Source organism: Sediminispirochaeta bajacaliforniensis DSM 16054, from assembly GCF_000378205.1.
GTDB lineage: Bacteria > Spirochaetota > Spirochaetia > DSM-16054 > Sediminispirochaetaceae > Sediminispirochaeta > Sediminispirochaeta bajacaliforniensis.
Genome location: NZ_KB899411.1, coordinates 114,262 through 228,215 on the forward strand (window position 1 = coordinate 114,262; position 113,954 = coordinate 228,215).

General features: G+C 49.0%; 94 protein-coding genes and 1 tRNA gene (1 of these 95 running past the window's edge). 34 read left to right on the forward strand and 61 right to left on the reverse strand.

The window, feature by feature from the left end:
• The 6 genes from F459_RS0107315 to kdgR all read right to left on the reverse strand — a co-directional run.
• Positions 1 to 985: the 5' portion of a pyridoxal-phosphate-dependent aminotransferase family protein gene (locus F459_RS0107315; RefSeq protein ID WP_020612079.1), read on the reverse strand. 116 nt of this gene lie to the left of the window's left edge; only the first 985 of its 1,101 coding nucleotides appear in the window; its start codon is at positions 983 to 985; its stop codon lies beyond the left edge, outside the window.
• A 30-nt stretch (positions 986 to 1,015) separates the two neighbouring features.
• Positions 1,016 to 1,756 (reverse strand): amino acid ABC transporter ATP-binding protein, encoded by a 741-nt coding sequence (locus F459_RS0107320; protein WP_020612080.1) that lies wholly within the window; start codon positions 1,754 to 1,756, stop codon positions 1,016 to 1,018.
• 15 nt (positions 1,757 to 1,771) lie between these two features.
• Entirely contained in the window at positions 1,772 to 2,410 is a 639-nt protein-coding gene (locus F459_RS0107325) for an amino acid ABC transporter permease (RefSeq protein ID WP_020612081.1), read from the reverse strand.
• 4 nt (positions 2,411 to 2,414) lie between these two features.
• On the reverse strand, positions 2,415 to 3,068 hold the full coding sequence (locus F459_RS0107330) for an amino acid ABC transporter permease (protein ID WP_020612082.1): 654 nt from the start codon (positions 3,066 to 3,068) through the stop codon (positions 2,415 to 2,417).
• Between the two features lie 110 nt (positions 3,069 to 3,178).
• On the reverse strand, positions 3,179 to 4,036 hold the full coding sequence (locus F459_RS0107335) for a substrate-binding periplasmic protein (RefSeq protein WP_020612083.1): 858 nt from the start codon (positions 4,034 to 4,036) through the stop codon (positions 3,179 to 3,181).
• A 154-nt stretch (positions 4,037 to 4,190) separates the two neighbouring features.
• Positions 4,191 to 4,970 (reverse strand): DNA-binding transcriptional regulator KdgR, encoded by a 780-nt coding sequence (gene kdgR / locus F459_RS0107340; RefSeq protein WP_020612084.1) that lies wholly within the window; start codon positions 4,968 to 4,970, stop codon positions 4,191 to 4,193.
• Between the two features lie 208 nt (positions 4,971 to 5,178).
• Here kdgR and F459_RS0107345 point away from each other — a divergent pair, with 208 nt between their 5' ends.
• The 4 genes from F459_RS0107345 (at position 5,179) to F459_RS0107360 (ending at position 9,610) form a co-directional block, all read left to right on the forward strand.
• Positions 5,179 to 5,829, forward strand: coding sequence for a bifunctional 4-hydroxy-2-oxoglutarate aldolase/2-dehydro-3-deoxy-phosphogluconate aldolase (locus F459_RS0107345; protein ID WP_245540109.1), 651 nt, complete (start codon positions 5,179 to 5,181; stop codon positions 5,827 to 5,829).
• Entirely contained in the window at positions 5,826 to 6,920 is a 1,095-nt protein-coding gene (locus tag F459_RS0107350; RefSeq protein WP_020612086.1) for a sugar kinase, read from the forward strand. The genes F459_RS0107345 and F459_RS0107350 overlap by 4 nt, the downstream gene beginning before the upstream one ends.
• 96 nt (positions 6,921 to 7,016) lie before the next feature.
• The gene (locus F459_RS0107355) at positions 7,017 to 7,556 is read left to right on the forward strand and encodes a TIGR03546 family protein (RefSeq protein ID WP_020612087.1); all 540 of its coding nucleotides are present in this window, start codon (positions 7,017 to 7,019) and stop codon (positions 7,554 to 7,556) included.
• Positions 7,553 to 9,610, forward strand: a complete 2,058-nt coding sequence (locus F459_RS0107360) for a hypothetical protein (RefSeq protein ID WP_020612088.1) — start codon at positions 7,553 to 7,555, stop codon at positions 9,608 to 9,610. Before F459_RS0107355 ends, F459_RS0107360 begins: the two co-directional genes overlap by 4 nt.
• On the opposite strand, the gene gtfA is transcribed toward F459_RS0107360, so the two are convergent.
• Both gtfA and F459_RS0107370 read right to left on the reverse strand, forming a co-directional pair.
• Positions 9,607 to 11,049 (reverse strand): sucrose phosphorylase, encoded by a 1,443-nt coding sequence (gene gtfA / locus F459_RS0107365; RefSeq protein WP_020612089.1) that lies wholly within the window; start codon positions 11,047 to 11,049, stop codon positions 9,607 to 9,609. The two genes, F459_RS0107360 and gtfA, sit on opposite strands and share 4 nt — an antisense overlap.
• 21 nt (positions 11,050 to 11,070) lie before the next feature.
• Complete coding sequence (locus F459_RS0107370) at positions 11,071 to 12,072, reverse strand: LacI family DNA-binding transcriptional regulator (RefSeq protein ID WP_020612090.1); 1,002 nt, start codon at positions 12,070 to 12,072, stop codon at positions 11,071 to 11,073.
• A 121-nt stretch (positions 12,073 to 12,193) separates the two neighbouring features.
• Between F459_RS0107370 and F459_RS0107375 the strand changes: the two genes are divergently transcribed.
• The 4 genes from F459_RS0107375 (at position 12,194) to speB (ending at position 16,122) form a co-directional block, all read left to right on the forward strand.
• On the forward strand, positions 12,194 to 12,823 hold the full coding sequence (locus F459_RS0107375) for an O-methyltransferase (protein ID WP_020612091.1): 630 nt from the start codon (positions 12,194 to 12,196) through the stop codon (positions 12,821 to 12,823).
• Positions 12,824 to 12,899: 76 nt separating this feature from the next.
• Positions 12,900 to 14,081 (forward strand): saccharopine dehydrogenase family protein, encoded by a 1,182-nt coding sequence (locus F459_RS0107380; RefSeq protein WP_020612092.1) that lies wholly within the window; start codon positions 12,900 to 12,902, stop codon positions 14,079 to 14,081.
• Complete coding sequence (gene nspC, locus F459_RS0107385; RefSeq protein ID WP_026294943.1) at positions 14,057 to 15,220, forward strand: carboxynorspermidine decarboxylase; 1,164 nt, start codon at positions 14,057 to 14,059, stop codon at positions 15,218 to 15,220. The genes F459_RS0107380 and nspC overlap by 25 nt, the downstream gene beginning before the upstream one ends.
• On the forward strand, positions 15,217 to 16,122 hold the full coding sequence (gene speB / locus F459_RS0107390) for an agmatinase (protein ID WP_020612094.1): 906 nt from the start codon (positions 15,217 to 15,219) through the stop codon (positions 16,120 to 16,122). Before nspC ends, speB begins: the two co-directional genes overlap by 4 nt.
• 12 nt (positions 16,123 to 16,134) lie before the next feature.
• On the opposite strand, the gene F459_RS0107395 is transcribed toward speB, so the two are convergent.
• The gene (locus F459_RS0107395) at positions 16,135 to 17,046 is read right to left on the reverse strand and encodes a hypothetical protein (protein WP_033301409.1); all 912 of its coding nucleotides are present in this window, start codon (positions 17,044 to 17,046) and stop codon (positions 16,135 to 16,137) included.
• Positions 17,047 to 17,099: 53 nt separating this feature from the next.
• Between F459_RS0107395 and F459_RS0107400 the strand changes: the two genes are divergently transcribed.
• From F459_RS0107400 to F459_RS0107410, 3 genes are all read left to right on the forward strand, one after another.
• Positions 17,100 to 18,002: a phosphatase PAP2 family protein gene (locus tag F459_RS0107400; RefSeq protein WP_020612096.1), complete on the forward strand. Its 903-nt coding sequence runs from the start codon at positions 17,100 to 17,102 to the stop codon at positions 18,000 to 18,002.
• A gap of 153 nt (positions 18,003 to 18,155) precedes the next feature.
• On the forward strand, positions 18,156 to 19,442 hold the full coding sequence (locus F459_RS0107405) for a glycosyltransferase (RefSeq protein WP_020612097.1): 1,287 nt from the start codon (positions 18,156 to 18,158) through the stop codon (positions 19,440 to 19,442).
• Positions 19,439 to 21,523 carry an HAD-IIB family hydrolase gene (locus tag F459_RS0107410; RefSeq protein ID WP_020612098.1) on the forward strand — a complete coding sequence of 695 codons (2,085 nt, stop codon included), beginning with the start codon at positions 19,439 to 19,441 and terminating at the stop codon, positions 21,521 to 21,523. The genes F459_RS0107405 and F459_RS0107410 overlap by 4 nt, the downstream gene beginning before the upstream one ends.
• Before the next feature lie 108 nt (positions 21,524 to 21,631).
• Here the strand turns inward: F459_RS0107410 and F459_RS0107415 are convergent, their stop codons facing one another.
• From F459_RS0107415 to F459_RS0107445, 7 genes are all read right to left on the reverse strand, one after another.
• Positions 21,632 to 21,925, reverse strand: coding sequence for a PG0541 family transporter-associated protein (locus F459_RS0107415; protein ID WP_020612099.1), 294 nt, complete (start codon positions 21,923 to 21,925; stop codon positions 21,632 to 21,634).
• Positions 21,922 to 25,041: an efflux RND transporter permease subunit gene (locus F459_RS0107420; RefSeq protein WP_020612100.1), complete on the reverse strand. Its 3,120-nt coding sequence runs from the start codon at positions 25,039 to 25,041 to the stop codon at positions 21,922 to 21,924. The genes F459_RS0107415 and F459_RS0107420 overlap by 4 nt, the downstream gene beginning before the upstream one ends.
• Complete coding sequence (locus tag F459_RS0107425) at positions 25,042 to 26,043, reverse strand: efflux RND transporter periplasmic adaptor subunit (protein ID WP_020612101.1); 1,002 nt, start codon at positions 26,041 to 26,043, stop codon at positions 25,042 to 25,044.
• A 4-nt stretch (positions 26,044 to 26,047) separates the two neighbouring features.
• The gene (locus tag F459_RS0107430; protein ID WP_020612102.1) at positions 26,048 to 27,376 is read right to left on the reverse strand and encodes a TolC family protein; all 1,329 of its coding nucleotides are present in this window, start codon (positions 27,374 to 27,376) and stop codon (positions 26,048 to 26,050) included.
• 151 nt (positions 27,377 to 27,527) lie between these two features.
• The gene (locus F459_RS0107435) at positions 27,528 to 28,430 is read right to left on the reverse strand and encodes a glycine betaine ABC transporter substrate-binding protein (protein WP_026294940.1); all 903 of its coding nucleotides are present in this window, start codon (positions 28,428 to 28,430) and stop codon (positions 27,528 to 27,530) included.
• Positions 28,431 to 28,464: 34 nt separating this feature from the next.
• Entirely contained in the window at positions 28,465 to 29,319 is an 855-nt protein-coding gene (locus tag F459_RS0107440) for an ABC transporter permease (protein WP_020612104.1), read from the reverse strand.
• On the reverse strand, positions 29,316 to 30,575 hold the full coding sequence (locus F459_RS0107445; RefSeq protein WP_020612105.1) for a quaternary amine ABC transporter ATP-binding protein: 1,260 nt from the start codon (positions 30,573 to 30,575) through the stop codon (positions 29,316 to 29,318). Before F459_RS0107445 ends, F459_RS0107440 begins: the two co-directional genes overlap by 4 nt.
• A gap of 267 nt (positions 30,576 to 30,842) precedes the next feature.
• Here F459_RS0107445 and F459_RS0107450 point away from each other — a divergent pair, with 267 nt between their 5' ends.
• Positions 30,843 to 31,691 (forward strand): alpha/beta hydrolase, encoded by an 849-nt coding sequence (locus F459_RS0107450; RefSeq protein ID WP_020612106.1) that lies wholly within the window; start codon positions 30,843 to 30,845, stop codon positions 31,689 to 31,691.
• 2 nt (positions 31,692 to 31,693) lie between these two features.
• On the opposite strand, the gene topA is transcribed toward F459_RS0107450, so the two are convergent.
• The 3 genes from topA to F459_RS0107465 all read right to left on the reverse strand — a co-directional run bounded on the left by topA (position 31,694) and on the right by F459_RS0107465 (position 36,615).
• The gene (gene topA / locus F459_RS0107455; RefSeq protein WP_020612107.1) at positions 31,694 to 34,255 is read right to left on the reverse strand and encodes a type I DNA topoisomerase; all 2,562 of its coding nucleotides are present in this window, start codon (positions 34,253 to 34,255) and stop codon (positions 31,694 to 31,696) included.
• Between the two features lie 83 nt (positions 34,256 to 34,338).
• Positions 34,339 to 35,421, reverse strand: coding sequence for a tRNA 2-thiouridine(34) synthase MnmA (mnmA, locus tag F459_RS0107460; RefSeq protein WP_020612108.1), 1,083 nt, complete (start codon positions 35,419 to 35,421; stop codon positions 34,339 to 34,341).
• A 159-nt stretch (positions 35,422 to 35,580) separates the two neighbouring features.
• On the reverse strand, positions 35,581 to 36,615 hold the full coding sequence (locus F459_RS0107465; protein WP_020612109.1) for a LacI family DNA-binding transcriptional regulator: 1,035 nt from the start codon (positions 36,613 to 36,615) through the stop codon (positions 35,581 to 35,583).
• Between the two features lie 138 nt (positions 36,616 to 36,753).
• Between F459_RS0107465 and F459_RS0107470 the strand changes: the two genes are divergently transcribed.
• Positions 36,754 to 39,069, forward strand: coding sequence for a glycosyl hydrolase family 65 protein (locus F459_RS0107470; protein WP_020612110.1), 2,316 nt, complete (start codon positions 36,754 to 36,756; stop codon positions 39,067 to 39,069).
• Positions 39,070 to 39,138: 69 nt separating this feature from the next.
• Here the strand turns inward: F459_RS0107470 and F459_RS0107475 are convergent, their stop codons facing one another.
• From F459_RS0107475 to F459_RS0107515, 9 genes are all read right to left on the reverse strand, one after another.
• Entirely contained in the window at positions 39,139 to 39,609 is a 471-nt protein-coding gene (locus F459_RS0107475; RefSeq protein WP_020612111.1) for a hypothetical protein, read from the reverse strand.
• Positions 39,606 to 40,454 carry a DUF3100 domain-containing protein gene (locus F459_RS0107480; RefSeq protein WP_020612112.1) on the reverse strand — a complete coding sequence of 283 codons (849 nt, stop codon included), beginning with the start codon at positions 40,452 to 40,454 and terminating at the stop codon, positions 39,606 to 39,608. Before F459_RS0107480 ends, F459_RS0107475 begins: the two co-directional genes overlap by 4 nt.
• A gap of 28 nt (positions 40,455 to 40,482) precedes the next feature.
• Positions 40,483 to 41,799: an amidohydrolase gene (locus F459_RS0107485; protein WP_020612113.1), complete on the reverse strand. Its 1,317-nt coding sequence runs from the start codon at positions 41,797 to 41,799 to the stop codon at positions 40,483 to 40,485.
• A 124-nt stretch (positions 41,800 to 41,923) separates the two neighbouring features.
• Positions 41,924 to 43,240, reverse strand: a complete 1,317-nt coding sequence (locus F459_RS0107490) for a helix-turn-helix domain-containing protein (protein WP_020612114.1) — start codon at positions 43,238 to 43,240, stop codon at positions 41,924 to 41,926.
• A gap of 30 nt (positions 43,241 to 43,270) precedes the next feature.
• Positions 43,271 to 44,275 (reverse strand): SDR family oxidoreductase, encoded by a 1,005-nt coding sequence (locus F459_RS0107495; RefSeq protein ID WP_020612115.1) that lies wholly within the window; start codon positions 44,273 to 44,275, stop codon positions 43,271 to 43,273.
• Positions 44,276 to 44,457: 182 nt separating this feature from the next.
• Positions 44,458 to 45,669, reverse strand: coding sequence for a cofactor-independent phosphoglycerate mutase (locus F459_RS0107500; protein ID WP_020612116.1), 1,212 nt, complete (start codon positions 45,667 to 45,669; stop codon positions 44,458 to 44,460).
• Complete coding sequence (gene thrC / locus F459_RS0107505) at positions 45,666 to 47,156, reverse strand: threonine synthase (protein ID WP_020612117.1); 1,491 nt, start codon at positions 47,154 to 47,156, stop codon at positions 45,666 to 45,668. Before thrC ends, F459_RS0107500 begins: the two co-directional genes overlap by 4 nt.
• Positions 47,157 to 47,177: 21 nt before the next feature.
• The gene (locus tag F459_RS0107510) at positions 47,178 to 48,743 is read right to left on the reverse strand and encodes a sensor histidine kinase (RefSeq protein ID WP_020612118.1); all 1,566 of its coding nucleotides are present in this window, start codon (positions 48,741 to 48,743) and stop codon (positions 47,178 to 47,180) included.
• 28 nt (positions 48,744 to 48,771) lie between these two features.
• Complete coding sequence (locus F459_RS0107515; RefSeq protein WP_020612119.1) at positions 48,772 to 49,053, reverse strand: PQ-loop domain-containing transporter; 282 nt, start codon at positions 49,051 to 49,053, stop codon at positions 48,772 to 48,774.
• Between the two features lie 156 nt (positions 49,054 to 49,209).
• On the opposite strand from F459_RS0107515, the gene F459_RS0107520 reads away from it, so the two are divergent.
• A complete protein-coding gene (locus F459_RS0107520; RefSeq protein WP_020612120.1) occupies positions 49,210 to 50,787 on the forward strand; it encodes a methyl-accepting chemotaxis protein in 1,578 nt (525 codons plus the stop codon).
• Here F459_RS0107520 and F459_RS0107525 read toward each other — a convergent pair.
• From F459_RS0107525 to F459_RS0107540, 4 genes are read right to left on the reverse strand one after another with little or no spacing between them, the layout of a single operon-like run.
• Positions 50,784 to 51,959 carry an alanyl-tRNA editing protein gene (locus F459_RS0107525; RefSeq protein ID WP_020612121.1) on the reverse strand — a complete coding sequence of 392 codons (1,176 nt, stop codon included), beginning with the start codon at positions 51,957 to 51,959 and terminating at the stop codon, positions 50,784 to 50,786. The genes F459_RS0107520 and F459_RS0107525 overlap by 4 nt on opposite strands.
• Positions 51,952 to 52,551 carry a molybdenum cofactor guanylyltransferase gene (mobA, locus tag F459_RS0107530; RefSeq protein ID WP_033301390.1) on the reverse strand — a complete coding sequence of 200 codons (600 nt, stop codon included), beginning with the start codon at positions 52,549 to 52,551 and terminating at the stop codon, positions 51,952 to 51,954. Before mobA ends, F459_RS0107525 begins: the two co-directional genes overlap by 8 nt.
• Positions 52,551 to 53,474, reverse strand: coding sequence for a 1-phosphofructokinase family hexose kinase (locus F459_RS0107535; protein WP_020612123.1), 924 nt, complete (start codon positions 53,472 to 53,474; stop codon positions 52,551 to 52,553). The genes mobA and F459_RS0107535 overlap by 1 nt, the downstream gene beginning before the upstream one ends.
• The gene (locus F459_RS0107540; RefSeq protein WP_020612124.1) at positions 53,471 to 53,998 is read right to left on the reverse strand and encodes a phosphoribosyltransferase; all 528 of its coding nucleotides are present in this window, start codon (positions 53,996 to 53,998) and stop codon (positions 53,471 to 53,473) included. The genes F459_RS0107535 and F459_RS0107540 overlap by 4 nt, the downstream gene beginning before the upstream one ends.
• A gap of 139 nt (positions 53,999 to 54,137) precedes the next feature.
• On the opposite strand from F459_RS0107540, the gene F459_RS0107545 reads away from it, so the two are divergent.
• Positions 54,138 to 54,734 carry a DUF6657 family protein gene (locus F459_RS0107545; RefSeq protein WP_020612125.1) on the forward strand — a complete coding sequence of 199 codons (597 nt, stop codon included), beginning with the start codon at positions 54,138 to 54,140 and terminating at the stop codon, positions 54,732 to 54,734.
• Positions 54,735 to 54,744: 10 nt separating this feature from the next.
• Here F459_RS0107545 and F459_RS0107550 read toward each other — a convergent pair whose 3' ends face one another.
• A complete protein-coding gene (locus tag F459_RS0107550) occupies positions 54,745 to 56,220 on the reverse strand; it encodes a trypsin-like peptidase domain-containing protein (RefSeq protein ID WP_245540110.1) in 1,476 nt (491 codons plus the stop codon).
• A gap of 135 nt (positions 56,221 to 56,355) precedes the next feature.
• On the opposite strand from F459_RS0107550, the gene F459_RS0107555 reads away from it, so the two are divergent.
• Positions 56,356 to 57,459: an NAD(P)H-dependent glycerol-3-phosphate dehydrogenase gene (locus tag F459_RS0107555; protein WP_020612127.1), complete on the forward strand. Its 1,104-nt coding sequence runs from the start codon at positions 56,356 to 56,358 to the stop codon at positions 57,457 to 57,459.
• Between the two features lie 5 nt (positions 57,460 to 57,464).
• Here the strand turns inward: F459_RS0107555 and F459_RS0107560 are convergent, their stop codons facing one another.
• Positions 57,465 to 58,820 (reverse strand): B12-binding domain-containing radical SAM protein, encoded by a 1,356-nt coding sequence (locus F459_RS0107560; RefSeq protein ID WP_245540111.1) that lies wholly within the window; start codon positions 58,818 to 58,820, stop codon positions 57,465 to 57,467.
• Between the two features lie 45 nt (positions 58,821 to 58,865).
• On the opposite strand from F459_RS0107560, the gene F459_RS0107565 reads away from it, so the two are divergent.
• Positions 58,866 to 58,937, forward strand: a tRNA-Cys gene (locus tag F459_RS0107565).
• Positions 58,938 to 59,448: 511 nt separating this feature from the next.
• Here the strand turns inward: F459_RS0107565 and F459_RS0107575 are convergent.
• From F459_RS0107575 to F459_RS0107590, 4 genes are read right to left on the reverse strand one after another with little or no spacing between them, the layout of a single operon-like run.
• Positions 59,449 to 61,008, reverse strand: coding sequence for a protein kinase family protein (locus F459_RS0107575; protein ID WP_020612130.1), 1,560 nt, complete (start codon positions 61,006 to 61,008; stop codon positions 59,449 to 59,451).
• The gene (locus F459_RS0107580; RefSeq protein WP_020612131.1) at positions 61,009 to 61,944 is read right to left on the reverse strand and encodes a hypothetical protein; all 936 of its coding nucleotides are present in this window, start codon (positions 61,942 to 61,944) and stop codon (positions 61,009 to 61,011) included.
• Positions 61,937 to 62,839 (reverse strand): metallophosphoesterase, encoded by a 903-nt coding sequence (locus tag F459_RS0107585; RefSeq protein WP_020612132.1) that lies wholly within the window; start codon positions 62,837 to 62,839, stop codon positions 61,937 to 61,939. The genes F459_RS0107580 and F459_RS0107585 overlap by 8 nt, the downstream gene beginning before the upstream one ends.
• A gap of 39 nt (positions 62,840 to 62,878) precedes the next feature.
• Complete coding sequence (locus F459_RS0107590) at positions 62,879 to 63,586, reverse strand: hypothetical protein (RefSeq protein ID WP_020612133.1); 708 nt, start codon at positions 63,584 to 63,586, stop codon at positions 62,879 to 62,881.
• Positions 63,587 to 63,736: 150 nt separating this feature from the next.
• Here F459_RS0107590 and F459_RS0107595 point away from each other — a divergent pair, with 150 nt between their 5' ends.
• From F459_RS0107595 to F459_RS0107620, 6 genes are all read left to right on the forward strand, one after another.
• Complete coding sequence (locus F459_RS0107595; protein ID WP_020612134.1) at positions 63,737 to 65,353, forward strand: hypothetical protein; 1,617 nt, start codon at positions 63,737 to 63,739, stop codon at positions 65,351 to 65,353.
• A gap of 109 nt (positions 65,354 to 65,462) precedes the next feature.
• The gene (locus F459_RS0107600) at positions 65,463 to 66,161 is read left to right on the forward strand and encodes a hypothetical protein (protein WP_013253462.1); all 699 of its coding nucleotides are present in this window, start codon (positions 65,463 to 65,465) and stop codon (positions 66,159 to 66,161) included.
• Positions 66,162 to 66,175: 14 nt separating this feature from the next.
• Positions 66,176 to 66,949 (forward strand): hypothetical protein, encoded by a 774-nt coding sequence (locus F459_RS0107605; protein WP_020612135.1) that lies wholly within the window; start codon positions 66,176 to 66,178, stop codon positions 66,947 to 66,949.
• An 83-nt stretch (positions 66,950 to 67,032) separates the two neighbouring features.
• The gene (locus F459_RS0107610; RefSeq protein WP_020612136.1) at positions 67,033 to 67,722 is read left to right on the forward strand and encodes a hypothetical protein; all 690 of its coding nucleotides are present in this window, start codon (positions 67,033 to 67,035) and stop codon (positions 67,720 to 67,722) included.
• 228 nt (positions 67,723 to 67,950) lie between these two features.
• Positions 67,951 to 69,138, forward strand: coding sequence for a helix-turn-helix domain-containing protein (locus F459_RS0107615; protein WP_020612137.1), 1,188 nt, complete (start codon positions 67,951 to 67,953; stop codon positions 69,136 to 69,138).
• Positions 69,139 to 69,266: 128 nt separating this feature from the next.
• On the forward strand, positions 69,267 to 71,483 hold the full coding sequence (locus tag F459_RS0107620; RefSeq protein WP_020612138.1) for an FAD-binding protein: 2,217 nt from the start codon (positions 69,267 to 69,269) through the stop codon (positions 71,481 to 71,483).
• A gap of 165 nt (positions 71,484 to 71,648) precedes the next feature.
• Here the strand turns inward: F459_RS0107620 and F459_RS0107625 are convergent, their stop codons facing one another.
• Entirely contained in the window at positions 71,649 to 73,067 is a 1,419-nt protein-coding gene (locus F459_RS0107625) for an aminotransferase-like domain-containing protein (RefSeq protein WP_020612139.1), read from the reverse strand.
• Positions 73,068 to 73,171: 104 nt separating this feature from the next.
• Here F459_RS0107625 and F459_RS0107630 point away from each other — a divergent pair, with 104 nt between their 5' ends.
• Positions 73,172 to 73,768: a LysE family translocator gene (locus F459_RS0107630; RefSeq protein WP_020612140.1), complete on the forward strand. Its 597-nt coding sequence runs from the start codon at positions 73,172 to 73,174 to the stop codon at positions 73,766 to 73,768.
• 1 nt (position 73,769) lies between these two features.
• On the opposite strand, the gene F459_RS0107635 is transcribed toward F459_RS0107630, so the two are convergent.
• A complete protein-coding gene (locus F459_RS0107635) occupies positions 73,770 to 74,411 on the reverse strand; it encodes a C39 family peptidase (protein WP_020612141.1) in 642 nt (213 codons plus the stop codon).
• Between the two features lie 124 nt (positions 74,412 to 74,535).
• Between F459_RS0107635 and F459_RS0107640 the strand changes: the two genes are divergently transcribed.
• Both F459_RS0107640 and F459_RS0107645 read left to right on the forward strand, forming a co-directional pair.
• The gene (locus tag F459_RS0107640) at positions 74,536 to 75,342 is read left to right on the forward strand and encodes a MerR family transcriptional regulator (protein ID WP_020612142.1); all 807 of its coding nucleotides are present in this window, start codon (positions 74,536 to 74,538) and stop codon (positions 75,340 to 75,342) included.
• Between the two features lie 75 nt (positions 75,343 to 75,417).
• Positions 75,418 to 77,355 carry an FAD-binding protein gene (locus tag F459_RS0107645; protein ID WP_020612143.1) on the forward strand — a complete coding sequence of 646 codons (1,938 nt, stop codon included), beginning with the start codon at positions 75,418 to 75,420 and terminating at the stop codon, positions 77,353 to 77,355.
• Between the two features lies 1 nt (position 77,356).
• Here F459_RS0107645 and recQ read toward each other — a convergent pair whose 3' ends face one another.
• The 7 genes from recQ to F459_RS0107665 form a co-directional block, all read right to left on the reverse strand.
• Positions 77,357 to 79,162 (reverse strand): DNA helicase RecQ, encoded by a 1,806-nt coding sequence (recQ, locus tag F459_RS0107650; RefSeq protein WP_020612144.1) that lies wholly within the window; start codon positions 79,160 to 79,162, stop codon positions 77,357 to 77,359.
• Positions 79,163 to 79,216: 54 nt separating this feature from the next.
• Entirely contained in the window at positions 79,217 to 79,636 is a 420-nt protein-coding gene (locus F459_RS23170) for a MarR family winged helix-turn-helix transcriptional regulator (protein WP_169517936.1), read from the reverse strand.
• 105 nt (positions 79,637 to 79,741) lie between these two features.
• Positions 79,742 to 80,278, reverse strand: a complete 537-nt coding sequence (locus F459_RS23565; protein WP_154651650.1) for a hypothetical protein — start codon at positions 80,276 to 80,278, stop codon at positions 79,742 to 79,744.
• A gap of 142 nt (positions 80,279 to 80,420) precedes the next feature.
• Positions 80,421 to 82,787: an acyl-CoA dehydratase activase-related protein gene (locus F459_RS22980; RefSeq protein WP_169517937.1), complete on the reverse strand. Its 2,367-nt coding sequence runs from the start codon at positions 82,785 to 82,787 to the stop codon at positions 80,421 to 80,423.
• Positions 82,788 to 83,049: 262 nt separating this feature from the next.
• Positions 83,050 to 83,376 (reverse strand): BadF/BadG/BcrA/BcrD ATPase family protein, encoded by a 327-nt coding sequence (locus F459_RS23570; protein WP_051086158.1) that lies wholly within the window; start codon positions 83,374 to 83,376, stop codon positions 83,050 to 83,052.
• A gap of 18 nt (positions 83,377 to 83,394) precedes the next feature.
• A complete protein-coding gene (locus F459_RS23575; RefSeq protein ID WP_051086159.1) occupies positions 83,395 to 83,742 on the reverse strand; it encodes a hypothetical protein in 348 nt (115 codons plus the stop codon).
• Entirely contained in the window at positions 83,739 to 84,197 is a 459-nt protein-coding gene (locus F459_RS0107665; RefSeq protein ID WP_020612146.1) for a MarR family winged helix-turn-helix transcriptional regulator, read from the reverse strand. The genes F459_RS23575 and F459_RS0107665 overlap by 4 nt, the downstream gene beginning before the upstream one ends.
• Positions 84,198 to 84,525: 328 nt before the next feature.
• Here F459_RS0107665 and F459_RS0107670 point away from each other — a divergent pair, with 328 nt between their 5' ends.
• Both F459_RS0107670 and F459_RS0107675 read left to right on the forward strand, forming a co-directional pair.
• A complete protein-coding gene (locus tag F459_RS0107670) occupies positions 84,526 to 85,956 on the forward strand; it encodes an extracellular solute-binding protein (protein ID WP_020612147.1) in 1,431 nt (476 codons plus the stop codon).
• 12 nt (positions 85,957 to 85,968) lie between these two features.
• Positions 85,969 to 88,113, forward strand: a complete 2,145-nt coding sequence (locus tag F459_RS0107675; RefSeq protein WP_020612148.1) for a diguanylate cyclase domain-containing protein — start codon at positions 85,969 to 85,971, stop codon at positions 88,111 to 88,113.
• A gap of 15 nt (positions 88,114 to 88,128) precedes the next feature.
• On the opposite strand, the gene F459_RS0107680 is transcribed toward F459_RS0107675, so the two are convergent.
• From F459_RS0107680 to F459_RS0107735, 12 genes are all read right to left on the reverse strand, one after another.
• The gene (locus tag F459_RS0107680; protein WP_020612149.1) at positions 88,129 to 89,304 is read right to left on the reverse strand and encodes an iron-containing alcohol dehydrogenase; all 1,176 of its coding nucleotides are present in this window, start codon (positions 89,302 to 89,304) and stop codon (positions 88,129 to 88,131) included.
• 96 nt (positions 89,305 to 89,400) lie between these two features.
• Positions 89,401 to 90,990 carry a sensor domain-containing diguanylate cyclase gene (locus F459_RS0107685; RefSeq protein ID WP_020612150.1) on the reverse strand — a complete coding sequence of 530 codons (1,590 nt, stop codon included), beginning with the start codon at positions 90,988 to 90,990 and terminating at the stop codon, positions 89,401 to 89,403.
• A 160-nt stretch (positions 90,991 to 91,150) separates the two neighbouring features.
• Positions 91,151 to 93,049, reverse strand: coding sequence for an FAD-binding protein (locus tag F459_RS0107690; protein ID WP_020612151.1), 1,899 nt, complete (start codon positions 93,047 to 93,049; stop codon positions 91,151 to 91,153).
• Positions 93,050 to 93,078: 29 nt separating this feature from the next.
• On the reverse strand, positions 93,079 to 94,944 hold the full coding sequence (locus F459_RS0107695) for an FAD-dependent oxidoreductase (RefSeq protein WP_020612152.1): 1,866 nt from the start codon (positions 94,942 to 94,944) through the stop codon (positions 93,079 to 93,081).
• Between the two features lie 87 nt (positions 94,945 to 95,031).
• Positions 95,032 to 95,847: a helix-turn-helix domain-containing protein gene (locus tag F459_RS0107700; RefSeq protein WP_020612153.1), complete on the reverse strand. Its 816-nt coding sequence runs from the start codon at positions 95,845 to 95,847 to the stop codon at positions 95,032 to 95,034.
• 91 nt (positions 95,848 to 95,938) lie between these two features.
• Positions 95,939 to 97,882 carry a flavocytochrome c gene (locus F459_RS0107705; RefSeq protein ID WP_020612154.1) on the reverse strand — a complete coding sequence of 648 codons (1,944 nt, stop codon included), beginning with the start codon at positions 97,880 to 97,882 and terminating at the stop codon, positions 95,939 to 95,941.
• A 146-nt stretch (positions 97,883 to 98,028) separates the two neighbouring features.
• On the reverse strand, positions 98,029 to 99,099 hold the full coding sequence (locus F459_RS0107710) for a DmpA family aminopeptidase (RefSeq protein WP_020612155.1): 1,071 nt from the start codon (positions 99,097 to 99,099) through the stop codon (positions 98,029 to 98,031).
• Positions 99,100 to 99,170: 71 nt separating this feature from the next.
• Complete coding sequence (locus F459_RS0107715; RefSeq protein ID WP_245540112.1) at positions 99,171 to 100,127, reverse strand: nucleoside hydrolase; 957 nt, start codon at positions 100,125 to 100,127, stop codon at positions 99,171 to 99,173.
• Positions 100,127 to 101,047, reverse strand: coding sequence for an ABC transporter permease (locus F459_RS0107720; protein ID WP_020612157.1), 921 nt, complete (start codon positions 101,045 to 101,047; stop codon positions 100,127 to 100,129). Before F459_RS0107720 ends, F459_RS0107715 begins: the two co-directional genes overlap by 1 nt.
• Position 101,048: 1 nt before the next feature.
• Positions 101,049 to 102,092, reverse strand: coding sequence for an ABC transporter permease (locus F459_RS0107725; protein ID WP_020612158.1), 1,044 nt, complete (start codon positions 102,090 to 102,092; stop codon positions 101,049 to 101,051).
• Entirely contained in the window at positions 102,089 to 103,615 is a 1,527-nt protein-coding gene (locus F459_RS0107730; RefSeq protein ID WP_020612159.1) for an ABC transporter ATP-binding protein, read from the reverse strand. Before F459_RS0107730 ends, F459_RS0107725 begins: the two co-directional genes overlap by 4 nt.
• A 13-nt stretch (positions 103,616 to 103,628) precedes the next feature.
• Positions 103,629 to 104,723: a BMP family ABC transporter substrate-binding protein gene (locus F459_RS0107735; protein WP_020612160.1), complete on the reverse strand. Its 1,095-nt coding sequence runs from the start codon at positions 104,721 to 104,723 to the stop codon at positions 103,629 to 103,631.
• A gap of 122 nt (positions 104,724 to 104,845) precedes the next feature.
• On the opposite strand from F459_RS0107735, the gene F459_RS0107740 reads away from it, so the two are divergent.
• Positions 104,846 to 105,850 carry a LacI family DNA-binding transcriptional regulator gene (locus F459_RS0107740; protein WP_245540113.1) on the forward strand — a complete coding sequence of 335 codons (1,005 nt, stop codon included), beginning with the start codon at positions 104,846 to 104,848 and terminating at the stop codon, positions 105,848 to 105,850.
• Between the two features lie 39 nt (positions 105,851 to 105,889).
• Here the strand turns inward: F459_RS0107740 and F459_RS0107745 are convergent, their stop codons facing one another.
• Both F459_RS0107745 and F459_RS0107750 read right to left on the reverse strand, forming a co-directional pair.
• Positions 105,890 to 107,122: a PucR family transcriptional regulator gene (locus F459_RS0107745; RefSeq protein ID WP_020612162.1), complete on the reverse strand. Its 1,233-nt coding sequence runs from the start codon at positions 107,120 to 107,122 to the stop codon at positions 105,890 to 105,892.
• Positions 107,123 to 107,188: 66 nt separating this feature from the next.
• Positions 107,189 to 109,090 (reverse strand): FAD-dependent oxidoreductase, encoded by a 1,902-nt coding sequence (locus tag F459_RS0107750; RefSeq protein ID WP_020612163.1) that lies wholly within the window; start codon positions 109,088 to 109,090, stop codon positions 107,189 to 107,191.
• A 211-nt stretch (positions 109,091 to 109,301) separates the two neighbouring features.
• On the opposite strand from F459_RS0107750, the gene F459_RS0107755 reads away from it, so the two are divergent.
• The 5 genes from F459_RS0107755 to F459_RS24645 all read left to right on the forward strand — a co-directional run bounded on the left by F459_RS0107755 (position 109,302) and on the right by F459_RS24645 (position 113,678).
• The gene (locus tag F459_RS0107755) at positions 109,302 to 110,627 is read left to right on the forward strand and encodes an ABC transporter substrate-binding protein (RefSeq protein WP_020612164.1); all 1,326 of its coding nucleotides are present in this window, start codon (positions 109,302 to 109,304) and stop codon (positions 110,625 to 110,627) included.
• A gap of 91 nt (positions 110,628 to 110,718) precedes the next feature.
• Positions 110,719 to 111,663 carry a carbohydrate ABC transporter permease gene (locus F459_RS0107760; RefSeq protein WP_020612165.1) on the forward strand — a complete coding sequence of 315 codons (945 nt, stop codon included), beginning with the start codon at positions 110,719 to 110,721 and terminating at the stop codon, positions 111,661 to 111,663.
• A 4-nt stretch (positions 111,664 to 111,667) separates the two neighbouring features.
• Positions 111,668 to 112,567, forward strand: coding sequence for a carbohydrate ABC transporter permease (locus F459_RS0107765; protein WP_020612166.1), 900 nt, complete (start codon positions 111,668 to 111,670; stop codon positions 112,565 to 112,567).
• Between the two features lie 46 nt (positions 112,568 to 112,613).
• The gene (locus tag F459_RS0107770) at positions 112,614 to 113,396 is read left to right on the forward strand and encodes a YoaP domain-containing protein (protein WP_020612167.1); all 783 of its coding nucleotides are present in this window, start codon (positions 112,614 to 112,616) and stop codon (positions 113,394 to 113,396) included.
• 138 nt (positions 113,397 to 113,534) lie between these two features.
• Positions 113,535 to 113,678 (forward strand): TetR/AcrR family transcriptional regulator, encoded by a 144-nt coding sequence (locus tag F459_RS24645; protein WP_081623716.1) that lies wholly within the window; start codon positions 113,535 to 113,537, stop codon positions 113,676 to 113,678.
• Positions 113,679 to 113,954: the final 276 nt, after the last annotated feature.

Below are 113,954 nucleotides of genomic sequence, written 5' to 3' on the forward strand. Positions count from 1 at the left end.
CCAAACCGCCGCCTATAAGAATGCGGTGCTGCTGCTTGAAATACTCAACAAGTTCCCCAGCCTTGCCGCCGGGGATGGTAACAGCCGTAAGCCCGTGAGCATAGCCATCTTTTATATACAGTTGAAAGCCCTGTTTTTCCAATTCCGTTCGGAAATACCTGGTAATAGTAGCATATGAATCGATATGCTGCTCATAGCCGTCTTTAAGCATATGTTTCAATGCAACCGTCATCGCTCTCACAATCGGCACGGCATGAGTTACAAGCTGCGGATGCGTCGGCCCCCAGTAGGGTTCGTAACGCTTCCATACCTTGAGATTGAGATACCAATCGGGACGGGAAGTCGTTTCCATAAGAGACCATGCCTTCGCATTAAAGGCCAATAAGCCCAGACCCGGAGGGGATTCAAGTCCCTTCTGAGAAGCGGAGGCGCAAACATCAACACCCCACCGGTCCATCAGCATCCGCTCTACCCCTATCGATGATACTCCGTCGACAAAAAAGACCGTGTTGGAGTCCCTTGTGAGTGACGCCAACGTCTCTATCGGGTTGAGAATACCGATAGAGGTTTCGACCTGTACCGCCATCAAAACATCGTAGTGCTTTTTTGCAAGAGCCTCCTTGACACGCTGGCAATCCACAGCCTGTGCAAAGCCAAAGTCCAGAAGTTCAACTTTCGGCGAAAAGCCCTGCGCCATCTCGAACAATCGATTCCCAAAAAAACCGTTGCTAACGACCAGCACCGACTTGTTTCCATAGACAAGGTTGCCTATTCCCATATCAAGGGCCGCACTGCCTGAGCCCGGAACAATATAGAGTTCACCCTCTGCTTGAAACATCTGTTTAGCCAGTGCGGTAGTCTCTTTATAAAGCTCTGCCCATTCCGTCCCGAAGTGAGGCATCATGGGAGCCGCTAACTCCTCGAGAACCTCCCCGGACAGTTCGATAGGCCCGGGAATAAAGAGCTGGTATTCTTCTTTGATCATACGGTCAACCCTCCCCTCCTTTTGTGTGTATTAAAGAATTTGCTTAAGAAAGCGCTCAACACTTTCATGTCCAGGATCATGAAAAAAATCGACCGGGGTTTTTGTGGCAACAATCTTACCGGCATCCATAAAAGATATTTTGTCGGCAGCTTCTCTGGCGAACCCCATTTCATGGGTAACAACAAGCATTGTCCTGCCTTCATCAGATAGCTGCTTCATGACATTCAGTACTTCACCAATCATTTCCGGATCAAGGGCCGAAGTCGGTTCATCAAACAAAATAAGATCTGGTTCCATTGCAAGCGCCCGCACAATTGCGGCACGCTGCTTTTGCCCCCCGGAAAGTTCTCCGGGTAGGGCTTTCATCTTTTCGGCAAGACCGACTTTATGGAAATAGGATTCAACCTTTTCGATGATTTCGGCCTTTTGCTTGTTCAAAGACTTCATTGGGCCTAACAAGGCATTTTCAAGGACCGTCATATGAGGGAATAGATTAAAGGACTGAAAAACCATCCCGCATTTTTTTCGAATAGCCCTTGCACGTTTTTTTGTTACCGCTTCTCCTTCGACAAGGATCTCTCCCGCATTAATACTTTCAAGATAGTTAATACATCGTATGAGCGTGCTTTTGCCGGCACCGCTTCTGCCGCACAGAACATGAGTTTCTCCATCGTAGAATTTCATGTTCAGATGATCTAATACAACAAGATCATCCTCAAACTGCTTAACGACATCCTTGAATTCGACCACTACTCGTTTATCCTGTTCCATATATGATAATGCTCCCTAGAGAATCGTTTTTGCTTTTATTCTTCGCTCTAAATGTTTCGAAAGATTTTCGAGAAAAAAGCAGATTACAAAGAAAAAGACGGCAACAATAACGTAGACAGTGATAGGCCGATACACAACCTGCATGATCTGTCGCGCATTGTTTAACAACTCCATAACCCCGATGGCCGAGATAAGCGTTGTATCCTTTATCAGAATAATGTATTGCCCAACAAGTGAAGGAATAATTGAAAGCCAAACTTGCGGCATGATCACATGCACCATTTTCGCAATAACGGACAAACCGATAGAATCGGCACCCTCGTGTTGTCCTTTTGGAATTGCAGAAATACCGGCACGGACAATCTCCGCAATATATGCTCCGTGATAAACAGAAAGTACCACAATGGCTGTAACAATTGGGCTGACAAAACTTCCGGAAAAGAAGACAAGCAGCAGTAATGTCAGAGGGGGCAGGCCTCTCATTGCTATGATATATGCAGAGACGATGTAGCGTATGGCTGGTATCTGTAAATAGCCAAGAATACCGATGATAACACCAAGCACTAAGGAAATAGCTACGCTTGCAGGAATGACTTCTATAAGCGCTATGACGCCGGTGCTGAGAAATTTTACTATTGTTATTATATCTGCCATAGACCTACCTCTTCACCTTATATCGTCGCTCTATCTGTTTTGAGAGAAGGGTCAAAAGAAAAAATATGAGAAGATACAGTATTGCCGAAATAATAAATCCGGAGGTGTCAAATGTTCGTGTGTATATACTGTTTGCAGTACGCGTAAGTTCACTGATCATGATCATGGAAAAAAGCGAAGTGTCTTTTATAATAATGGAAATCTGCCCGGTAACTGCGGGGACGGCGTCTCGTAGAGCTTGGGGAAGGATAGCGTAGCGAATAACAGAGAAGCGAGACAGACCAAGGCTTTCACCTGCTTCCCAGTCGCCCCTGGGCAAGGCCTCGATATAGCCCCGAATAATTTCACTGATGAAAGCCCCCTCGTTGAGAGCCACACCAATAAGACCGCAAAAAAATGCCGGCATTCGAATACCGATAAACGGCAGCCCATAAAACAAGAGAAATAGCTGTACAAGAAGCGGAGTATTTCTAAAGACCGCAATATAGGCCCGCAAAAAGCATGTTAATCCCTTCAGTCGTAAAGCAAGCAACATCGATATGAGAATCGCAAAGAGCACAGCCGCGCATGAGCACACAATAAAGTAAAACAGGGTTGTGCCGAAGGCAGACAGGATCTTAGGCCACCATTCTATCAAAACATACAAATTAAAATTCATAACCGTTCCTGTTTTCGTAGGCTTATACAATGACGCAGAAAATGGTACAGCCTCCTACCCTCAGAAAGCGGCAAAAGGCTGCTTAATGGCGGATTGCTAGTACTATTCCATCAACTTCCAACCTCGAAGGTTGGTACGTAGTCGTAGCCCATCCATTTTTTGAAAATCTCCGCATATTTTCCGTTCATCTTGATCAAGCGCATAAACATGTTGGCCGAATTTGCAAGTTTCGGCGAATCAAAACGGGTTGCAAAAGCGAGAGAGTCCCAGGCTATTGGTTCAGGAATTAATTCGAATTGATCTTTATACATTTCCATAGATGCAACGAGCTGGAGTTTGTCATTCAAATACGCATCGGCACGCATTGTCTGCAAAGCGACAGCATTATCCGCATTTGTTCCATTTGTCTTTATCTGGGCATTGGGAAAAAGCTTCTCTGCAAGTTCCTCATAAATACCGCCGGTAGTAGTGGTGAGAACAACATCTGGATTATTCAATTCGGATAGGGAATGGAATGTCCCCTTGCGCACCAAGGCATGTGCGGGAACAGCAACGAAAGGCTCGATAAATATCATCTTTCCGGCACGGGCGGTCGTTCGCGTAAGACAGGTTGTAAGCATATCGACCTGGCCCGTAAGAAGTGACGGTATGATGCCGGCCCATTCAAAGGTTCGAATCTCAAGCTCCACTCCCAATTCGTCGGCAAACATCCTGGCAAGTTCAATGGCCAAACCATCGATTTCACCTGTCTTCGGATCCTTGTACGCAAAGGGGGGGGTTCCAAGCTCCGTTGCAACAACGAGCTTACCGTCCGCAAAAATCTGATCCATTGCATCTTGAGTCCCGCCTGCAGCCATTGCGGAACCACCTGTAGCTACTGTTTTTGAGGCGCTCTGAGAACATCCCGTTAAAAAGAATCCCAAAGCCAGCGCAAAAAGGCAAAAAATGATTGCGTTTTTCTTTTTCATAAGACCTCCTTATGGTTTTGAAACGTTGTTTTATTATTTATAAACCGTCGTTCCTAATATGTCAATAAAAAACGCTCATAAAAAAAGACCTGAACATCGAAGGGATGACAGGTCTTACAAACCACAGGAAGCTCTAAACTGCCGGGAAAGGACGCTACGCTATATACCCAATATCTTTTGATATGGCATTGGCGGTTTCCATTATCCACTCAAGATAAGTATCCTTTTCGTCTTCCGAGAATCGAAACTCCGGCCAGGTAATGCTCATACCGGCGACCACATTCCCAAATCGATCCCAAATGGGAGCCGCCAGACAGCAAATATTCTCTTCGTGTTCGCCAAGATCCTCTCCATAGCCCTGATTACGGACTTTCTCGAGTTCTTTAAGGTAATCAGCTTCATTATTGATTGTCTTCGGAGTGTATTCCCGATAGCCAAGACCACGCAGAACCTCATGGAGCGTATCTTCATCGCTATAGGCCATAAGAACCTTTCCAAGCGCAGTGCAATGAAGGGGGGCTTTTTTTCCTATCCGGGACAGCAAAGACAATGAGTATTCCGCATCAACCTTATGCACATAAATGATGGACTTTGATTCTGCGTCCAAAATTGCCAAATGGACGGTTTCGCATGTTCGGTGAGCAAGCTTTATCATGTGCTTATTTGCGATCTTGTTGAGGTCATGCAAATCCAATGTCATCAATCCAATTTGAAACAGCTTTACCGTAAGGGAATAACGCTCTGTTACAGGGTCCTGAGAAACGTAATCCAATTCTTTCATCGTCTGAAGAAAACGAAAGATGGTACTTTTGGACATGTACATGCGTTTTGCCAGGTCACTAAGCCCAAGCTCCCGCTCTTTTGCCAGTTCCTCTATAATGCCAAAGACCCGAATGACCGAGGTAACAGAAGTCGAATTTTCTTGTTTCGCCATAAAATTTCCTTTTTTCGCTAGAAAACACTCTACATATATACCTAATAAGCTTCAGCGTGTCAAATATAACATACGAAGTTTCGACAAACTTGAAATGTTATTTTATTATTTACAAAACACTATTTCATTTTTTATTGACAGACACATACTTTTCCGGGATACTGCGGATATACGTACTATTTACAAGGAGGCTTCGATCGGCATGCTCATGAATATCGAGATCCAAAACCGCATCAAAGATGCTGGGATTGTGGCGGTGCTGATTTTCCATGAAAAGAAGGAGATCCGCCCCACTATTGAGGCACTATCATCCGGAGGAGTATCGGCTATAGAACTGACATTACGGACACCGATAGCTCTCGAAGCGATTACCATCGTTCATACTCATTACCCTCATATACTCTGTGGTGCAGGAACGGTACTCAGCCCACGGCAGCTCTCCGCTGCCCAGGAGGCGGGGGCCGATTTTGCCGTAGCTCCGGGGCTGAATCGAAAGGTAATGGATGAAGCGAAACGGATGGGCCTACCATTTGCCCCGGGTATCACAACTGCTTCAGATATTGAATCTGCTTTGGAGTATGATTGCACATTGCTGAAATTTTTTCCTGCCGAAAAGATAGGAGGTATAGCCTACCTCAAAAGCCTGAACGCCCCCTATCAGCACTTGGGGCTCTCGTATCTTCCACTGGGAGGTATCAATGAGGCAAATCTCACATCGTATGCAAAAGAACCGATAATTGCCGGAATCGGAGGCAGCTGGATAGCCTCCTCATCCCTTATTGCCGCAGGCGACTGGGATGCAATAGAAAAAAACGCACGATTCGCCGTAAAAAGGTTTCGGGAAGAGAGGAAGCAATGAAACACATAGTAACCTTCGGAGAAATCATGGCCAGAATCGAAATGGAAGACCACTATCGATTTCGCCAATCGCTTCCCGGTGAAGTTCGCCTAACGTTTGCCGGCGCCGAGGCAAATGTTGCAGCCTCCCTTGCCTTTATGGGAAGATCGACACAATTTGTTACATCGCTGCCTCAACATGCAATTGCAGATTCCTGCCGTGCCTTTCTCAAAAGTATGGATGTCGGTACCGATTATATCCTCAGCAGCGACTTCGGTAGGCTGGGGCTCTATTTTCTCGAGTCCGGCGCAAACCAACGCCCCAGTAACGTCATCTACGATAGAGATGATACAAGCATCAGCATGCAGAAAGCAGAAGCCTATGACTGGGATCAACTTTTTACAGATGCCCAGTGGTTTCATGTAAGTGGAATTACGCCGGCAATATCCCGTAACGCGGCAGACGCCACACTCCTGGGCATAGAAAAAGCGAAGGCCCATCAGATTCCGGTATCCTTCGATCTCAATTACCGAAAAAAACTGTGGAATTGGGGAAAAACACATAAGAAAAAAGATCTTGCTCGTAACATCATACAGAACATCATGCCCAGCATAGATGTTGTCATCGGTAATGAGGAAGACGCCTCGGATATGCTCAATATCCATCCCCAGCATGTGGATGTTAACAAAGGAACAATAGATCTGGCCGCATACGCCTCTGTAGCGAAAACTATAGCGGAACAATATCCGAATCTTCGGTATATCGCTTTTACCCTTCGAGAAAGTATTTCGGCTTCACACAACAACTGGGGAGCCATGCTGTACGACGTAAAGAACGCAAAACAGTATGCCGCACCACGTTCCGGGGATACATACACGCCCTACCGGATTACCCAGATAATCGACAGGGTGGGAGGCGGAGACGCCTTTTCGGCGGGACTCATCTACGCCCTTACCGACAGCGCACTCTCTGCACATCCGCAGGAGATCATTACCTATGCAAGCGCAACATCCTGTTTGTGTCACTCGATTCACGGAGATATGAATTACTCATCACGGGAAGAGGTCCTGAGACTCGCAGAGGGTAACGGGTCGGGGCGAGTTATCCGGTAATAGCATCCACGTCATCTGTTTGCCGATCCTCCGTATCAATTGCGCAGCCCAGGCTCTGCAGGCTATACTACGTGATAAGAGAAGGAGGATCGCCCCATGATTGCCTTTATCGCTAAGCTCCTTACCGCACTCAATGCAAACTCCCGTCCGGGAGAGATCGCGGCGGCCATTGCCTGCGGATGCGCCCTCGCCCTTATTCCTGGTGGGAATTTGCTCTGGGTAGTGCTGTTTATCCTTTTTTTTCTGCTAAGGCTTCATGTGGCAACCATGCTCGTTACCGCTGCACTATTGAAGCCTCTGGCCCATCTTGCCGACCCGCTCCTCCACAAAACAGGACTTTTCATCCTTTCCCGTTCATCCTTACAACCATTATTTATGAAGGCCTCGACGCTCCCGATCCTTCCCTTTACCCATTTTAATGATACGGTCGTCATGGGTTCCCTGATATGGTCGATCATCCTGTGGCTCCCGCTTTTTCTCCTTGGCAGGCTCCTTGTCAAAGGTTACCGTTCCCGGCTTGCCCCCAAGATCGCAGGAAGTAAGATGGTAAAGGCCTTCCAAAAGATTCCCTTAATAAAGAAAATCGGCAGCGCCATGAAAAAGACATCCGAAGCATGGGGGTATTTTGCATCATGAAAAAGCTCCCGAAACGGTTTCGAAAAGCACTCAGTCAGAAGCAGCTGCAAAAAAAGATCCTGTCGAGAATCCATCTTCCGAAGGAGAAGGAGCTCGTGCGGTCGCTTTACAAGCAGGGAGACGACGGCAGATTCAGGATGGAGATGCCTCAGGATCCCGGCACGGCGAAGCATCTGAAAAAGATCGCAAAAGCGATCGGCAAAAATAAGGGGATGGTCACCACATGGAAACTCGCTATTCTCCTGATACCCATAGCGGCCGTACTCGTTTTTTCCCTTTTTTTTGTCGATAGGCTTACCCAACACGGCATTGAGCAATCCCTTGAAGGAATATTCGGCGCGCAAGTCGACGCTGAGGAAGTGGATCTTTCGCTTTTTTCGGGCCGTATCTCCCTCGCTTCTTTAACAGTCGCCGACGAAGAAAAGCCGATGAAGAATCTCTTCGAGCTGGGACCTACGGTAATAGACATCGACTTGTCGCAATTGCTAAAACGTCGGTTCATCATTGAAAGGGCTGAGAGCCGATCCATTCTCTTCGGAACCGACAGACAGGTTTCAGGGGTGCTGGAAACGACAACGGAAGGGAACGGTTCTCAGAAAGACGTTGTAAAAAAGGAAGAGGAAAGCCAATTAGAAAAGAATGGGCAAGAGCTTATAACACGTTCGGCGCAAAGCCTCCTTGACCGTTACCAATCCTCACTAACCAGCCCGGAACTGCTTACGCAGGGAAAGGAAGAACTGGAGGAGCTTTCCGCATCATGGGAAACCAGAGTCGAATCATATGATGATCAGCTGCGAGATCTTCGACACGGGACAGAATCCCTCCTCAAAAGGGATATTGGCGATTTGAAAAGCCCGGAAGCGATTGCTTCGTATGTGAAAGAGCTTTCCGATCTCAAAACATCGGTCCAGCAAATCGGTGACGACTTCGAATCAGGGCTCCAAGCAGTGAGAGAAGATGCGGATAGGGCTTCGGCATATAGAAGGGAGATCGAGACTTCCGTGGAACGGGACAGGGCCTTCCTCAGAGAGGCGGTGGACTCCTTCAGTTCCGATGCAGTCTCTGCGATAGGGTCCAACGCCGAACGCATACTAACCGATCGTTTCGGGGCCTTGGTGCCAACGGCGAAAAAGGTTATCGGGTATATCGGAAAGCTGTCCGAGGAGAAAAAAACGAAAGAGGAGAGCTCCGATCGGAAGGAACATTCGCGACAGGGAGAGGTCATACGCTTCATCGACGATTGGCGCCCAGCTTTTTTGCTCCAATCCTTCCTTGTTGAATTCGGTGAAAGCGGCGATACCGGTTACACACGTGTATCCCTATCGGACATCTCTTCGAATCCTAAGGGCTGGAAGCGCCCCATAACCCTTTCTGTGGGAATGGTAACCGATAGTGGTGATATTGAAACGGATATGGAGGCTTCAGTCACCGACAAGGGAACTTCGGTCGATACGAAACTTAATCTGAAGCGAATCCCGGTGAAAACAGGGCCCATGTCCGAGCTCGGTATTGCGGGAATCTCGGCTCAGGCCGCATTAGCCTTACAGACGGTAATGGACCAGCATCTCACAGGCACGGGTGGAGGGGATATCCGCCTGGAAGAAATCAATTATGATTTCAGCCCTTCGCAGGACCTTCTTTCCAGAGCTGCAAAAGCGGTTCTCGCCGAAAATAACAGCATCGCATTGACGACCGATTTTTCCCTGGATAACGGAATCATCTCATCGATCACGGCAGAGACCGATCTCGATGAGAAAATCGGCAAGGCATTGATGCAATTCGGAAAACAGGAGGCCATGGCCCAGAGTGAAAGGCTACTTGCCGACTTCAATGCCTCCATAACCGAGGAGCTGGCGCAGGTTAAGGGAGCAGAAGTGGCCTTGCATGCTCTCAGCCAGGCCCTTGCGTCCGATAAAAGCGAATCCGATCAGATAGAACGGGAAATAGAGCGGCAAAAGGCAGAAGCCGAGCAAAGGGCGAAAAGGATTATCGAGCAGAAGGCCGACGAGGGAAAGAAGGCCCTGGAATCCCTTGGCAAGTCCTTTGGTTTCTAACAGATCCACCGTTCCTCTTTGCCGAGAGCATCCCGATATCGAATCTCACATCGGAGTTCGTTCAGGTCCACATCAAGTATCGCCTGATCTCCGCCGCTTCCCGTCCGCACGATGCTGAGCCTGCTGTCGTCACTGTCGGCAAGGGCAAAGGTGCCCCCAAAGGCCGGGGTATGTGAGCGAAAGCGCATGAGCCGAAAAAGCCGTTTATTCACCGGCCGTTCTATTTCAACAGCAATCTCATCGAGACTGTAGGGATGGCGGTTGATATCCCGACCCTGCTTGGTTTGCTCAATGAGATCGGTATCGTTCCGTCCCGAAAGTGCTCCAACATAATAGACTTGAGGGATGCCTGGTGCGAAAAACTGGACGGCCCTGGAAAGGATGTAGGCATCATCATCTTCACCGGTAGCGGAATAGTAGGTACAGTTGATCTGATAGATATCGAGGTTGTTGTACTCTTCCGACGAATATCTCCGGTTGACATTGGAACCCCGTTCATAAAGAGCATCAACGGTTTTCTCTATCTCCTCAGAAGAAAGAAGATCGGCTGCATCGACAACTCCGATACCATCGTGGGTATCCAGGGTGGTGATTTGGTTGTGCGGAGAAATCATCAGCCACTCCTTGAGCCTTCTGCTGCTGCCGCTGAAGATGGTATGAAGCAGCAGCATGGGAAGGGCGAAATCATATACGCGATAGCCCTTGTTCGCAAGCTTCAGCTGAATCGAGTAGTGCTCATGGATCTCGGGCAAGATCTCCACACCATATTCGGCCACGATCGTTTGGATTCGATGCAGGAGCTCCCATACATCGGGCTCCACAAAGAAGCAGTTGGTACCGAGCCTCTTCGTCACGTAGGCGAAGGCGTCGAGGCGAAGCATGGATATGCCGTGACTGCAAAGGGAACGAAGGTTATCCTCCAGAAACGCCGTACCGACGGGAGAGGCAATATCGAGGTCGATCTGTTCCTCGCTGAAGGTACACCACAGGGTATCTTCACTTCCGTCCGGATGTATCACTCCGGTAAGAGGTGCCCGTGGTTTTCTGGTATAGATTTTTGCCAGATCACCGGGAGGGATCTCCCCCGAAGGATGAAACTTGCGCACATTGAGGAAAAGGTCCGCCCAGGGGCTTTTACCTCCCCGTTCAAGAAAATCAAGGAATTGAGGGGAGTGCCGCGAGATGTGGTTGACCATAAAATCAACCACGATATCATACCTGCCGGCGAGGCCTTCCACCGCCTTCCAGTCACCGAACTGCGGATCGACTCGATCATACCCAAGGGGTGCAAAGCCGCGGTCTGCCGAAGAGGGATAAAAGGGAAGAAGATGAATCCCGGTAAAAAGATCGGGAAAATAGCGTTCCAGAGCAGTAGATAGTTCTTCGAGATTGATGCCGAGACTATCGGGATAGGTGATAAGTTGAACGCCGTTTTTCATGTGTAAAGGTTCCTCCTCATATTAGGCGGTATCACGTTCGATAAGGGTTACAGGAAGTCGTATCACTTCCGGGATCTGTCCGAAACTGCCGCGGAAGGCCAGCTCTATCATTTTCGCGGCAAGCCGACCGGACTCGTCAAGCTGCTGATCGATCGTCGAAAGGCCGATAAATTCGGCCGCCTCGATGTTATCGTACCCGAGGATAGCAAGATCACCAGGCACCTGAAGCCCCGCGTTCCGGGCGATGCGATACAGAATCAGGGCATCATAATCGCTGGCGGCAAAGACCACCTCGGGAAGAAATTTTCCCGAAATAAGCTTACGGGCCGCCCCACGTGCATAATAGGCCCCGGCATAGTGAAAGCAAATGTGCTCTTTCTCCATCTCTATTTCCCCGGCCCCAAGCCTCTCGGAAAAGGCTTGAAAGCGACTACGGGCCGAATCGACCACATAATCGGGATGCCCCCCTTCACCAAGGAAAGCAGGATGGCGGTACCCTTTACGAAGCAGGTACTCAGCGGCAATCCTTCCTCCCTCCTGGTTATCCGAAAGGATCGAACAGACATATTCAATACGCGTTTCAAGGCTCACCAGCGGCATACCCCGTCTGCGAAAAAGCATAAGGGCCTCCTTGTCAAGCGGAAGAGCCATAACAACAACGCCGTCGACCCGGTCCCCTGCCGAAAGCATTGCAAAAACAGAATCAAGCTGGCCGCGATTTTCCACCGAATAGGTGGTTATCTCATATTCGCGGGGAGACAAATGCTTGCTGAGCCCCCGAATTCGCTGGACAAAAGAGTAAGACCAGGCAAAGGGCGCTACCACACCTACCCGTTTCAAACCTACCCGGGCCCTGGCTACCGCTTCCGAGGTCGGAGAGAAACCGAGCCTTGTCATGACCGAGAGAATACGTGAACGGGTAACAGGGGCTACCCTTTCGGGGTGGTTCATGACACGGGAAACGGTGGCGATGCTGACACCGGCTTCCCGGGCGACATCATAAATCGTTGAATCGTTTCTCACAGCATGCTCCGAATGTAAGCTCTTACATCGGTACTATACTGAGTGACAGAACGTGGGTCAAGGCGCAAACGCTTGCTCAAAACAATACGATGATATAGCGTAGCAAAAAAGAGGAGAGAAAATGGAACGTGTAGCACACTATATCGAAGCATTGTATGCAGAGAAAAAGGGGCTTAATAAAAAAGAATACATAGATCAAACTGCACTCAAAGCCTTTATACCCGTTGTCGACGATGATGTTGCAAGGATCTTGCAATTGCTTATTATGCTGAAACGTCCTGCCAGAATTCTCGAAATCGGGACCAGCATCGGCTACTCAACAAGTTCAATGGCAAAGGCAATACAAACATGGGATGGCAGGATAACAAGTATTGAATACGACGAACGGGTTGCGGCTCAGGCCCAAGAAAACTTTCGAAGAGAGGGGGTCGATGATGTGATAGAACTCGTCATCGACGATGCACGAAAGGCCCTTCCCCGTTTGGAACCGCAGTATGATCTCATTTTTCAGGATGCGGATAAACACCTCTATCCCGACCTTTTCGAAGAGTGCGTGCGCTTATTAAAGCCAGGTGCCCTTTTTCTTGCTGAGGACACCCTCTTCCCCGTCATCGATTTGGATCCGAAATGGCACGGCCTTATTGCGCCTATCGAACGCTTTAACAAGCTCATCGCCGGAGACGAGAGGATCGTCAGCACGATCCTGCCGGTCGGAGACGGTCTGACGATTGCCATCAAAAAGGCGCCGTAGTTTTTCCTTGTCGATTGAAATTCGCCGAGTGATTCGCCATACTTCCATCATTCCATCCCCCATAAGGAGGTGACCCATGAATCGTGTTCTTATCATCGGGGCCGGCGGAGTCGGCCGGGTAGTCGCTCATAAGTGTGCACAACTACCGGAAACCTTTCATTCCATCATGCTTGCAAGCCGCACAAAAGCGAAGTGCGATCAGATAGCCGAAGAATTGCCGAGAGCGATCGAAACGGCACGGGTCGATGCCGATAACGTTTCGGAATTGGCAGCCTTGATGCGTTCATATAAGCCCGACCTCGTTATCAATGTAGCCCTTCCCTATCAGGATCTCACCATCATGGATGCCTGCCTTGAGGTGGGGGTGCACTACCTCGATACGGCGAATTACGAGCCGAAAGAGGTGGCTAAATTCGAATACTCCTGGCAATGGGCCTATCAGGATAAATTTGAAAAGGCTGGATTGATGGCCCTGCTCGGCAGCGGTTTCGATCCCGGCGTGACAAACGTCTTCACCGCCTATTTAGCCCGCCACCAGTTCGACGAACTTGAGGAGATTGAAATCGTCGATGTCAACGGCGGAGACCACGGAAAACCCTTCGCAACCAACTTCAACCCCGAAATCAACATTCGGGAGGTAACGGCCTCCTGCCGTCACTGGGAATCGGGAGGTTTCATCGAAACCCCGCCAATGAGTGCATCCAAAGCCTTTACCTGCCCGGAAGGTGTGGGAACCTATACCATCTACCGTCTCTATCACGAGGAACTGGAATCCCTGGTAAAGCACATTCCAAGCCTGAAAAAGGCCCAGTTCTGGATGAGCTTTTCAGAAAACTACCTGAAACATCTGGAAGTACTCCAAAATGTCGGCATGACCAGCATCGAGCCGGTAGACTACAAGGGGACAAAGATCATTCCCCTCCAGTTTCTTAAAGCCGTGCTGCCGGAACCGGCAAGCCTCGGTCCCGATACCAAAGGAGAGACCTGCATCGGTGTCATCGGTCGGGGACGGAAAGAAGGAAAGAGCCGCGATGCCTATATCTACAACATCTGCAGCCACGAGGCAGCCTATGAAGAGACCAACAGTCAGGGCGTCAGCTATACGACAGGCGTTCCGGCAATGGTCGGTGCAAAAATGATGCTCGAAGGAACGTGGAGTGGAAAAGGGGTGTATAACATGGAGCAGTTCGACCCCGATCCCTTTCTCGACGATCTCGCAAGGTACGGTCTGCCGTGGAAGTTGACTATTTCGGATTAGAGGGATTTCGGCCGGAAGCGGTCCCCTCTCCCTGTTTTGTCGTCGACAAAGCGGCCATCAGGAAAAACCTGGCAATACTTGACTCAATACAGAAAACAAGCGGTGCCCGAATACTTCTTGCCCAAAAGGGCTTTTCGATGTTCAGCCTCTACCCGATGATCTCGCAGACCCTTAAAGGGGTCTGTGCGTCGGGGGTTTATGAAGCGAAACTGGGAAGGGAAGCGTTCGGAAAGGAGGTACACACCTACAGTCCCGCATTTGTTCCGGAGCAGTTTGAAACGATACTCGAACTTTCCGACCATGTCGTTTTCAACTCTTTCTCACAGTGGGCACGATTTCGAAGCAGTTGCCTTTCCTTTGAAGGGAGGGTGTCATGTGGAATACGGGTAAATCCGGAAGTATCCACTGCCGCTGTCAGGCTGTATGATCCCTCGGCACCGGGGAGCAGGCTTGGTGTCACGGCTGCCGAATTCCGGCCGGAACTCCTTGACGGAATCGAGGGGCTCCATTTCCATGCGCTCTGCGAACAGAATGCCGACGATCTTGAACGGGTCCTTAAGGGCTTTCATCACTCCTTTGGAACATGGGCCGGGAGGATGAGGTGGATCAACTTCGGCGGCGGGCACCATATCACAAGAAACGACTACGACAGAGCCCTACTCTGTCGACTCATTGAGGAGTGTTCCGATCGCTACGGCGTTGACGTCTACCTCGAACCTGGCGAAGCAGTAGCCCTCAACAGCGGCGTGCTGGTAGCCACGGTTCTCGATATCATACAAAACGACGGCAGGATAGCGCTTCTCGACACCAGTGCGGCGACCCACATGCCCGACGTACTGGAGATGCCCTATCGGCCTGAGATTGCCGGAGCAGGAAAGCAGGGAGAGAAACGGTACACCTACCGTCTCGGCGGCAGCTCCTGCCTTGCCGGCGATGTGATTGGCACCTACTCCTTTGATACCCCTTTAGAGCCGGGCAGTCGCCTGGTCTTTGGGGACATGGCCCACTACTCGATGGTAAAGACCACCACCTTCAACGGAGTCCCCCTTCCTGCCATCGCCACCTATGATTCGGCGACAGGCACGCTGGAAGTGGTAAAACAATTTGGATTTGAAGACTTCAGGGAGCGTTTGTCATGAACTATCGATCGTTTCTCGGTGAGGAATTAACCGAACAGCAGAAAAGTGAAGGACTCTTTCACATCATTCCGGTTCCATTTGAGGCGAGTGTCTCCTACGGGCACGGTACCGCCGGAGGTCCGGAGGCCATTCTCGAAGCTTCACAGCAGCTCGAACTATGGGACGGCACAGGGATTCCCGCCCTTAGAGGAATTGTTACGGACAAGGCTGTTGAGGCAGAAAAGGCTGACGCCATGGTCGAGGCCTGCGCGGCAAAAGTGATAGAGGCCCTTGGAAAAGAGAGAGTTCCCATCATACTGGGGGGCGAACATACCGTCAGCGTCGGGGCCTTCTACGCTCTTGACCGATGGCGCAAGGAAACAGGCAAGGAAATCGGCATTGTTCAGATTGATGCCCACGGAGACCTGCGAAGCGATTATCGCGGTATTCACATGAGCCATGCCTGTGTGATGCGCCGGGCCGTAGAGCTGGGATTTCCCATATTTCAGGTGGGGGTCCGCAGTATATCCCCCGAAGAAGTTACATTTCGGAACGAGCAAAAGGCCCTGAGGCCGGAGTCCATCGGCTGGCTGGACGCAGCGGAGGCGGTTAGGCGACAGGTCGATATCATCCCCCTCCCCGATACTTTTCCTGAACATGTCTATCTTACGATCGACATCGACGGTCTTGATCCCGCCCTCTTCCCCTCGACAGGAACCCCGGAACCAGGCGGCCTTTCATGGTATCAGACCATTGATATGATCACATCACTGACCAGAAGCCGAAATGTAATCGGTTTCGATCTTGTCGAGCTTGCTCCTGTTCGGGATCGCAACGCCGACCCCTTCGGAGCAGCCAGACTCATCTACGAAGTAATGGGTCTGGTCGAACGGAACTGTCGGCCGGAGAAAAAACAGGGATAAAGGCGTTTTTGTTCAGGTTCCGTAGGGATTTGAGATATTTCTCCAGCGGCCGGTCCTTTCACCGTCGAAATGTACTTCAAGCAATGCAAAATGGCCAAGACCGGCCGCCCATGAATCAAAAAAAACTTCACCCTTTATAGGAATCCCGCGGACGAGATCCAAGCCTCCGCCGCCGTCTCCCCGGATCGTGCCGCCCACGATAGCCTCGTGCCGGCCCCCTTCGCTGTCCACGAGCAAAGCATCGGAGAAACCAAGCCACTGGCCGGAAAGCTCGGTAGAAACCAAAAAGGTACAGACCAAATGGTCGTTCCGAACATCCACAGCGCTCAGCCTGATCGAAATATCATCAATCAGTATCGTCGGCTCAAATTGAGAAGGCCCCACCGCTTCTCGAGAACCACCTGAGGCCATAGGAGGAGTAACCTCGGTTATAGGTTTGCCGCCTACCTCAAAATGAACAGCACCGTGATAGATTTTCCCACTATTGTTATCTTTCAGGAAAATTTCAATACGATGTTTCCCCCGCAGGGCCGAGGGCGCAATGGTAAAAAAGCGTTCACGGCGGAAAGTCCAGTCTATTCCCTCCTGAAATCCGCTGTAGGACTCGGTATCGGTCATGTGACTTAAATGTCCATTTATATAGTATTTAAAATTCCAGGAAACAGAGCCCTTCCCCTGCCGAATCCGTAAGTCGTTTACAACGATAAGCGTCTTGAAGGTTTCACCCGGCCGAAACAAGGGGTCCACGAGCTGCTTGACATCCCCGGAAGCATTATCGTCCCCCTCTACGATCCAGAAGCGATCAATTTCATTCCCGACAACAGAGAAAATTGCAAAAAAAAGAAAGAAAAATAATAAGACGAGCCTCGGAGTCCCCATTACAATTGAGACACACTCCGCGACGGTATATACTCTATTCTTCATAAGGGCACTGTAACCCGTCACTGCTAAATTGGCAAGAAGAGTAGGATGTGAAGATGCAGGAATCAATTCTCATGGCTTTTCAGGGCATTTCGACCCCTTTTCTTGATCATCTGGTCCAGCTGATCACCATGTTTGGTGAAGAAACGATCATGGTCGTCGTTCTGTGCTGGATCTACTGGAATGTTTCAAAGAGGGAAGGCTCCAACATTGCCCTCCTGCTACTCCTATCGGTAGCGGTAAAGGGCTTTCTCAAGCTGATTTTCGGCGTTCCGCGTCCCTATGAACTCCTTTATGCCATTAGCGCAAAGCGACTCGAAACCGCTACGGGATACAGTTTTCCCAGCGGTCACACACAGGCTGCGGCGACCTTCTATTTCGCATGCGCCGCCTCTCTTCCCGAGCGTTTTAGGAAAGAAGCAATAGGCTGTGCTCTGGTCATTACCGCTCTGGTAGCTCTAAGCAGACTTTACCTCGGGGTACACTGGCCGACCGATGTGGCGGCAGGCGCGATCCTCGGGGTTCTCTTTGCATTGCCGCTCTTTTTCTACCGCCCCTCCATCTTTTCACGAATCCCGATTATTGCCGTCGTGCTGTTTACCGCAGGAGTAGTTGTCGCTTCTATCGACAAATCCGTAGGCTGGAACCTCAAGGGAGTCGAAGCCGCAACAAAATCGGCGGGAATGCTTTTAGGTTTGGCCGTGGCTCGCAGAATGGAACAGCGGCTCGTTGCCTTCGAGTGCCATGCGCCACTTTCCAAAAAGGTCATCAGATTTCTCGTCGGGATGACCACGACTCTGTTTTTGAGCCTGCTCTTGAAACTTTTCATTCCCGAGAATCCGATCGGCGGCGGATTGGCCTACCTCGTTATAGGCTTATGGGTTACGGTCTGGTACCCGGCTGCCGCAATGAAGGTATCGCTTTTCGAAAAGACCCAACGCCACCCGCGGGAGAGGTGAACCAAATGGTACGGATATCGGCGACCACCAGGATTCGTAACACTACCCTTGCCTTTATGGCACCATATCAATATACTTACAGTACGAAATAATTTCGTTGTGTTCAGGCCGTTTTCCTATTCTGTGATCATTTCCCGGACAGAGGAGGAAAATATGCATGATAAAAAACGAATTATGATGATCTCTACCCATGGATACGTGGCGGCCGATCCACCCCTCGGAGCCCCCGACACGGGAGGACAGGTGGTCTATATCCTCGAACTGGCCAGAAAATTGGGGCAGTTCGGTTATGATGTCGACATTTGGACCCGACGTTTTGAGGACCAACCGGACACCGACATAGTAGACGAACATGTTCGGGTCCTGAGGGTCCCCTGCGGCGGAAAAGCCTTTATCCCGAAAGAGTACCTTGTTCGATCCATTCCCGAATGGGTGGAAAACACAAGAAAACGCATCAAAAAAGAAAAGCTCAACTATAGTTTTATCAATAGCCACTACTGGGATGCCGGTGTTGCAGGTCAACATCTGGCACACCAGCTCTCAATTCCCCATGTTCATACACCCCACTCCATTGGAACCTGGAAACAGAAACAGATGCTTACCGATTTTCCCGACAGTGAGGAGGAATTTGAAGAGCGTTATAATTTCACGGAGCGCATACGAACAGAGGGGCAGCTCTATCGTTCCTGCGATCTGATTACCGCAACAACCCCGATCCAGGTGGATCTCATCCAAGAGGCCTACGATATCGACCAGGAAAAAATACGCATGATTCCGCCAGGCTATGATGACAATCGCTTCTTTCCCGTCGGGCCCTCCACAAAGGCGGCACGAAAAGAACGCCTCGGCTTCGGTCCGGCAACGATTTTTGCGGTCAGCAGGCTCGCTCATAATAAGGGCTTCGATCTGTTGATTGATGCCTTTAGTGTTGCCGTACAACGAATTCCCGAAGCAGAACTGGTCTTGGCGATAGGACATGAAGACAGAAATGAAACGGAACAGGCAATCTATGAAACACTTCTCGATCGGGTTTCTCAATATGGATTGGGAAATCGAGTCAGGTTTACCGGTTTTATCGCCGACGAAGATCTTCCCGATTACTACCGTGCGGCAGATCTATTCGTTCTCTCTAGTCGATACGAACCCTTCGGCATGACAAGCATCGAGGCAATGGCAAGCGGAACCCCGGTAGTTGTGACCGCCCACGGAGGGCTCGCCAGGGTTCTCAGCTTTGGAGACAACGCCCTCATTGCCGACCCCTTCGACAGTGAGGAGTTCGGAATAGCCATCTATCAAGCCCTGCACTACCGACGTCTTCGCAGACGACTTTCAAGCAGAGGGGCGGCACTTGCCCGATCCAGATTTACCTGGACAGGGATTGCACAGCAGCTGCTTGACGCCGTCGATACCTGTACAGATGCGTTTGAGGAGGATGAATGAAGAAAGCGGCACGACTCTTTTCTTCCGATCTTGACGGAACATTGATTGGCAAGCCGGATGCTACGGTCTCATTCAAGCGATCATGGGAAGGGTTACGCAGGAAAAAAGGAAGTGCCGCCCCCCTGCTTGTTTACAACAGCGGCAGGCTGCTCTCTCATACCTTTGAGCTGTTGAAGCAGAGCGACCTTCCTGATCCCGACTATCTCATCTGCGGGGTAGGAACCCTTATCTACGACTTCCGGAAGCGGGAACTGATTAAACGCTTTGCCGAAACCCTCAATACGGGATGGGATCTGAAAACGGTCAGGGCTTGCCTCGATTCATTTCCCGATACCGAGGAACAGCCGCCCAAATATCAAAACGACTTTAAATCAAGCTGGTATATCCATGACGCCACACCAGAGCGTCTTCAGGAAATCAAAGATGCCCTGCGCGGACTCGGACTATCGGTCAATGTGGTCTACTCATCGAGCAGAGATCTTGATATTCTTCCCCAGTACGCCAATAAGGGAAATGCCCTTGCCTGGCTTCTGAAGCGAATAGAAATCGAAGCCGAAGAGGTGATTGTCGCCGGAGATACCGGCAACGACAGCTCCATGTTCACCATCAGAGGCGTCAGGGGAATCATTGTCGAGAACGCTCAGCCGGAGTTGTTTTTGGCGACTATGGAGTTGCCCACCTATACGGCTGGGCGGCCTTTTGCCGATGGGGTCCTCGACGGGCTTCTCCACTACGAACTCATCGAAGAAATTGCGGATATCAGTGATATAGAACTAGTTCACAGCCAATTCGATCCCAGATTCCATAGTGTAGTAAACTCAGACGCTTTCAAGAGCCTGAGTGAATCACAGCACGGGCTGATCAACGAAGCCTATCAGGAGGCGGTAAACGCTTTAAAACGCTGTATTACCCCAAAAGGTTTTTCGGCCTGCAGCCTCGACGACAATATCCTCGACGCTACCGATTCAAACTACAAAAGCATATGGGCCAGAGACGGAGCGATTGTTGTCATGAACAGCCTATCCCTCAAGGACCCTGATATTCAACGATGCCAGCACGCAACCATGGAAACCCTGCTTTCCCATATCACGCCAAGAGGACAGGTGCCGAGTAATGTCTCAATCGACACAGGAGAGCCTGATTATTCCGGTATCGGAGGCATCGCCTCCATCGATTCCGGGCTCTGGCTGGTGATTGCCTTTTATCACTTCATACGAGAGACCAGAGATTACCAGTTTCTTCGCAGCTGGGCGGGCGAAATCAAAAACGCCATGAATTGGCTCGAGGCACAGGACAGCAACAACGATTCGCTTCTTGAAATCCCGGAAGCAGGTGACTGGATGGATCTTTTCGGAAGAAGCTATAATATCCTATACGACGAGGTCCTCTGGTACAATGCAAATCTCTGCCACGGCAGAATTGCCGAACTATTGGGCGACTTCGATACCGCAGGGCAGCGGCTGCGAATGGCCCAACAGATCAAAGAAACCATTAACCGCAAGTTCTGGCCCTCGATACACAGCGATGCCATCAAGGCTTTTTCCGATCAGCAATTCTCCATGGGAGATACATCTTATCTTCTTGCCGAGATTACCCCCTTCGGTTTTGACTGGCGCTGCGATGTTTACGGCAATATTCTTGCAGCCCTGTTCAATGTGCTATCCGCCGAGCGGGCAAAGATTGCCTTTCAGTTTATGTGGGGAGTCGGGGTAAACGAACCGGCTCCGGTGGCCAATCTTTATCCGCCTGTCAATGCAGGAGATCCTGCTTGGCGCACCTATTATACCGTAAATTTACTCAACCTCCCCCACCACTACCACAACGGAGGTATATGGCCCTTTATCGGAGCCTATTGGGTGATGTTTATCAGCAGGCTCGGCCTCAGAGACCTTGCCCAGCAAGAATTGTTTCGGCTTGCGCTGGTCAATCATGAAGGGATTGAGCATGAGTGGGAGTTCAACGAATGGGTACACGGCAGAACCGGCAGGCCGATGGGAAAAAGATATCAGGCATGGTCTGCCGCCGGTTTTATCGGAGCTTATTATGCGCTACAGCTTGAAGCCGATAACTCGGAGCAGTAGCAGAAGCTGCAACCACCATTATTCCGGACACCGGGATACCACCCCAAAAGAGGGGCGGTACCGATCAGTACCGCCCCCGCATATTTCGAAACGCCTTCATTCCAGGAATCACAAAAGGCGACTTATATCACGTTTCACGTAGCAGCGTATTCCCTCTTGTTCAAACTTCTCCTTGAGCAACTTCAGATCGGCTACAAGAACATCTATTTGATCATCCTCCATAACGATATAAAACATAACATTCTTCTCCGGCCAAATAGCCGAAGCTTCTCTCCGGCCGTGACGGCCACGGCCGAAAAGGGGAGAAAAAAGGGAAAAGTTATCCCTGAATCCGTGGGCCTCCAGTACCTCGATAATATCTTCCTCGATGGATTGGTTTGCAATGATATTCATTTCAATCATTTGTTGCCCTCCTCTTTTTTCTTCTTCCGAAACCATTTACGGTCCCTGTTGATGAGCGAATAGACCACTGGCGTAACAAAAAGCGTAAGGAAGGTACTTGCGACAAGTCCGCCGACGATGGTTTGACCGATGGCCTGAATAGATTCGGTGCCCTCAGACCCGAAAAATCCCATAGGGACCATTCCGAGAATGGTGGTAAGACTTGTCATCAATACCGGCCGCAATCTGCTTCTGGCACCGGTCTGGACCGCCTCCATCAGCGGCACGTCCTTGTGGCGCAATAGGTTCGTATAATCGACAAGTACGATTCCGTTGTTTACGACGATCCCGACAAGAACAACCATTCCAACGATCGAAAAAAGACTAAGCGGTTGGCCCAGCAGGGTATAGACAAAGACAACTCCGATAAGCAGCATCGGTATCGAGAAAAAGATGATAAAAGGATCGACAAGAGATTCAAACAGACTCGCCATCACGGCAAAAACCATGATGATGGCTATGACCATAACGATGACCAAAGGCCCACCCATTCGGGATATATCCTCGGCCTCGCCGCTGAAAGAAAGCGTCACTCCGTCGGGAACCACAAAAGAGGTACTAAGATACTCCTGGAGCATCGCATTCACCTCGGTTGCTGTAGTATCGGAGGTGATATCAGAGGTTACATGGACGACACGCTTTTCATCCTCGCGATCGATATCCTCAGGTCCTGCCGTCAACTCGAAGGAGGCGATATTGGAAAGCGGGATTGCTTCCTTCGAGGAAGAAATGACGGATAGAGAGCTAAGTACCGTCTCGCTGTTTCGGTCTTCTTCCTTCAAGCGAACCAGTACATCCAGCTCATCGCCGTTGAGCCAATAGGTAACCGGAGCATCGCCGTCCACAAGGTCGCTCACCGCAGAAGCCACATCGGAAACTGTCAGGCCGAGGGCAGCGGCGCGATCTTTATCAATAACAATACGGTATTCGGGGGCACCGTTCTCAAGAGAAGACAAAGGATCGACGATTTGCGGCAGATCGCGAATAAGATCACGTATCTTGGACGCAGTTTCCCCAGCAAGAGTGAGATCGCTGGAAATCACCTCGATATCGACGGGGTCGCTGGTACCGCCAAATCCTCGTCCCGAAGGAAATTTGAAACTGGCGTTGGGTATCTCATTCAGGTAGGGCCGCAGTTTCTTCTTGATCGTCGTAGGGTTGTCGATCTGATCTTCAAGATCCGGCAGCATGATCTCGATACTGCCTTCACCCGATTCCACCGTTATGATGATATTTTCGTAACCTTTGATCTCTTTTTCGATCGTTTTGCGCATCTCCATCAAAACGGCTTCGGTGCTATCAAGTGCCGTACCAACGGGCATGGTAAGATCGATGGTAACCTCGTCGTCAGAATCGGAATTGGGTTGGAATTGAAGCCCCATGGTGGACAATTGTGCAAGAGACAGCAGGAAGAGAACAATTACCAAAGTCAGGACAAGGGCCCTGTTCCTCAGTGCAAAACGAAGCGCCGACGCATAGCCGTCTTCAAAGGCTGTGAAACCCTTTTCCGATATGGTATCCAACTTTCGAAGCAAAGGATTTTTCAGCGGTTTCTGCTTTCGGGAATAGACCTTGAGATACGTACTGCTCAAGGCAGGGACGACCATGAGCGCGACAGCAAGGGAGGAAAGCAGAGAGATAACAATGGTGAAGATCATATCCTGAAACATCTGGCCAAGCATCTCAAGATCGTCTTTCCAGATGATCATGGGGATGAACACACAAAGGGTCGTCAAGGTGGAGGCAACGATGGCCGTGACCATCTCTCTGGATCCCAAAATTGCGGCAGCATGCAGCTTTGCCCCGCGTTCCCGATATTTGTAGATGTTTTCAAGGATGACGATGGAACTATCAACAATCATTCCCAGGCCGAGAATCAATCCGGTGAGGGATATCATGTTTAACGTCAGCTTGAAAAAGAACATCGCTCCGAGGGTAATTAAAAGGGAGATGGGAATGGATATACCGATGATCAATGTACTTTTGATGTTTCGCAGGAATACAAAGAGGATAAGCATGGCAAGAGCGGCACCTTGCAAGGCAGAGATGTAGACCTGATTCAAAAGAGTGGAGATCATGGTTGTCGTATTGTAGAGGATATCGACCTTTACCTCTGGAGGAAGGCTCTTATTGATCTCGGGAAGGGCCTCTCTAACCGCATTTGCAATCTGCACGGTATTGGTATTGGTCTCGTTTCTGATCACCATCGATACCGAAGGAGAACCGTTTACATAGACCCTCGTGTCTGAATCTTTTTCGTCAAGATAGACGTCGGCAATATCTTCAAGACGGACTACGTTGGAACGATTGACCGAACCTGAGGAATTGTTTGTATCGATACTGGCCACAACGGTCCTGCGAATATCGTCTAAGCTGCCGAAACGTTCGTTGATACGCAGGTTGTACGACATTCCTCCTTTTTCAAAGTCTCCGCCGCTAAGGAGCACATCCTGGGCTTTAAGGGCCGACTCTACCGTCGAAAAGGAAATACCGTATGCCGCCATCCTGTTGAGAGAGAGATCTACCTTCACCTCTTTGGTCTCACCTCCACGGACATCTGCCGAGGCAACGCCCTTGATACGTTCCAGTCTCGGCTGAATGGTGTCTTCGGCAAGCTGCGTCAGGACATCGGAGCTTTCCTCTCCCGAAACCATCAATAGCATGATGGGCATCGAGCTGCTGTCGAATTTCAGAATCTGAGGGGATCCGGCATCGTCGGGCAGCGCCGAAGTAACACGCTCAAGGGAATCACGTATGTCGTTTGTGGCGTCGTCAAGATCCGTGCTGTAATCAAACTTCAGACGGATAAGACTCGATCCCTCCATAGAGGTTGAGGTGATTGATTCTATTCCGCTTACATTGGAAAGCTGTTTTTCCAGAACACTGGTAACTCCATCCTCAACCTCCTCGGGACTGGCGCCGGTATAGGTCGTCCGAACCATGATCACGGGATAGTCGGCCGAGGGAAACATCTCAACAGCAAGATCGGGAACCATAAAGAGGGAAAGCCCGACAAGCAAGGCCGTTACAACCAGTATGGTGACGGGACGCCGTACCGATAACTCTGTAATATTCATCTATTCCTCCACGGCATCCGGATCGTTGACCATCCGCACAGGAGAACCATCGGTTACGGAAGAGACTCCCTGGGTAACTACAAGTTCATTTTCGGAAAGGCCCGAAAGGACCTCGACCATTTCATCCGATTTCAGTCCCAGGCTTACCACCCGGCGCTCCACACTATTATCGTCCTTGACGACATATACAACGGAATCATCGTAATAGTTTGAAACAGCGTCGGACGGGACCGCGATACAATCACGGCTTTCCCTGGTGATGAGTTTCATCGAAGCAAACATTCCGGCTCGAATACGGGAATCCTGATTGACTATTTCGAGTTTGACTTCCATGGAACGGGATTCGTTATCTACGACGGGATTAAGCTGAACAACCCCGGCATCGAAAACCGTGTCAGGAAAGGCTTCGAAAAAGACCTCTGCGTGAAGCCCCAATTTGAGATAGGTAATGTATCGTTCGGGCACATAGGTTATAAGGGATAGTTTCGTAAGATCACCAACGACGGCCACCGAGGTGGAAGTGGAAACGGTGTCTCCGACATTCACATTCACATCGGTAATCGTCCCTGAAATCGTCGACGGAATCGGACTTCGGCTGTAAAATTCGCCGGGAACCGAGGGGTCAACGATGGCAACCACATCGCCCTTTTTCACGAAATTGCCGGGATCAACGTTTCGCACGACGATCTTGCCGGCCACATCCGGATAGATATCGACCGAAACATCGCTTATGACATCACCATTTACACGAATAAACTGACTCACAGTCTGTCTTGCGGCATATTCGGCCTCAACGGCGACCGTGGAAGATTCTCCCGATTCATCTGAAGATTTCTGCTGTGCAGTAGACGCGCCACCTGCACCTTGGCCTCCCGGCATGCCGCCTTTTTGTCCTGAAGCGGCACCAGAGCCTTTAAGTATCAATGCGATACCTGCAAAACCTGCAGCTATTATCAACAAGAGTATGATCTGAATTATCCGATCGCCTTTTTTCGTCTCCATGCAATCACTCCTTATCCGCTTTGTTCAACTCATCCAGAGATTCAATACCAAGGGCTCCGCGCAACGTAATAAGATCACTCATGTAATCATATTGGCTGTCAAGAAGGTTTTGCCGAGCGGTCAAAAGATCCTGCTGAGCATCATCAAGGGTAATACGGTCGCTTTTTCCACGTGAAAAACTTTCTTCGGTCATCGCGTAGGATTTTTCCGATAACTCCAGATTCAACTTGGAAAGCTCGATATTCTCACGATCCGTATTGATCGAATTAACGACATTGATAATCTCCAGACGGGCGTCCTGAATCAATTGATCAAGAGAGAGCTGGGCCTTTTTTATAGAATCTTCAAGTTCTTTGATTTCCAGATCCGTAGATGAACCGGGAATATAATTATCCAAACCCAAGGAAACTCCGATTGAAAACGCAAGTCCGGTTTCCTGGGAAAAATCCTGCCACGTGCCGGAAGAAAACGGCTTGGAATAATCTTCCGACACAGTGGCAGAAAGAGAGATCGATGGTAAATGTCCGGTCTTCCGAGAGTAACGAAGTGAACTTTCAAGCAGTTCTAAACTATTTTGCTGAGCCTTGATATCCGATCGATTCGCAAGGTACTGCTCAACCAATTGAAGGGCGTCCAACTCATAGGCATCAACATCGAGGGAACCTTCCAGGGAAACCTCTTGAGAGGGGTCAAGTCCGAGAACTACCAGGAATTCCTTTAAGCGATTCTGATATGCGGCTTTAAGAGAACTATAGGTGGGTTTCAAATTCGCAACATTAACCCGCTCCTGAAGGACATCCAATTCAGGAACCAGACCATTTCTAAATTTTTCCCGAACCTGCTCATATCTTCGCTGAGCAAGTTCAATATCGTTCTTCTGTATCTCAAGATTTCCCCGACTAGTGAGGAGATAATAGAATTCGCTCTCTACATTCATCTTGAGCTGTAAAACGGCATCATCATAACTGATTTGAGAACCTTCCAAGTTAATTTGAAGCTGCCTCATCGACTCCTTGAGCCCGGGAGAAACAGTATAGGTCAATGAAAGCCCCGGACTTACTCCAAGCTTTGTCAAATCCGTATCATCATCAGCGTAGCTCGAAGAACTACTCAGCGAAAGAGAAGTTGAAACATCGGGTAAAAGGAGGTTCCAGCTATTTTTCGCACTGCGCTCGGAGATTTGGAGAGAGATGGCCTTTTCCAGGAGTCCGGTATTGTTCTTAAGAGCAAGGGCAATACACTTCTCTTTGTCGAGAGAAAGGGTTTCCGCCGAAAGCTGCATGAGGGAAAACATCGTAAACATGATTACCCCCGTGGCCATACGTTTTCTCATATCATCATTCTCCATTCATTAAGTTTTCAATGATAGTCTAATAATTTACCGGTAAAGCGTTGTAAAAGCGAGGTAAAAGGAGTGTAAAGTATGTAAAAAAGCCGCCTACATAAGCAGGCGGCTTTGTCTATTCATCTTTGGTCGGGTCGTATTATGGAATCCAACTATCAATGAGGTCGGAATGATCGTTCATCCACTGACGTGCAACAACTTCGATATCGTCGTCAGACTCTTCAATTTTGACCATCAGGTCTCCAAGCTGAGCCTCATCAAAAAACATATTTGATAGAAATGTGGCAAGGGTAGGCTTATCTTCGCGGATGTTTTTGCGGGCCATAATATGGATATTACCTTTTCCCCATACCGTTTTATCCGGGTCCTGCTGTAGAAACTTCAGATCCCACTTTCCGAACATCCAGTGCGGGGTCCAGCCGGTAACGACGATCGGCTCTTTTTTTGCATAGGCATCCTTTAAAGCGGCCGCCATCGCGGGGCCACTGGAAGACATAAGACTGAGTTCGAGATCGTAAAGATCAATAACCTCTTCGGTGGTCTTCATAACACCGGCCCCGGCATCGATACCGGTAATCTTGCCGCCGAGATCATCCTTAATGGAATTAAGCTCGCTGATCTTGTCGATCGACATGTATGCAGGAACAACAAGACCGCTTTGGGTCCCTTCGAAGACATGTCCCAAATCTACGATATCGTCTTTGTACTCATCGTAATAATCCTTATGAAGAACCGGGAGCCATGTCTCCATAAAGGCATCTTTGTCTCCCTGTGCAATGGAAACATACCCCGGGGCTACATCGGTGGCGGTGATGGTGACGTCATAACCCATCTTATCCTCGAGCACCACCTTCGCAAGGTTGGTGTAAGCAACCCCCTCTGCCCAATTGACGTACACAAGTTCAGCTGTTTTTTCTTCGGCAGGGGCTGCGCTTTCCGCCGAAGCAGATTCGGTAGCTTCCTCATCTTTCTGAGAGCAAGAGACTGCAAACACGAGGGTCACGGCCATCAGTGCAAGCAACAATTTGTTAGTAAACTTCATGAAACCTCCTGAAAAAAAGTTCATCATTATATCCTTAACGCCGACGAGTGCCGGCGACTTTTCCAAGTGCCTGGGTTACCCTGTCGAGGTACATTGCGAGTATGACTATGGCAATTCCCCCTTCAAAACCCTGATCAATTTTTAACTGTGTAATGCCCTTAAGAACCTCATTTCCAAGGCCTCCGGCACCGATCATACCGGCGATGACTACCATGGAAAGGGCCAGCATGATGGTCTGATTCACCCCGGCAAGGATGGTGGGAAGGGCTACCGGTAGTTCCGCCTTAAGAAGCATTTGATGGCTTGTGGCCCCAAAGCTTTTGGCAGCCTCCTTAATCTCCTTGGGGACCTGGCGGATACCGAGGTTGGTAAGTCGAACCGAAGGAGGCATGGCAAAAATCAACGTGGCAACGACACCGGGAACCGGCCCAAGCTTGAAAAAAAGTACGGCTGGAATCAGGTAGACAAAGGCCGGCAGGGTCTGCATAAAGTCAAGGACGGGGCGCACAATACGCTGTACCGTATCCTTTTTCGAAGACCAAATTCCAACCGGTACAGCAATGAGCAAAGCAAGGATGACGGAGGTCACCACGAGGGAGAGGGTTTCCATAGTTTCCCCCCATAAGCCCATGATCCAGATAAGAGAAAACCCAATAAAGCTCAGGATTCCTGCACCACGACTAACAAGCAACCAGGCAAGGACCGCAAGCAAAAGAACCAAAACAATCGGTGGCGGAAAAGAGAAGACGGCCAAGAACGCACTTAGAACAGCTTGAACAATAGCACTTACGCCGTCGAAAAAGCCGTCCCAATGGAGGGTCATCCAATCGATAATAGTCTCGAACCATCCACCGACATCCAAAATATCTCGTAACGTCTCCAATATCATATGTCCTCTCCTCCGTTTCCGTTCTGTTCAATGAACTCACTGAGGAAGACAGGACCACCGTCGTCGTTTTCGTCGCTCACCTCGGCGATAATCGCACCTCTATCCACGGCTCCATGGAAAACCCCATCATCGTCGATCACGGCAATGGGATATTCTGAATTGAAAGCCACCGAAAGCAACTCCGATATCGGAGTTGCCGGATGTGTGGTGTACACCTGATCAACAAGAATCGATTCCAGGCTTTTTATCTTCTGTTTCTGGAGACGCACCGTATCATCGATCTTCACAATACCAAGCAATTTCCTATCCGAATCAACAACACCGATACGATCCATGGAAGCCTTTTCCATCAAACGAGTTGCAGTTCCGGGTCCATCTTTATCGATATTCACGACTTGCGCGTTTCGCATAATCGAAGAGACGGTGATAATCTTTGTCTTATCCACGTTCTGAACGAATGCCTTTACATAATCATCTGCGGGATCGGAAAGAATTTCTTCCGGAGTTCCAATCTGTCTGATAACACCTCCGGGACCAAGAATGAGTATACGGTCGCCAAGTTTGAGGGCCTCATCAAGATCGTGAGTGATAAAAACGATGGTCTTATGCATCTTAGCCTGAAGACTTAAAAGCTCATCCTGCATCTGTGTCCTGATAAGAGGATCCAGAGCGCTGAAGGCCTCATCCATCAGAAGCACTTCAGGATCGTTTGCAAGGGCCCTGGCAAGCCCGACCCGCTGCTGCATACCACCGGAAAGCTCGTCGGGCATACTCTTTTCGTAGCCTTTTAAACCTACCAGGTCCAGAGAAGAGAAGGCCTTCTCCCGCCTGGTTTTTTTGTCCATACCACTGATTTCGAGTCCGAATTCCACATTTTCAAGCACTGTTCGATGCGGAAGCAGGCCAAAATGCTGAAAAACCATCGAGAGGGTATACCTTCGGACCTTCCGCAACTGTTCTTTGTCCATATCGAGAATATTTTCCCCATCGATCAGAATCCTTCCTGCCGTGGGATTTATCAGACGATTCAGGCAACGGATAAGCGTTGATTTACCACTTCCCGAAAGCCCCATAATGACAAAGGTCTCCCTCTTTCCAATTTCAAAGCTGACATCGTTGACAGCAACGACACAGCCGCTTTTTTTGAGAATCTCCTCTTTTGTCCGTCCCTGCTCAAGGAGGGGAAAAACCCGTTTGGGGTTCGGACCAAAAATTTTGTAAAGATTCTCAATTTTAATCTTTACCTCGTGTTCCATTCAATGTCCTTATATATACTGTTCATATCATTTCCCGGATATTTACTCTTATATATTATATAATTATACAGATAAGGTCAAGTTATGTGCTTTTTAATTCTTTTATTTATATGTATTTATATATCATAAACATATTTATCTCTATTTACTCTATAAATTTATTTTCAATTCTATTATTTATTTGTCTACTTATTAGATCCCGATGTTATTCCGTCTTGACCTTTTCGAGCAAGCCCTGGATACTTTTCTGAAAGAGGAAAACGCCATATGACAGAACATAATGAATCGATACAGGGGTTCGACGGAGGAAACCGGCTTCTTCGTATCTGGTCGGCAGAATCCTTCGAAAGGAAGGCCCCAAAGGGGATTATTTTTATTTCCCACGGCTATGCCGAACATTCGGGACGATACCGAGGACTTGCCGAAGTGCTCACCTCATCAGGTTTCAAGGTTGTAGCCCATGACCATTACGGGCACGGACAATCCGGCGGAAAGCGGGCGGATATTCCTCGTTTTGAATGCTACCTCGACGACCTGATGTTGGTCATACGATCTCAGGAGAAGGAAACGCCCGGGCTTCCTGTTATTCTGCTCGGACACAGCATGGGAGGCGCCATTGTAACAGCCTTTGCCTGCCGTCACCCCGACAAGATCGATGCACTTATTCTCTCCGGCGCTGCAATACGCAACGAGGCAGGGGCCTCCCTTCCCTTACGATGGGGTGCAACGGTACTTGCGGCTTGGGCACCGAATATGGGTGTGCGCCCTTTCGATACAGCAGGAATCAGCAGAGACACTCATGTCGTAGAGGCCTATGTGGCGGACCCACTGGTCTATACCGGTCCCATGAAGGCGCGGATGGGCAGGGAAATGTTGAGGATATCCAAACTAACGAGTGCGGAGAAACTGGCGCGAGTTAGGGTGCCTGCCCTTATCCTGCACGGAAGTGCAGACAGAATCGTCGACCCCGGATGCAGCAGATTGCTGCTTAAGGGCCTGGGATCAACGGACAAGAGACTGGAAATTTTCGACGGCTTATACCACGAAATTCTCAACGAACCGGAAAAACAAAAGGTCTTCGCCACCATCTCCATCTGGCTGGCAGAACACTTCTGATCCTACTTTTTCCCCTTGGCCTTAGAAGCCGTGGTGATAATTTCAAGGACCTCTTCCGAAGAAAGTTTTTCGATCGCCTCTTTCTCTCGTTTGTCATCCGGAAGCCGAATGTTCTTTGCACCGCATTTAATATATGGTCCGTACTTTCCGTCGTATACGGCAACCTTGCGTCCTCCATCAGCAATGGCTCCAAAATCCTTCAGAACGGAAACTCCTCCCCTACCCCGCTTCGGTTCGGCAAGGATTTCGAGGGCCCGATCAAGGCCTATCGTAAAAAGATCGTCATCTTTCTTCAATGAACGAAATTCTCCGTCATGGAGGACATAGGGCCCGAAACGGCCGTCGTTCACCAAAACCTCTTTACCGGTTTCGGGGTTGATGCCGAGGAGTCGCGGGAGACTTAGGCGCTGCAGAGCAAGTTCAAGACTCACCTCCGAAGGCTTTACCCCCTTAGGAACAGCCGCACGTTTGGGCTTGGGATTCTCGTCGCTCTTTTCACCAAGCTGGACATAAGGGCCGTACCTACCGGTCAGGCAATAGACAGGTTCACCGCTTTCCGGGTCGCTGCCAAGGGGTTCCGGTCCGTTTTTCTGGGCCCGAATCAACTCCTGGATCTCCTCTTCACGGAGATCCGCAGGGGCGATATCTTCCGGAATGGAGGCATGGATCTCTTCACCATCATGATGCTGCACAAGGTAGGGGCCATATTTACCGACCTTGATTCCTTCCGTGATATGCGGCAAGTCGATGGTACGCGACTCCTCGGGTTTGATCGCCTTTTCACGATGCTCGACCCGCGTTTTCAGTCCGGAATCCCCCAAATAAAAGGAGGTCAAGTAGTCAAGCCTGTCTCGCTTTCCCACGGCAATCTGGTCGAGCGCAGCTTCCATGTCGCTTGTAAAGCTATATTCGATCATTTCCTGGAAATGGCGCTCAAGGAGCTGCACAACGGCAAAACCGGTAAAGGTGGGAACCAGTGCATTTCCCTGCTTACGCACATATTGTCGCTCAAACAGGGTGTTGATGATGGTGGCATAGGTAGAGGGCCGGCCGATCCCAAGACTTTCAAGCTCCCGCACCAGGGTAGCTTCGGTAAAGCGGGCTGGGGGCTTGGTCTCATGGACAAGCCCCTCAAGCCCCTTCAGGCTAAGTTCCTGTCCCTCGACCAGAGGAGGAAGAAACGTCTCTTTGTCGTCGAGAGCCGCTTCGGGATCATCCTTACCTTCTACGTAGACGCGAATAAATCCGGGAAACTCGATTCTCGTTCCGGTTGCCGAAAACCGCGTCCGTCCGGCATCGATCTTTGCAGTGACAGAAACCTTTCGTGCCTCTGCCATCTGACAGGCAAGGGTCCGCTTCCAAATCAAGGTGTACAGGGATTTTTCCCTGCCGGAAAGGCCCGTTTCATCGGGATGACGGAAACGATCTCCAGCCGGGCGAATTGCCTCATGGGCCTCCTGCGCCCCCTTGGATTTTGCAGCATACTGACGAGGAGCCTCAGAGAGATACTCCTTTCCATAAAGCTCCTGGACCGCGCTACGAGCCCCCTGGAGGGCCTCGGTACTAAGGGTCGGAGAGTCGGTTCTCATGTAGGTGATAAAGCCCTGCTCATAGAGCCGTTGAGCGGTGCGCATGGTCTCCCGTGCGGACATTCGCAGTTTCCGGTTTCCCTCCTGCTGAAGGGTACTGGTGATAAAGGGAGGTGCAGGCCGTGTCTTGGAATGCTTCTCCGAGAGCTCGGAGACGGCCCACTGGACATCGGAAAGCTCCTTTTCCAGGCTTCGGGCAGTGGCTTCATCAACAACGACAACATTCTTTTTATTTGGCAGCAGCTTACCAGTGGCAGGATCGAAGTCTTTACCTCCGGCAATTCTGCTGCCGTCGATGGATTCAAGTTTCGCCTCGAAACTCTTCTTTTCATCCTCAGGAAAAAGTTCAGCCTTTATATCCCAATATACAGACTTCACAAAGGAAATTCGCTCCCGTTCCCTTTGAACAATGAGACGCAGGCCGGGGCTCTGAACCCGACCGGCAGAAAGGCCATAGGCGATTTTCTTCCAGATAAGGGGACTCAGCGTATAGCCGTAGAGACGATCAAGAATACGTCGGGTTTCCTGGGCATTGACCAGGTCCATATCGATGGCGCGTTCATTCTCCAATGCCCGTTCAATCGCCTTTTTGGTAATCTCATGAAAAACCATGCGCTTCACCGGTACCTTGGGCTGCAGCACCTCGGTGAGATGCCACGATATGCTCTCTCCCTCACGATCTTCATCGGTGGCAAGCAGCACAAGATCAACCTCTTTGATCCGCTTCTTTAGCTCGCGGATAATCTTGCCCTTTCCCCGGGGGATGACATACAAGGGACGGAATTGATTATCGATATCGATACCGAGACGCCCCCATTCCTCCTTTTTTAACTCTTTTGGAATATCTGATGCTGATTGAGGAAGATCACGAACATGACCGACGCTTGCTTCGACAATGAAATTTTTTGGAAGAAAGCGTTTTATCGTGCGGGCCTTCGTAGGCGACTCGACAATTACCAATGTTTTTCCGTCCATATATCAAACCTGTCCGTAAAAATGAAAATATGCTTGCACATAACTATAATTTTTACCGGCAGGATGTAAAGGGGGAAAGAGGCCTATCGGTCGATGATTCCGCCGCCGATCACCAAATCATCCCGATAAAAGACGGCTGACTGGCCGGGAGTGACGGAGGCAGGCTCTTCCAGCTGAACCAGAAGCGAACCGGACTCAGACAATCCCTCGACCCGGCAGGGGACTTCTCCTGAGTTATAGCGTATTTTAACCATGCATTCGAAAGGAGGAGCATCAGGGAGATCCCAGATCACCTCGGAAAGGCTAAAACGTCGGGTACCGAACTCCCCTTTACGGGCGACAACGACCCTATTGGCATCACCATCAATTTGCGAAACATACCACGGTCCATCCCCTAGGCCAAGCCCTTGCCTTTGACCAATGGTGTAATGCAGATAGCCGCGATGCTGCCCCAGCCGCTTGCCGGAACTATCCACAAGGTCCCCCGGACGATCAACAAATTCGGTTCCAAGACGGTTGCGAAGGAAATCGATATAACCGCCGTCGGCAAAGCAAATGTCCTGACTCTCCTTTATGCTCTTGGTCGGGAGGTTTTCACGGAGGGCAATCTCCACCACCTCTTTTTTTGTATATTCACCAAGGGGAAAACAGACATGGGGAAGAACATCCCTTGGAATTCGGTAAAGCATATAAGACTGGTCCTTGGAGGGATCAACCCCCTTGCGAATATAGGTAACCCCGTCCACCACCGCGGTTCGGGCATAGTGGCCAGTGGCGATCCGCGGCCTCTCAGTTTCACGAAGGGCCCCCTCCTCGACGAGAAGCCTGCGAACCTGATGATAAAAATCGCCGAAACGAAGCCGTTCATTACAGCGAACGCAGGGATTTGGGGTCTCTGCACGGCGATACGTTTCCACAAAGGGATCAACAACACTTTGCCGGAAGGAACTTCGCATGTCCAGCAGGCGATAAGGAATACCGAGGTCTCTGCAGATTACCCGGGCCCGATAAATCGTCTTGGTATTGCAGCAGGGAGAGTCGTCCTGTATGTAGTGAGTGGCACCGAAGACCCTGCCTGACTGTCTGGATAGCATCCAGGCGGCAACGCTGGAATCGACACCGCCGCTAAGAGCGATAACCACAGCATCGTTGTGTGTATTGGTCATGATGATTTCTTACCAAAATTCTATGATTTGGTAAAGTCAACTACTGTCCGGAATCGTGGTGAAAAATGAATAAAATCTCCTTCGCTCGTAGTGGACGATTGACTATCTTCCTTCTTATGCGTGAGCGTAAAGGTAAAGGAATCACCACGATTCCGGACACTATGGGCAGCTCTCCCGCTCAATCAACTGCGGCTTGACAATAAGCTGCATAGGCGGATCCCCAGCACCTTCAATTAATTCCACAAGACGAGCACAAGCAAGTCCTGCATGCTCCTCCCGAGGCTGATGAATTGTGGTGAGCGGTGGATGAAAAACCGCACCGAGCTCAGTATCATCGTAGCCGATAACCGGTATATCACCAGGAATAGAAACATTAAGGCCTTTCAACGCCTCAATACAGCCGATGGCAACAAGATCCGCCTCGGCGAAGATACCGTCAATTTCATGCAGGCGATCTTGCATCTCAAGTATCGTGCGATACCCAAATTCGAATGAAACCATTCCCTTTTTTACAAGTCGGGCATCAAAAGGGATTCCGGCCTCGGCAAGAGCACGCTTATACCCATCAGTACGCTCTTGAAACTGCGGCTCGACAGAATCTTCGCTGAGGCAGAGAATTTTTCGACATCCAGCTTCAATCAGCCTCCGTGTTGCAAGTTCGCCACCATAGACGTGATCGGTAAAAAGATAATTCATGTGAGAATAATCATAGCTTCTCGGTTTAAAGTGAAGTACAACAAAGGGAATCCCCGATTTTTCGATGTATTCCCAATCTCCGGGGTCAATCTCGGGATGGACAATTAACAGGCCATCAATCTTTCGCCGACTAATAAGTCTGTTTATATTACTTTCACCGGTGTATTCGTTCTTGGCAAAAGTGGCGATACTGTCGATGGAAAAACGATCGAAACCATGCCGAACCCCTTGAATCAACATCCCCATATACAGCGAATTTCCAAAATAATCAAAGAGTTCGGGGAAAATCACCGCAACACTTCCCGTTCTTCCGGTAGAAAGGCTGCGGGCACTTGAATCGAAAACAAAATTCAATTCTTTGGCGATTTTCTGTATACGCTGCTTTGTGACTTGAGAAATGAGAGAACTATTGTTAAGGCTTCGCGACACCGTCGAATGGCTAACACCGGCAATTCTCGCAATATCCTTAATAGTTACCGGTTTGTGCTCCTTCTCCATCTTTCAGCTCCTGATAAAAACTGCGTCAGTATAGCGAAAAAAACGTTTCATTTGCAGCAATAATCGAAAAAAGCGTCATTGCACACGGTTGCATAACCAATTATACTACGAAAACTCATATATCGAAAGGAGTAAATAATGAAGAGCTCGCCTCACTTCGCAGGCCCTTGGCTACTCGAACAGGATGCACACAACAAGGAAGGAGTCGTTGCAATGGGCAGCAACTTTCTCTGCGCAAATGGATACCTCGGCTACCGTGGAACCTTTCCCCATTGGCGAAAAGAATCATATGTTGCCTGTGTGGTCGAGGATACCTGGGACAACGCTGATGGAATCTGGAGCGAACTTTCTTCGATACCAAACGGCCTCTATTTTCGGGTAGAAAATGGAGAAGGAAAAGCCTTACAGACATCAACTGCCCCCGAGGCAAAAAGCTTCCTGCGCCTTGATTTGGAAAAGGCACTGTTATCGGGCTCCATGGATTTCGACCTTCCAGAAAGCGGGCGCATTACCTGCTCCTTCACTCGGCTGGCAAATATCAGCGGCATCCATCTCCTTGCTCAGCGCATGGTTCTCTCTGCAGATACCGATTGTTCCATAATCGCGGTTGTCGGTATCGATACCGATGTATGGAGCCTCAATGGCAATCACTTTGCAACACTTTCCCAGGCGCAACAAGCCACTAATGCTGGTCCGGGCATCGATATGAGAACAGGCCAGTCCGGTATCGATATAGCCCTCCGCCAGGCTCTTCTTCTAAATGGAACAAAGCCAAGGGAAGGGTCCAATTTTATGATACAAGAAGGCATCATGCTGCGCCCTTTTCGCCTCGCCCTCAGGGCAGGCGAAAGCGTAACCATCGATGTAGGTGTAAGTATATACTCTTCCCGGGACCTACCCCATCCCCAGGAAGAGTCGGAAGAAGACGCAAAGCAGTTTTTAGAGCAAGGCTTTGATGCCATACGAGAGGAACACGAGGCCTGCTGGAAAAAGATCTGGGAACGTTACACTGCTTCCGTCGATAGTGATGATGATGCCTGGGGCATACTTAACTTCAATACCTATCACAACGTCATTGCCACCCCCTCCCATAGCGACCATCTTCCCATCGGGGCCAGAGGGCTCTCCTGCCAGGCATATCAGGGGGCGGCATTTTGGGACCAGGAGATATTCAACCTTCCCGGACACCTCTACGCCCAGCCGGAAACGGCACGACGGCTTTTAAGCTATCGATACAAAACCTTGGACGGAGCAAGACGCAAGGCGGCCCGACTCGGTTTCGAGGGGGCCTTTTACGCCTGGATCAGCGGTGACAGCGGTGACGAGCTTTGTCCCGACTACTTTTTCAAGGATGTGCTGACAGGAAGGAAAATCAGGAACCACTTCAACGACTGGCAAATTCACATAAGCCCAGATATTGCCTATGCCATACGAAGCTACCGTATTGCCACCGGTGATGACTCTTTCTCTGTTGGAGAGGGGGCGGAAATTCTCTTTGAGGTTGCCAGGTTTATCGCCAGCAGGGTGGTCTGGCTTCCCCGGAAGAGCCGCTATGAAATCCACCAGGTAATAGGTCCCGACGAGTACCATGAGAATGCAAACAACAACCTTTTTACCAACGTCCAGTGTCGTTTCGCACTTACCGAAGCCTTTGAAACCCTGCAAAACCTGAAACAACACCACCCAAAGCGCCTTGAGGAGCTCACATCACTACTGCAACTTGAAGAACAAGAACCCGCACTTTGGAACGACATCGCCGACAAACTCTTCATCCCTGGTATAGATCCAACGACGGGGTTACTTCCTCAATTCGACGGCTATTTTGATTTGGAGGATATAGCGCCCTCCGAGCTTGCCGGACGCCTGAAAGACAGTAATGAGTACTGGGGCTGGCCAAACGGCATTGCCTTCGAAACCCAGGTGATCAAGCAGGCCGATGTGATACAACTTTTTTACCAGCACCCTCACCTGTATGACAAAGAGACGATGCGTCGCAACTATCGCTATTATGAGAAACGGACACAACACCGTTCATCTTTGAGCCCGGCGATCCATGCCATTGTGGCCGCCCGCCTCGGTTTCGCCGATGAGGCCTATCGCTATTTTCTCGATGCAGGGCTCATCGACCTCTATAATTCCAAGCCGGCCATAAGCGGAGGTACCTTCATCGGGGGTATTCATACCGCAGCATGCGGCATCGCCCGCCAGATGGCAATACAGGGCTTTGCCGGCATAGAGGCGTGCGAAAGGGGAATCCGCTTTGAACCGGCTTTGCCTGAAGTGTGGAAAAAGCTCTCGTTCCCTTTTTATTACCATGGCAACAGAATCGAAGTTACTGTGGAGAAAGAACGGGCCATTTTCGAACATAAAGGAAAGGGGAAGTCGATACCCCTTCTATTGCCTGAAAAAGTAGTGGAACTTGCGGCGGGAGAAAATGTGGAAGTTCATTTGTAACAAAGAATAAAAGCCGCAGTCCTGCTGCGGCTCATGAAAGAAGCAAAATACACTGTAAAAAAGAATTTCCTAGATAGCTTTTGTCAGGCGAAGCAGAAATTCCGCAACCAGAGCGGAACCCACGAATGTACCGGAAAATACGAGAAAAACAACAAATATTCCCTTCCAGCCGACCTTTTTAAATTTACTCCAATCTTTTCCCACCGCTATCCCTGCAAAAGCTAATGGCGGGGTGGCGGTGGCAAGAAAAGGAATCCTGTTTGCATAATCAATAAAGGAATCGGTCCAGGGGAAAAGACCCGGAACAGAAAAGATGACACCTAAAACAGCCACCCACCCGACAGCGGGAAAGGGAACAGGAATAATATCGGCAAGAAGAAGTCCACCAAGAGAGAGAAACGCAAAGAGAAGCAGACCCGGCATCACTTCCAGAGGAGAGGTATGGTAGCCAACCCCAATTCCCAACATGATCAGGAGAGAAACAACCAGCAAGATACAAAACGTTGAAACAAACCTCAGAGAATAAGCGGAATCACTCATATTGTTTTCTCCTCATCCTTTTTCTTTCCGATAATAGGCGACAACCACGCATAGAGGCGGTTGGTAAGAGGTAAGAAAATGAAAATTGACATATACAATCCCGTTGCAGTCGTCAAAACCTGGCTGGCCCCAGCATAGGCCAAGATATCTTTGGCACGATCGGGGAAAACGGTGCTAAGGGCCCCACTGGAAGCAGCCATCATACTGCCGCTGCCAACCCCGGATGCAAGGGCCCACGCTTCAACATGGAGTGAGGGAATCATTTTTACAAAAACGGGAACCATCAATCCATAAAACAGGGTCCCCAACAAGGTTCCGACAATGTAAATGGTCATAACCCCTCTTCCCTCATCCGAATCGATACCGTAACGTTCGGCAATAAGTGATACATTTGCCTCCCGGCCAATAGAGTGGGTCATTCCCACTAATTCACGGCGAAACCCAAACAAAAGACCAATAGGTAGGGCAATAAGAATTGAACCGACATGGCCGAATTCCTGAAGTAAGATAGCAAGTCCCATATCCGATAGCTTAGAAAGGGATGGCCCAATAGACATACCAAGTTTCGCTATCAAAGGAAGGATCGCTAACAAAATCATGTTCTCTGCTTTTTCGCTCTGTTCTTTTTTCACCGCTTTTAAAAAGTAAGAAAACATTCCCAAAATCATGGCATAGAGCATCGGAAACAGTGCTATTGACAGAGAAGCACCTAAAGGGATTTTGACAATTCCTATCAATTCCGATACAACAACGATGCCGACGACAGATAGCATGAGCCGGCTGTCTTTTACAACTGCGAAAAAACCGCCCAATGCTCCTGAATCTGTACCTTTGCCTCCTTTCATGCAAACCTCCTATAATGTTGTAATTCTTCTATATAGTAAATTTTGTAAGCGCTTCGTAGATCGCCGCATATGTGACTGCAGCATTGCGAATTACCTTTTCGTCAATTTCGAGCGAATCACTATGGAGGCCTCCTCCCACAGGACTTCCATGAAGCATATACATGGCCTGCCCTCCCCGCCTCCGGACAATGTTTGCCATGGCCACAAAATCTTCAGAAGCATTGACCTGCGCCGTAGGAACAGCAGTTACACAAGAAAGCCCATCGATTGCCCGCTTTCCAAGCTCTATCAGTTCAGGAGAGTTATGGCCCGCTTCAGAACTCACAACCAACCGACTCTCCACATGCAAATCATAGCTTTCGGCCGCCCCCTCCAAGACTTGTTGCACTCTCCGTTGAAGATACGCATCAATATCGGAACTTGCTGCCCGGACTTCTATCCACAATGAGGCGCGGTCCGCTACATTATTCCAGCTGTCGCCACCGGTAATCTTACCGACATGGACTACAGAAAGGCCATTTCCGTGTCGGGCAATGGTGTGAAGATTCAAAGCGGCACTACAGGCGCCGAGGATTGCATTTTTGCCGAGATCCGGTCTTCCTGTAGAATGGGCCGATGCACCGTGAAAGGTGATTTCAGAACGTGATACCGACAGCATATTTGAAACATGAAAAGCAACAGCTCCAGTTTCAGCCATGGTTGCCGCAATATGCCCGGCCATTAAATAATCAACATCGTCGACAACACCTGCGGCAACCATGGATTTAGCACCCGATAGCCGTTCCTCATCCGGCTGAAAAATCAATTTAACGGTACCGCATAATGAGTCGACTCTTTGTGAGAGATATTTTGCTAATAGAAGTCCTGTTGCCGTATTTGCATCATGGCCACACATGTGTGCATATCCTCTATAGCAGGAAACAAAGCCCTCTTTGTTAGCTGCCAGTTCCGGATTGTTTGTTTCGGTTATTTCTAAGGAATCAATATCAAACCGATATGCAATCACAGGACCAGGTTGTTTTCCCTGAATAATACCGACAACACCGGTCAGACCTCCTTTGGCAGGACGAATATACTGTTCATCAATACCAGCCGAAAGGGCATTCCCATACGCCTCATCCATGGTTTCGGGAGCAGGCAAAAACAAACGCGAATGAGGGTCAATTATCTTATCACCCAACAAAACCTGATATCCCCAGGATTCAAGTTTTTTTGCAACAAAGCCCGTAGCATAAAATTCCAACCATCCCGATTGAGGGTGTCGATGTAAACTTCTTCTCCATTCAACGGCTTCGGAAAATAGGGCCGAAATTTCCGTCTCCATTTGTTGCGTCTCACTTGCCATCTTTGTATGTTCCTTTTTCGCATATGCGCATTATTATCGGTATAATTAAGGAATTATTCCTTAATTATACCGTAATTTATACCATGCCTTATCTATCCTGTCCACATTTTTCTACCGAAAGATCCTATGAAAGAGATTGATCGATCGGTACAAATTGATAAATCCGTCCAGGCCGACCACTGGCCCCAATACTCTCTTCCCCTATAGCCTTAACGAGACCAACACGGAAAAGGCCGGCCAATATTCGACGAACATTACGGTTGGTTACTCCCATCTGTTGTGCTATTTCAGCCGCAGAAAAACCATCCGGACTTAAGTTACGGGAATAAGCCTGTATTTTCCTATATGTCCTGATACTGACCTTTGCTTCACGCAGACGACGATTCAGTACCTCATCATCGGATGAGGTACCATACTGCAACGCTCCAGCCTCACTACCATATTCGATGATTTCACGCCCATCTTCCACAACAACGATACGTCTCCCCTGCCGGGAATGCTTTAAGGCCTTATATGCATTAATCTGGGCAGCAAAAACAGTTTCACCATATCCAATGCCGATAGTAATAGTACTGTCCAAGTCAAGGGCGATTGAAGTTTTTACATCCTGAAGTTCACTGATTTTTTGTTCAATACGCCCTCGGGAAGCAAAAATTTCATAATGGCCGTTTTCCTTATAAACAAGATACCCGCCAATTCCCTCACTGTACATAAGCAGCATATTACGAATTTTCAATTCTAAAAGCTGAAGTTTATAAGGAGTTTGGGCCTTTTCAATAAGCGCATCAAAATCTTCTATCTCAAACATTACCAAACTCGACTGCGTATTACGGAAATAGGAACCGCGGATTTTTTCTATAAGGAGTTCAAGCGACAGGCGAATTTCAAGCCGTGATGAATGCACCCCGTATACAGGAATACCTTTCTGCTTGAGATATTTGTATACAAAAGGGATTGTTGTTATTACGTACTGTATCGCTTTGCTTTCCCACAAATCTTGATGAAACTTGAGGATCTCTTCTTCAACTACAGGAATCTTATAGCGCTTCACCTTAACATCATGTCGCGGGAGGCCCAATTCATTCAGCACCTCTTCAATATCAGCAGCATCATCAATAAAATCAATCGATAACTTTTCCAGAAATGAATGACATTCAAATGCCATCTTCAAGAGTTCCATCAAAAGTCCGGTTTCCGTCACTCGGCAATATATAAGATTTTCAACAGAGCCTACATGATGCTTTGCAACTGCAAAAGGCAAGGGGCCGGAAAGAAGCCAGAAAGGAAAGGCTTCCATATGTTCATCGAGAATATCTGCAATTTCCTCCAGCCGTTCAAAGACAAAAGGAATAAGCTCCAGGTCATCAGAAAACTCTTTGGCTATCTCAAGGATCCTTTCCGATGACCAAAGAGGGGCTATAAGTCCAACCTGAAAACGCACTCAAAGCTCCTTATGATGTATTACATTGTATCAGGAAAGCGCTGCCTGCATTCCCCGGTGCCAGGCACTAAGGACCCGTTCAATCACCTCGTCGATCTGCTCATTTACGCACTGGCGGGCAGGATCGGCAAGATACCATGCTACCGATTCGCGAACCCCCTGAGGAAAGGGAATGGTCGTTCGAAACTCGGGCACAAGGCGTTTGAGCTTGGAACAGTCGAAGAGGGCCGAGCAGGCCTTGTCGCCGAGAAAATGGGCTCCCATCTCGGGATCGACCGCAGCGATAAAATCCGATGGTACATGGACGATCCTCGCTTCAACACCAAGGGCTGCGGCAACAGCCATGTGAATGGCCTCCCAGGTAAGAGCTTGATCCCCGGTGATCTGAAAAGCCTCGCCAATGGCCGCAGGGTTACCGAGAAGGCCAACCAAGCCAACGGCGAAGTCTCTGGTATGGGTGAGGGTCCAGAGGGATTGTCCGTCGCCATGAACAACGAGCTCTTTTCCCGCCAGCATCCTGGCGGCAACGGTAAAATCGGAAGAGCTCCACGCTGTGGGAATCCACCGACTGCTGTAGGTATGAGAAGGCCTGACAATGGTGACGGGAAAGCCGGACGCACGGTACGCTCTCTCAAGAAGCTGCTCGCAGGCAATCTTTTTTGCAGAGTAGTCCCAATAGGGATTCTCCAAAGGGGTCGCCTCGGTTATCACATGATGGACCGGAGGCTTGCGATAAGCGGAGGCGGTGGAAATAAAGATATACTGCTTCGTCTTACCAGTAAACAGGCGAATATCCCGCTCCACCTGATCGGGGTTGAAAGCGATAAAATCAACCACCGCATCGAAGTGCATTCCCGCAAGTTTTGAGGCGATCGCTGCCTCATCATTCATATCCCCGACGATGGTTTGAACGCCTGGGACCGAAAGGGAACTGTGACCTCGATTTAGATGGTAGAGATGGTGGCCCTGGGAGATCGCCCGAAGGGAACAGTCGAGGGAAAGATTTCCCGTTCCTCCGATAAACAAAACTTTCATGACATATCCTCCAGTAATCTTTATCTACTGTTCGGAATCCTGGTGGTTGAAGGAACATAATTCCATTTCCCGTAGCCAATTGAAAGCAAAACTATGGGAGAAAGCAAGCATTGGCATAAAAGCAAGTATTTTACCGGCAAAGTGGCTCGCACACCACCAGGATTCCGAACACTAAGACATTCCTATCGTGCGGTGAAACGCCGCATCAGCTTTGGTCCATGATCAAAGAAAATTCCCGTTTCCTTCCCCGATGCCTCGGAGAAACGGTGTTCGGGATTGAAAAGCTCCTGCTCGCTGTCGAAGAGTACATAGGGCACAGGATCGGCAACATGGGTACGCAACGATATGGGAGTCGGATGATCGGGAAGAACGAGAATTCGGTAGGGCTCCCCGGATGCCTTCAGCGCCGCATAGATGGGGGCAATGATCTTCTCGTCGATCAGCTCCATGGAGCGCACTTTTCCCGGGACATCACCCTGATGGCCACACTCATCCGGGGCCTCAAGGTGAACATAGACAAACTCATCCCCGGCCCCGAAGGCACGAATCGCAGCATCGGCCTTACCTTTGAAATTGGTATGTATGGTACCGGTCACCCCTTCAACTTCAAGAGAGCGAAGGCCGGCCAGAATTCCGATTCCGCGGATAAGGTCCACCGCGGAAACAACCGATCCGCCGATGCCGAAACGTTCTCGAAACGGAGGAAGCACGGGCTTCTTTCCCTCTCCCCATATCCAGATGGAGTTTGCGGGATTCAGGCCCCGCACCTTTCTCCGCTGGTTTACCGGATGGTTTTCCAGGATTGCCTTGGAGGTCTTCATCAGCTTGAGAAAACGCTCTCCATAGGGCCCCGAAGGCAGGTAATCGGCGATCTTTCGTTCAAGGATGTCGTGAGGAGGGGTAAAAGAAAAATCGAAGGGACCGTCCCGCCAGACCAAAAGGTGACGGTAGCTTACCCCAGGAAAAAACTCCAATCCCCCGCCGCCAAGCTCACGCCCTACCGCTTCGATCAATTCACCAGCCTCTTCGCTGGTGATCTCACCGGAAGAGTGGTCCTCCATGGTCATCTCTTCGTAGTCGCCTTTCCCCCTCAGTGTCACAAGATTACAGCGAAAGGTCACATCGCTATCGGAAAGAGCCACCCCCATGCTCGCCGCCTCCAGAGGAGAACGACCGGTATGGTACCGTTCAGGCTCGTAACCCATCACCGAGAGGTTTGCAACATCGGAACCGGGGGCCATGCCGTTGGGAATGGTTTTTACCAATCCGACCTCTCCCCGGGATGCAAGTTCGTTGACAACGGGGATAGAAGCCGCCTCCAGGGGGGTCTTCCCGCCCAATTCATCAAGGGGATAGTCGGCCATGCCGTCGGCCAGAACGGTAAGAAATTTCATGATAAAAGCTCCTCTACGACCCTTGCCATTTCATCTTTTTTGCAGGTTTCAGGATGACGAATAGGACGATCCGCGATTCCTCTGATCGGAGCAGGAATATCAAGACAGCACCGCTCCGCAAGGAGGTCAATCAATTCAAAATCGCTCTTTCCCTCCACGGGAACACCGACCGCATCGGCAACACTCCTGCTGAACTTAAAGGGACTTGCCGTCGAGGCAAGAAGCACCGGCCGGTCGTCCCCGGTTTCCCGCAGAAAATCCTGATAGACCCGATATCCGACAGCGGTGTGGGTATCCACCACATAACCATATGTACGATATAGCTCTTCGATTGCCGATACTGTTGACGTATCGTCGGCAAAGCCCCCATAAAAATCGTCCATGTTTTTCATCATTGTCCGATCGATCTCATAAACGCCGTCATTTTTTAGGTCGCTCATAAGGGAGACAACCTTTGCCGGGTCCCGGTCGGCCAGCTCGTAAAGAAATCGTTCAAGATTGCTGGAGATGAGAATATCCATGGAGGGACTGATGGTGGGAGAAAATCTCCGATCCAGGCTATAGCGCCCGGTCCGTATAAAATCGGTAAGAACGTTGTTACTATTTGAGGCACAGATAAAGCGCCCCACAGGCAGCCCCATGTGACGGGCATACCAGGCTGCAAGGATATTGCCGAAATTGCCGGTCGGCACGACAACATGTACTTTTTCCCCCGGCCGAATTGTATTTCGTCGTACAAGTTCAAGATAGCCGTTGATATAGTACACAATCTGCGGAAGCAGTCTCCCCGGATTGATGGAATTGGCGGAGGAAAAGCGGTAGCCCCTTCGGGCGATTCGTTCCCGTATCTCGCCATCGGCAAAAATCGCCTTGACGCCGTTCTGGGCATCATCAAAATTACCGGTAATCCCAACAACATGGGTATTGGCCCCTTCCTGGGTCGTCATTTGACGTTTCTGGACCTCACTGACCCCATCGGTGGGATAAAACACCACGATCTGCGTTCCCGGAACATCCGCAAAGCCTTCAAGGGCAGCCTTTCCCGTATCACCGCTGGTGGCGGTAAGGATCACGATGGTGTCATCGATCCCGAGCTTTCCGGCGGCGGTGGTGAGAATATGAGGGAGAATAGAGAGGGCCATATCCTTAAAGGCCAGGGTCGGTCCATGGTAGAGCTCGATAAAGTGAACATTCCCACAGCTATGTATCGGTGCCACCCCAGGGTGACGAAAGCCCGAGCCATAGGCCCGATGGACGCAGGAGGAGAGTTCCTCTTTCGAAAAATCGGTAATCAGAAGGGAAAGGACCTTCTCCGCAAGTTCCTCATAATCAAGAGCAGCAAGCTGCGGATCGGTGATATTGAGGGTTGGAAAAGAAGAGGGAACATAGAGGCCGCCGTCGGGAGCAATACCCCGTACAACGGCCTGTGAAAAGGGAATTGCCTCACGTGCGGCGTCCCTTGTGCTGTGATAGGTAATCTCTGCCATATCTGCATGATAGAGGAAGGATTATCCCTGTTCAAGCGGGAGAGAGGGCGTAAGTTGCTGAAAGGTGAGGTGCCAAGCAGTCCCTGTGGGGCTAAGCCGTTCCAGAACAATATCGCCCGACAACTGCCGGACCATCAACCGCACCATTTCCAGTCCGAATCCCCCGCCCCGCTGAGCACTGATTCCTTCGCGTATGCCCGAACCATCATCCTGAACAATAATCCGCAGCCCCCGATCAGGGTTTAGGCGCTTCACACGAATCATGATAACGCCCTTTGGCGTCACACGGTAGGCATGCTTGATTGCATTGGTCACCAATTCGTTCACCATAATCCCTATGGGAAAAATCTTGGGAATATTCAGATAGATGGTTTCGATATCGACCTCGATTTTCAAATCCCCGGGAGGGAGCAGATTACGCTTGATCTCGAAAAGAAGCTCTCCAAGATAGTCATGGAGAGCGGAGCGATCATACCGATCGGTCCGGTAAAGCCTGTCATAGAGCAGCTGCATGCCGTTCACCCTTCCCTTGAGCTCCTGAAGAGCCTCGACCGCTTCGCTATTGTGCAATTCGGCACTCTGCAGAGAAATAAGGGAAGCAATGAGGCTCATATTGTTTTTTACCCTATGATGAACCTCACGAAGTAAAAGCTCTTTCTCCGACAACAGCTCACGAATTTGACGTTCGGCACTCTTTCTATCGGTGATATTCTGAATGATCCCGAAAAGCATATGATATTCGCGGTCATATTCCGCCTTCGAATGGACATCGAGGATCTCTCCGCTGCCGGAGCGGAGGCGAAATTCCACATCGTAGGGCACACCATTCTCGACGAGTTCTTTCAGAGCCTTATCAAGGAGCGGACGATACTCAGGCAGGGGAGCTGATTGGACCTCTTCCAGGGTCAAAAAGCCATCCGCCACTCCGTAAATCTTACGCGTTTCTTCCGATCCGTCGGCCAATCCCGACTTCAAGTCGATTTCCCAGTGGCCGATTTCTCCAATCTCCTGGGCTCGAGTAAAAAATCGCCGATGCCGCTCCAGCTCCTGCCGAAGCAGAACTTGGGGGGTGATATCGGTATGGGTACCAACCATTCGCAGGGGCTTTCCTTCCCGATCACGCTCAACAACCTTACCGCGGTCGAGAATCCAGCACCAGCTCCCGTCTTTTTTCCGCAGGCGGTGCTGATTTCGATAGGAAGGAGTTCGCCCTTCTATCTGGTCCCAGAGATCCTTTTCTGCCTGAGCAATATCATCGGGATGGACCCGGGAGTACCATTCTTCATAACGATTGGAAATTTCATCATCACGATAACCGATCATCAGTTTCCAGGAAGGAGAAAAAAAGACCCGCCCCGATGGTATATGCCAATCCCAGACACCGTCTCCCGCACTCTCCAGGGCATTGCGCCAAAGCAACTCCACATCCCGTAACGAGTGTAATTGGAAGAGAAGCTTTTTCAGCAGTTGCTTATCCATCACAACATTGGAAGAGGAAGGATCTTCTTCTAAAAATTTCTCCGCTTCATCGAAGCAATCCTCCCATTCGTCTTCACCGGGAACAGGAAGAACGGGTTCGACAGCCATAGACCACTCCCCTTGAGAGCTTGGATTTCTACTCCTGTACCAGTTGGCTAGAAGCTTTTTCTATCCGGCGGTTACGAAAGTAAAGCATGGCATCAACAGCTACCAGACAAAAATTAAGTGCATAAAGGAAGATTACCGGATCGTAATTGTAAAAAAGCTTATGAATTATTCCCGCCACATAGCCGGTCAGGATAACAAAGAGAAAGCCGATGCTTTTCCCTCCGGTACTTTTCGAACGCCAACTTTTTTGTATTGAAACGGGCCAGGCGGCACCAAAACAGAGCAGCATAATAATTTCAAAAGGACTCATTCAAGTAAAACCCTCCAGAGCATCCTATCGGCTCCCGGGGAGGCGGTCAAGAGAGGCATAGGCCCTGCGTTGAAGACCGAGCCTTAGGCAGCGAGAGACCTGAGACTCTTCTTAACTCGCTTTCCTCTTCGAGGTAAAAAGGTTATATTTTCACTTATGAATATGGGAAAAAAGACACAGGAAGAACAATCATGCGACTTCGAACGAGAGGGGTGGAAATTTGAGCGGAGGCTCATGCTGGAGTTGATCGATTCCAGCCAGAACCTGGTCGAATCGTCTCTTTCGTCCTACAAAACGGGTATGATGCAGGACCTTGAGCAGGTATCTGAAATCCTCGATAAGATGGTTTCGGGGGTCGGAGAGGTGGCCGATGCGGCAGACACGCTACTCTCGGCGGTCACCGCTCAAAAAGGACATTTGGATAGTATTGCCGCAGGGCAGACAAGTATCGATAAAAATAGTCAGTCGGGGGTCGAGGCGATGGAAGAATTTTCCCTTTCTATCGAAAACCTCGGAGAATTATCCTCACTTTTAAAGGCCATGATAGCCGATAACCACGATATAGCCGAACAGCTTCACCTATTGAGCATCAACGGGTCGATCGAGGCAGCACGAGCGGGCACAGTGGTCGGAGCCCCTTTTAAGGTTGTGGCTCAGGAGATTAGTAATCTATCCACGAAGGCGGGAGAGATTATTTCCCGACAGGAAGATTCGGTCAATCATATCGGCGAGGTGATAGAAAGCCTTACTTCCGGTAATAAAGAGATCGTCGACCGAATAAAAAGCAACGGGGCCACCATTGCAGAGGCTGCTGCATCGATCCAGAACATAAACAACGAAATGGGGCAGATTGCCTCCGGTGCAGAAGAGCTTTCGGCCATTTCCCATCAATTCTCAGCGGCAATAAGTCAGATGCAGCAAGCGGTCGAACGGCTGCAGGAAAATGCAAATGGATTTTTTCTCTCACTCCAAAATGAATTCGATTTTAACAAGACCGTTACTTCAATCTTCACCAAACTGATCACACGGCCGGAAGAGACCACAAATATGGAAGAGATGGCGAAGTGGATCATCGATACCATCTACAACCATTTTCGGGATGAGCAGGGTAACCATACCCTCGCCCTTGCCCGCTTGTTCGTCGCCCTCCCCGAAGAAAAGCTCGATTCGACGGCTGCCCAAGCAATCAGAAACAAACAAAGCGCTTCCGGCCGCTATCTTTGTCTAATGGCGACAAAGGGCAGCGAAGCGGCGTGGAACGAGAGGACCAGATCGGTACATCACAAGGCAATTTCCCTTCCGAGATCACAGCAAGAGTTGGAGATTATGCCTATGCTGGCCGAGATGTTCAGGAACATGAAGGTTGATTATCAGAGAATCATATCGCCTATAATAAACGACGATTTCAGTGCCGCCTCTTTGACCGACGGCTATATGCTTGTAGAGGAAACCGTCGGCTCCCGCTTCATCCCTGCCCAGGATGATTTCATCAAACCCTACGGTATTGCAAGTGAGCTTGGATATGGAGGGATTCTTCCTTCGGGAGCGATCTTTACCTGCTTTCTCTTTTCGAAGAGCCCCATTTCTCATCACATGGCCGACGGACTCAGACTGCTGAGCAGCGCCATTCAGCAGGCACTGCTTCCCTTCGATCTCAAGGGCCTCTACTGGGAAGAGCAAGGGGTGGTGCCTGAGTTAGTCACCACAGCAGCCGCAAAAGGGGCAATCGGTTAAAGAGCCTTTCGGCAACGGTCGTAAAAGGCCTCGATTCCTTTAGGGTTTGAACCGATACCCTGCCACATCGGGGCCTTCCCTCCTCCTTTACCGTCAATGGCAGAAAGCAGCTCTTTTCGTAATTCGTTAAAGGGAAAGTCGAGACCTCCGAGAGCGGCAACAAGCCACTGCACACCGCTCTCTGTCCTGTTTGTTAATGCAACGAGCAGAGGTTTTTCTTCGGGAAGAGCATCGGCAACATTCCTGAGAAAATCTTTTTCCTGTCCGGCAAAGGAGCGTGAAAGAAAAGAAGCATTTGCCGCCTGCTCGGACAAATTTCGGGCCTCTGCGGCGGCTTGTTCGCGGCGAAGCGATTCGATAGTGACCTTTAAACGTTGCTGTTCGGCAATAAGCTGCCTGCTCCGTTCTTCCAGCCCATCACTCTTTACCGAATTGAGCTCACACAGACGAGTGACCAGCTCCATTTTTTCCCCATAATCACGAAATGCACGACCACCGGCCTTCCACTGGATTCTCATATGGCCGCGGATTCGCTCGACGCCGCAGCGCCGAATCAGAAGGACCTCACCGGTCTTACTGCAATGGACACCGCCGCAGGCAACGGCATCGTAGTTGCCAAGCCTGACGATCCTGATATGGCCGAAGACCTTTGGGGTCCTGCGGAGATCAAAAGAGGCCACCTTTTCATCATCGGTCCAGAAGGTCTCTATGGACAGATTCCGGCACACGAGCTCCTGTGCAAAAAAGTCCACCTTTTCGAGAACCCCTTCATCGATCTCTTCCCGATCGACTTCGATGGTAAGAACATCTTCGCCGAGGTGCACGGCAAGGGTGTTTATACCGAATTCACGATAGAGAACCGCTGATAAAATATGCTGGGCGGTGTGTTGCTGCATATAGTCGAAACGGTGGTTCCAATCAAGCCGACACAGAACCGGTCCCTCGGCAGGACGATTCTGAAGAAGGTGAACAACATCGCTTCCCACCTTCTTCACGTCAAGGAGGGGCTGCTCTCCGATCCAGCCGGTATCAGAAGGCTGCCCGCCGCCCTCGGGGTAGAATTGGGTTTTATCAAGGAGGACCTCGTATCCCTTGTCGGTTTTTGAGGAGGAAAGCACCGCTGCCTTAAATTCACTTTGATATTGGTTTTGGTAGTAAAGTTTCTCAGTCATGGGAAGATAGTAGCATAATCTTCGCCTCGGACAAAGACGCCGGGGTGTTGATATTCCAAAGTAAGGGAGCATTAAAGCCCGCATCGGAAAGTGCTTCTTCATCAATCTCCACCCTCGGCATATCGGTAATAACCGAAGAGAGGCGATAATCTGAACGCGCAAAGGCCTCTTCCCATCGGGATAAAAGCCCGCGGGGGTAGAGTGCAGGAAAGGGCTGAAGCCTGTCTTCGATCCGAAAAAACACCGACTTGCCGGCCTGCCTTCGTTCGAACAGGAGATCAAGCATTGAGGGAGAGGCAAGGATGGTATCACAGGAAAGGAGAAGAAGCCAGGAGTCCACAAAGGGGGTCACGGTGATGATGCCGCTTATGGGCGTAAGGTCTTTACTTCTATCATGCAGCACCGTAACGCCATGGTCCTGCAGCGTTTGCCCCTTGGTCACCAAAAATAGGCGATCGGAATATCGGCGAGCATAAGAGAGGGCCCATTCAACCAGGCTCTTTTCTCCAAACATCACCTCACATTTGTTGCGCCCGAAACGTCTGCTCCGGCCTCCCGCCAATACAGCGGCAATCAGACCCGAAGAATACATTATGGAAGGATAGAACCAGGTCGCAGTAGCTCGGCATTTCTCGATGCCAGTTCATGGCCGAGGACCACACCGGAAGCAAGGGATTCCCCTGCGAGAAGAGAGAGGGCAAGCCCTGCGGTAAAAGCATCTCCGCAGCCAATGGTATTAAGAGCCTCGACAGGATGGGCTGGAACCATGGTTCGCTTTCCTTCTTTCAGAAAGAGCGTCTCGCGAGCGCCTCTGGAAAGGACCACCGGAGAACCGCTCTTATCAAGCCGCTCCATGATGGGCCAGGCGGCATTTACAAGCTCACGATCATCATCCTGCTCACCGATCGGCCCACTGCCGAGACGAAAGGTGGCGGCAAACTCACTCAAATTAATCTTTATCACCGACGGGTGAAAAGGCAAAGCCTTCAGAAGCATACTGCCACGAAAATCGGCAACCACCGGAATTCCATGTTCGGCAGCCTGACGGCAGAAACCTGCAAAAAGATCATCAGGGTAGCCCGGAGCAACCGACCCGGAGAGAACCAAAAGGGAACAGGAAACAAGCAATTCGGAAAAGCGCTTTTGTAAAGCGACGACTGTGGAAGCATCGACGGGAGTCGAAGGCTCAATGAACTCGGTGGCGCTGCCTTTCGATTCATCGACAATGGTCGTACAGGTACGAACCCCGCCTCCCCCGACCGTTTCGATCTCAATAGCATCTTGTCGGCAGAGTCTTTCAAAAAGCCCACCTTCTTCGCCGCGACAATGGCTTAGGTGTAGGGAAAAGGCCTCGGAACCTTCATATTGATTGATAATTCGGGCGACATTTATCCCCTTACCAGAGGCATCCAAGCGCCCCAAACGGGCACGATTGACCTCTCCCGGACTCCAGGAAGAAAACAACAGGGTACGTTGAAGGGTTGGGTTCAGGCAAACAACGAGAATTTGTTTCATCGGACCACGGCTGCAAGGCGCTCCTGCTCATCAATATCTTCCGCGTCCCAGGGATAGCAGATCCAAACATCATCCAGAGTCTTACCACAATAGTAACGCTTTACGGCCTGAGGTATCGTACCGCTTTTCTTTTTTTGCTTGTTGTGAAGAACGGCAACCGCCATCTCACTCGGTTTTTGCTGCAGGAGCTCTCTGAGACAGTATTCGAGGGTCACCCGGGTATCGTCGACCTCATCCACGAGCAGTATCTTTTTCCCTTTCAGTTTGCTTTCTACCTCATCGATCCACTGAATCTTGCGGGGAAACTCCTTGGGCTTATTGAATTCGTCGTAATAGGAAAGTCCGACGGTCAAAATCGGCCTGTCGATGAAGGTTCGCAGCATCCTTGCGGGAATAAATCCACCGGTTCCGATTGCAACAATAATATCGGGATCGAAACCTGATTCCATGATTTGGGATGCTATATGCTTTACAGCTTTATGAATGGTATTATAGGTAAGATAGTATTTTTCGGCTGCGGCCATTGCCTTACTCCTTGGTAAGAGGATGAGTGTCATCCTATCGGGTTCTCCCCCCTTGATGCAAGAGTCCGGGCCTTGAGTAATCACTTGCCGAAGGGGGGCGACAGGCGTTACATTACCATCATTAAGAGGAGAAAAGCGTATGGCACAGATAAAATCGGCTCTGGAACTTGCTCTCGAAAACACCGCCGACATCGTAGGTGACAAAGCTGCTATCAAACGTAAGGAGCTTGAAGAGCAGGGGCGCCGTCTTGCTTCAAAATTCTTGTTTGATCTCGAAGCGACAAGCGATGAATTGGCAAAGGCGCTCAAGGAAACAAAAAAAGAAGATCGCGGTCCGGTAAAAACATCGACCATCGATGTGTTGTTAGCAAATATCACCCTGCCGAGGGAAGAGGTCGATGAAGACCTGCTGAAGCGGATAGGAGAAGGGATTGCCGTCGTCACCGGTGAGAAAAAGCAGGCTGCAAACACATTGGACCAGCTTACTCAGTTTTTCCAGCAATATCTGCAAAATCGTGAACAAATCCTCGATCACCTAAAAAGACAATATCAGCCCCAGCTGGATGCGAAGCAGGAAGCCCTCAGTCGTCAATACGGCCAAAAGGTGGCACTGCAGCCCGAGCAGGACCCGGATTTTATGCAACTTCTGAATCGCAACATCGGCCGCCTCGAAGAACAATATCAACAGGCGCTGGATCAGGCTAAAGGCGAAATCAGGCAACTGCTGAAACTGTAATTACACTATATCAAAGGTTGTGGAGGTTGATCGTCTTGAGCCATGCCTCGGGTACGGCAGAAACGGGCGTAACATAGGCGATCTGCCCTCCTTCTTCCCCTATGATTACCGTAGGGATGCCGATCAATTGATAATAGGCGTCGACGGCGGCCCCTCCCGAATTGCCGCTGTTGATTTCGGCGTCGGTCTTTATGAAGAGACGATCACCCACCGCTTCAAAACCACTCACAATACCCCGGGTAACCGAAATGGAAGCCCGGGAGCCGGTCCCCCCGATACCGGGATAACCGAAAAACGAAAGAGGCTGGCCAATCTTCAGCGAAGCGGAATCTCCAACGGAGATATAAGGGAAACGATACCCCGAGGGGAGAAGTTCGCCGTTCAACCCCTTATCGACCCGCAGCAAAGCAAGATCGGCATCGGGATCGGATTCAACAAGCTCAGCCTGAAAAAGTTCCTTCGGCGGGATGCTGTTTTCGAGGTTCACGGCAACATAGATCGAAGGTGATACCTTTCCATCGTAGTTTTCCACCACATGCCAGTTGGTAAGGATCAGACCATCTTTGCTGACAAGACAGCCACTCCCCTTCCCTGCCGTCCCTATGACCTCAACGGTAGAGAGTAAAACAATCTCAGACTCATCGGAAGGAAGGGGCAGAGGGTCTATCTCCTTCAACTGCTCCGGTACCGAACGATCGAAGGTCGACAGGATGGTAAAACGCTCGGGATGATCGGAAGAGACCTGGTCGAAGGCCGTGATATAGTAACGTCCAGGCTCAAGGGGCGGGTCCGATTTTCCGGTAATGACCAGACTCTCTCTGCCGAGAAAACTCTCCTTCACATAATCGGCCTCTTCCCTGTTGGCAACGGGATTATCCCGGGAAACAAGGAGATCAATATCCGCCTCCGCATCGGTAATATCGAGACGAAGCGCTCCGGCATCCTCCGGAACGTCGATAAAGAAGCGGCGGCTCATCCCCTCTTCAGGCTGAAGCGTCGCTTCCCTTGGGGTACCGGCTGAAAGGGCCGATATAGCCTTGCCGTCAATGAAACGAAGCGAAAGAGAAAAGGGGATTTTATCGGAACGCTCTCCGTCGATCCTCGGTTTACTATTGCGCTGATATGCAACATCAAGGTAGTAGATGCCGCTCTTGAGGGAGGGATCGGTTAATCTGCTAAAGAAAATGGTTTCATTGTAGTTGTCGCTCATGCTGTAGAAATCGACCTGATCGTAACTGCGTATTTCACTTCCGTACTGCACAAAGAGATCAAGGTCCGCAGCGGAATCGAAAAGCTTTACCTCCACCCCGAAGACCCCCTCGGGCACGGTAAAACGATATGTTAGATAGCCTGGAGCATCATCGGAAACATCGAGAGTCTCGCTCGACACCCTTCCCGGAGTCAAAAGTCGAAAGGAACGTTCCTTCTCCAAAGCAGCCGCCTGGGAAGCGGGCAGGAGGAATGAAAGCGCCAAAGAAAAAAACAAAAACGTACTATAAAATCGGCCGATGAATCGGAACGGAAATAGTTGCACAACAAACCCTCGCAAAAACGGTCTTGCCTAATAGTATCACAATTCACACCCTTTTCAACATCCCCGAGTCGGGGTATAACAGGGGGCATGAGCAACGAACAACAGCTAAACCATATTGGGGTTATTAATGCCGGTGCATGGGGAACCGCCGTCGCAAAGGTCCTGGCGGAAAAAGGCCATCAGGTCACTATCTGGGAACCCATGGAATCGGTTGTGAAAGAAATCAACAAGGAACGGAAAAACAGCCGTTTTCTACTTGGTGTGACACTACCGGATACGATCATTGCCACCACCGATCTCAACGAAGCAGCTGGAAATAAAGATTATCTGATTCTTGCCACTCCTTCTCTCTATATTGTCGATATAGCAAAGAAACTCATCACCATTCCGGAAATTATGGAAGGGAAAACGGTCATCGGCGTTCTGACAAAGGGCTTTATCGATATTGGTTTCGGCCCTACCCTCATTACCAAAGCGCTGGAGGATTATCTTCCCGGCTTCTATAAAGGCTCTCTGGTCTATCTATCCGGCCCCAGCCATGCCGAAGAAGTAGCCCGGGGAAAGCTGACGGGCCTAATAAGTGCATCGGCAAACGGACGAAATGCCATACGGTTCAGGCAGATCTTTGCCTCGACAAACCTGATGCTCTTCTCCAGTCTCGATACCACCGGTGTACAAACCTGTGCCGCCGTCAAGAACGTCATCGCGATCGCCTTCGGCATGCTTGATGCGCTCAAGGAGCTTTCAGATCTCTTCGGCGACAATACCGAAAGCCTCTTACTGGCTGCCGGGTTAAATGAGATACAGATAATCGGCCAGGCTATAGGTGCGACCCATCCTGAAACTTTTACCAGTATAGCCGGGGTTGGAGACCTCGACGTGACCTGCCGCAGCCGCTACGGAAGGAACCGCCGTTTCGGGAGTGAAATCATCAAAGCGGGGATCACCAGACAGTTTTCAGACCTCGAGGATCTGATACGAAACATCCATAAGATCGGTTATCTGCCGGAAGGGGCGGTTGCCAGTAAGTATGTCCATGCCATTGTTGAAGACAAGAAGCTGAAACTTCCTATCTGCGACATGGTATACCGAATACTGAACAGGGAACATGAGCCCCTCGAGGCCCTGACGACCCTCATGCGCGGGCTTACCGGCCCCTCTTTCGCCTTGCCGAGTGAGGGAAACGAGTAGCATCGTCACCCCATACGGGCAAATCGCTTTGCTTCCTCCAGATCTTCTCGGCGCAGCCCCTCCCACTCCATAGGCATGAAGCTGTTATTCTGATACAGGGGTTCACGATCTATGGGGTAGCGGCTTTGTTCGACGCAGGTGTTCCACAGCAGGCTTCCGGGAACAGGGCTGAATTCGGCAACCTGAACACCGAAGCCGCTGGCTCTTCCTCCTTTTATTGCTGAAAACAGGGCCTCTCTGCTTTGCCCCGGGAGGGCGCCGAGAACATAAAGCAAGACATCGGAACGCTTAAAACCGGCTCGGCGCAGGGCCTGAAAGGAACGGGAGGCCTCCGAGGGCCGGAATTTGCCGTCATGTTCAAGGTGAAACGCCTCCGATTCCGACTCGTAGCCGAAACGGGCCTCCCGGAATCCCGCTCTTCGCATAAGAATTGCCGTTTCGAGATCGAGAAAGCGGAGATGCATTGCATTCGGGGTCCAGAAAGAGAGCCCCGGAAGTTTGCGAAGAATCATATCGAGAAAAGGGAGAAAAAGTCGTTCTTTATCCACAAGAAGCGCATCGTCGTAGAAGGCGAAATTCCTCACCCCGTAGCGTTCGTACAACTCCCGTACATAGGAAAAAAGCAGCTCGACATCACCACCACGCCAGGAAGGTTCAAGACGATGTGAAGCGCAATAGTCGCAGCGATAGGGGCAGCCCCGATTTAGTCTGATAGGAGCGGCACCGTTGCGCATGATCGCCCGGTGCAGTAAAGGGAACAGTGGCACGGCGCCTTCAGGAACAGGCAAGGCCCGCTCCCCAAGTAAGCGGGCAAGCCTCTCTGCACCACTGCCGGCGTCGGGAGACCCCACAATCGCAAGATCGACACCGGGTAGAGCGTTGCAATGGCCGGGAAGAAGGGAGGCATAGACTCCACCCACGATAATCGGTATATCCTGCCACAAGGAACGACAGAGAGCCGCAACTTCCGCGACCCCCTGGTACCAGTAGGTCATACCGCCGGCGATAAACACAACATCGGGTGAAGGTCCGTCAAGCAGAAGCGAGCGGAGCATGGCAGGAGGAACCCCGTAGCGGCTGTAGCGTCTTGGAATCGGGGCCATTCCCTCAGGCAAAGAAACCGGAGAACGGAAAAATTTGCCTGTCCCGTTTGCCTTACGCTTCGGCCGCCTTCTGCCGCCTCCAAGCGGTAAATCGGGATCCAGCGCATCGACCACCCTGACGTGGTAACCGGAGGCCTGAAACCACGAGGCAATCCGTAAAAGGCCATAGGGCCGCAGAAAGAGATCATACAACGCAAAATCATAAATCGGGGGGGACAAAAAAAGTGCCACCGGATGGTCGGATTCGAAAAAGTTCATGCCACTGGACATAATCACCTTTATTTGTTATCTTAGCTTCCACACGGCGCCGTACCCAAGTGGTAAGGGAGAGGTCTGCAAAACCTTTATGCAGCGGTTCGAATCCGCTCGGCGCCTGACATTTCATTACAATAAATGAGACGACAAAACGGAGTGTGATTTTCGCACTCCGTTTTTTATAGCAATCCCTTTCTTTAGAACAAGTTATACTAGGTTATCAAAAAAGCGGTGCTTATCCAAGTACTTCGGTGTATTTCGGCATGGTGGATTAAATCAATATAGTTTGCTGCGAAAGAAGCGGTATTGAATCTGATAAGCGCAATTCACCCAATGCACAATATCACCGTGTATTGGATGAACCGATAGTAGACAACAGTCACCAGACAATCACTAAAGCAGACGAAAAGCGAATCTCTTCCAACCTTTTTCGAAGCCGATCGGAAAAATAGTATACCTGGCTGTAAAAGCTATCTTCTTGTTTCATGGGCTGGTTCTTTAGGAAAAACCTCCTTGTGTCGAACAAGATCCCAACAGGTCTCCTATCTGCTTTAATTCGAAACATCAATGGAATATGCTGCTACCCTAAACTTTGGATCGTATCCAACGACAGAAAGATTTGTTTTGAGGGCTAAGATCTATCAGCTAATGATCGTATCCAATGCAAAAAACGGTACCAACATCCATGACGAGTCATCTGCGGTGAGTTTTCATGTTTGCCTGGAATTTGTTTATCTTTCTCAAAATCGGTTTGCACAACCTCAGACACGGAATAATCAATCGTCTGGGCATGAGGGCCGGGAAACGGGATCTTCTTTGTCTCGGTGATGGGTTCAACAAGCTTAAAAGATTTGGCCGTTACCCGTAAATCTTTCATCCTATCCTGCTTCCGAGACGTCGAAAGAGGGCTATCCATGTTATCTTCACTGGTACGGTCCTCTCTCGTTTTGGTAGTGTCAGTATGATAAATAGGGCCACGTATGGGTTCCGTATATGCCGCTTCTTCCATATCGTCTTGTTTTTTACCGCCCTCACTATTTTGAATTGGCATATTATTATTGGGCTTCGATGATTTCCTGTACCCGAGGAAATAATCATCAAAGGTGCGATTTATCTGCCATGAAACCTTTTCACCCTCTTTTTCGGCATTTTCATCTATTTCCAGTAATTCTGCAGTATCCGGAATGTCTACAATGTCCTCTGCTTTTTCTCTGGAATTATGGGATCTGACAAAGAGATTCCGAAAAAATCCGGAAACGGTATCCCATAGTTTCCATAAGCTAATGGTATTGTTTTGTCCCCGGAGAGCTTGTGTATATCCTTTTTTATTGATTGATAGCTGTTTTTTTTGATATTCTGATTTTTCCAACAATTCCAATGCATTTCTTTCGTAAAAGAGAGCGGAAATCATATCCCGCAACTCTTTTATTGAAGAGAATTTTCTGGGAGAAAAAAGCATTCGTTCTATAATTTTTCGGGCATTCCCAGATAATGAAATATGCCTAATCACATCTTTGCTCGGAAAATAGTAACCGTCCCGTACTTGAAATGCGCTTATCCCAAATAACAAGGAATAGAGGGTCATGCCCAATGAGTATATATCACGATGGAGATCTATATTCGATAGTTTGGTACGATAGTTATAAAGGAAAAGCAAACGCTTCTGAATCCAATCGGGAACATTGTTTTCATCGTAGAAAGGCAACAGGCCCTGTACATAGCTATCGTTAAGCTGTGTATGCAAAACCGATACAGGATCAATGGAAATAGTTTCAAACGATACAAATCCATGATGGAGCCCCGCGGTCTCCAAGTAGTACAAGCTATCGACGATCCCGGAAAAAAGGGGAAGCGCATCTTTAAAAGGTAATTTCCAGCCGGAATTGAGTTTATCGGTCAAAGGAATACCAGTATCACGCAGAATTGAAATAAAAGGATATTCATCGTAAAAGCCAAGCTCAATCAACGTCTCAATATTCCTATCCTTCACTTCATAAAGGCGAAAAAAAAGCGTCCGCAGATCTTCCAGTACCGTAGCAGGGAATTCTGATCTCTTGCGACTTATAAAACAGATCGTAAAAGTATTTGCAGAATATACGGCATGAGCATTCCAAAATTCGATAATTCCATCATCAGATATTTTCGAACGGATAAGGTAACAATTATTAATGGTAACCCCTTCAAGGTCCATTTACGATTTTTTTCCCTTATAATAGTTCAGAAACGACTCTCCAAATCCTGAATAACGATCATTCTCCGCCTTTTCAACGGTTGCATCCCTTTTTTTGAACCATTTCCTGAAATAGTTATTTATATAGGTTCGTCGCTTCGATATGTTCGTCGAGACCAAAGTGGCAGTCTCCTGCACGGAAACATTCTTGATAATAGAATCACGCATGCTTTCCCTTGTAACAGATTCCAATAACTCCAATGGGATCGACATCATGGTGGATAATCGGTCCTCGAATGTTTCTATCGAGAGCTTTTCAAAATTCTCTGTCTTCAATAGCGTGAGAAATCGTGTCTTTTCGGTACGGTGCCATCCGAATTTATCTTTGTTACCTGTTATTTTCATTTGAGTGCTCTTTAGATCTGCTTTGTTGTAGTCAATCACAACAACACACGGAGAAGAATCTCGATCATGGAAGACAAGATAATTATTGGGATTTCTGTCCTCATCGAAAAAAAGCCATCTATTTATGAGATCATTCGCTAAAATTCTCATAAATGGTTTTTCCAAATAATTATAACTAGAAATTTGCATTGCATTTTTTACATTCTTAGTAACACGATAATATGTGCCATTGATTTTTTTTAGAATATTGGGCGCTGCAATGGTGTTTAGAAGAAAATCAATATAGTAGGCAATCTCCTGAAGTTTATGGTCATATGCCTCATTTTCGGGAATTTTTTTCAGCAGCCATGAATTACCATCCTCGTCTTTTGCTCCGATATAACTTCTCATACTTGCAGTAAAGGGAACATCGGTATTATCACCAATATCAAATAGTTGAAGATTATTCATCTTGTCAATGAGCTCACCAATACTACAATCAAGATAAAGCCCTTTTCTGAATTCGCTGTCTTTGACAGTATAGAGCCGCTTTTCTTGCATATAATCAGACATAGAATCTCTCCCGTTCTTTTTCTATGGCAAACACATCGGTAATCTCACCATCATGGATTTTAAGGTAGGGAGCTCTGGTCTGCAGATTTGTATAGATGATAATATGATTCTTTATACCAATAATATCCCTCCAAATCCCCGTTAAATTTCCGGTATTCCACATGGGATTATGGCCGACAATAAACGGCAGTTCCTCGGGCAGATCCAAGGCTTTCAGCATCTTTCGGATGTCACGTTCGTCGTATTCTTTCAAGCTTGGAGTTCCGCGGAATTCATGAAGGCGGTTCCACATCAGTTGATGACATATTTCCTGATCACTATACGCGTTGATCAATTCATCTCTTCCGCATCCCCCTCTGACAGGGCCTGCATGGGTAATGACAAACCCATTACCGATAATAAAGAGCGGGAGGCTTTCAAAAAAATCACTAACGCTTTCAACATATTCTTCTCCACGGTGCTGCAGCAAAAATTCACGAAAAATTTTCCCCTGTTGGATCCCACTTTTCGCCAGACGTTCGTCGAAAGTATCGTGATTGCCTCTGATATAAAGAACATTTTCGCCATATGTCAAAATTAAACGAAACATCTCCTCAAGGACAAGAAGGGAACTTTCCATTTCAAGCATATGCCCCGTTTGATCGTTATGCACACCATCGCCGATAAAAACCACAAGCGATTTTCCCGCCTCAAGAGCTTTATCGTTCCCATCATGGGCGACAATTTTTACAAGATTATCGTAAGCTCCATGGAGATCGCCGATAACAATGACCTCACGTTTGTCTTTTGAGATATCTATTAATCCGCCAGGTCGTCCCTCCCGATCCTTTGGACGATTCTTATTATTACCGAGAATCTTAATTACTTTTCGTATCAGTTCCGGCGTTATCTTCATGGCCGTTACCTCGCTTAGAATAATAAAGGTAAAAACATCTTATATGGAAGTATGAGAAAGTTTTTCCATAAATGCAAGAAACTCCGGTGAGGGCTTCACTTCGCTCTTTTCCCGCTCGATCCTGACCAATAATACTTTAGAAATAATGTCAGTCAATTTTTTCGTGTTATCAAAATAGGCCATCCTGATGCCATGGCTCTGCTTTGCAACGTTTATCTTTCTCAGGTCTCCATCGTATCGTCCAAGAATAGAAATCCAGTCAAGAATATCCAAAATCGTAGCATTTATGAGATCATCCTGGTCCATTTCCTGATCAAGAAATTTTCCGATGTTGTTTAGTTCGGAAATATCAAGATCGTAAATCTCGTATCCGTCGTTTGCATTATGATAACAAGACTCGATGATACCAAGAATGGCAAGAAGAACCTTATAATAGATTTGGCCGGGATGCCAAACTGTCAGGAGCTGAAATGCTTTTTTGATAAGAGCCCTGTTAGGCTTTAGGATGGTAAAAAGAAGACGCGGATCATTATTGCCAACCAGAGAATCGACTATATATTTATTGTTGGTTTCCAATATCCTGAGAAAAATCCAATAATTAGTAGGATTGATACCGATATTTCTGATATATCGAGCAAAAAAAACACTAGACTCAACTTCGGAAGGAGTTGCCGCACCTATAATCCCATTCAAAATGATTTGTTTATTCTGTATCAAGATATCGTCATATTGATCTGGAATACTCATTCCTCTGTTTTCCCTGGTGATACACTACTCTTACTCTACAGAGATAGTATAAAACTATTGTTTTCCCGTTGTCTAATGATCATGAAAGAAATTTGTTTTCACGGTTGGGGTTTATTAGTATTTAAATAAATACCAAGTCGGGGGCTTACGGTGCAAAACAGTTCCCTGGACAAAGAACTTCTTGATCTCTATGCATTTGTTCGTCTACATGGATGGAAAAGCCAGACGAGCCAATTATTAAATGCCTTTAGCGCAAATTTTATTCAGGCGACTTCCTCTGACGATGAGAAAACAAAGGCTTCGCTTTTACAACATACCAAATCTGTTTTAGAAGCAGAGGGAACATCTCAAGAAAAAATTCTTTCGCTACTCCTCTACCACAAATTAGGTAAAAACTACGTTACCATCGCAGAAAATTTTTACCGGCATCTTTATGGAAGTATAGGTCAGGAGGACTTTTCTTTTATCTTTTCAGAGCTTTTTAGAGGGGAAAACCCTCTTCCAGATGACTTATCCTACGATATTTCCATAAGAAATTTCATATCATATAAACGAGCAATCTATCATGCCATGCAAATCGACCACTTTCAGTCGGTTCATACCCCAGAGATGACAGCCCTCTTTTTTGTCTGCCTTTTATGCAAAAATGACGTGAAGGAACAAAACAAAGCACTCATTTGCTACCTCCTTTCCCGAATAGATGTAGATCTTCCGGCGAATATTGAAAAAGGCGTAATGAACTATCTCTCTTCGCTGCAAGACATTATAGAAGAAGTTGAAAAACGGAAAGAAGCTGTCTTGTCGGATCCTCTTTTCTTTGACAACGAGCCTTCGACCTCAGCCAATGCGGTCAAGAAGAATGCAAAAAGCAACAATGCTCCCGGGAATTATCAGCCTTCTATCGAGGCAAGGCAGACTACTAAGCATACCGATATCTTTAATCATATAGTCGAAGACCATCGTTTTTTTCCGGAGTCAAAAAAAGAGAGAACATCGATGAGCTCAACTAATCCTTCGGAAGCGATAAGTAACAAATCGTCAAGCTTCCTCCACGCACACGATATCTTTTGGAAAAGAAAACGGATAATTGTCGATGAAGACAAACCTCACGATAGTAAAGCCGTTCTAAAAAATAGTACAAAAAAACACGGCACTCCAGATATACTTTCGTATACACAGGCTCATGTTAATGCCGAAGAGAAAACAATAAAAATAGATGGAGAGAAGGTAGATGATGCAACCAGGTTTACGGTAACATTCAGTCGTAACAGAACAGCTGAAAAATCCTTAGAACAGAATGACAAAAAAAATAAACCACCGAAAAAAGCATTAAAGCGCCATCCATCAAAACATAGGTGCCGTATTATTGTTCTTCTAATCATGGCTATAGGATTAATTGTAATCCTTTTTCCTGAAAAAAAACCTTCATCGAAGAAAATCGAGAAACCGACTACCAATATTAATACAGAGATACAAACTTCCGACTTGCATCCAGTCACATCAAATACAAAATCTTATAGCCAAACATCTTCGACTTATACGAATGTAGGCTCTTATACTTTCGTATGGTACCCCTCAAAAGGAGAAAGTCTTTGGGTGCTTTACCAGAAAATAAAAAACGATCCGCATACCATATGGCATGAAGCCTTATCGGTAGCAAATAGTGGTTGGAGCGAGTTTCTTAACTATATACTTTCGATTAATCCTGAAATCGAATATCCAAATCTTATATATCCTGGAGAACCTATAAGAGTAGAGAAACCGTGATTTTCAAAAATATCTGAAAAAAACGGTGTAAAAATTGACATTCCAAATTCTGTTATCAATAATTTTTTCTATGGACATGTGCTTCAAACTATAAAAACGGAGGAACACGATGGATAAAGAACAAACTCGAAGTGTTGAAGAAACTTGGAGTAAAGAATCAATAATGGATGTTGAAATAACCATTATTGAAAGGATGATTGGCTGTCGAAGCGTTGAAGCGGTGGAGGCATCTATCAGCTATGCTCGATTTTTACATCTTGCTGGTCTCGATAATGACAATTATCCATTGTTTCTGCGCCTCTTGGAAGTAGAAAATCATTGGGTTATCGATTCTTTAATCGAAAACAAAGATCCTTTTCTGCTCTTAAGCTCAGTGCACCCTAATAATTATCTCATTTTGAATGCTTTCCGGCTCCTTACCAATTGGCATCCTGGCGGTATTTATCCCAAAACGCTGGCTATCATTCTCGGCGTTCTCCAGGCGGCCTTTAGTTCTCCCAAGGATGGATATCGTATATACAATGTCAGTATTAACGATATTAATAATTTGGGAAAGCATTTGAACAAGGAACTGGGCCAGGACGATCTTAACAACAGATGCATGCTTGATATTCTTGATCGTATTGGTTCTTTGGCAGGAACTACCGAAAACGAAGCTATCGAGCAAGCAGCAAGACAGGCAAACAGCATTAGGACGTTTTTCTTCGACAAACGGAAAAAGATGGAAGACATTATTCCCCAGGTTCTCTTGGTCAAGTCTGATTATATTGCAAAAGAAATACCACCAGAGAAAGTCTTTGTAGATTAATAAAGGAGAACACGATGAAAGAACTTTTTGATAAGAAACAAGCCTATTCCAAGGAAGATATTGCTGCTATCGAATATAGTCAGCTCAAAGGAATTATGGGAGTTCGTACTGTCGAAGCAGTTGAAGCAGCGATGACGTACGCCAATTATCTCAATAGTATTGGAATCACATCAAGTAACTATCCGATATTTCTCAAGGTTCTTGGTGTCCGAAATCACCATGTTATCGACTCCTTACTGGGGACACGTGATCCATTCCTTTTTCTCAGCTCAATACAGCCAAACTATTTTATCGTTGCAACGTGCTTTAGTTTTTTGGCAAAATATCATCCTGCAGAAATTTATTCGAAAACCCTTGGGATCATTCTTGGCGTATTCCAGGCAACATATTCCAATCCTTTAGACGGATACAAGATTTATCCCCCAACCATCGCTGACGTAAACAGCCTTGGAAAACACTTGATAGAAGAAAAAGGACAGGATGATTTATTGAACCGGTCGATTTTGGATGTCCTGGATAAGCTTAGTGAGCTTGAAGGACAAAATATAGACGAAGAAATGGAAGACCTTGCTGTACATGCTCACAATATTAGAAACAATTTCTTCGATTCAACGAAACGCCTTGTGGATGTTATTCCCAACGTCCTGTTAAAAACCGAACCTAATCTGGATCTTGAAATCAATCCCAGGAAAAATGGAAGCCTTAGCGATAATGCAAAACCACAAGCTCGTCCCACACCAGCTGCTAAACCGGAAGAAGAAAAACCTGCTGCCACAAAAAAGAAATAGAAGAGTAGTTGTGCCTCTCAAGGGCAACGAGGCGGCAAGAGAAATCCTCTTGTCAGAACAGGACTGATAAGGAGAAATGTATCATGAAACGATGGGAAGAAGAGGGTTGGCAGGAAGATGATCTGAACAAGCTAGAGCTTTCGTTTCTCCGGGATATTCTGAAGTGTAGAGAGGCAAAAGCAGTCGATGGTGCGATTGCCTATGCTTCTTATCTTAACAAGGTCGGTGTTAATTCTGATAATTACCCGATATATCTCAAGTTGTTGGCTATCAGAAATCACTGGGTTGTAGATGCTTTAGTAGGTACTACCGATCCTGATACGTTCTTTGGAAACATTCAGGCAAATTATTATATAATTAGAGATTGTTTCCAGGCCTTTGCAGCAGTAAGACGCGGAGGGATTTATGAAAAAAGTTTACTTGTTTATTTGGGTATGTTAAGAAGGACTTATCATAATCCTTTGGAGGGATACAGAATTTATCCCGTGACTATTTCTGATGTGAACCATCTTGGCAAGCATTTGAATGAGGAAAAAGATCAAATGTTCGACCTGAATAAGAACATTTTATCGATTCTCGACAAGATTGCTTCCCTGCTTGATCCGGGGAATACTGAATCCATTGACGATGAACTACTTAAGGTTGCTACCCAGGCCAATAATATTCGTGGGAAATTTCTTGATATGACAAAGTCATTAAGTGAAGCGATACCTGATCTCATGCTGCAAACCGATGAATTCTCGACACAGGAAGTTCCTCCCTCAAAAAGTTGACGGCAATATCTCTTATAGAACGGCCTAAAGTGAAAATCTCTAGGCCGTTTGTTTTATCTCTTATGAACAGTTTGACGACAAAACCTGTGGTTCTTTCAAGTTCCGCAACAATAACGAGAATCAAGTCACTTGAACGTTCTTTCCTTCTACCTATACTATAGGATATAGTTCAAGTTAAAGGCGGGAGCAAAGAAGGGAAGAGCGTCAGGTTTTCTCTGATCAATTCATATGGTGAGTAAGAAAAAAGATTTTACCAGATCATATTTTGATCTAAATTTCATGGAGTATCTCCGTGGTATTCGACCGGGAGTTTTCAATATTTTTGAAAAAGATTGCTCTGATTTCTTGGGTTTCAGCGGAGAGTATTATACCTGCTGCGTTATAGAAATAAAATGCAGAATGGAGACTCCCACGGCTCTTGAAAACATAACTATACATGTAAAAGACCTGAAAAAGGCGATTAGGAGTACATTAGAAGAAAGGTTTAGCGTCTATACCATGGAGCTCAGCAGTACCATCCTTGTTTACATCGTTAATTTATATGATAAAGATGATAAAAGGGTGCTGACAGACATACTCCGTCTTTGGGGAGTTAATACTACCGACATTGAATTGACAATAGGGATAGGAAGAGTTCGTCACCACATCAATAACATCTGGAAATCATATAGTGATGCAATGACCGCAATTGGCAATAGAAAGAGTGAGGCCGCTTATCAGGTTGTTGATTCTGATGACATAACGATTTCATATAATATTCTTTATACGTTTGACCAGGAAAAAAAGATACTCAACTACCTAAGAACGAATGACTTTAAAAGCATTAATAAAATCTTTATAGAAATTATTGATGAAAACAGAAGAGTTTTTTTGTCGCATAAGCATATGAATATTCTGTTTATGCAGTTATTCAGTACAGCAATTCGCTATGCGGCAGAGAATGGACTTGATATGAAAAAAGTCTCAACAGAAACTGAACAGGAATTGTTTAATACTGACAATACCGCTATATGCGACTATGACTTGAAACTTATCTGTCTTTTGGACTTTTATTTCAGGGTGATGGAAATTACAGGCCAGAATAGAGCATGTCAAAATAAGGTTCTGGTTGAGCACATCATAAAATATGTGAAGGACAATTATTGCAACGGATTATATATGGAGAAGGTAGCATCTCATATGGATCTCTCTTCCAAATATATCTCAAGAATTTTTAAACAGAGGATGGGCATTTCGCTTGTTGATTACATCAGTCTGGTGCAGATCGACAAGTCAAAAGAGCTTCTTCTTGATACAAATAAAACAATAGATGAGATAGCCGGCAGCGTAGGCATTAATAGCCGGGTTACCTTTTACCGGTTATTCAAAAAACATGAGGGTATTAGTCCCAGCTCATTTAGAAGAGCAACTCCATAAAAACCTGAGTAGTAAAAGTGAAACCGAAACAGCAATATTGAAACACCTCTTTTTTCCGTCGATTGCTATAATGGGTAATAAATTATCAATACAGGTATTCAGACTCAAAAAGGAGAAGTGTACTAACAATGAGAAAGGGCTATGCTTTTTTGATACCGGCAATAGCTGCCATGTTGCTTTTTACCGGATGTCATGCATCAAATTTGAGTTTTACTGCAGGCTCGTATATCGGAACGGCCCAGGGTAAAAACGGACAGATCAAAGTAGAGGTGTCTGTTGATGAGGATTCAATTAACAGCATAAAAATAGTTGAAAATCATGAGACAGAAGGTCTTGCAGACACTGCTCTGAAGCTGATTCCAGCTGAGATTATTAAGAACCAGAGTTTGGCTGTGGATACGGTGTCCGGCGCGACTATTGTCAGCGATGCAATAAAGGAAGCGGTCAAAAACGCTCTGGAGCCATCGGGTGTAGATTTAAAACGGCTCTCAGAAACACATTCCGAAGCACATAAAGAAAAGGGTTCAGCACAGAAGACACCAATGACACCCGGAGTTTACACTGGAAGTGCATACGGGAAATGGGCCAAGGGAAGCAATGAAGGTGCCCGTTTCGGTTCGCCCAAGGTAATACAACCGATAACAGTTGATGTAAAGCTTGATGAAGATTCGATCCTTGATGTTACCGTCACAAACTGTGATGATACTCCTGGATTCAAGGAACCGGCAATAGAACGCATGCAGAAGGATATTGTTGAAAAACAAAGCATCGCTGTTGATGTTGTTTCCGGATGCACCATGACCTGCCGGGGTATTATTTCTGCGGTTACCCAGGCCATGGAGCAAGCAGGCGCCGACCTTACGGATTTTAATGCAAAAACCGAAAAACGTAATTCCACTGAGGAATACACGGCTGATGTTGTTATAGCAGGAGGCGGTACGGCGGGAACTGCCGCTGCACTTGCGGCCATAGAAAAAGGCGCCAATGTTGTCATTGTAGAAAAGACAGGAAAAATCGGGGGTATGGGAGTCTGTTCCACGGGGTTTATCGGGGTTGAAAGCTCCTTTACAAAGGCTGCCGGTTCAAAGGTGACAGTCGATGAGGTTTTCAAGGAAATGATGGAATACTCGGACTGGACCGCAAACCCCTTGATAGTCAAAACCATCCTTGAAAAATCAGGAGATACCGCGGATTGGTTAGCTGCTCATGGGTACAAGTTAAAGATAGGTGGATACGGATATACCCACGATACCGGAAAAGGTACACAGAAAATGCAGGACCTTTACGACAATTATATCCTTCCGGCAGGCGCAAAGCTACTTCTTGAAACCTCCGCTACAGAGCTGCTCATGGACGGAGCCAGGGTCACAGGGCTCAAGGCTGTAAAAAAGGATGGAACCGTTGTAATAGTACATGCCGATGCCGTTATCATTGCCACCGGAGGTTTTGGAGGAAACCCCGAAATGCTTGAAAGGTATACAGGCAGTTCCAACTATTATCTTTCAGGACTATCTGCCAGCACCGGCGACGGGTTGAACATGGCCCTTTCTGCCGGAGCAATGATGAACGAAGAAATTTTTCCTCACCTGACGGAATTTGCTGCCAGCACCACCTTGGATTACAACAGTTACTTCATGAAGTATTTGAATTACGGAGGCCTCCTGCAAGTAAATATCGAAGGTAAACGGTTTATGGATGAGGGACTTTGTGCTGAGCAGCCTCTTGCAAAGGGAGCTTCGGCAATAAGGACCGCAGGCTCTTTTTATGTCATATTTGATCAAGCCACCCTTGATACCCTGCATACCCAGGGGTTTCCGGGATTGTTTCCAAAAGAAACCACCGAAGTGCTCAAGAAAACGATCTTGTGGAGAGGCAGGGCTCTGGTCCCCTTTACCTCCATCATGGATGAGATGCAGAGAGCCATGGATGCACATATTGCATGTAAGGGCAACAGCATCGAAGAACTGGAATCCCAGATGGGAGTTGAGAAAGATGTCCTTGTCAATACGGTAGCAAGGTACAAGCAAATGGTTGATCAAAAGCAGGATGATGATTTTTACAAGAATCCTGTATGGCTTACCCAGACAATTAATGAAGGCCCCTATTACGCTGTTCGTATGGAGCCTGCCATATTCGGAACAAGCGGCGGAATAAAAGTTAATGAACAATTCCAGGTTGTCAACAAAGACTTGCAGCCGATAGCAGGATTATATGCGGCAGGACAGGATACCGGAGGCTTCATGGGTTACCCCTACTACGATATCCCGGGCTGCACAATGGGGTATTCTTACAATTCAGGAAGAATAGCCGGTGAACATGCCGTTGATTATTCAAACAAGGACTAACGTTACATAAAGATAGTGTCCGGAATCGTGGTGATTTTCGTGACCGGCCCCACGCTGGAAGATTGACGCTCTTCCAGCGTGGCCGTGAATATGTATCTCCCGCAGCTTCCAGCCACTCCGGCTCATCGGCTGATCCAGAGAAAATTAAGCATACTTCTCAGGCGCTTATAGCAAAGCCGCAAGGTTTTTGACTCCTTCTTCGATTTCCGGCGTAATGGGTGAGGCAAAAGTGATTCGCATACAATTGCCGTAACGCTCTTCCGGAGAGAACGCCTTTCCCGGAACAATACTGATTCCCAAGTCGATGGCCTTTTCAAAAAGAGCCAACGTATCGTTGCCCTGAGGTAGCTCGACCCAGAGATAATAGCCCCCTTTGGGCTGGGAAATTGCGGTACCTTCGGGCAAATAGCGATGCAAAAGGGCCGACATCTCCCTGGCCTGGCGGGACATGGTTTTTTGCAGCCGCACCAGATGCCGCTCATAACCAGGAGTGGCCAGGTAGCGTGCCAGGACCTTCTGTGACAAGCCGCTGTTGCCTAATGTGAGGGACATCTTTAAATTTCGGCATCGACGGAGATAGGCCCCTCCGATAAGCCAGCCGGATCTCATGGCTGGGGAAAGTGTTTTTGAGAAAGAGGCACAATAGATCACCCTGCCGGAGCTATCGAAACTTTTCAGACATCGATCCTGTGCATGATGAAATGAGCAGTCATGATAAACATCGTCTTCGATAAGTACGGTTTCAAAGCGTTCGACCAATTCCACAACCCGCTTTTCGGCCGCCTCATCCATCACAAAACCAAGGGGATTTTGATAGAGGGCCGTCAAGACCACGGCTTTGACATCCTCGTTGCACAGCACCTCTTCCAAACGGCCAAGATCCATCCCTGTTTCGGGGGAGGTCGGCACGGTGATGATACGCCGCTTCAGCTCCTTGAGCATTCCAATCGTCCCCATAAAGATCGGACATTCCAAGACAATCACATCACCCGGTGAGGAGCAGGACTGTATTGCCAGGGAAAGGGCTTCCGTGCATCCGTTTGTCAGTAAGATCTCTTCAGGATTCACTATGACTCCGCGGAGCTTCATGATCTTTGCTATTTCCTCACGAAGAGCGGGATCTCCCAGCTCATCGGTATATTCAATCAGGCATTCAGGCTGCTCCTTCAAAAGGGTATGAAATTCCCGTTTCAAAGCGGGCAAAGGCAAATAGGAGGAATCCGGCAAGCCCGCGCCAAGAGGCAGGACAGTGTGATCGTTGCTGGCCTCCACAATCCTTCCGAGAATGCTCACCGGCTTGGCCTCCCTGGATTTGAGGGAAAAGGATTCCTTTTCCGGCGCAGGCAGCGGGGCGGAGGAACAATTTGCCGCGAAAAATCCCGATTTTTCCACGGAATAGATACGCCCCTGAGCTTCCAGAATCTCATAGGCCTGCATCACCACCGAAAGAGAACAGCGATAACGACGGCTCATAAGTCGCAAGGACGGTAGTTTTTCCTCCCGGGCGATCACACCCTCATCAAGGGCCTCTGAAATTTGGCGGACGATCTTTTCGTAGAGGAATTCGCCATCAGATAAAACCATAACAGAAAGCTAATCTGTTATGGTACGATTGTCAAGTTTCTGCATCTGTTCTGTTTTGTCACGTTTTTACATACTCACGCATAAGAAACGCCAGGAGGTATCTTATGCAGTCCATCTTCATGCCGCTCATCCTTTTCACCCTTTCCATGACCATCACCCCAGGCCCGAACAACATGCTCCTCACGGTATCCGGTGCACAGTTCGGTTACAGGAGAAATCTACCGCTGATTATCGGCATCGTTTTGGGACTATTGAGCCAGCTTGTCCTAAGCGCAATGGGGCTGGGTTTGCTTTTTCAAGAATTCCCGGTAATCCAAAACATCTTGAAAATCATCGGAACTCTCTATCTTTTATACCTGGCCTTCCACATTGCGTTTCAAAACCGTAAAAGCAGGGAAAAAAAGCGCGCTCAAAACCCCCTGAATGTGTTCCAGGGAATAGCGCTGCAGTATCTTAACCCCAAGATATACGTTACGACGATAACGGCCATAAGTGTGTATACGCTGGAAGGAGAGCAGTATCTCCCCTCCGTACTGCTGATTACCGGATGCTTCCTGGTCATAACACCCCTTTCCGTATCGGTATGGGCCGCCTTCGGATCGTTTTTAAACCGATGGATGGGGGATGAGAAAGGGGCTAAGGGGATTCGCTATTTTCTGGGCGGCCTGACGGCCGCATCGGTTGTCTTCATCATTCTGTGACTTATTCTGTGAGACTGCGGGGATATAAAACCCGTATCCCGTAGAGATTGCGGGCCGCCCCCGAACCCCATGTGTCACTGATGTTGTAGACCTCGCCGAAGGAGTGCTCATCCGGCAATTCCGGGTCGTTCATGATAAAGCCCTTCTCATCATAGCCCGTCAGCACGACATAGTGAGGAGCCCCTTTATAGACGACCTCGGCGATAACCGGAATGCCATGATCAAGATAATACCTCGTCAGGATGATATCGGCAGGAAGGGCTTTCCAGTCGAAGCGGGTATAAACCCAGCCATCCCCGTAGGCTGTAAGGGCCGGCCAATTCAAAACGGCCTGCCCCACATTACCAACAATATCCCTGTCAACTTCAAAACCGTCGTGCGTCTGAAGCCAGCGGTTCATCACCGAGGGATTATTCTCCTCCCCGGTAAAATACGAAACAACCATGGCTATACAGGTTAGGGCGCAGCCGTGGCTGCGGATGGTAACCCACGAGTCTATACCCAGCTTTTCATCGGCCCAGGGAGCCTCCTTGCCCTGGGTATAGGAGGGCACATCGATTGAGAGCCCCTCCGCCGAAAGCCCCTGGGCCAAAAGCACCAAAAGTAGTGAAAGGAGGGAAAAGATTGTAATAGATTTTCGCATGGCTCTCCGTTATGTCGTTTCTCTTGTGTCTGTTGTTAATAGAAATATAGCGCATATCGTTCGATTGAAGCATATTTCGGATATATTTTATAATAGCGTCGATAATCATTCATTGGAGTAAACCTTGAAACGGTACAATATCAGCGAGGTCGCGAAAATCCTAAATGTTTCGAGCGGTCTGCTACGGTACTATGAAAGCATCGGCCTCATTACTCCCCTCCGTGACGGAAATGGCTACCGCAATTATGATATAGCGGATATCGATATGCTTTTGGGCATTAGACGTTTCAGAAATATCGGCTTTCCGCTCGACGATATCGATATGCTCATCGACAGCGGAACGTACCAGGAGGTTAAAGACGCTTTTTCACATCGAATAGATGAAATTGAGAAAGAAATAGCCTGGAAGACCATGCTTCTTGAATCGGTCAGATCAATACGTTCAGAGATCGACGGACTTGAACAAACAAGCGGAGTTTATTCCGAGATAGTGAGCCCCGACGTTGTAAGGATTGAATCCAGGAAAAACGATTCTTTCTTTCTGGATATAGTTAATCCGGAAACGATGAAATGGGTCAACTGTATGCCAATGGTCGCCATCTCTCCCCTATTCTCCCTTGATGCAATCCTAAACGGTGAAAAAGAGGTTAGTTTCGGCTTCGTTGTTCCGTATGAATTATCACTACGTCTCGGACTCAACGTAACCAGGGGGGCGGTTCATGTCCCATCTGCTCCATGCGTAAGCACGGTAATTCATAGTCTCGGGCATGAGCGAATCCATTCCGCCATGCTTCGGGATGCCCTGGATTATATTAAAGAACATGGAATGGAGCCTATCAGCGATCCATGGGGAATTACGATAGGGAATTACAATGAGCACGGAGAGCATAAAAGGTTTCACAGGATTTTCTTTCCGGTATTGAAAAAATAATTTTTTATCTAATTCTTGACTCTACAACGATTGTAAGGGGTACGCTTCTTCCTGAAGATTACAGGAGGAGAAAAAATGAAATCACTTCTTAGGAAGCTACCTATTGTTGTAGTTGTTATCGGCCTATTCCTTGCAGGATGCGGAGTATCACCGAAAAAAGAGGGGGCTCTTTACAAAGCAGGCACCTATGAGGGGAGCGGCAAAGGCATACATGGGGACATCAAATTATCGGTGAGCTTCTCTGGTTCAGAGATCACCGATATCGAGGTGCTGGAAAGCCATGAGACGGAAGGAATTTCCGACCCCGCTTTTGAAAGGATACCGGGTGAAATAGTACGATATCAGTCTCTGGGGATTGATACGGTTTCAGGATGTACCTATTCAAGCAAAGGAATACTGGAAGCTGTAGCAGACGCGGTTGAGAAAGCAGGAGGAGATCCGGCAGCACTGACAAAGGTTCCGGTGGCAAAAACGGGGGCCGGTGAAAAGATCGAAAAAACGGTCGACGTAATCATTGTCGGAGGCGGCGGTGCAGGGATTGCAGCAGCTTCCTCTGCCGCGGAAAACGGAGCAAAGGTTGTCATCGTTGAAAAAACAGCGGCCTTGGGCGGAAATACCCTCGCCAGCGGTTTGGCCATGAATGCCGCCGATCCCGAAGTCCAGAAGAACATGAAATCTCTAACCGGTCAGGACACTACGCTTGAGAAAGTTCTGAGCTACGATGAGAAGGACTTCGGAGAATTCGCAGATACGCTAAAAACCCTCAAGAAACAAATCCGCGAATACCTTGCAGGAGAACGAACCTACCTTTTCGACTCGGTCGAATGGCATATGATCCAGACCTATCTCGGTGGAAAGAGAGTAGACCTTGCAGGGAAACACTATGAAGGTAAACTGGATCTTCTTTCGACCCTGTGCGGCAAGAGTCTGGAAACATACCACTGGCTCGGCAATGTCATAGGGATTCCTCTTTCAGATATAATCGGCTCGCCGGTAGGTTCTATGTGGATTCGGGGTCATAATTTCAGGACGAAACCGGGAGTTTTCACATATGCACGTGCGTATATCGAAAACCATGGGGGAGAAATCATGCTTGAAACCAGGGCCCAGCATCTTATCATAGAGGATGGCGTGGTGACCGGTATTACAGGAAAAAAACTCGATGGTACAGAGGTCGTTCTCCATGCAAGAAAAAGTGTAGTTATTACTACAGGTGGTTTCGGCGCAAATGGTGATATGGTCAGAACATACAATACCTATTGGCCGAAGATTCCGGAAGGCATCAAATCAACATGTGTGGCTTCTGCGACAGGAGACGGAATCGATCTCGGCCTGGAAGCGGGTGCCAATGTAGTAGATATGGGGGTAACCCAGCTGATGCCTACAGCAAGCGCCTTCACAGGAGCACTTACCGACGGGCTGCTGGTAGCACCACAGAATTATGTCTTTGTAAACAAGGAAGGAAGACGATTTGTAAATGAATACTCGGAACGGGATGTCCTTGCTTCGGCTGTCTTACAACAGAGTGACGGCCTTTTCTTTACAATCGCCGATCAGCCCATGGCAGGTACCGTCCAGAATCATGCAACACAGAAGGATATCGACACCATGGTTGAGAAAGGTCTTATCTATAAGGCCGATACCCTGGCCGGACTTGCCGATAAAATCGGTTGTAATCAGGATGTATTCGAGAAGACCATCAGCAAATACAATTCCTGTGTCGATACAGGAGAAGATCCCGAATTCGGAAAGAACGTATTTGAAATGAAGGTAGAGACTCCACCTTTCTATGCGGTCCCCTCACGCCCTGCCGTTCATCATACAATGGGAGGACTTCAGATAAACACCAATGCCGAGGTCCTTGGTACCTCGGGGGCACCCGTTCCGGGGCTGTTTGCGGCCGGAGAGGTAACCGGCGGCATTCATGCCGGCAACCGTCTCGGAGGAAACGCAATAGCAGATTGCATGGTATTCGGTAAGATTGCAGGAAAGAACGCAGCCTTACAAAAATGAATCACATATGCTCCCGGATCACCGCTAAGAAATCCGAACCGTAGGCAGCAAGCTTTTTCTCCCCTACCCCGGAGATGGCAAGGAGCTCACTGCTGGTCTCGGGGAGGGCTGCGGCCATCTGGGTGAGGGTCTTATCGGAAAAGATGATGTAAGGGGGAAGATGGTGCTCCTTTGCCAGGCGGGTACGCAGCTGCTTCAACCTGGTAAGGAGCTGTGTATTTGCCGGGGCGGGAGCTCCACCGGCTGCTGTCCGCTCGAAGGAAGGGGCTTTTACAGAGGCTTCCGCCTTAGAACCCGGGTCAAGGATGAAAAAGGGCTCTTTGCCGAAGAGCAGCTTTCGCCCTTCCTCGGTAAACCTCAGCACGTTGAAGCGATCGCTGTCGCGGAAGATCATCTGCTGGCCGATGAGTTCGGTGACAATACCCATCCACCACTTCTTGCTCTTGTCTCTCCCCACACCGTAGGTTTTCAAGGCCGCGTGCCCGTTCTTGCGGATCTTCTCCGTATCGGCGCCGCGGACGATATCGATAATGTGGCCTGCCCCAAAGCCTTCACGGGTACGATAGATGGCAGAAAGGAGCTTTCGCGCATCTGTACCGGCATCAATCTCGTTTGTGGTTCCGGTACAGACATCGCAGCTGCCGCAGTTACCCTCTAAGGTTTCGTTGAAATATTCGAGAATCTGCTTGCGCCGACAGACATTGACCGAGGCAAAGCGGGCCATTCTATCCAGGTTCTCTCTGCTGCGTCGCTGCTCGGCAGGATCTTCGATCTGCCGAATGAAATAATTCAGACGGGCAATGTCGGCGGTACCGAAAAAGAGGATGCATCGGGATTCCAGACCGTCCCGTCCGGCACGGCCGGTCTCCTGATAGTAGCCTTCCATGCTTTTGGGCAGGTCGCCATGAATGACATAGCGGATGTTGTTTTTATCGATTCCCATGCCAAAGGCCGTGGTGGCGACAATGACCTGAACATCATCGTTGTTGAAACGTTCCTGATTCCGCGCCCGCTCATCCTTGTCCATTCCTGCATGGTAGGGCAAGGCACGGATACCCTGCTTCCTTAGGTAGTCGGCGGTTTTATCGGTATCCTTCCTGCTCAGCCTGTAAACGATTCCCGACTGATCGGGATGCTGACCTATGTACTGGGCGATCTGGGAGAGGACCTCGGTTTTGGGTAAAACCTGATAGAAGAGTTCTTCCCGGTTGAAGGATGCACGCAGGATAAAGGGATCATCAAGCCGAAGGAGTCGGATAATATCCTCCTGCACCCGAAGCGTCGCGGTGGCGGTAAAGGCGGCGATAGGCACCCCGGGAAAGGCCGTACGCAACTGTGTAAGGGTAAGATAGTCCGGTCTGAAGTCGTGGCCCCACTCGGAAAGGCAGTGGGCCTCATCCACGGCAAAGAGGGAAACATTGAAGGCTGCCAGGCGTTCGGTAAAACCATCGACGGCCAGCCGCTCGGGGGAAAGATAGAGGAGTTTCATCTCTCCTCGGTAGAGACGGCGATAGGTTTCGGCGGCTTCCTCCGGGCTCTGACTACTGTTCAAAAAGGCCGCAGGAATCCCCAGGCTAAGAGCCGCATCGACCTGGTCCTTCATGAGGGCGATCAGGGGGCTGACAACGACGGTAAGCCCGTCGAAGAGCAGGGCCGGAATCTGATAGCAGAGGCTCTTTCCGCCCCCGGTGGGCATGGCGGCGAAGAGGTCCCGCCCTGCAAGGATGGCTTTGATAACCTCCTTCTGGTTCGCCTTAAAGGAGGAGTAACCGAAAACCGATTTGAGAATTTTTCTGACTTCATTCATACCTATTTTCGTACGCTCCCCGATGCCAGTGCATAACGTGGATGTTTTAAGAATCTAAGAGAAGTTATCTCTTCGCTCTTGTTTCCGCACAGCCTCATAGTTCTCCCACGACAGATTATGATCCATAGCTTCAATAAGAGCCGAAGCACGTTCGACTTCGTCGGGAGGCATCATCCAGGTTACCGTCGATTCAATATCCCGCTTAATCTTCTCAAGACGATCCCGGACGGAATATCCTTTCTCCGTCAGAATGATGGAAAAAACTCTGGCATCTTCGGGCGATCTCTTACGGGAAACAAACCCAAGCATTTCAAGTTTTTTTAAAGAGCGCCCGACGTTGGAGCGATCAATGCCTAAGGCATGAGCAAGTTCCTCTTGCCGGTAACTATTTTCAGCATACAGCAAAAGCATGATTCTCATCTCCGAATGGCTGATACCGTATACCTTTAACGCACTGTCACTGATCTGATGCATCTTCTTAATGATACTTCTCACCGAACGGAAAAAAGCACTGTCACCTGAAAACATAGCCGCCCCACAAGTATCTTTTCACTGTTCCATCATATAGTACTATCCCACTCAAAGATAGAAAAGAAAGGATTGAACCTTTTCCCGGGTATTCTCATTAAAGAGACCATCAAAGGTCAGGTTAAGAAGCGGCCGAGTCTCTTCACCCGCACATCCTTTATGCAGGGTATTGATCGATATACCACTGTTTTCATAGGTTGATGATACCGATATGACACCGTCGATACACGTGTGTGGGGTAAGGGCAACGGCACTACGATATCGGCCGAAGGCCCCGGAATAATATCCGACGCTCCTATCCGCCTGTTCTCTAAGTCGTTCCAAATCCGATACAAACGGGGCGTATTGATTCGCCTCTACCGAAATTTCCCTCAGAATTCTCTCAAAAGATTCTACAGCAGCCGAATACTCAGGATTCATTTTCTTATCGTTTATGCCGGCATGATCCTTCCAGAGCATAAGAAGGGCCTCACTTAATGGCGCGAAGGATATCTGATTCTCTTTTTCAAGCTCAACGAATGTTTCTTCGTTCAGATAGCTGTTATAGAGAATAAGAGGTTCCCCAACTACCAACAGACGTTTTTGCACTTGATGATTAGACCAGGGAGATAAGGCATCTACGGCAAATTGTTTTATATCGTTAATACCAATTGCAGAACCTTTCCTTATGGATTCCAACAATCGATTTAGGAGAGGAGCTCTCTGCTCAACAGGAGCATTATTGATAAGATCACCGGCAATTATTCCAAGAAACAAATTCAATTGCCGTTTCGTTCTCCATCAGAGGGAAATCCTCTGCAAAAGGAGAAAACACCCGGCCACAGAGAAGCCCATCTTCACCCAGCTTTGTCTGTATGAGCCGGGCGAACTGGCCGTCGACCTCGGCACCTTCAAACTGTGGGATGAAACATACTGCCGTAGCCTTTCCATTGTCATGTTTTTGCTGATCGCTTTTCAGACGGAGGAAAATATCCCCAAGCAGGGCCGTAAAGGAGAGTAATTCGTTGGTCAGCGTATGCCTTCGTCCTTCGGTAATGGCCTGAGCCCCTGTCCGCGGTAGGACCTCACTCTTCATTTCTCGTCGATTCAAAAGAGTCGAAGTAATGTGCGAATACGGAAAAAGATACGGCAAATAGAAACGTGCTTTTCGGGGGACATCTTTTAGTGCTGTAATCATACCCACCTTTTTGTTTGGTATTTTTTTCATGATATCGACAACGGGAAGTGAATGAGAGACAGGAATAGAGCGGATGCTGTTGACAAATGCTTCTATTCTGGTGATCACCCCGACTCCGGAAGCATGCTCATCAACTTCAATATGTAAATACGGTTTATTTCCCATGATTTCACGAAAATAATGGATGAAAACAGAATCAGGTCCGCAACAATGGTGCGTAAGAAAAATGGCATACATGTTTGGGTGTTGTTTTATCAATTTGGCCGTTTCCAGAATATGCTGTCCGAAAGGCCAGTACATGTTCGGATACTCCGCCGAGGCATCGCCCTCAGGAAGTTCAAAAAACGACAGGACCCTGTAGCCCATATCCATAAGCTTACCGGGAATTCCCATGTTCAAAACGGGGTCGGCCACACCATATATTTTAGAAACAAGAACAAAGACTTTTTCATCAGGCCTAATTGTTTCGCAGACCTGCCGGCTGTTTTCTTTCATTCTTTTTTCAAAGTCGAGGGCCGACAACATCCCTTTTTTCAATGCCGCAGCCGTTTCCTCCTTGGATTTTCCGAGTGTATCCCCAAGGGATGCGAAGCTGCTCTGCATAAACATACCGCCTCTGTTAAAGGCAATCGTCGGAGCCAGCAGCTTGATTCCCCTGGAGCTGAGGTCCATGTTCCGATTGATTATCTTAAAGGCCAGCTGCATATAGGCACAGCCGTAGTTCTGCCTCGACATCGACCCGGGATGATCAACAGTATGCAAATCGGGAAAGAAAAGGTAATCGACATTCTTATCAATTAATTCGGCGACGTGTCCGTTGATTAATTTTACCGGATAGCAGAGCTCATCTTGTGAGAATTCCTGTCCCAGTTCAATGGTTTTTTCACTGGTGGGATCAGATAAGATCACGTTAAAACCTAATTCACGAAAAAACGCACTGAAAAGAGGATACATCCCATAGGTAAAAAGGGCTCTTGGGATTCCCACAGTTTCTCTATCCGACATCGTAGCGCCGCAATACCCTTCAAAAATAAGAGCAGCCACCTTCTTATTGAAGATATCGTTGTTGTCCGATTCTCCCTTTGACATGTGGTTCTTGTTATATTCGGCGGGATTGAGTTCGAGGCCCTTAAAGCGGGTACCCATTGCAGGTGCTTCATCCGATACCAGAATTGCCGCCCCATATGCACCGGTTACACTGAAAAAGGGTGGGACAATAACGTCTTTACCTGTCAGCGCCCGAAAAGCGTTCACCACACCTTGATTATAGGCAATACCACCCTGCAAAAAAATTCTGTCTCCAACCCTTTTCGCGCCCACAACACGATTCAGATAGTTCCTGGCAATTGAGTAACATAATCCGGCAGCGATATCTTCAATACCAATGCCATGAGAAAGGTGGGAAGCAATACTTGATTCAATGAAAACGGTACACCGTTCCCCAAGATCAACGGGATTTCCAGCCCTAAGTGCAATCGGGCCGAAATCATCGATGGGGATATCGAATTTTTTGGCTTGTTCTTCAATAAAAGAACCGGTTCCGGCAGCACATATCTTGTTCATCTGGAAGTCCTTGACGCAACCATTTTCAATCATGATGAACTTGGAGTCCTGACCTCCTATCTCAAAAATCGTTTCAACGTCCTTATCGATAGATACGGCAGCACGTGCCTGTGCCGTAATTTCATCTTTGATAAGATCCGCACCGACGATCTCCCCAATCATATACCTGCCCGATCCGGTTACGCCTACTCCGGCAATATGCAAGGATCCCTTCCATTTCTGCTCGATTTCAGAGAAGCATTGTTGTAAGGCCGCCACGGGATTCCCATGAGTCCGAACATATGCAAAATCCATAACCTCTTTCCCGGGGCTTATTAATACGACATTTGTACTGGTTGAACCAATATCAATCCTCATGAAACAGGAAACGGTGTTCCGGGAAGCCGCGGTATAACCGACTACATGTCTGTTTCTACTATCTGCACTACCAAATGAGCGCAATGGTTGCAGCGTGCTTTTTGTTTCTTCAGAATGCATATCTGGTTCATACAAAAAACTAAGGATATCAGCGAGCTTCATTGTGTACTTGTTTTGTCGTGCGATTAGTGCAGCTCCGATTGCACCCGCATTTCCTCCAAAATCGGAAACAACCAATTCATCTCCATCTACATTGAGAACATCATGGATGTGCAGTGACTATTCCCTGGTTAAAACAGACCCCGCCCGCAAATACTACAGGCTTGACAATTTCCTGACGTTTTATGATGCTGCCCTTGAAATTTTTGACTAACGCATAGGCCAGCCCCATGAGGATATTTTCTACGGACTCACCTTCCTGCTGGTGATGCGTAATATCCGTTTTTGCAAAAACACTACACCGCCCGGCTATACGGGGTATCCTGGTCGCCCTCATGGCATAATCCGAATACTCTTCCAGCTTCAGATTCAGCCTTGAAACCTGCTCTTCCAAAAATGCTCCGGTTCCGGCAGAGCAGTTTGAATTCATCGATATCTCAACCCCTGATCAATTTCCCCTCTTACATCCGCTGATATACTTTGCGGTTTCTCCGCCTATTTCGATTATAGATCCCGCATCTTTCTCAATGAGCAACGCCCCCTCAATAAGAGCAGTGGTTTCATTTACCAGAAAGCCATATCCCCGTGCATCGAGAAGGCGACTGCCGTTACCGGTCAAGGCACCGTAAAGGCAGGTCTCTTGTGCACCTGCAGGCATATAACAGGATTCGACCTCTTTGAGACAACCCGCAAGAATACGCTTTACCTTCCCATGGTGGAGCATGTACCGGTTAAAAACACACCTATCTCCATCAAGGACAGATACCTTCACCGATGAATACCCGATATCAATCATTTCCTACCTCCTGTACAACACTCACGTTCATTGCAGGATATCCAATCTTCTATCTTCGATATAATTCTTTCCAATGCAATAAGTTCCTCATTCTCAATTCCAAAGATGATAAAATGTTCCACACTCCTTTTTAGTTCCAGTAACTCGCTTCTACGTTCCATACCCAATTCTGCAATAAAGAGTCTCCGCATTCTGCGGTCGTTTTTATCCGGTTCTCTCCGGATATATCCCATTCGCACCAGGGCCCTAACAGCAAGCCCAATGCTTACGCCCTCCCCTCCTGCCTCCGAGACAATATCCCTTTGCAGTATTCCGTTCTCTTCATAGATCTTTAATAAAGCCATCATCTCAAATCGATTGAGTCCGAGCAGGGCCAGTCGTTCAGCAGATAAGGAATGCATTTTTTGCACAATCGTTCTTACACCAGAAAAGAAAGGCGAATCATTTCTAAACATCATCGATTCCCATACATATTATTGCGTGCGCACGCATATATTTATCATTCCATACAAACTTAGTCAAGGCTATTAATCTGATAGCTATTTCTTACTGTTCCGAATCCTGGTGATTGTGAGGGCCTAATTCCTTTTTCCACAGTTACCTACAACCCACCCCGCGGGAAAAAGCAGGCACCGGTATAAAAGCAAGTATTTTACCAGCAAAATGGCATGCGTACCACCAGGATTCCGGACACTATATAAGTATTTGGTAAACCGAACAAATCCTGATACAATTGGATGGGGAAAAATCATGCCTTCTTGTTTCGAATGGAGCGTCAAAACGATGAAATCGTACGGGAAACTGATACTTTTCTTGGCCGCCATACTTTTGGCCGTAACAGCCTGTTCTTCGGATAAAAGAGAAACACTGTTAGATCCGGATAGGCCTATTACGGTAACCTTATGGCACTACTACAACGGCAATATGAAAGTGGTCTTTGACAGCCTCGTTTCAGAATTCAATGAAACAATAGGTATGGATCGTGGAATCGTCGTGGATGCCCAAAGCCAGGGCGATGTTAATCAGCTGGGAGCCGCTGTTTTTGATGCAGCCAATAGATCTATCGGTGCCCCTCCCATGCCGGATATCTTTGCCTCCTATCCCGACAATGCCTTTCGGGTCAATCAAATTGTTCCGCTTGTGAATCTTGAACAATATTTCTCACAGGAGGAGTTAAGCAAATACAGAAGGGAGTTCCTTGACGAGGGCCGATTCATTACCGACAACAAATACTACATTCTCCCCATAGCAAAGTCATCTGAAAACCTTTACGTCAACCGAACGGCCTGGGCACCCTTTGCAAAAGCCCACGGCTTTACTGAAAAGGATCTCTCAAGCTGGGAAGGTCTCGTCAAGGTATCGAAAACCTACTACGAAGCCACGGGCAAGGGTTTTTTCGGGGTGGATTCGAACGCGAACTACATGATAGTCGCAAGTATGCAGCTGGGTACTGAACTGTTCAACTATTCTCAAGATGGAACAGCGAGTTTCAATCTTACCCCGAAGGTTGCCAAAGCGATTTGGAACTATTTTTATACTCCCTATGTGTATGGATACTTTGACAAATCAGGACGCTTCAGTTCCGACGATGCCAAAACCGGGACTGTATTGGCCTACACAGGATCAACTGCGGGGGCCGCATACTTTCCGACAGAGGTGGCGTTCAGTGACAAAGATGTACAGAAGATAGAGCCTCTTGTGCTGCCCTACCCCTGCTTTGAGAACGGAAAACGCATTGCGATTCAGCAAGGGGCCGGTATGTGCATCACGAAAAGTGACGACGCCCATGTGTACGCAGCCACCCTGTTTTTGAAATGGTTTACCCAGGCACCTCAAAATCTGAAATTCGCTCTATCCACAGGATACTTCCCCGTCACCAATGAGGCCCTGGATGGAGGGAATTTCATCAAGGAAGCTGCCGTGGGAAATGGTTCCTCTGCAGCGATAGAGGCCTCGTTCATGGCAAGCGATGCTATGTTCAGCACCTATACCCTCTATAACAGCAAACCATTCAGGGGAAGCTTCGAAATAAGGGATTTTCTGGAGAAGACGCTTATTGCAAAAATTTCAGCCGACCTGGACAGCGTAAAAAGGGCGATGAAAGGGAATGGGGACAAGGCTGCGCTGCTTGCCCGATTAACCTCTGAAGAGGCCTTCAATACCTGGTATACAGAAATTCAAGGGCAGGCACATCTCCTCCTTCAGCAAAAATAGGGATGACTACCGGTGAAGGGAATACGGTCGAAGAAAGGCTCCATTGTCCACAAGATAACTCGATTAATTCTCGGAATTATCGTCCTTCAAACCCTGCTTTTCAGTGGGATACTGATCGTGGGAGGCGTGATCTACCAGGCCGAGAAAAATGCCTATCAGGCCTTTCACGATAAGGTCAACAGCAGAAAGGCCTACCTCCAAAGTGAGATGAAAAATAGCTGGACCAACTATGATCCCTATATAGGTAATATCCGTAAATTGCTTTCGGCACATGGATCCGACACAAAAAGCTTCTTCAGGGAAGCTGTCACGCAGATGATTCCAATGCTCAGGGCGACTCAGGCAACCGGGGTATTTATCATCATTAAACCTAATGAGAATGGAAACAAAGGATTTCCCGCCGTGTATCTCCGAGACTACGACCCCATGATGAACCCCTACAGTAATGATGATATCTATATGGTGTGCGGGTCACCGGAGCTGGCCGAAGTACTTATGATCCCCATGGATCAGACATGGCAGTACCGATTTCACCCGACAGAGGGCTCCGACCTTTTTATCAATAAACCCTATGAAGCGGCCACCGTGGCGAGTACTGCAACACTTCTCGGGTATTGGAGCAAGCCCTTTACCCTGAACGAACACGATATCCCGATCATCACCTACTCTATTCCCTTATTTGATAATTCCGGAAAACTACGCGGCGTCGTCGGGACCGAACTTACGTTGAACCATCTGGCAAAATTTTTTCCCGCCCAGGAGCTTCAACCCCGTGACTCATTGGGATATTTCATTGCTTCAAGCGACGAAAAGAACGAGGAAAAGGTCCCCCTCATCATGGGCGGAGCATTGCAAAGACGATTTATCAGGGAAACAGAACCGCTGAAGCTTTCGATAGTCGACGAAGAGGAGCATATTTATACGATAGAAAATCATGCAGGTAAAGAAAGCCTGTATGCCGCCGTCGAAGAACTGGGGCTCTACAAATTTAATACCCCGTTTGAAAACGAACATTGGTATCTGATCGGTATCATGCGCAAAGATTACCTTCTCAGTTATGCCAATCGTATCCGTCAGATCATCTTCATCTCTCTCCTTTTGTCCATTGTGATTGGTACGGTGGGGGGAGCCCTGATCAGTTTCCAAATGACAAAACCTATTGTTGTACTTGCCAGGCAGGTCAGGGATATCGATCTCCAGCATGAACTCCAATTTATGCCGACAGGTCTTCAGGAGCTTGATGAACTTTCGCGTTCTGTCGAAATTACCAATCATCGAATGCTGGAATCGGCCTCACGTCTTACAAAAATCATCGAGATGCTTGGACTTCCCATAGGTGCTTTCGAGATGAATCCGGCTATGGGTAAAGTTTTTGTTACGGAATACTTCTGGGATATCATCAGCATCGATAAAAAGGAAGCACCGCTGTATGAAAATCAACAAATGTTCACAGAGCTACTTGATCACCTATTCTCAAAACCCGATAGCACGGAAACCGATGTATATGCGATTGGAGAAACCCCCACACGCTGGATCCGTTACAAAGAATCGAGAAATAATGGCATCATCGTCGGGGTTGTCATGGATGTCACAGGTGAGATACAGGAAAAGAAGCAGATTCAGCGGGAAAGGGATCATGATCCACTCACCTCACTGTTAAACAGAAAAGGCTTTCAATGGGAGTTCGAAAGATGGCGAGAAACCTCTTCCGGTTCCATAGCGGCGCTTGTCATGTTTGATTTGGACAATCTCAAACAGGTCAACGACAATTTCGGGCACAAATGGGGCGACCAATACATAGTCACGGCAGTGGAGCAACTTAAGGGGATCGCCCCGAAAGAAAACCAGATTCTCGGACGACGCTCCGGTGATGAGTTTATCCTTCTGCTTCACGGATTCGAAAGCGAAGAGAGGATCCGCCGCTGTATGGAATCCTTCTATGAAGGGCTGTCGGCGAGGCTCGTAGCATTCCCCAACGGAAAATCAGCACCTGTTTCGATTTCCGCCGGACTGATGTGGGTCAAATCGGAACAGTTCTCCTATGACGAACTGCTTCATTTCGCCGATGAAGCCCTCTACATAGCAAAAGGCACGAAGAAAGGTACCTATATCGAAAACACAACCTTTCCCGGGAGCGACAGGAATGTCATAGCATAGAACGCAAGTAAAAACTTATTCCCTTGCAAGCTCCAGGATGGCCTTTACATCCGACTCCGTCAACTTGACGAAATTCCCAACGCCGGTACTTCGTTCCTGAAAGGTTTTTGCGGCAAGCTCGCCGAAACGATCGGAGGGTATTCCCAACTCCTTGAGGCTAACCGGCAAGCCAATAGATGAAAAGAAGGCTTTTAGTCTCCCAATCCCCTCCAAGGCAGTTCGTTCCGGATCATCGAAGCGCTCGTCCACATTCCAGACCCGTACGGCAAACTGAACGAATCGCTTGAGGTCATGCTTGTACACGTGCTTCATCCATGCGGGCTGAATAACAGCAAGCCCTGCGCCATGGGTAACATCGTACATTCCGGAAAGCTCATGCTCGATCTGATGCGATCCCCAATCGCCGACGCGACCGGTGCTCAAAAGATCATTGTGTGCAATAGTGGAGGCCCACATGATCTCGGCCCTGGCATCGTAATCTTCGGGATGCTGGATAACAAGCGGGGCATTTTCAATAACGGTTTTGAGGGTCGCCTCACAGAGCCTGTCGGTAAGATCCACCTTGGTGGTATTGGTAAAATAACGCTCCATGATATGGGACATGATATCGGAGATACCGCTTGCACTTTGATAGGGAGGCAGGGAAAAGGTAAGTTCGGGATTCATCACGGCAAAGCGGGGGCGGAAGAGATCGTTTCCCAGGCCCCGCTTGTACCATCCATCTTCGTTGGTCAGAACACAGCTGCGGGATGCCTCGCTTCCGGCGGCAGGGATGGTAAGAACAACGCCTATCGGAAGACAGACCTTTGGAGTCCCCTTGCCGAGAAAGAAGTCCCACACGTCGTGTTCCGTATCCGGAACCCCTGCGGCAATTCCCTTGGCCGAATCAATAACGCTTCCTCCGCCAATTGCCAGGATAAGATCAACAGAACGCTTCCGACAAAGTTCAATTCCTTCGCGCACCAAAGAAAGGCGGGGATTGGGAGCCACCCCGCCGAGCTCAACATATTCAAGACCTTCGGCAGTAAGCGAACTCACCACCCTATCAAACAATCCCGACGTTTTTATCCGATCGCTTCCATAATGGATCAACACCCTCTTAGCATATTGAGCTGCAGTTTTTCCTACCGCTCTATCTGTTCCCCGGCCGAAAATAATCCTGGTAGGGCTTATAAATTCAAAATTTTCCATAGCGTAAACACCTCTTTTGTTTTACTTGATCCTCAGTATAGCGTTTTTTCGATCTTCTTGTCACAAGGGCAGAGTCGTCCAATGCGTTCCTCATTGTCACTGTGAGCTGCAAACACAATTCCGTCCCTCTTTTTTTGCCCAATAAAGCCTATTGTCGGCCTTTCGGAAAAAAGATTTAGGGTCAGTATTGGGCTGTTCGGCCTCTGCCAGCCCAATACTGATGGTAACGGTGATCTCCGCTGATTCCCAGAGGAAAGGGGTATCGGCGACAACGGCTCGCAAACGCTCTGCAGCGATTTCCCCCTGCTCAAGGGTGATTCCGGGCATGACAACAGCAAACTCTTCGCCTCCGGTGCGGAAAAAGATATCTATGTCCCGAATCTGCCCGGCAATTCTGGAACTAAGCTCCCGGAGTACAAAATCACCAGCAGGATGCCCCCAGGTATCATTGATTACTTTAAAGAGATCGATATCGAAAAGCAGCAAGCTAATCGGCGTACCGTAACGCTGATAATGCTGCAACTCCTGAGAGAGTACACTGACAAAATGTCTCCGGTTATATATGCCGGTCAGCTCGTCTTTCAACGATAATTCAAAAAGCCGGGATTCCGTTTTTTTTCTAAGGGTAATATCGGTAAAGGAAAGAAGCAGGGAATCGGAGATAGTGTTCAACGAAACCTGAACGTAGATAATGGTTCCGTTGTCAGTGGTACAGGTAAGGTCACGATCTTCCGGCAGATGTGATGCCAAAAAAAACGTAAACTGGGCCTCCATTGCCGGATCAGGACATAATGTCGCGGTAAAGGAAGAGGGAGAAGAAAAACGATCCAGAGAATACCCAAAAAGTGTCGTAAATGCAGCATTGACATACGAGACGGAGAGGTGCGGTGTCAGAACAGCGAGAGCTGCAGGTGTCAGTTCCAAAAGTTTTCGATATTTAATTTCGCTTGCTTTCAAAGCGGCGGTACGTTCATGGATCAACGCTTCCAGATTCTGCTGATGTTCTCTGAGCGCCGCTTCCGCCTTGTCACGTTCCCGAAAGGTCTTTTCCAGCTCCGAACGGATAAGGGTTATTGAGTCGAAGACCGGCAGAAGTGGATGCCGATAATGAAGGGCCACTTCTCCAGTCTGTTTTCCACTCTTCCAGTCGATACTTTCGAGATAGCCGAGAAGTTCCTTATTATAGCGAGCCGTTTTAGTATGCAGAAAAGCGAAGGGATCAAGCTTGTCAGGAGGCAGGGAACCCGTCTCCACATAAAACGACGCCACTTTTACAGCCTCGTGATAGGTTCTGCAAATACGTATCCCGGTTTTAAGAAATCCCAAGGCCCTGCCAAGCCGTATGCTAAGTTCCTGACTCCAACTGCAATTACAGAAAACAACGAGTTTAAGTTGCTTGTTATTAACAATAAAATCCATGAAAAGCTTGCGTGCCTGGAGGGTTCCGTCCCGATAGCGGCGCCAATCATGAATGAGGATAAAGGGCCCGTCCGAGGGAATATACTTATCGGCGATTCTTTTACCAAATGCAAGAGAGGCACGCTCGGTCTCTTCAGTTGTGAAGCCGTTGCCACGGACGAGTAAGGTATATGTTCCAAGAATAGCATAGGAACAGGAAAAATCAGAAGAAAACGTGACATGTTCCCATTCACTTTTTTGAAAAAAAACAAGATCGGCAGATATCACCTTATGTCATCCTGCATGCATCAAGCATACTAAAAAGATACTACAGCGACAATAAGATAGCCTACTCTGGAAAAGAAGGAAACGTCACTTATCTTTTAGAAGCCACCTCTTCATAGACGGGGTGGCTTCTATATTTCTATATTTCGATGATATACATGACCTAAAGCTTCTGCAGATACGAAGCCGCACTTTCGGCAGCACTCTTTCCGGAAAAGAATGAAAAAGTACTGGCACAACCGGTATCCTTGAAATTGTAGTCATCGCCGTAGAACCCTCCGGCATCCGCACCGATGCAATAGAGGCCGGGAATGACTGCATGTTTTGTGCTGACTACTTCCATCTTTTCATTCACCTCTACCCCGCCGATGGTGGTAAGCATGCCGCCGACTGTTTTGCAGGCATAGTAGGGGCCATCTCCAAACGCGATCAAGCGACTTGGGTCCTTTGAAAACATGGTGTCGACGCCTGCCGCACAGTAGCCGTTGTACTCCTTGATTGTCGCCAACAGGGCATCCGTGGGAACAGCCATCTGCTGTGCCAATGCTTCCCAGCTATCGGCTTTACAGATCAGGCCCTTGCTTGCGGCAAGGGCCAAAGCATCCTGCAAACCGACAGCAGGTTTATTGGTGGAAGGGGTAAAACAGGTACCATTTATGGTATTGTGGTGTTCCATAAAGCTTACCATGGACTGGTCCAAAAGACTCCAGTAATAGCCGTCGGGTTGGCTGCATACCTTGGTAAATCCGCCGGTCTCATCGGAAAAACGAACTCCGGTTGCGTTTACCCAAAGATAGGGCTGGTAAGCCGCACGATGGACCAGGGAATCGATGGCACAGCCCGGTACGGTATTGAGGCTATGAGCTATATAACCTGTTCCCTGTTTCGCCGCGCCGACGGCCCAGCACATCCGGATGCCTTCTCCCATGCGTCCGCCGGTACCGCCTGCCGCCCGATTGCCTCCAGAAGTAGAGGCTTCGGCCATGGCGTGGCTGACGTAGCGTTCCAACATTTCCTTATTGTCACAATAACCGCCGGTTGCGATGATCACACTTCCGGCATGTACCGTAATGGTATCTCCAGCAAGATTTTCGGCGACAATACCGACTGCCTTGCCGTCTTTCATGGTGATGCTTTTTCCCGTCGTATTCAGCAGCGTGGTAACACCAAGTTCATTACACCGTCGCTGCATGGTCAGAGCAACCCCGGGGCCCTCACCTTCGAACATCAGCCATGTGGAGCTCCCCGGACCACGAAAAGAGTCCAAGGCCATGATCGGTTTATTCCCCTGTTTTATCATCCAATTGATGGTCTTGCCCACATTGTTCATGAAGGCCCGTACGATACGCCCGTTGCAACGATTACGATTATAGCTCATGTGATAGACATACCCTTCCTCCGCGCTCTGGTTGTCTGTGCGGTTGAATGTCTCTTCCACAACGGAATCGTTGGAGTAGTGGGCCTCTGTCCCGAAAAGGCCTCCGCCTACGGCACTCTTTTTCTCTATCAGCACCACCTTCAAACCAAGCTCTGCCGCACGAACGGCGGCGGTAAGGCCGGAACCTCCTGCACCAACAACGACAAGATCAGCATCATAGCTCGCCTCTCCCGTGGATACGGCAGTGCCTGCTTTGGTGCAATCCCTTGTAAAACTGTTTTTGTCTCCACCAGCCTGGAGGATACAATCCTTCACCCCATTGATGATGCCCTTACAGGCAAGGGTACATCCGGTAATGGTATCCACATGTACGCTGTTGTTCTCCACAATCGTGGCGGGCATAAAATTAATAGCAGGAGCCGCAATCCATGAGGTCTCTTTGTTCTCGAGGACCTCGCAGCCGGTGATGACACCATTCTCAAAGGTGGTACTTACCTTGATAAAATCATTTCGCCCTGAACCGATGCCTTCGTAGGTTCCATCCTTTACCTGTGCAGCGGAGGAAACCGCCGTCGTACCCGATTGTTTTACTCCGCTCTCTGTGCTCTTATTGCCGCATGCCGCAAAGGTCAGCAATAGGGACATCAGAAAGGCTGAGCCAACTATGTGCATTATCGTTTTCATAACGTTGGTACTTCCCTTACGTAAAAATCTTATTTCTTCAACCAGCGCTGGATATCCCGAACCGCAAGGCGAGCACTGGTAACGGAAAAACCGCTTGCGGCCCCATTTGCTATACGCATATCGTAGGTATCACCATACAATCCGCCCGCATCAAGTCCTATCGCATAAAGACCAGGAACGACGTTTCCATCGCTATTTATCACCTGCAGCCCTTCCGTGACTTTCGAACCGCCGACGGTTGCGTACATTCCAAGAACAACCCTGACCGCATAGAAGGGAGCCTCTTTGATAGAAAAAAGAGCCTTTTTCTCCATGTAAAACTCTGGGTCCTGCCCCTGGGCCGCATAGCCATTCATGTCGACCACACTCTTTTTCAGGTTCTCAAGAGGCATACCGGTCTGTTTGGAAAGTCCTTCAAGGCTGTCGGCAGAAAACATCCAGTCATTTTTCTCGGCAAGAGCCTTATCGAGCCCCTCCTGCAACTTAGGGAGTTTTCTTGGTATGCCGAAGCCGAAACGCTGCCCCTTTTCGATGAACTCGTCTACGGTTTTCTGATCAAACACGACAAAGGCAGTTCCCCCGACCTGCTCCGTTGCATTGGATCGGTATTCGATGGGAAGCCTCTCGTTCATAAAGCGCCTCCCCTGGCGGGAGAGCGTCAATAGCCCCTCGTTGTAGACTGCCCCTAAGATATCAGGGTACTTGGTATCCGGGCCCATTTGCTGGCTTATCGGAATCGGCATAACAAGGCCGGCCCCAAGTACCGCACTCATGTTGATAAGATCGGCATGAACCTGGGAAAGCATCTTGAGTCCATCGCCTTCCCGTCCTCCGGCACCTACATTCAGATAACCGGGATACCGCAGGTACTTCTCCTTGAGGGCCTGATTGCTCGAAAAGCCGCCGGTCGCCAAAATGACCGCCCGGGCCTCGACAGATAGCCTTCCTCCATCCTTTTTCACCGCAGATACACCGCAAACCTTACCATCCCTGATGATGAGGGCCTTTCCGGGGGTCTCATAGAGGATTGTACCGTTGGGACTTTCTTCGATTCGCTCAGTAAGGTTTTTCACCGCCAGGCGGCCTGCCTTTCCTCCATCGAAAAGGTGCCATGCGACATTGCCGTCCGGCGGGTTCGCCGTAATGACACCCCGGAATTTCACTCCTCTGTCCATCAGCCATGTGATCGAATCACCGGCATTATTGTAAAAAGCCTTCAAAAGGGAGGCATTGGGCAGCCAGTGGTGAAAATCCATCGACTCCTTGAACAGGGTTTCCACCGAAAGATCCACACCGGCCTCTTTCTGAATCGGACTGTTCACACCGAATACACCTTCCACATAGGTGAATCCGCCACCGGTGTATGACAATTTCTCAAGAAGGACAACATCATACCCGGCCTCTATCGCCGCATTGGCAGCAACCAACCCGGCTCCCCCTGCCCCCACGACAACAACATCGCAGCTCACTTTTTCTTCGGGGAGTGTACCATTGCCGGTGGCCTCGTGACCCTTTCCTTGCAGCTTTTCAGGATCGCCTCCGGCCTGGCGCACGGCATCTGCAACTGCCGCAATGACGGCATTGCCGGCCACCGTTGCACCGGAAACCCCGTCCACATCAAGGCTTTGAGTCTTGACGATCTCTTCAGGGATCGTCGAAAACACCTTATCGGCGATCCCTTCCGTTTCACTATGGCTGACAACCTTTATAGCATCTATCTTTGATTCACTACATGTCACCTCTACCCGAACAGGGCCGTTGTGTCCTTGAGCCTCGGCAGTATAGGTTCCGGGCTTATAGTTTAGGGCTTCAAGTTCCTTTGTGCATGATTGCAGCATCAACAGGCTGATGATTGTTACAACCACGAAAAAAACACTTCTCACGCTTCTTTTCATGACTCCTCCGATATAGCACTACCTGCCGGTACGGCAGGTTTGAGAGATAGCATAGAGTTTCAAGCCGCTTGAAGGTCAAGGAGATACTTATTTTTTTATGGGAACTGAAAAGAGATAGAGGTAACGAGGTTTTTCGGACTGATAATCAAGAGAGAGGAATCTGCCGAGGATGGGACCGGAAGCACGCACATGATTGGAAGACAAACGCCTTCTCAGCACTTCCAGCTCACATTCCATGACCTTTTCTGCGCTGCTTATCATCAGTGCGGTAAAGAGACATTCGCAAGGGGAAAAAAATATAACGGGCGGGTTACCCTTTTCTCCAAGAGGCTCCCCCAGGTCCTGTGTGATGGAGAATCCCCAATCCCCCTTAGCCCCTTCACCATGGGCAGTATCTACGGCTTTCAGCAAGAGAGAATAATGGACCTGTGGCAGATATCGCATCCATCTTCTGACGACCCTTGTCACATCCTGCCGAATAGCAAGCTCTCCGCCGACAATGTTGGCAACCCTGTAGAGTCCCGGCCGCATCCCTATCTCCACACTCTCAAGAAGCCGCCTTGCACGGAGCAGTTCGGAACGGTAGGAGTCGATCTCCTTTTTGAGCATAGAGAGGCGTCCTATTTCTTCCTGCAAGTCATTGCTCTGACCGGCGAGCAGATCAAGGTTCGCTGCCGAATCATTGTGAGAAACCATGGGAGTCACCGTTTCAAGCGGTAATCCGAAACTCCTCAAAAGTCGGGCAATCAATAATCGGCAAGATTCCTCCGGAGTATAGACCCGATAGTTATTTTCACTGTCCTTAACGGGTTTGACTATTTCGTGGGTTTCATAGAATCGCAAGGTAGAGGCAGGTGTACCAATCAAATTGGATATGTCACCAATATGCAATTTATCAGCCATTGGTATAGTTGTCCCTCTTTTTTCGATCGAAGACGCAAAAGCAGGCCGCAACACAAAGAAGCGGCCTGCCTTGAACAATAGAGGAAAGCCTTTACTGCTTCGGAACGAAATCCGGCAGGCCCCCTGTTGCGGCATATTGGCCGGCAATATATCCGTGAGAGACACAATCCGCCACGGCGTTGGAGCCCAGACGGTTCGTACCGTGGACCCCGCCGACACATTCTCCGGCAGCGTAAAGCCCTGGTATCACGTGTCCCCAAATGTCCTGAACCTCGGTCTTCGGAGAAATCTTCAAACCACCCATGGTGTGGTGGACCGAAGGCCACTGTGGGATTGCATAATAGGGACCATATTCGATCTTCATCATGATACCCTTGTCAATGACCTTGCCGAAATCGGGATCATTGCCGTTCGCAACATAACCGTTATGCGTCTTGATGGTCTGGACCAGGTTCGTCGCCGGCATATTGACGTTTTGGTTCTTATAGGTATGGCTGTTGATGATCGCTGCAAGCTCTTCAAGGCTGTCGGCTTTGAAGATTCTTTCGGCCTCAATTCCGCCTTCAAGCTGCGACGCCGATATAAAGCCTCCCTCCTTGGCGATCTTTTCGCCAAAGATACAAAAAGTCGGAAAACTTCCCGTATCCTGGGCCGCCTTTGAGCAGACATCGCGCCGTTCTCCTTCATTTACATAGCGTTTACCGTTCGTATCAACATATACGACACCGGCACTGGGGCCGCTGAAGGGGATAACTGCATAACTATCAAGCACCCCGTTGTCGGGATTTGCAAAGGGATACAGCTGAATATAGCACATATGAAGGATATCCGCACCAACCTCCTGTGCCATTCGGATTCCTTCTCCGGTTGCACCTACATGGTTGGTAGTCGGAAGATCCTCGGTAAGAGTTGGTACATACTCGGAACGCATTGCCACATTTCCCGAAAAACCTCCGGTACAGAGAATCACGCCCTTTTTTGCTTCAACATTCTTGAGCCCGTCCTCGGTTTCAACTCGAATGCCGACAACCCTTCCGTCGCCTTTTGTATCACGATAAATCTGGACCATTTTGGTGTTGGTCATAACAGTTGCATCGGTTTTTGCAACGAGTTTCTTCTGTACCTGAACAATATCACTTCCCACACCATGAATAGTCGTATAGGTTCGGTAGCCATAGTGGCCTCCGGGCCTGGTGAGAGATTCACGAACCTTAAGTCCGTTATCAAGAAGCAGATTGAGATAAAAGGGGGATCCGTACACAAGGTTTTTGACAAGAGCGATATCACCCATATAATCTCCGCCCTTTATGGTGTCCTCGATATGCTTTTCAGCGGTATCGGGCGGGAGATTCAGCTTCTTCTGAAACTCGGATGCCAGATTACTGGTATAGGCGGCGTACACCCCCCCATTAATCTGAGAGTTACCGCCGACAAAGGGCATCTTGTCGATCAGAAGGGTTTTTGCGCCACTATCAGCAGCGCTGTGGGTTGCAGCGAGGCCCGCAAAGCCACCTCCGACGACAATAATATCATAGCTCATGTCCCAAGTACTTGGAATCGAAGGCGATCCCAACGCCGGTCGTTCCGACTCACCTTGCGCCGCAGCGACAGCCTGGCGGACATCGAAATCGGCTACATTTCCCCCCGCTTCTTCTATCGCCGCCTTTACGGCATCAAGGATACCATTACTTGTGTAGGAAGCTCCTGATACGGTATCTATCGCAATGCTCTGTTGCTCGACGATGTCTTTGGGCATCTTTTCGAGAGCAACATCGGAGACGCCCGCAGTTTCGGAATGCTTGAGGATTTCAACCTTGTCGATCCTCTCCTCCGAAAGCGTTACCTCCACGACCATCCCGTCGTGTACCCCTTTTACCGTTTCCGTATACACTCCGGGTTTCATCGGATGTATCGTCCGACCTTCCATTGTATCCGGCGAAACCGTTTTGGCCTCGTCGGAAGCTTGGCCGCAGGCGATGAGAAAAAGCGCCATACAGGCAACAAGCAGCAGAGAAAGCATTTTCTGGCCTTTCATCTTAGGCTCCTTTCGTATTGGCTACATCAAAGCACGAAAATGTGCAATTGATTAGTCGTTATCTGGAAAAATAATGGATCACGCAACAGATTTTGTCAATATTGATTTATCGATAAAAATTTATGATAATTTTAATCGTGAACAAATCACTCCGAATGGGAGTACCCAAGGCCCGCCAGATACTCCGACAAAGAATGCCGGGTATTGCCGACCCGGCCTGTGACCGTTTCGGAAGCGATCATGGAATTGAGGACCGCCTCCTCGATCGCTTCTACAGCAGCAAGGAACGGGGTGTCCAGATAGTCGTCATGCAGACAACGGCAATCGATATAGGCCCTTTCCGGAATATGAGGGATGGTATAGGCGGTGGAAAAAGCAACGACAATCTCCCCACTCCCCCCGGCGATAAAGGAGCCGCAGCGGGCCAGCCCCGCCTCCCCCCGCCGCGCCAGCCTAAGCAACTGACGACTGTCCAGAGGGGCATCGGTTGCAAGCAGGACAATGACCGAGCCCTGTTCCCGCTGCTCGGGGCGTCTCTTTGTTTCGGAAGACAGGATCGCCAGACGGCTGCCGACAGGATCTCCGCCGATCCGCAAATCAGGCAGGCGTCCATAGTTGGTCAGAACGAGGGCTCCAAGATTGATGGTCTTGCCATCGACGATAAAGGTTCTGGAGGCGGAGCCGATACCGCCTTTGAGTTCGTAACAACTCATTCCCCGGCCAGCGCCGACAGCCCCTTCCTGAAGGGTGCCACTTGCCGCGGCAGCCTCAACGGCTTGAAAGATATCCGCTTTTTTCAAAACGGGACGGCGAATGTCGTTGAGAAAACCATCGTTGCATTCGAGGACCAGCGGATTGACGGTGCCGGTGCTCCTGCCGATCTCGGGGTTTTCCCGAAGGGCATGTTCCACCAATCCCTGAAAAGCGGTCCCGACATTCAGCGTACTGGTAAGGATGATCGGGGTCTCGATATTGCCGAGCTCGTTAAGCTGGATAAGCCCGGCACTCTTCCCAAAACCGTTTATGACATGGCACGCGGCGGGGACCTTCTGGCGGAAGATATTCCCGCGATGTGGAAGAAGTGCCGTAACCCCCGTCTGAATGTCCCCCTCGCAGTAGGTAACGTGTCCAACACAAACCCCTCCGACATCGGCAATCGAGTTCAACGGCCCGGGCTGTAACCTGCCGGGACATAGTCCCCAGCTCCTGGCAAGCATACTCACCTCTTGTCCTCCTCGTAAAGTAAAGCAGCAGCTTCATAGTACGAAGAGGAACAGGAAGACACAAGCTACCGGCCGGTCGATACAATCATTTCATCAAGCCGTTTCAGGCTCTCCAGAAGGTATGAAACAAGCCCCTCACGGTCGATGTCCAGAAGAACCCGCGCATTCGGAGGCTGGGACGGAATTCTCCTGCGGTCGGCAAGGCTCATGCCGCGGGTAAGCTCTCCCCTGGTTTCTATGGCAACGTGGTAGTATGCGGATTCAAACAGATCGGGCTTCAGGATCCAGAGGGCGGCGCAAAGGTCGTGCAGGGCACTACCCTCGAAGCCGAATTGTCTGGAAGCGATGTTGTAGAAATCAAGCAGCTGGGCAAAAAACCGGGAAGAAGCTCCCCCTTGGTGAAGCGCTTCCCACTGCCGGGGATAGATCAGCGCCTTTTCGGTCACATCAAGGCCGCTCATGGTAATGGGAACCCCCGATGCAAAGACAAGGGCGGCCGCCTCGGGATCGACATAGAAGTTGAATTCGGCCGCCGGGGTGATATTTCCGTTGGAAAGTCCCCCGCCCATCATGGATATCTCTTCGATCCGTCCACCAAGCTCGGGGTAACGGGTAAGAAGCCCGGCAATATTGGTTAGCGGGCCTAAAGCAACGATGGAAACCTTTTCGGGGGAAGAAACAATGGTCTCACGCAGGAAAGAAAGGTAATCCACCTCAAGAGGCAAACGGGCTGGAGAAGGCAGATCGTGGCCATCCATTCCCGAACTGCCGTGGGCGTGTTCGCCCGTTTCAAGCTCCCGTTCCAGGGGTTTTGAGGCGCCCATGACGATCGGCACCCGGCTTTTCGTCAGTTCGGCAATCATGAGCATGTTTTTCGTGACCAATTCCAGGCTCTGATTCCCGGCAACGGTGGTGAACCCAAGGACCTTTACCAGTTCGGGATGGGCCATCAGGGTCATGATGGCAATCGCATCATCATGGCCGGGATCGGTATCGATGATGACAGGACGTACCTTACTCATCATGACCGCCCCTTCTTTTGCTCTCGGCTGCTTCGCCTCACCGCATAGAGGGCAAGTCCGATGATGGTGCCGAGATACGGGATGGTTTTTACCAACTCCGAGGGAAGATTGATGGTCTGCAGGGTGTTTGCAAGGGCATCGGCAAGGCCGAAGAAAGCGGCCGTTATGGTGGTGCGAACCACCAAACCGCCCCCCATTGCCTCGGCTGCCAGGGCGATCCATCCACGTCCGGCCGACATATCACGGGAAAACCAGGAGACATAGCCCATGGAGAGGAAGGCCCCGCCAAGCGCGGCAAAGAGCCCGCTCATCAAAAGCGCAGCAAAGCGGATCCTGAAAACATCGATGCCGACGGACTCGGCCGCATGGTGGTTTTCTCCCACGGCCCTGATCCAGAAGCCCAGAGGGGTGTGGTTCATCAGATACCAAAGCCCCACAACAGAAAGTATGCAGACGTAGGTCAACAGGTTATGCCCCGAAAGAATATCGCCGAGAACGGGGATGCGCGCAATAAGCGGCAATGTGATATCCGGCAGCACCTTGCTCGGCAGGGAAGAGGATGTCCCCTTCTCTCCTGTCAGGATGGAAAGGAGAAAGATGGTCCCTCCCGAGGCAAAGAGATTCAGAGCGATACCGCCGAGAATAACATCGGTTTTCATCTTGAGAGTAAACCAGGCAAGGATTGCCGAAAACAACACCCCTGAGAGGATGGCAAAGAAAAGGCCGAGGGCGGCACTCCCGGTATAGGCGCTTCCGATAACGCCGCCGAGGGCGGCGGTGAGCATAATACCCTCCAGTCCGATATTGACGATTCCCGCGCGATCCGAGATCAGTGCACCGAGAGCGGCAAAGACGATCGGAGTGCTTACCCGCAGGACCGAAAAGAGAAAACTTGATGAGAAAATGAGATGCCAAAACATACTATGCCAACGCCTTTTTCAGGATTCGTCGTTCTTCGAGACCATGGAGGAAACGGTCCGCCGAAATCAGGAGAATGATTACCGCCTGTACGATGGAAACCATTTCCGCAGGGACATCCGCCTGCCGGGCCATGATATCGGCACCGGTCCGGATATAGGCAAGAAAGAGGGCGGAGCCAAGCACCGGAAGGGGTTTGTTACGGGCCAGCATCGCCACCAGCGCCCCGTCGAATCCGAGCCCCGGCAGGGATGCCCAGCGAAATCGGTCGTACATGCCGAGAACCTCCACGCTTCCTCCCACCCCGGCAATGAAACCGGCAAGAAGATGGGCTATGATAATCATGCTGAAACTGGAAAAGCCGGAATACTCCACGAAGCGGTGGTTGAAGCCGAACATCCTGAGGAGGTAGCCGATACGATGGCGCCGGGAAAAAAGATAGACACCGGCGACAAAACAGAGGCAGATCACCAGGCCGAGGTGAATCCTGGTCCTCGGAATAATACGCGGAAGCAGTGCGGAGGGAGCCAGCTTTAACGAGGCTATTTCCGTCAGATCTTTGTCGCGTATAACGTTGTTAAGAAGATAAAGACCCACTCCCGCAAGAATGCTGTTCATCATAAGCGAGGATACCAGCTCGCTGGCGTTCCACTTTGCCCTGAGATAACCGGGCACAAGGGCAACGACCATTCCCATCACTGCTCCTGCGGCAATGGCAGCGCTTACATGCAGAAAGGGATTGGCAATGGGAACCAGTACGGCCACAAAGGCGGCGGTCAAACCCGAGAAATAGAAGATCCCCTCGGCTCCCAGGTTGAAAAGATTTGCCTGAAACAGAATGGCCGTCGAAAGTCCGGCAAAGATCAGGGGAATGGTGAGTTCTATGACATTTCCGAGATAGCGGACATTTTTCAGGGGACCGAAAAGAAAAAGTCCCATGGTGCGTAGCGGGTTCTTGCTTACCAGTGAGATGATGATGAAGGCAAGCAGGAGCGACAGGAGAATGGCTACCGCCAGACGGACCGTTTTAAAAAACCCCTCGTTCATGCCTCGTCTCCCTGTCGCTTTATTCCAAGCATATAAAAACCAAGCTCCTTTTCATCGAGATCGGAAATATCATCGAAACGTGCGGTAATCTCTCCATTAAAAAGGACAATCAAGCTTGTACAGAGATCAAGGAGTTCTCCCAGGTCCGCGGAAACCAGGAGCACCGCGGTCTGGTTTCGACTCATCTCGATAATTTTCCGGTGGATTTGTTCGGCGGAATTGATATCCACTCCCCGGGTCGGCTGATCGGCCACCAGGATGGAAGGATCGGAAGCACATTCCCGTGCGACAACCACCTTTTGGATATTTCCTCCCGAAAGCTGCCCTACACTGTCGGCAATTGAGGAACAGCGAATATCGTATTCCCCGACCAGTGTTCTGCTATCGTTTTCGATCTCCCGTTTGCGCAACCATGATCGGCGGGAAAAGCGTTTGTCGGAGAGGCGATTGGTTATGAGATTTTCCCATATGGCGCCGCCGGTGGCGCATCCGTTTCTCATACGGTCCTCGGGAATATAGGCAAGGCCGAGGGAGCGAACCTGGCCGATATTCCGGGGACGCAGCTCTTTTTCCCCATAGGAAAGAGAACCTTCCTGCAGTCTGCGCTGGCCGGTAATAAGCTCGATAAGTTCACGCTGACCATTGCCTTCAACACCCGCCACGCCAAGGATTTCCCCCTCACGTAACGAAAAGGAGAGCTTTCGAAGCACCGGCCGGCCGTTTGTATCCACAAGGCTCAGCGCCTCCGCACGCAAAGCCTGCCTGCCGGGGGAAACCCGTTTCCATTTTGTTCCCCCGCTCATGATCTTTCCGATCATCGCTTCGGAAATTTCCCGTTCATCGACCTGCGAGGTCAAAAACCTTCCGGCAACCTCCCCTTTTCTGATCACGGTGATCCTGTCGCTGATCTGTTTCACTTCCTTCAGCTTGTGTGAGATAAAAACAATGGTATGTCCCCGCTTTTTCAGCACAAGCAGCTGCTCAAAGAGTTCATCCGTCTCCTGAGGGGTAAGAACCGCGGTAGGTTCATCCAGGATCAAAATCCGTGCACCGCGGTAGAGGGCCTTGAGGATTTCAAGTTTCTGCATCATGGCTACACCGATATCCTCGACCCGGGCTTCGGGAGTAACCTTCAGTTCAAACTGTTCGGCAACCTCCCTGGTTTCCGCAATGGCTTTGCCCTTATCGAGCTTGGTATACCGGGAAGGTTCCATGCCCAGCACCAAATTCTCTGCAACGGTAAAGGATGGAACCAGCATGAAATGTTGATGCACCATTCCTATGCCGAGATCGATGGCATCCTGGGGGGAACGAATGTGCACTTCCTTTCCTTTCAGAAAGATCTTTCCCTCCGAAGGCTGTTCCATGCCGAAGATAATCTTCATGAGGGTGGACTTTCCCGCTCCATTTTCTCCACAGATCGCATGGATCTCACCCTCGTTAAGAGAAAATGAGATATTACGGTTGGCCACAACCCCCGGATACACCTTGGTGATCCCCTCTAAAACAAGTGCCGGTTCCATCGTTTTTTACCCGCTATCTCCGGGAAACACGCTCCCTGAGGGCGTTGATCTGTTCAGATTCCATGCCGAAGGCGGAAGAGACCTCAATCTGCCCTGCGACCAGTTCCTGGGTAACCGCTTCGACCCTGGCCTTCAACTCGTCGCTCATCACCGCATCGTAAAACTCATTCTTTGCAAGGCCGACGCCACCCTCTTTGACACCAAGAACCTCATGGGTGCCGAATGGAAGCTCCCCGGACAGGGCGAGAGAGACGGCCCGAAGTACGGATTGATCGATTCGCTTGATCGTCGAGGTAACAATGTGGGACGCCTTTTGAGGATCGCTCTCCCGGAAAAGCATGGCCTGATCGGAGTCGACTCCAATTGCATAGCCGTTTGCCGCCTTTGCTGCATCCATCAAGCCCAGGCCGGTACCGCCTGCCACATTGTAGATGATGTCGGCCCCGGCGTTGTACTGGACAAGTGAGAGCTCCTTTCCCTTGGCAGGATCATTAAAGTCTCCGGCATAGGAGATAAGCACCTGGATATCGGGATTGATGTTCAAAGCACCTTCGATATAGCCGACCAAAAAGTCGTTGATTCCCGGAATATCCATCCCCCCCAGAAAACCAATCGTCGCCTCATCATTGGAAAGGGGCAGATCGGAGGTGGTTACCAGAGCCGCCACCGTTCCGGCAAGAAAGCCGATGTCGTTAGTGGCGTAAAACATCGAATAGACATTATTCGGTGTTTCGACAATCGATGTATCGAAGTTGATAAACCTTTGGTCTGGGTACTGGGGCGCCACCTGATTGAGAAGCTCGGTCATCGAACTTCCGGTAATAATAATGTCCCAATCCCCGTCGATGGCGTCATACAAGGCCGGCTCCCATTTGGTGGAATCCACCCCGGCCTCAATAACCTTGGTCTCGGCGCCGAATTCCCGGGCAACCAAGTCCAGTCCCCTGTTCGCAGAATCAAAGAACGACTTATCCCCCAGATTACCTGGAATGATAAGAATGACCCGAAGGGTATCAGTATCGACAGGACCCTCGTTTTGTCCTCCGGCCCATCCGAAACACGCAACCATTACCGTAAGGATGAGCATGCTAAGACATCGTTTTTTCATGTGGTACCTCCAAGATACCTTCAGATTAAGGCTAATTTAATCATATGTCAATTATTTTTTAAGTAAAATAACTTAAAAGTTTAAGTTGTCTTGCAGAGACAAATCGATATATAATGAACACCATGGCAGCAACATTAGACGACATTGCACGACAAGCCGGAGTTTCCATAGCCACCGTTTCTATGGCGCTCAACAAAAAAAAGGGAGTCAGCAAAAGCAAGGCCGAAGAGATCCGGCGTATAGCTCAGGAGTTGGGTTATCAAAAGCAGCAGGAGCCCGACCTCGACGGCAGAACGCTCCGATTTGTGCAGATCCTAAAGTCCTCCGACTCCTGGGATGATACCTACCGTATCTTTATCGCCGAATACCTTGAAGGCATTACAACGGTGGCCGCGGCGCACGGAATGACCGTGGACATTCAGACCTTTATGCTGGAAAACATCAAGGCCATCGGATGTCGCGAAACCCAGGAAAACGGTGTGGGAACGATTTTTCTCGGTGCAGGGCTTTACCGGGAAGATGTCCGCCTTCTTCACGAAATCGATCCGCACGGGATCTTTATTGATGTGTGCTACTATGGGATCAATGCGACCTTTGTCGATATCGATAATGCCGAAAGTATCTATCAAATCGTATCCCATCTCGTCGATAAGGGGCATAGCCGAATCGGCTTTATCCAGGCCGATAGGCTGAGTCCCAATTTTCAGGCGAGGGAAGATGCATACAGGGCGGCCCTCCGCCTTTTCGGGCTTGCATACAGCGACGATATGGTTGTACGAATCGCTACCAATAGAGAAACAGGGAAACAGGCCTTCACCGATTATTTTAAAACCCACCGCGGTCATGCGAGCGCCTTTCTGTGCGCCAACGATATCCTTGCCTACAACTGCATGAATGCCTGTCGGGATATTGGTTTGACAATTCCAGGTGATATTGCCCTCGTAGGTTTCGACGACCTTCCGGCAAGTAAAGAGCTCTCTCCTTCCCTCTCAACGGTACGCATTTCGCGCAAAAGCATTGCGGAACGGGCATTTCATCACCTTATCGACTACCAAAGGGGATTGGTACCACCTCCCCCCGAAAAAATCCTCATCGCAGGGCGACTGATGATACGGGAAAGCTCATAGAAAGCATAAGGGACCAAACGTCTCGGAAAATGTCATATATCAATGCCATTCCATTGCCATCAAAGAAAACTGCAGTTTGGCAAGCTCCGGGAGAGAAAAATTTTCGATCTCCAAGAGCTCCTTAATAACGTCTATCCTGTACTTCATGGTGTTGTAGTGGATGCTAAGCGCCTTTGCAGCACGGGACATGTTACCGGAATGATTGATAAACAGCCTGAGACTTGACACATATTCCGTATGATACGAAGCATCATATTCCCGAAGCCGCAAAAGAGGCGGATAGCAGAGGTCCTCCGGGTTTACACTTTGAGAACAGAGGAAGAGTATGTCAGTAAGGAATATATCTTCATAACAGGAAAGTAGCCGATCTGCCGGGGCAAAGCGAAGGGCGGCTTTGGCCTGGCGAAGATGTTCTGCAGTCTTGGATAGGAGATCATACTCCCTGCTGATGCCACAGCGGAATTTGTTTCTCTCGGCAAGCGCCGCAAGCTCCTTCCTCTTTTCGGGGGAAAGACTCTTTCCCGCATTACCGTTGAGAAGGGCAACAACCTGATCATCCACTACGGTGCACAAGCTTCGTGGAAAAATGGCTTGCACTTTTCTTTGGATGAAGCTGGGGGCACAACATTCGTTCTTGTTTTCCCTTGTTTCCCGAACAAGGAGAATACGCAGCCGCCCTTCCACTTTAACATCAAGGATATTCTGCAGATGCTCGATTTCCTCTTTCGTCCCAACCTCCTCCCTGAGAATTCGACTGAGGAAATAATCGCCTCTGCTATGCAAATCGAGATAGGAAAGATGGTATTTCTGAAGTTCGGCGGAAAGGCTTTTTCCAAGCAGAGCGACGATATCGATATCTTCCCGGGTGTAACTTCGAGTACACCATATACCAAGCCTGCCTATAAGCTTTCCCTTTGCAACGACATCACAACCGATAACATCGGGACGCCCACCACATCCGGCTTCGATCGTCGGGATTCCCTCTGGATTCTGCACCCTTTGCAGATAACCTGATTCCTTGATCCGTACCAATTGCTTTTCTGAAATGACTCCTTCCTCGATATACTCCAACCAACGCTCGTCATCAAGGCCTTCCCCACCGACCTTTCGTATCAGCCGAAAAGCAGGATCAAGAAGATGTAACGGCATACCAAGCATATCATACCCAGCCTCCAACAATGGGGTAATCCCCTGTCCCTTGGAAAGGATGTCGAGAAAACGCTCGTATGCATGATAAAGGCGCCCTTCAGAGAGCCCCGGGCTTTGTTCCATGGCAGTACAGAAGTATAGTACGAAAAGCCCGGGAGCTCAATGAAGCAGAAATCTTAAGACAAAAAGCTAGTTCGCAAAATCTTCCAGAACGGATTGTCCGGCGATCCTTCCCGAGTTATAGGCCCAGGCTGCGGTTACACCTTCGATAAGGGGATATACGTTGTTATAGATTGCATTGACAACATTTCCTGCCGCATACAGTCCGGAGATTGGTTTTCCCGCCTTGTCGGTTACATTGAGGCGTGAGTCGGTAGAAATTCCGCCGAGCCCTCCGAGGGTTACAGTTTGACCCTTACAGGCATAGAAAGGCCCTTTCGTAATGGGGACGAGATACATGGGATCCTTTTCGAACTGTTCATCATTCTTTGCCGCACAAACCTGATTGTATGCCGCAACACTCTTTGCAAAGGTCGCCGGATTGATACCGATTGCCGTGGCCAAATCTTCGAGAGTGTCGCCTTTGAAGGCACCGCCTAACGTAAATGCGGTCCCGAACTGCTCGGAGAGGCCTGTCCAGGGCTCATGGATCGGGGTAAGCTCCTGTCCGGCCAGGCGCTCGGGGCTTTCGGTAATCCCCAGAGCCGAGGTTCCCCCGGATTCAAGGGCCGCAAGGCTCGTTGAATCGATGATCACGTAGTAGTTCCCTCCGGCCGCAGCGGTGGCATTTGCGACAAGAGCACTATCGTAGGCAAGAGCCTCGGATGCAAAACGCATACCTTGAGCGTTGACCCAAAGAGCCCCGGGATAGTTGGCAAGATGGTTGACCGCTTCGATGCCGCCGCGAGCCCCCTTATCGTCAATCGCGCCTGCCGCATTAATGACATCAAAGGGCATATCCACACCATGGTACTGGCTGAACTCCCGATTTTCTCCACCGGCTCCCACGGCCCTGGCCATCTTGATGCCGTCGCCGGTCTGGGTACCCGAGTTCAGCAGGCTCTGGGCAACACCGCCTGTGGCCTGGTCCAGCATCTCCCGATTGGCACCGAAGCCTCCGGAAGCGATGACCACGGCATTTGCATTGATGATCACCTTGGTTCCATCGGCCTTCTGTGCTTCGATACCGGCTACATGGCCATCCTTCATGAGAATCTTTTTGGCAGGAGTCTCATACATCACCTCTCCGTCGTACGTATCCAGATAGGACAACAACGACTTTATGTAATCGAGCCGCTTTGCATCCTCTTTATAGTGGTGATAGGTCTCGAATCCGCCTTCATGGGATTTCTGGACATTGGGAATAAGCTTGAAGGCGAAACCGTGATCCTCCAACCAATCGACGGTGGATGCGGATTGCTTGAAAAACCGCCAGGTGAGGCTGGGGTCGTTCAGCCAGGAGGTGTAATCCTGCCACACCTTGTAGACATCTCCGGTCCGACAAACCACGCCGGCCTCTTTCTGCAGCCTGGAATCGGTAGCGAAAATCCCCGAGGCAAGGATACTGGTGCCTCCCGGTTGTGCCGCTTTTTCGACAAGGATGACCTTTTCACCCCCTTCCGCCGCAGTAACGGCTGCCGCGCTTCCCGCGCCTCCGGCACCTATGACAACGACATCGCAGTCATAGGATTCGGTTTTTGCAGCATCCGTCTTCACCTGTACGGCTTTGAGTGCCTCTGCCGACCCACCGGCTTTTTCAACATCTTGTGCCGCCGCATTCAGGATCGCTTCACTTACCTTTGTAGCCCCCGATATCGCATCAATCGCGAGGCTTTGGTGCTCTACGATGGCCGCAGGAATTCGCTCGATTGCAGCAGCGGCTATGCTTGCAGTCTCGGAGTTATCGACAACCGCAACATCTGCAATCTTTCCCTCTTTGATGGTCATCTGAACCGTGACAGGCCCGTTATGACCATCGGCCGACGAGGTATATACCCCATCCTTCATGGTCTTATTCCCGCAGGAACCACATCCAAGCAGGAGAAACATCACCAACAAGGCAAAACCTATTCGTCGAAAGGACTTCTTCATACTGCCTCCCAAATATTATGTATCGATATTATTTTACTAAAAGCGATTTAAAAGGTTATTGGCCGAACCGTACAAATCAGGAGGCTTTTTTTCGTTGATCATTGCATCTAACTAACAAGAAAGGAACAAAGCCATGACGGAAGGCAAACACAGGTATGTGGAAATAGCTTGGACGTTATCAGCGTTCCATACGAATGAAACGGAGGAAACCATGAAAAGAGTTTTGTCCCTGTTCGCCCTTGCCGTCCTATCCGTCGGTATGGTATGTGCCGGAGGCAACCAGGAAACATCACAAACGGAAAAGCCGGTCAAAGAGATCTATTTTTGGCATGCATTCGGAGACGCGGCCAGGTCCCAATGGATAGAGGACCGGGCCGGTGAGTTCAACACCAGCCATCCGGGCTACAAGGTGGTGGTTGAGGCAAAGGGAAGCTATCGGGATACCCTACAGGCAGCCATTCTTGCCGATAAGCAGGGATCAGCCCCCCATCTGGTGCAGGTCTTCGAGGTAGGGAGCCAGCTCGCCTATGACTCCGGTATCTTTATGCCCGTCGGAGAGATCGGTTCCTTCGATACCTCCGACTATATCAAACCGGTACTTAACTATTACACCATCAATGATAAGGTCAATTCGATTCCCTTTAACAGCTCTTCTCCCGTCCTCTATATTAATAAAGATAAGATCGTGGAAGCAGGCTACCCTGTCGACTATGTTCCCGCAACTTTCAGCGACGTGATCAAACTTCTTGAAACGGCAAAGGCTAAGGGTGTCGAGGGGGCGAAGTTCTCCATGTGCCTCCACGGCTGGTATTTCGAACAGTGGATGTCGGAACAGAATGCGATGCTGGTGAATAACGGCAACGGTCGGGACGCACGAGCGACCGAGACAAACCTCAACAGCCCCGCAGGTATGAAAATCGGCAACTTTATGGCGGAACTTGCAAAAAAGGACCTCTACACCTATTCAGGAAAGTTTGAAGACTGGAACGGAAGCGACGCCATCTTCGAGGAAGGAAAAGCGATGATTCACATCACCTCCACCGCCGACCTCGGAAATATATCAAAGGCGGTCGAAGGAAAATTCAAGCTCGGCGTCGGTTTCATCCCCATACCCGACGGAGCGACAAGAAACGGCACCGTCATCGGAGGGGCCAGTGTTTGGGTCACCAAGAATCATCCGGAGGACGAGTTGACCGCTGCACGGGATTTCGTACTGTTCATGACAAATACCGAAAACATGGTTAGCTGGCATAAGCTTACCGGTTACTATCCGGTGCGCAACTCCTCGGTGGAAGCACTTAAGCAAGAGGGATGGTTCGACAGCGATGCAAATCAGATCGTCGCCTTCAATCAGCTTTTGCAGACGAAAAGCAACAAGGCAAGTGCCGGTGCTCTTGCAGGGACGTTAACCGATAACCGAACAATCATCGAAACGGCCCTCCAGAAGATCCTCCAGGGAGCCGACGTAAAGAGTGCCCTCGCTGAAGCGAAAATTCTTTCAGATACCAAGCTAAAGGAATATAACGCAAACTTTTAGTAACACGCTTTCTTTAGCTTTTCATATAGGGCTGATAGGAGCAGTCGTACGGCCGGCTTCTGTCGGCCTGTTTTTGTACAAGGAGCCTTTGATGAATATCTTTGATCAAGGGGAAAATGCCGTTTTCAGGGGGACATGGAAGGCGGTCCTTTTTCTTCTGCCCACTATTTTGATCCTCATCGTCTTTCTCTACTTTCCGGCGTGGCATTCGCTGGTTATGAGTTTTTTCCGAAACAACCTCTTTCTTGGGACCCATACATTCATCGGCCTGGGAAATTACCGAAATCTCTTTACCGGCCCCCTGGCCCCGGCCTTTCTCCAAAGTCTGACCCAAACCTTGCTGATCAGCCTCCTCATTGTCTTCATAGGGATTTCTGCTTCCATTTTCCTGGCCATACAGGCAAACAAAAAGATCAAGGGCGGGACCGTGTACAGGATGCTGCTCATCTGGCCCTTTGCCCTCTCTCCTGCCGTAGCCGGGACCATCTTCCTCTTCATCTTCAATCCCGAGGTCGGTATCATGAACACCCTTCTCGATTTCCTCTTTTCGGTAAAACCTCGCTGGCTCGATTCGCCCCTGCTTGCGCTCACGCTCGTGGTCTTTGCCGCTGTATGGAAGTATCTTGGGTATAACATCGTCTTCTACCTGGCCGCTCTGCAGAACATCCCCACCGAACCCCTTGAAGCGGCCGATATTGACGGGGCAGGTGCGTGGAGAAAATTCTTCAATGTGCTGTATCCTCTCCTGAGCCCTACCACATTTTTTCTGGTCTTCACCAATATCAGCTACGCCTTTTTTGAGACCTTCGGACTTATCGATATCCTTACAACAGGGGGTCCCGTCGGCCCCCCGACAGTGCTGGATAAAACGGGAATCACCACCACCCTCATGTACAAGGTCTTTCAGGACGGCTTTGGGGGAAGCAGCAATATGGGTTTCGCGGCAGCAGAAAGCGTCATTCTGACCATCATGGTGGGGGTTGTTGCCTATTTCCAATTCTCATCCATGGGCAAGGGCATACACTATCAGGGGTAATAGTATGAATAAGAAAAAAAAGGGCGCGCTCTGGGTACACATTGTACTCTGTACGGCGGTGATTCTCGTCTGTTTTCCCATCGTATTTGCACTTATAAAATCGACTCAAAACACTGCTCAGGTTCTTTCCCCGTCGCTGAAGATCGGATCCAGTTTTTTTCACAATTTCAAGCGGGCCTTTTTCGACTATAAACTCTGGATCTACATGAAAAACTCTTTGGTAATCTCCGTATATGTTACCCTAGGAAAGATTATTCTCTCCTTTCTTGCGGCCTTCGCATTGGTCTACTTCAAATTCAAAGGCAAGAAAATCATCTTTATCTTTATTATTGTAACGCTCATGATGCCGACCGAGGTGCTGATCCTCGGGCTCTTCAACCTGATCGCGAACAAACCTGCAGCCAGCCTGCTCCAATGGGCATCCTGGGTTTTCAACCCCGTCAAACTGCTGTTCCATCCCATTGCATACGGTTTCGGCTGGTCCAATACAAACCTCGCCATCATCGTTCCCTTTCTCGCCTCTGCGACGGGCGTCTTTCTTTTCATCCAGCACTTCAACTCTGTTCCCCGCTCCCTGGTTGATTCTTCCAGAATAGACGGAACAGGCCCTATAGGCTTTATTTTCCACATCCTTATTCCCATGAGCTGGAACACCATCGGAGCCCTGGCGCTGATTCAATTTGTCTATGTCTGGAACCAATATCTCTGGCCAAGGGTGATCGTCCGTTACGATGCCAATCAGGTGGTACAGGTCGGGATGAATAAAATCATTGCAATCGGCGATTCGGTCGCCTGGGGAGAGGTTATGTCCGGTGCCATCATCGCCATGATACCGCCCTTGATTATCTTTGCCCTGCTGTACAATGCTTTTATGAAGGGGTATGCGCTGAGTTCCGATAAGTAATGGATAGATGTTCTGTCCCGTAACACGAAAAAAGGAGGAAAAGACAATGCAGATGGAGATCATCGATTTAACTCCCGAAACAATCGCCGACTACGGCGTTTGCGGATACAAGGATGTGAAAAAGCACCTGGAACTACGAAAGAAAATCGACTGGTTTGCGGAATACTATCCGAAGGGGCTACGAATAAAGGTGCTCCTTGCGCAGCCCGGAGGCTATCAGGGAATGATCGAATACCTCCCCGCATCCTATGCGCATCGTCCGGTGGCGGCCGAGGGATATATGTTTGTTCAATGCCTTTTTGTCGGCTTCAAAAACGAATTCAAGGGAAACGGCCACGGGAGCTCCCTCATCGCCGCCTGCCTGGACGATGCAAAAGAGCAAAACATGGCCGTGGTTGCCAGGAAAGGCTCTTTTATGGCGGACAACAGGATCTTCCTCAAAAGCGGTTTTCGGATCGTCGACAGCAGCAAGCCCGATTTCGACCTGCTGGTCAATCAGTTTGATGACAGAGTACCAGCTCCCCGTTTCAAGAAGGCCGAGATGCAGGAAAGCCTGAAACAGTACAGCGACGGATTAACGATAATCCGGTCCGTCCAGTGCCCCTATACGGAGAAGAACGTCAATGCCATCGTAAAGACGGCACAAAGCCAATTTCATCTTGATCCCAACGTAATCGATCTTAACGACGCGGCATCTGCTCAGGCTTCGCCCTCGCCTTTCGGATCCTTTTGTATCATCTACAACGGGAGAATCATCAGTCACCATCCCATCAGCAACAAACGTTTCGAGAATATCATGCATAGTGTCAGGAATCCTGGTGATAAGTGAAAGCATGTTTCCGCCGTTGAATGATCAGATAATCCTTTCAATGTTCCCTCAATCCCTGTACATATGGCTCATTCGGTTTCTGCCTTGACAGATACTCACTAACCGTTTATCAGTTTTGAACAATCGGTCAAAAATGATATGATAATTAAGAATAAGAACGAAATAATTCGGAAGGCAATTCCGGTTTTTAACCGAGAAGGAATACCGGGAGCATCTGTTGCCGCTATCGCAAAAGAGATTGGAATCGTAAAAGGCACGCTCTACTATTATTTTGACTCATAGCTGTCCAAAATAATCATAGCAACTCCATCTGAAGCGTTAAATCTTGAGGAGATGACGAAACCCCGAATGGCTTATTCAACCATTCCCATAAACTTCGCCTGGAAAATAGAAGCATTGGGATGACATTCATCAGACTTCCAATTGTCCATTTATGGGTTGATAGAAATTTAAGATAACTCAATAACAGGTAAGAAATCATTGCAGTCCATATTTGAATAAGTATTGCATTTCGACTGGTTCCGAGGAAACTTTTTATCTTGAGATTCTGTTTCATAG

Excerpts from the sequence above, each read along its gene's own strand:
- F459_RS0107320 (WP_020612080.1), bottom strand. The coding sequence starts at position 1,756 with ATGGAACAGGATAAACGAGTAGTGGTCGAATTCAAGGATGTCGTTAAG.
- F459_RS0107325 (WP_020612081.1), bottom strand. The coding sequence starts at position 2,410 with ATGGCAGATATAATAACAATAGTAAAATTTCTCAGCACCGGCGTCATA.
- F459_RS0107330 (WP_020612082.1), bottom strand. The coding sequence starts at position 3,068 with ATGAATTTTAATTTGTATGTTTTGATAGAATGGTGGCCTAAGATCCTG.
- F459_RS0107335 (WP_020612083.1), bottom strand. The coding sequence starts at position 4,036 with ATGAAAAAGAAAAACGCAATCATTTTTTGCCTTTTTGCGCTGGCTTTG.
- kdgR (WP_020612084.1), bottom strand. The coding sequence starts at position 4,970 with ATGGCGAAACAAGAAAATTCGACTTCTGTTACCTCGGTCATTCGGGTC.
- F459_RS0107345 (WP_245540109.1), top strand. The coding sequence starts at position 5,179 with ATGAATATCGAGATCCAAAACCGCATCAAAGATGCTGGGATTGTGGCG.
- F459_RS0107350 (WP_020612086.1), top strand. The coding sequence starts at position 5,826 with ATGAAACACATAGTAACCTTCGGAGAAATCATGGCCAGAATCGAAATG.
- F459_RS0107355 (WP_020612087.1), top strand. The coding sequence starts at position 7,017 with ATGATTGCCTTTATCGCTAAGCTCCTTACCGCACTCAATGCAAACTCC.
- F459_RS0107360 (WP_020612088.1), top strand. The coding sequence starts at position 7,553 with ATGAAAAAGCTCCCGAAACGGTTTCGAAAAGCACTCAGTCAGAAGCAG.
- gtfA (WP_020612089.1), bottom strand. The coding sequence starts at position 11,049 with ATGAAAAACGGCGTTCAACTTATCACCTATCCCGATAGTCTCGGCATC.
- F459_RS0107375 (WP_020612091.1), top strand. The coding sequence starts at position 12,194 with ATGGAACGTGTAGCACACTATATCGAAGCATTGTATGCAGAGAAAAAG.
- F459_RS0107380 (WP_020612092.1), top strand. The coding sequence starts at position 12,900 with ATGAATCGTGTTCTTATCATCGGGGCCGGCGGAGTCGGCCGGGTAGTC.
- speB (WP_020612094.1), top strand. The coding sequence starts at position 15,217 with ATGAACTATCGATCGTTTCTCGGTGAGGAATTAACCGAACAGCAGAAA.
- F459_RS0107395 (WP_033301409.1), bottom strand. The coding sequence starts at position 17,046 with ATGAAGAATAGAGTATATACCGTCGCGGAGTGTGTCTCAATTGTAATG.
- F459_RS0107400 (WP_020612096.1), top strand. The coding sequence starts at position 17,100 with ATGCAGGAATCAATTCTCATGGCTTTTCAGGGCATTTCGACCCCTTTT.
- F459_RS0107405 (WP_020612097.1), top strand. The coding sequence starts at position 18,156 with ATGCATGATAAAAAACGAATTATGATGATCTCTACCCATGGATACGTG.
- F459_RS0107410 (WP_020612098.1), top strand. The coding sequence starts at position 19,439 with ATGAAGAAAGCGGCACGACTCTTTTCTTCCGATCTTGACGGAACATTG.
- F459_RS0107415 (WP_020612099.1), bottom strand. The coding sequence starts at position 21,925 with ATGATTGAAATGAATATCATTGCAAACCAATCCATCGAGGAAGATATT.
- F459_RS0107420 (WP_020612100.1), bottom strand. The coding sequence starts at position 25,041 with ATGAATATTACAGAGTTATCGGTACGGCGTCCCGTCACCATACTGGTT.
- F459_RS0107425 (WP_020612101.1), bottom strand. The coding sequence starts at position 26,043 with ATGGAGACGAAAAAAGGCGATCGGATAATTCAGATCATACTCTTGTTG.
- F459_RS0107430 (WP_020612102.1), bottom strand. The coding sequence starts at position 27,376 with ATGAGAAAACGTATGGCCACGGGGGTAATCATGTTTACGATGTTTTCC.
- F459_RS0107435 (WP_026294940.1), bottom strand. The coding sequence starts at position 28,430 with ATGAAGTTTACTAACAAATTGTTGCTTGCACTGATGGCCGTGACCCTC.
- F459_RS0107440 (WP_020612104.1), bottom strand. The coding sequence starts at position 29,319 with ATGATATTGGAGACGTTACGAGATATTTTGGATGTCGGTGGATGGTTC.
- F459_RS0107445 (WP_020612105.1), bottom strand. The coding sequence starts at position 30,575 with ATGGAACACGAGGTAAAGATTAAAATTGAGAATCTTTACAAAATTTTT.
- F459_RS0107450 (WP_020612106.1), top strand. The coding sequence starts at position 30,843 with ATGACAGAACATAATGAATCGATACAGGGGTTCGACGGAGGAAACCGG.
- topA (WP_020612107.1), bottom strand. The coding sequence starts at position 34,255 with ATGGACGGAAAAACATTGGTAATTGTCGAGTCGCCTACGAAGGCCCGC.
- mnmA (WP_020612108.1), bottom strand. The coding sequence starts at position 35,421 with ATGACCAATACACACAACGATGCTGTGGTTATCGCTCTTAGCGGCGGT.
- F459_RS0107465 (WP_020612109.1), bottom strand. The coding sequence starts at position 36,615 with ATGGAGAAGGAGCACAAACCGGTAACTATTAAGGATATTGCGAGAATT.
- F459_RS0107470 (WP_020612110.1), top strand. The coding sequence starts at position 36,754 with ATGAAGAGCTCGCCTCACTTCGCAGGCCCTTGGCTACTCGAACAGGAT.
- F459_RS0107475 (WP_020612111.1), bottom strand. The coding sequence starts at position 39,609 with ATGAGTGATTCCGCTTATTCTCTGAGGTTTGTTTCAACGTTTTGTATC.
- F459_RS0107480 (WP_020612112.1), bottom strand. The coding sequence starts at position 40,454 with ATGAAAGGAGGCAAAGGTACAGATTCAGGAGCATTGGGCGGTTTTTTC.
- F459_RS0107485 (WP_020612113.1), bottom strand. The coding sequence starts at position 41,799 with ATGGCAAGTGAGACGCAACAAATGGAGACGGAAATTTCGGCCCTATTT.
- F459_RS0107495 (WP_020612115.1), bottom strand. The coding sequence starts at position 44,275 with ATGAAAGTTTTGTTTATCGGAGGAACGGGAAATCTTTCCCTCGACTGT.
- F459_RS0107500 (WP_020612116.1), bottom strand. The coding sequence starts at position 45,669 with ATGAAATTTCTTACCGTTCTGGCCGACGGCATGGCCGACTATCCCCTT.
- thrC (WP_020612117.1), bottom strand. The coding sequence starts at position 47,156 with ATGGCAGAGATTACCTATCACAGCACAAGGGACGCCGCACGTGAGGCA.
- F459_RS0107510 (WP_020612118.1), bottom strand. The coding sequence starts at position 48,743 with ATGGCTGTCGAACCCGTTCTTCCTGTTCCCGGTGAAGACGAATGGGAG.
- F459_RS0107515 (WP_020612119.1), bottom strand. The coding sequence starts at position 49,053 with ATGAGTCCTTTTGAAATTATTATGCTGCTCTGTTTTGGTGCCGCCTGG.
- F459_RS0107520 (WP_020612120.1), top strand. The coding sequence starts at position 49,210 with ATGAATATGGGAAAAAAGACACAGGAAGAACAATCATGCGACTTCGAA.
- F459_RS0107525 (WP_020612121.1), bottom strand. The coding sequence starts at position 51,959 with ATGACTGAGAAACTTTACTACCAAAACCAATATCAAAGTGAATTTAAG.
- mobA (WP_033301390.1), bottom strand. The coding sequence starts at position 52,551 with ATGTATTCTTCGGGTCTGATTGCCGCTGTATTGGCGGGAGGCCGGAGC.
- F459_RS0107535 (WP_020612123.1), bottom strand. The coding sequence starts at position 53,474 with ATGAAACAAATTCTCGTTGTTTGCCTGAACCCAACCCTTCAACGTACC.
- F459_RS0107540 (WP_020612124.1), bottom strand. The coding sequence starts at position 53,998 with ATGGCCGCAGCCGAAAAATACTATCTTACCTATAATACCATTCATAAA.
- F459_RS0107545 (WP_020612125.1), top strand. The coding sequence starts at position 54,138 with ATGGCACAGATAAAATCGGCTCTGGAACTTGCTCTCGAAAACACCGCC.
- F459_RS0107555 (WP_020612127.1), top strand. The coding sequence starts at position 56,356 with ATGAGCAACGAACAACAGCTAAACCATATTGGGGTTATTAATGCCGGT.
- F459_RS0107560 (WP_245540111.1), bottom strand. The coding sequence starts at position 58,820 with ATGAACTTTTTCGAATCCGACCATCCGGTGGCACTTTTTTTGTCCCCC.
- F459_RS0107575 (WP_020612130.1), bottom strand. The coding sequence starts at position 61,008 with ATGGACCTTGAAGGGGTTACCATTAATAATTGTTACCTTATCCGTTCG.
- F459_RS0107580 (WP_020612131.1), bottom strand. The coding sequence starts at position 61,944 with ATGTCTGATTATATGCAAGAAAAGCGGCTCTATACTGTCAAAGACAGC.
- F459_RS0107585 (WP_020612132.1), bottom strand. The coding sequence starts at position 62,839 with ATGAAGATAACGCCGGAACTGATACGAAAAGTAATTAAGATTCTCGGT.
- F459_RS0107590 (WP_020612133.1), bottom strand. The coding sequence starts at position 63,586 with ATGAGTATTCCAGATCAATATGACGATATCTTGATACAGAATAAACAA.
- F459_RS0107600 (WP_013253462.1), top strand. The coding sequence starts at position 65,463 with ATGGATAAAGAACAAACTCGAAGTGTTGAAGAAACTTGGAGTAAAGAA.
- F459_RS0107605 (WP_020612135.1), top strand. The coding sequence starts at position 66,176 with ATGAAAGAACTTTTTGATAAGAAACAAGCCTATTCCAAGGAAGATATT.
- F459_RS0107610 (WP_020612136.1), top strand. The coding sequence starts at position 67,033 with ATGAAACGATGGGAAGAAGAGGGTTGGCAGGAAGATGATCTGAACAAG.
- F459_RS0107615 (WP_020612137.1), top strand. The coding sequence starts at position 67,951 with ATGGTGAGTAAGAAAAAAGATTTTACCAGATCATATTTTGATCTAAAT.
- F459_RS0107620 (WP_020612138.1), top strand. The coding sequence starts at position 69,267 with ATGAGAAAGGGCTATGCTTTTTTGATACCGGCAATAGCTGCCATGTTG.
- F459_RS0107625 (WP_020612139.1), bottom strand. The coding sequence starts at position 73,067 with ATGGTTTTATCTGATGGCGAATTCCTCTACGAAAAGATCGTCCGCCAA.
- F459_RS0107630 (WP_020612140.1), top strand. The coding sequence starts at position 73,172 with ATGCAGTCCATCTTCATGCCGCTCATCCTTTTCACCCTTTCCATGACC.
- F459_RS0107635 (WP_020612141.1), bottom strand. The coding sequence starts at position 74,411 with ATGCGAAAATCTATTACAATCTTTTCCCTCCTTTCACTACTTTTGGTG.
- F459_RS0107645 (WP_020612143.1), top strand. The coding sequence starts at position 75,418 with ATGAAATCACTTCTTAGGAAGCTACCTATTGTTGTAGTTGTTATCGGC.
- recQ (WP_020612144.1), bottom strand. The coding sequence starts at position 79,162 with ATGAATGAAGTCAGAAAAATTCTCAAATCGGTTTTCGGTTACTCCTCC.
- F459_RS23170 (WP_169517936.1), bottom strand. The coding sequence starts at position 79,636 with ATGCATCAGATCAGTGACAGTGCGTTAAAGGTATACGGTATCAGCCAT.
- F459_RS22980 (WP_169517937.1), bottom strand. The coding sequence starts at position 82,787 with ATGAGGATTGATATTGGTTCAACCAGTACAAATGTCGTATTAATAAGC.
- F459_RS23570 (WP_051086158.1), bottom strand. The coding sequence starts at position 83,376 with ATGAATTCAAACTGCTCTGCCGGAACCGGAGCATTTTTGGAAGAGCAG.
- F459_RS23575 (WP_051086159.1), bottom strand. The coding sequence starts at position 83,742 with ATGATTGATATCGGGTATTCATCGGTGAAGGTATCTGTCCTTGATGGA.
- F459_RS0107665 (WP_020612146.1), bottom strand. The coding sequence starts at position 84,197 with ATGTTTAGAAATGATTCGCCTTTCTTTTCTGGTGTAAGAACGATTGTG.
- F459_RS0107670 (WP_020612147.1), top strand. The coding sequence starts at position 84,526 with ATGAAATCGTACGGGAAACTGATACTTTTCTTGGCCGCCATACTTTTG.
- F459_RS0107680 (WP_020612149.1), bottom strand. The coding sequence starts at position 89,304 with ATGGAAAATTTTGAATTTATAAGCCCTACCAGGATTATTTTCGGCCGG.
- F459_RS0107690 (WP_020612151.1), bottom strand. The coding sequence starts at position 93,049 with ATGAAAACGATAATGCACATAGTTGGCTCAGCCTTTCTGATGTCCCTA.
- F459_RS0107695 (WP_020612152.1), bottom strand. The coding sequence starts at position 94,944 with ATGAAAAGAAGCGTGAGAAGTGTTTTTTTCGTGGTTGTAACAATCATC.
- F459_RS0107700 (WP_020612153.1), bottom strand. The coding sequence starts at position 95,847 with ATGGCTGATAAATTGCATATTGGTGACATATCCAATTTGATTGGTACA.
- F459_RS0107705 (WP_020612154.1), bottom strand. The coding sequence starts at position 97,882 with ATGAAAGGCCAGAAAATGCTTTCTCTGCTGCTTGTTGCCTGTATGGCG.
- F459_RS0107710 (WP_020612155.1), bottom strand. The coding sequence starts at position 99,099 with ATGCTTGCCAGGAGCTGGGGACTATGTCCCGGCAGGTTACAGCCCGGG.
- F459_RS0107715 (WP_245540112.1), bottom strand. The coding sequence starts at position 100,127 with ATGAGTAAGGTACGTCCTGTCATCATCGATACCGATCCCGGCCATGAT.
- F459_RS0107720 (WP_020612157.1), bottom strand. The coding sequence starts at position 101,047 with ATGTTTTGGCATCTCATTTTCTCATCAAGTTTTCTCTTTTCGGTCCTG.
- F459_RS0107725 (WP_020612158.1), bottom strand. The coding sequence starts at position 102,092 with ATGAACGAGGGGTTTTTTAAAACGGTCCGTCTGGCGGTAGCCATTCTC.
- F459_RS0107730 (WP_020612159.1), bottom strand. The coding sequence starts at position 103,615 with ATGGAACCGGCACTTGTTTTAGAGGGGATCACCAAGGTGTATCCGGGG.
- F459_RS0107735 (WP_020612160.1), bottom strand. The coding sequence starts at position 104,723 with ATGAAAAAACGATGTCTTAGCATGCTCATCCTTACGGTAATGGTTGCG.
- F459_RS0107740 (WP_245540113.1), top strand. The coding sequence starts at position 104,846 with ATGGCAGCAACATTAGACGACATTGCACGACAAGCCGGAGTTTCCATA.
- F459_RS0107745 (WP_020612162.1), bottom strand. The coding sequence starts at position 107,122 with ATGGAACAAAGCCCGGGGCTCTCTGAAGGGCGCCTTTATCATGCATAC.
- F459_RS0107750 (WP_020612163.1), bottom strand. The coding sequence starts at position 109,090 with ATGAAGAAGTCCTTTCGACGAATAGGTTTTGCCTTGTTGGTGATGTTT.
- F459_RS0107755 (WP_020612164.1), top strand. The coding sequence starts at position 109,302 with ATGAAAAGAGTTTTGTCCCTGTTCGCCCTTGCCGTCCTATCCGTCGGT.
- F459_RS0107760 (WP_020612165.1), top strand. The coding sequence starts at position 110,719 with ATGAATATCTTTGATCAAGGGGAAAATGCCGTTTTCAGGGGGACATGG.
- F459_RS0107765 (WP_020612166.1), top strand. The coding sequence starts at position 111,668 with ATGAATAAGAAAAAAAAGGGCGCGCTCTGGGTACACATTGTACTCTGT.
- F459_RS0107770 (WP_020612167.1), top strand. The coding sequence starts at position 112,614 with ATGCAGATGGAGATCATCGATTTAACTCCCGAAACAATCGCCGACTAC.
- F459_RS24645 (WP_081623716.1), top strand. The coding sequence starts at position 113,535 with ATGATAATTAAGAATAAGAACGAAATAATTCGGAAGGCAATTCCGGTT.